This window comes from Streptosporangium sp. NPDC051022 (genome assembly GCF_040683035.1).
Lineage (GTDB): Bacteria > Actinomycetota > Actinomycetes > Streptosporangiales > Streptosporangiaceae > Streptosporangium.
Genome location: NZ_JBFBCF010000035.1, coordinates 1 through 102,350, shown reverse-complemented (window position 1 = coordinate 102,350; position 102,350 = coordinate 1). Strand labels below are relative to the sequence as shown.

General features: G+C 70.1%; 94 protein-coding genes and 1 CRISPR repeat array. Of the genes, 37 read left to right on the top strand and 57 right to left on the bottom strand.

The features are described 5' to 3' along the window. Positions 1-170 precede the first annotated feature (170 nt). Entirely contained in the window at positions 171-1,916 is a 1,746-nt protein-coding gene (locus tag AB0N02_RS38955) for an ABC transporter ATP-binding protein (RefSeq protein WP_363957654.1), read from the bottom strand. Beyond that, a complete protein-coding gene (locus AB0N02_RS38950; protein ID WP_363957651.1) occupies positions 1,913-3,676 on the bottom strand; it encodes an ABC transporter ATP-binding protein in 1,764 nt (587 codons plus the stop codon). Before AB0N02_RS38950 ends, AB0N02_RS38955 begins: the two co-directional genes overlap by 4 nt. Positions 3,677-3,804: 128 nt before the next feature. Here AB0N02_RS38950 and AB0N02_RS38945 point away from each other — a divergent pair, with 128 nt between their 5' ends. Beyond that, positions 3,805-4,038: an RNA polymerase subunit sigma-70 gene (locus AB0N02_RS38945; protein ID WP_352071087.1), complete on the top strand. Its 234-nt coding sequence runs from the start codon at positions 3,805-3,807 to the stop codon at positions 4,036-4,038. A 2-nt stretch (positions 4,039-4,040) separates the two neighbouring features. Then, positions 4,041-4,601, top strand: a complete 561-nt coding sequence (locus tag AB0N02_RS38940) for a Clp protease N-terminal domain-containing protein (protein WP_363957647.1) — start codon at positions 4,041-4,043, stop codon at positions 4,599-4,601. A 30-nt stretch (positions 4,602-4,631) separates the two neighbouring features. Here the strand turns inward: AB0N02_RS38940 and AB0N02_RS38935 are convergent, their stop codons facing one another. From AB0N02_RS38935 to AB0N02_RS38915, 5 genes are all read right to left on the bottom strand, one after another. Next, positions 4,632-5,036, bottom strand: a complete 405-nt coding sequence (locus tag AB0N02_RS38935) for a hypothetical protein (RefSeq protein WP_363957644.1) — start codon at positions 5,034-5,036, stop codon at positions 4,632-4,634. A 157-nt stretch (positions 5,037-5,193) separates the two neighbouring features. Continuing rightward, the gene (locus AB0N02_RS38930) at positions 5,194-6,807 is read right to left on the bottom strand and encodes an MFS transporter (protein WP_363957642.1); all 1,614 of its coding nucleotides are present in this window, start codon (positions 6,805-6,807) and stop codon (positions 5,194-5,196) included. 158 nt (positions 6,808-6,965) lie between these two features. Further along, positions 6,966-7,406: a hypothetical protein gene (locus tag AB0N02_RS38925; protein ID WP_363957640.1), complete on the bottom strand. Its 441-nt coding sequence runs from the start codon at positions 7,404-7,406 to the stop codon at positions 6,966-6,968. Between the two features lie 12 nt (positions 7,407-7,418). Next, a complete protein-coding gene (locus AB0N02_RS38920; RefSeq protein WP_363957637.1) occupies positions 7,419-8,945 on the bottom strand; it encodes a hypothetical protein in 1,527 nt (508 codons plus the stop codon). Between the two features lie 279 nt (positions 8,946-9,224). Then, positions 9,225-9,941 carry a MerR family transcriptional regulator gene (locus AB0N02_RS38915; protein ID WP_363957635.1) on the bottom strand — a complete coding sequence of 239 codons (717 nt, stop codon included), beginning with the start codon at positions 9,939-9,941 and terminating at the stop codon, positions 9,225-9,227. An 87-nt stretch (positions 9,942-10,028) separates the two neighbouring features. On the opposite strand from AB0N02_RS38915, the gene AB0N02_RS38910 reads away from it, so the two are divergent. Further along, entirely contained in the window at positions 10,029-10,505 is a 477-nt protein-coding gene (locus tag AB0N02_RS38910) for a DUF6194 family protein (RefSeq protein WP_363957633.1), read from the top strand. Positions 10,506-10,727: 222 nt separating this feature from the next. After that, complete coding sequence (locus AB0N02_RS38905) at positions 10,728-11,162, top strand: GNAT family N-acetyltransferase (protein ID WP_363957630.1); 435 nt, start codon at positions 10,728-10,730, stop codon at positions 11,160-11,162. 720 nt (positions 11,163-11,882) lie between these two features. Here the strand turns inward: AB0N02_RS38905 and AB0N02_RS38900 are convergent. From AB0N02_RS38900 to AB0N02_RS38840, 13 genes are all read right to left on the bottom strand, one after another. Then, positions 11,883-12,287, bottom strand: coding sequence for a peptidase inhibitor family I36 protein (locus tag AB0N02_RS38900; protein WP_363957666.1), 405 nt, complete (start codon positions 12,285-12,287; stop codon positions 11,883-11,885). Between the two features lie 793 nt (positions 12,288-13,080). Next, positions 13,081-13,545, bottom strand: a complete 465-nt coding sequence (locus AB0N02_RS38895; RefSeq protein ID WP_363957628.1) for a HEPN domain-containing protein — start codon at positions 13,543-13,545, stop codon at positions 13,081-13,083. Beyond that, positions 13,542-14,039, bottom strand: a complete 498-nt coding sequence (locus tag AB0N02_RS38890; protein WP_363957625.1) for a hypothetical protein — start codon at positions 14,037-14,039, stop codon at positions 13,542-13,544. Before AB0N02_RS38890 ends, AB0N02_RS38895 begins: the two co-directional genes overlap by 4 nt. Before the next feature lie 483 nt (positions 14,040-14,522). Continuing rightward, positions 14,523-14,798, bottom strand: a complete 276-nt coding sequence (locus AB0N02_RS38885) for a hypothetical protein (RefSeq protein ID WP_363957622.1) — start codon at positions 14,796-14,798, stop codon at positions 14,523-14,525. A gap of 26 nt (positions 14,799-14,824) precedes the next feature. Next, positions 14,825-15,076, bottom strand: a complete 252-nt coding sequence (locus AB0N02_RS38880) for a hypothetical protein (protein WP_363957619.1) — start codon at positions 15,074-15,076, stop codon at positions 14,825-14,827. A gap of 2 nt (positions 15,077-15,078) precedes the next feature. After that, the gene (locus tag AB0N02_RS38875; RefSeq protein WP_363957616.1) at positions 15,079-15,534 is read right to left on the bottom strand and encodes a helix-turn-helix domain-containing protein; all 456 of its coding nucleotides are present in this window, start codon (positions 15,532-15,534) and stop codon (positions 15,079-15,081) included. Between the two features lie 284 nt (positions 15,535-15,818). Continuing rightward, the gene (locus AB0N02_RS38870; protein WP_363957613.1) at positions 15,819-15,998 is read right to left on the bottom strand and encodes a hypothetical protein; all 180 of its coding nucleotides are present in this window, start codon (positions 15,996-15,998) and stop codon (positions 15,819-15,821) included. A 258-nt stretch (positions 15,999-16,256) separates the two neighbouring features. Continuing rightward, the gene (locus tag AB0N02_RS38865; RefSeq protein WP_143121008.1) at positions 16,257-16,463 is read right to left on the bottom strand and encodes a hypothetical protein; all 207 of its coding nucleotides are present in this window, start codon (positions 16,461-16,463) and stop codon (positions 16,257-16,259) included. A 470-nt stretch (positions 16,464-16,933) separates the two neighbouring features. Continuing rightward, positions 16,934-17,257: a hypothetical protein gene (locus AB0N02_RS38860; protein WP_363957609.1), complete on the bottom strand. Its 324-nt coding sequence runs from the start codon at positions 17,255-17,257 to the stop codon at positions 16,934-16,936. 287 nt (positions 17,258-17,544) lie between these two features. Beyond that, positions 17,545-18,351, bottom strand: a complete 807-nt coding sequence (locus tag AB0N02_RS38855) for a hypothetical protein (RefSeq protein ID WP_363957606.1) — start codon at positions 18,349-18,351, stop codon at positions 17,545-17,547. A gap of 222 nt (positions 18,352-18,573) precedes the next feature. Beyond that, complete coding sequence (locus tag AB0N02_RS38850) at positions 18,574-19,311, bottom strand: succinate dehydrogenase/fumarate reductase iron-sulfur subunit (RefSeq protein WP_363957603.1); 738 nt, start codon at positions 19,309-19,311, stop codon at positions 18,574-18,576. Beyond that, a complete protein-coding gene (locus AB0N02_RS38845) occupies positions 19,308-21,233 on the bottom strand; it encodes a fumarate reductase/succinate dehydrogenase flavoprotein subunit (protein ID WP_363957600.1) in 1,926 nt (641 codons plus the stop codon). Before AB0N02_RS38845 ends, AB0N02_RS38850 begins: the two co-directional genes overlap by 4 nt. Then, entirely contained in the window at positions 21,230-21,895 is a 666-nt protein-coding gene (locus AB0N02_RS38840; protein WP_363957664.1) for a succinate dehydrogenase cytochrome b subunit, read from the bottom strand. Before AB0N02_RS38840 ends, AB0N02_RS38845 begins: the two co-directional genes overlap by 4 nt. A gap of 329 nt (positions 21,896-22,224) precedes the next feature. Between AB0N02_RS38840 and AB0N02_RS38835 the strand changes: the two genes are divergently transcribed. From AB0N02_RS38835 to AB0N02_RS38805, 7 genes are all read left to right on the top strand, one after another. Beyond that, positions 22,225-23,157 (top strand): LysR substrate-binding domain-containing protein, encoded by a 933-nt coding sequence (locus AB0N02_RS38835; protein ID WP_363957597.1) that lies wholly within the window; start codon positions 22,225-22,227, stop codon positions 23,155-23,157. 155 nt (positions 23,158-23,312) lie between these two features. Beyond that, positions 23,313-24,467, top strand: a complete 1,155-nt coding sequence (locus tag AB0N02_RS38830) for a SpoIIE family protein phosphatase (RefSeq protein ID WP_363957594.1) — start codon at positions 23,313-23,315, stop codon at positions 24,465-24,467. Further along, the gene (locus tag AB0N02_RS38825; protein ID WP_363957591.1) at positions 24,464-26,047 is read left to right on the top strand and encodes an ATP-binding protein; all 1,584 of its coding nucleotides are present in this window, start codon (positions 24,464-24,466) and stop codon (positions 26,045-26,047) included. Before AB0N02_RS38830 ends, AB0N02_RS38825 begins: the two co-directional genes overlap by 4 nt. After that, positions 26,040-26,489: a response regulator gene (locus tag AB0N02_RS38820; protein ID WP_363957588.1), complete on the top strand. Its 450-nt coding sequence runs from the start codon at positions 26,040-26,042 to the stop codon at positions 26,487-26,489. The genes AB0N02_RS38825 and AB0N02_RS38820 overlap by 8 nt, the downstream gene beginning before the upstream one ends. 291 nt (positions 26,490-26,780) lie before the next feature. Continuing rightward, the gene (locus AB0N02_RS38815) at positions 26,781-27,566 is read left to right on the top strand and encodes a hypothetical protein (RefSeq protein ID WP_363957586.1); all 786 of its coding nucleotides are present in this window, start codon (positions 26,781-26,783) and stop codon (positions 27,564-27,566) included. 9 nt (positions 27,567-27,575) lie between these two features. Continuing rightward, complete coding sequence (locus AB0N02_RS38810) at positions 27,576-29,468, top strand: fumarate reductase/succinate dehydrogenase flavoprotein subunit (protein ID WP_363957584.1); 1,893 nt, start codon at positions 27,576-27,578, stop codon at positions 29,466-29,468. Positions 29,469-29,470: 2 nt separating this feature from the next. Continuing rightward, positions 29,471-30,232, top strand: coding sequence for a succinate dehydrogenase/fumarate reductase iron-sulfur subunit (locus AB0N02_RS38805; protein WP_363957581.1), 762 nt, complete (start codon positions 29,471-29,473; stop codon positions 30,230-30,232). Positions 30,233-30,676: 444 nt separating this feature from the next. Here AB0N02_RS38805 and AB0N02_RS38800 read toward each other — a convergent pair whose 3' ends face one another. Continuing rightward, complete coding sequence (locus AB0N02_RS38800) at positions 30,677-32,416, bottom strand: hypothetical protein (RefSeq protein WP_363957578.1); 1,740 nt, start codon at positions 32,414-32,416, stop codon at positions 30,677-30,679. Positions 32,417-32,552: 136 nt separating this feature from the next. Then, complete coding sequence (locus AB0N02_RS38795) at positions 32,553-33,131, bottom strand: hypothetical protein (RefSeq protein WP_363957575.1); 579 nt, start codon at positions 33,129-33,131, stop codon at positions 32,553-32,555. 637 nt (positions 33,132-33,768) lie between these two features. On the opposite strand from AB0N02_RS38795, the gene AB0N02_RS38790 reads away from it, so the two are divergent. Further along, the gene (locus tag AB0N02_RS38790) at positions 33,769-35,202 is read left to right on the top strand and encodes a hypothetical protein (RefSeq protein ID WP_363957572.1); all 1,434 of its coding nucleotides are present in this window, start codon (positions 33,769-33,771) and stop codon (positions 35,200-35,202) included. Between the two features lie 4 nt (positions 35,203-35,206). Here the strand turns inward: AB0N02_RS38790 and AB0N02_RS38785 are convergent, their stop codons facing one another. From AB0N02_RS38785 to ychF, 9 genes are all read right to left on the bottom strand, one after another. Further along, entirely contained in the window at positions 35,207-35,599 is a 393-nt protein-coding gene (locus AB0N02_RS38785) for a (deoxy)nucleoside triphosphate pyrophosphohydrolase (protein WP_363957569.1), read from the bottom strand. 14 nt (positions 35,600-35,613) lie between these two features. Beyond that, positions 35,614-36,702, bottom strand: a complete 1,089-nt coding sequence (locus AB0N02_RS38780) for a bifunctional lytic transglycosylase/C40 family peptidase (RefSeq protein WP_363957566.1) — start codon at positions 36,700-36,702, stop codon at positions 35,614-35,616. Beyond that, positions 36,699-37,361, bottom strand: a complete 663-nt coding sequence (locus AB0N02_RS38775; RefSeq protein ID WP_363957563.1) for a hypothetical protein — start codon at positions 37,359-37,361, stop codon at positions 36,699-36,701. The genes AB0N02_RS38780 and AB0N02_RS38775 overlap by 4 nt, the downstream gene beginning before the upstream one ends. A 2-nt stretch (positions 37,362-37,363) precedes the next feature. After that, positions 37,364-39,874 (bottom strand): type IV secretion system protein, encoded by a 2,511-nt coding sequence (locus AB0N02_RS38770; protein ID WP_363957560.1) that lies wholly within the window; start codon positions 39,872-39,874, stop codon positions 37,364-37,366. Next, the gene (locus AB0N02_RS38765; protein ID WP_363957557.1) at positions 39,871-42,363 is read right to left on the bottom strand and encodes an ATP-binding protein; all 2,493 of its coding nucleotides are present in this window, start codon (positions 42,361-42,363) and stop codon (positions 39,871-39,873) included. The genes AB0N02_RS38770 and AB0N02_RS38765 overlap by 4 nt, the downstream gene beginning before the upstream one ends. Positions 42,364-42,564: 201 nt before the next feature. After that, positions 42,565-45,408 carry a TcpE family conjugal transfer membrane protein gene (locus AB0N02_RS38760; protein ID WP_363957554.1) on the bottom strand — a complete coding sequence of 948 codons (2,844 nt, stop codon included), beginning with the start codon at positions 45,406-45,408 and terminating at the stop codon, positions 42,565-42,567. A gap of 46 nt (positions 45,409-45,454) precedes the next feature. After that, positions 45,455-45,730 (bottom strand): hypothetical protein, encoded by a 276-nt coding sequence (locus tag AB0N02_RS38755; RefSeq protein ID WP_363957661.1) that lies wholly within the window; start codon positions 45,728-45,730, stop codon positions 45,455-45,457. Positions 45,731-45,894: 164 nt separating this feature from the next. After that, positions 45,895-46,719, bottom strand: coding sequence for a conjugal transfer protein (locus AB0N02_RS38750; RefSeq protein WP_363957551.1), 825 nt, complete (start codon positions 46,717-46,719; stop codon positions 45,895-45,897). 1,195 nt (positions 46,720-47,914) lie between these two features. Then, positions 47,915-49,003, bottom strand: coding sequence for a redox-regulated ATPase YchF (gene ychF / locus AB0N02_RS38745; RefSeq protein ID WP_363957548.1), 1,089 nt, complete (start codon positions 49,001-49,003; stop codon positions 47,915-47,917). A gap of 289 nt (positions 49,004-49,292) precedes the next feature. Here ychF and AB0N02_RS38740 point away from each other — a divergent pair, with 289 nt between their 5' ends. Next, on the top strand, positions 49,293-50,597 hold the full coding sequence (locus AB0N02_RS38740) for a DNA recombination protein RmuC (RefSeq protein WP_363957659.1): 1,305 nt from the start codon (positions 49,293-49,295) through the stop codon (positions 50,595-50,597). 132 nt (positions 50,598-50,729) lie between these two features. Continuing rightward, positions 50,730-51,269: a DUF6542 domain-containing protein gene (locus AB0N02_RS38735; protein ID WP_363957545.1), complete on the top strand. Its 540-nt coding sequence runs from the start codon at positions 50,730-50,732 to the stop codon at positions 51,267-51,269. 168 nt (positions 51,270-51,437) lie between these two features. On the opposite strand, the gene AB0N02_RS38730 is transcribed toward AB0N02_RS38735, so the two are convergent. Next, positions 51,438-52,406: a 4-hydroxy-3-methylbut-2-enyl diphosphate reductase gene (locus tag AB0N02_RS38730; RefSeq protein WP_363957542.1), complete on the bottom strand. Its 969-nt coding sequence runs from the start codon at positions 52,404-52,406 to the stop codon at positions 51,438-51,440. Between the two features lie 120 nt (positions 52,407-52,526). On the opposite strand from AB0N02_RS38730, the gene AB0N02_RS38725 reads away from it, so the two are divergent. Next, positions 52,527-53,711, top strand: a complete 1,185-nt coding sequence (locus AB0N02_RS38725) for a hypothetical protein (protein ID WP_363957539.1) — start codon at positions 52,527-52,529, stop codon at positions 53,709-53,711. A 463-nt stretch (positions 53,712-54,174) separates the two neighbouring features. Further along, a complete protein-coding gene (gene xseA, locus AB0N02_RS38720; RefSeq protein WP_363957536.1) occupies positions 54,175-55,392 on the top strand; it encodes an exodeoxyribonuclease VII large subunit in 1,218 nt (405 codons plus the stop codon). Here the strand turns inward: xseA and AB0N02_RS38715 are convergent. After that, positions 55,370-55,840, bottom strand: a complete 471-nt coding sequence (locus tag AB0N02_RS38715) for a GNAT family N-acetyltransferase (RefSeq protein WP_363957534.1) — start codon at positions 55,838-55,840, stop codon at positions 55,370-55,372. The genes xseA and AB0N02_RS38715 overlap by 23 nt on opposite strands. A gap of 63 nt (positions 55,841-55,903) precedes the next feature. Here AB0N02_RS38715 and AB0N02_RS38710 point away from each other — a divergent pair, with 63 nt between their 5' ends. Beyond that, positions 55,904-56,134, top strand: a complete 231-nt coding sequence (locus AB0N02_RS38710) for an exodeoxyribonuclease VII small subunit (protein WP_363957531.1) — start codon at positions 55,904-55,906, stop codon at positions 56,132-56,134. Between the two features lie 45 nt (positions 56,135-56,179). Here AB0N02_RS38710 and AB0N02_RS38705 read toward each other — a convergent pair whose 3' ends face one another. Together AB0N02_RS38705 and AB0N02_RS38700 are read right to left on the bottom strand one after the other, a co-directional pair. After that, positions 56,180-56,725, bottom strand: a complete 546-nt coding sequence (locus tag AB0N02_RS38705; RefSeq protein WP_363957528.1) for a DUF4245 domain-containing protein — start codon at positions 56,723-56,725, stop codon at positions 56,180-56,182. A gap of 102 nt (positions 56,726-56,827) precedes the next feature. Next, entirely contained in the window at positions 56,828-57,433 is a 606-nt protein-coding gene (locus AB0N02_RS38700; RefSeq protein ID WP_363957525.1) for a TetR/AcrR family transcriptional regulator, read from the bottom strand. Between the two features lie 84 nt (positions 57,434-57,517). Between AB0N02_RS38700 and glpX the strand changes: the two genes are divergently transcribed. Beyond that, positions 57,518-58,552: a class II fructose-bisphosphatase gene (gene glpX, locus AB0N02_RS38695; protein WP_363957522.1), complete on the top strand. Its 1,035-nt coding sequence runs from the start codon at positions 57,518-57,520 to the stop codon at positions 58,550-58,552. Between the two features lie 150 nt (positions 58,553-58,702). On the opposite strand, the gene AB0N02_RS38690 is transcribed toward glpX, so the two are convergent. Then, positions 58,703-59,305, bottom strand: coding sequence for a DUF1707 domain-containing protein (locus AB0N02_RS38690; protein WP_363957519.1), 603 nt, complete (start codon positions 59,303-59,305; stop codon positions 58,703-58,705). Between the two features lie 149 nt (positions 59,306-59,454). Here AB0N02_RS38690 and AB0N02_RS38685 point away from each other — a divergent pair, with 149 nt between their 5' ends. Then, positions 59,455-60,672 (top strand): MFS transporter, encoded by a 1,218-nt coding sequence (locus AB0N02_RS38685; RefSeq protein ID WP_363957516.1) that lies wholly within the window; start codon positions 59,455-59,457, stop codon positions 60,670-60,672. Positions 60,673-60,850: 178 nt separating this feature from the next. Here the strand turns inward: AB0N02_RS38685 and iolB are convergent, their stop codons facing one another. The 5 genes from iolB to AB0N02_RS38660 all read right to left on the bottom strand — a co-directional run bounded on the left by iolB (position 60,851) and on the right by AB0N02_RS38660 (position 63,764). Continuing rightward, a complete protein-coding gene (gene iolB, locus AB0N02_RS38680) occupies positions 60,851-61,672 on the bottom strand; it encodes a 5-deoxy-glucuronate isomerase (RefSeq protein ID WP_363957513.1) in 822 nt (273 codons plus the stop codon). A 348-nt stretch (positions 61,673-62,020) separates the two neighbouring features. Then, a CRISPR array of direct repeats spans positions 62,021-62,229; the repeat unit is 26 nt; unit sequence ACCATCCCCGCATGCGCGGGGAGCAG. 104 nt (positions 62,230-62,333) lie between these two features. Next, positions 62,334-62,567, bottom strand: coding sequence for a BldC family transcriptional regulator (locus AB0N02_RS38675; protein WP_363957656.1), 234 nt, complete (start codon positions 62,565-62,567; stop codon positions 62,334-62,336). A gap of 293 nt (positions 62,568-62,860) precedes the next feature. Beyond that, positions 62,861-63,097: a hypothetical protein gene (locus AB0N02_RS38670; protein WP_363957510.1), complete on the bottom strand. Its 237-nt coding sequence runs from the start codon at positions 63,095-63,097 to the stop codon at positions 62,861-62,863. Between the two features lie 56 nt (positions 63,098-63,153). Continuing rightward, positions 63,154-63,552, bottom strand: a complete 399-nt coding sequence (locus tag AB0N02_RS38665; RefSeq protein ID WP_363957508.1) for a hypothetical protein — start codon at positions 63,550-63,552, stop codon at positions 63,154-63,156. Next, the gene (locus AB0N02_RS38660) at positions 63,549-63,764 is read right to left on the bottom strand and encodes a hypothetical protein (protein WP_363957505.1); all 216 of its coding nucleotides are present in this window, start codon (positions 63,762-63,764) and stop codon (positions 63,549-63,551) included. Before AB0N02_RS38660 ends, AB0N02_RS38665 begins: the two co-directional genes overlap by 4 nt. A 267-nt stretch (positions 63,765-64,031) precedes the next feature. Between AB0N02_RS38660 and AB0N02_RS38655 the strand changes: the two genes are divergently transcribed. Beyond that, positions 64,032-64,787, top strand: coding sequence for a GntR family transcriptional regulator (locus AB0N02_RS38655; protein WP_363957502.1), 756 nt, complete (start codon positions 64,032-64,034; stop codon positions 64,785-64,787). Positions 64,788-65,027: 240 nt separating this feature from the next. Here AB0N02_RS38655 and AB0N02_RS38650 read toward each other — a convergent pair whose 3' ends face one another. Together AB0N02_RS38650 and AB0N02_RS38645 are read right to left on the bottom strand one after the other, a co-directional pair. Next, entirely contained in the window at positions 65,028-66,509 is a 1,482-nt protein-coding gene (locus AB0N02_RS38650; protein WP_363957500.1) for a PLP-dependent aminotransferase family protein, read from the bottom strand. 315 nt (positions 66,510-66,824) lie between these two features. Continuing rightward, positions 66,825-67,055, bottom strand: coding sequence for a hypothetical protein (locus tag AB0N02_RS38645; protein WP_363957497.1), 231 nt, complete (start codon positions 67,053-67,055; stop codon positions 66,825-66,827). Between the two features lie 294 nt (positions 67,056-67,349). Here AB0N02_RS38645 and AB0N02_RS38640 point away from each other — a divergent pair, with 294 nt between their 5' ends. From AB0N02_RS38640 to AB0N02_RS38595, 10 genes are all read left to right on the top strand, one after another. Beyond that, the gene (locus tag AB0N02_RS38640; protein WP_363957494.1) at positions 67,350-69,002 is read left to right on the top strand and encodes a fumarate hydratase; all 1,653 of its coding nucleotides are present in this window, start codon (positions 67,350-67,352) and stop codon (positions 69,000-69,002) included. Positions 69,003-69,139: 137 nt separating this feature from the next. Further along, on the top strand, positions 69,140-69,556 hold the full coding sequence (locus AB0N02_RS38635) for a TIGR03668 family PPOX class F420-dependent oxidoreductase (protein WP_363957491.1): 417 nt from the start codon (positions 69,140-69,142) through the stop codon (positions 69,554-69,556). 401 nt (positions 69,557-69,957) lie between these two features. Next, complete coding sequence (locus AB0N02_RS38630; protein WP_363957488.1) at positions 69,958-70,566, top strand: superoxide dismutase; 609 nt, start codon at positions 69,958-69,960, stop codon at positions 70,564-70,566. 69 nt (positions 70,567-70,635) lie between these two features. Beyond that, on the top strand, positions 70,636-71,781 hold the full coding sequence (locus AB0N02_RS38625; protein ID WP_363957485.1) for a serine/threonine-protein kinase: 1,146 nt from the start codon (positions 70,636-70,638) through the stop codon (positions 71,779-71,781). A 35-nt stretch (positions 71,782-71,816) separates the two neighbouring features. Then, positions 71,817-73,511 (top strand): protein kinase, encoded by a 1,695-nt coding sequence (locus AB0N02_RS38620; protein ID WP_363957482.1) that lies wholly within the window; start codon positions 71,817-71,819, stop codon positions 73,509-73,511. A 114-nt stretch (positions 73,512-73,625) separates the two neighbouring features. After that, entirely contained in the window at positions 73,626-75,032 is a 1,407-nt protein-coding gene (locus tag AB0N02_RS38615; RefSeq protein WP_363957479.1) for a class II fumarate hydratase, read from the top strand. Between the two features lie 11 nt (positions 75,033-75,043). After that, complete coding sequence (locus AB0N02_RS38610; RefSeq protein WP_363957476.1) at positions 75,044-75,430, top strand: tautomerase family protein; 387 nt, start codon at positions 75,044-75,046, stop codon at positions 75,428-75,430. A gap of 67 nt (positions 75,431-75,497) precedes the next feature. Beyond that, the gene (locus AB0N02_RS38605; RefSeq protein ID WP_363957473.1) at positions 75,498-76,061 is read left to right on the top strand and encodes a GyrI-like domain-containing protein; all 564 of its coding nucleotides are present in this window, start codon (positions 75,498-75,500) and stop codon (positions 76,059-76,061) included. Positions 76,062-76,183: 122 nt separating this feature from the next. After that, positions 76,184-76,930, top strand: a complete 747-nt coding sequence (locus AB0N02_RS38600; protein WP_363957470.1) for a 3-hydroxybutyrate dehydrogenase — start codon at positions 76,184-76,186, stop codon at positions 76,928-76,930. Positions 76,931-77,066: 136 nt separating this feature from the next. Next, positions 77,067-78,950 (top strand): helix-turn-helix domain-containing protein, encoded by a 1,884-nt coding sequence (locus tag AB0N02_RS38595; RefSeq protein WP_363957467.1) that lies wholly within the window; start codon positions 77,067-77,069, stop codon positions 78,948-78,950. A gap of 163 nt (positions 78,951-79,113) precedes the next feature. Here the strand turns inward: AB0N02_RS38595 and AB0N02_RS38590 are convergent, their stop codons facing one another. Both AB0N02_RS38590 and AB0N02_RS38585 read right to left on the bottom strand, forming a co-directional pair. Further along, complete coding sequence (locus AB0N02_RS38590; protein WP_363957464.1) at positions 79,114-81,090, bottom strand: glycosyltransferase family 2 protein; 1,977 nt, start codon at positions 81,088-81,090, stop codon at positions 79,114-79,116. 60 nt (positions 81,091-81,150) lie between these two features. After that, positions 81,151-81,861: a lytic transglycosylase domain-containing protein gene (locus AB0N02_RS38585; protein ID WP_363957461.1), complete on the bottom strand. Its 711-nt coding sequence runs from the start codon at positions 81,859-81,861 to the stop codon at positions 81,151-81,153. Positions 81,862-82,186: 325 nt separating this feature from the next. On the opposite strand from AB0N02_RS38585, the gene AB0N02_RS38580 reads away from it, so the two are divergent. The 3 genes from AB0N02_RS38580 to AB0N02_RS38570 are packed head-to-tail and all read left to right on the top strand — an operon-like array spanning position 82,187 to position 85,001. Beyond that, on the top strand, positions 82,187-82,861 hold the full coding sequence (locus AB0N02_RS38580) for a response regulator transcription factor (RefSeq protein ID WP_363957458.1): 675 nt from the start codon (positions 82,187-82,189) through the stop codon (positions 82,859-82,861). Continuing rightward, on the top strand, positions 82,858-84,285 hold the full coding sequence (locus AB0N02_RS38575) for a HAMP domain-containing sensor histidine kinase (protein ID WP_363957455.1): 1,428 nt from the start codon (positions 82,858-82,860) through the stop codon (positions 84,283-84,285). The genes AB0N02_RS38580 and AB0N02_RS38575 overlap by 4 nt, the downstream gene beginning before the upstream one ends. A gap of 44 nt (positions 84,286-84,329) precedes the next feature. Continuing rightward, positions 84,330-85,001 (top strand): hypothetical protein, encoded by a 672-nt coding sequence (locus AB0N02_RS38570; RefSeq protein WP_363957452.1) that lies wholly within the window; start codon positions 84,330-84,332, stop codon positions 84,999-85,001. An 18-nt stretch (positions 85,002-85,019) separates the two neighbouring features. Here the strand turns inward: AB0N02_RS38570 and AB0N02_RS38565 are convergent, their stop codons facing one another. The 8 genes from AB0N02_RS38565 to AB0N02_RS38530 form a co-directional block, all read right to left on the bottom strand. Continuing rightward, positions 85,020-86,366: a PhoH family protein gene (locus tag AB0N02_RS38565; protein ID WP_363957449.1), complete on the bottom strand. Its 1,347-nt coding sequence runs from the start codon at positions 86,364-86,366 to the stop codon at positions 85,020-85,022. Between the two features lie 222 nt (positions 86,367-86,588). Further along, positions 86,589-87,356, bottom strand: a complete 768-nt coding sequence (locus tag AB0N02_RS38560; protein WP_363957446.1) for an isoprenyl transferase — start codon at positions 87,354-87,356, stop codon at positions 86,589-86,591. Positions 87,357-87,403: 47 nt separating this feature from the next. Next, the gene (locus AB0N02_RS38555; protein ID WP_363957443.1) at positions 87,404-87,910 is read right to left on the bottom strand and encodes a hypothetical protein; all 507 of its coding nucleotides are present in this window, start codon (positions 87,908-87,910) and stop codon (positions 87,404-87,406) included. Positions 87,911-88,167: 257 nt separating this feature from the next. Continuing rightward, on the bottom strand, positions 88,168-88,608 hold the full coding sequence (locus AB0N02_RS38550; protein ID WP_363957440.1) for a hypothetical protein: 441 nt from the start codon (positions 88,606-88,608) through the stop codon (positions 88,168-88,170). Beyond that, positions 88,601-89,404: a DUF692 domain-containing protein gene (locus AB0N02_RS38545; RefSeq protein ID WP_363957437.1), complete on the bottom strand. Its 804-nt coding sequence runs from the start codon at positions 89,402-89,404 to the stop codon at positions 88,601-88,603. The genes AB0N02_RS38550 and AB0N02_RS38545 overlap by 8 nt, the downstream gene beginning before the upstream one ends. Before the next feature lie 130 nt (positions 89,405-89,534). Next, on the bottom strand, positions 89,535-90,536 hold the full coding sequence (locus AB0N02_RS38540; protein WP_363957434.1) for a TIGR04222 domain-containing membrane protein: 1,002 nt from the start codon (positions 90,534-90,536) through the stop codon (positions 89,535-89,537). Between the two features lie 215 nt (positions 90,537-90,751). Beyond that, positions 90,752-92,551 carry a phosphoenolpyruvate carboxykinase (GTP) gene (locus AB0N02_RS38535; RefSeq protein ID WP_363957431.1) on the bottom strand — a complete coding sequence of 600 codons (1,800 nt, stop codon included), beginning with the start codon at positions 92,549-92,551 and terminating at the stop codon, positions 90,752-90,754. A gap of 290 nt (positions 92,552-92,841) precedes the next feature. Continuing rightward, on the bottom strand, positions 92,842-93,351 hold the full coding sequence (locus tag AB0N02_RS38530; protein ID WP_363957428.1) for a hypothetical protein: 510 nt from the start codon (positions 93,349-93,351) through the stop codon (positions 92,842-92,844). A gap of 162 nt (positions 93,352-93,513) precedes the next feature. Between AB0N02_RS38530 and AB0N02_RS38525 the strand changes: the two genes are divergently transcribed. Next, complete coding sequence (locus tag AB0N02_RS38525) at positions 93,514-94,113, top strand: TetR family transcriptional regulator (RefSeq protein WP_363957425.1); 600 nt, start codon at positions 93,514-93,516, stop codon at positions 94,111-94,113. Positions 94,114-94,150: 37 nt separating this feature from the next. Here the strand turns inward: AB0N02_RS38525 and AB0N02_RS38520 are convergent, their stop codons facing one another. From AB0N02_RS38520 to AB0N02_RS38510, 3 genes are all read right to left on the bottom strand, one after another. Further along, on the bottom strand, positions 94,151-95,419 hold the full coding sequence (locus AB0N02_RS38520) for a C40 family peptidase (RefSeq protein ID WP_363957422.1): 1,269 nt from the start codon (positions 95,417-95,419) through the stop codon (positions 94,151-94,153). A 265-nt stretch (positions 95,420-95,684) separates the two neighbouring features. Then, the gene (gene greA, locus AB0N02_RS38515) at positions 95,685-96,185 is read right to left on the bottom strand and encodes a transcription elongation factor GreA (RefSeq protein ID WP_363957419.1); all 501 of its coding nucleotides are present in this window, start codon (positions 96,183-96,185) and stop codon (positions 95,685-95,687) included. Positions 96,186-96,290: 105 nt separating this feature from the next. Beyond that, complete coding sequence (locus AB0N02_RS38510; protein WP_363957417.1) at positions 96,291-96,719, bottom strand: DUF4307 domain-containing protein; 429 nt, start codon at positions 96,717-96,719, stop codon at positions 96,291-96,293. Positions 96,720-96,948: 229 nt separating this feature from the next. Between AB0N02_RS38510 and mca the strand changes: the two genes are divergently transcribed. Further along, positions 96,949-97,860 (top strand): mycothiol conjugate amidase Mca, encoded by a 912-nt coding sequence (mca, locus tag AB0N02_RS38505; protein WP_363957414.1) that lies wholly within the window; start codon positions 96,949-96,951, stop codon positions 97,858-97,860. A gap of 19 nt (positions 97,861-97,879) precedes the next feature. After that, a complete protein-coding gene (locus AB0N02_RS38500) occupies positions 97,880-98,050 on the top strand; it encodes a hypothetical protein (protein WP_363957411.1) in 171 nt (56 codons plus the stop codon). Between the two features lie 121 nt (positions 98,051-98,171). On the opposite strand, the gene AB0N02_RS38495 is transcribed toward AB0N02_RS38500, so the two are convergent. Then, positions 98,172-99,311 carry a hypothetical protein gene (locus tag AB0N02_RS38495; protein ID WP_363957408.1) on the bottom strand — a complete coding sequence of 380 codons (1,140 nt, stop codon included), beginning with the start codon at positions 99,309-99,311 and terminating at the stop codon, positions 98,172-98,174. 272 nt (positions 99,312-99,583) lie between these two features. Between AB0N02_RS38495 and AB0N02_RS38490 the strand changes: the two genes are divergently transcribed. Beyond that, positions 99,584-102,256, top strand: a complete 2,673-nt coding sequence (locus tag AB0N02_RS38490; RefSeq protein WP_363957405.1) for a M4 family metallopeptidase — start codon at positions 99,584-99,586, stop codon at positions 102,254-102,256. Positions 102,257-102,350 lie beyond the last annotated feature (94 nt).

Genomic DNA, 102,350 nt, shown 5'->3' with positions numbered 1-102,350 from the left:
AGAAGCGACCGGATCTGCCGTTGCATGATCCGGGCGTCTTCCGGGTGATGGACAATCGTCCCGACACATACCCGCATATGCCGATGCCACGGGACACCCGATCGCGGGACGACCGGCCGGTCGTCCCCTCGGCCGGGCCCCGGGAGCCTGGGAACGATCACCGACCGCCGTTATCTCGGGGTGCCGTGCCAGCTGCTCCACAGGGCGGCGTAGGAGCCGTCGGCGGCGACGAGCTCGTCGTGGGAGCCCAGCTCGCTGATGCGGCCGTCCTCGACCACCGCGACCCGGTCGGCGTCGTGCGCCGTGTAGAGGCGGTGGGCGATGGCGATCACCGTACGCCCCTGGAGGACCGCGGCCAGCGAGCGCTCCAGGGAGCGCGCGGCCCTGGGGTCGATCAGCGAGGTGGCCTCGTCCAGGACCAGGGTGTGCGGGTCGGCCAGGACCAGGCGGGCGAGGGCGAGCTGCTGCGCCTGGGCGGGCGGTACCGGCTCGCCGCCGGAGCCGACCATCGTGTCGAGCCCGCCGGGCAGGCCCGAGACCCACTCCCAGGCGTCCACGGCCGCAAGGGCCGCCTGCACCGCGGAGTCGTCCGCCTCGGGGCGGGCGATCAGCACGTTGTCGCGCAACGTGCCCCGGAACACGTGGTGCTCCTGGGTCACCAGTGCGACGTGGCCGCGCAGGTCGTCCAGCGGGAGCTCGACCAGCGGGGTGCCTCCGACCGTGACCGAGCCGGCGCGCGGCCCGTGGATGCCCGCCAGCAGGCGGCCGAGCGTGGACTTGCCCGCGCCTGACGGGCCGACCATGGCCAGCCGCTCCCCCGGCTCGACCACCAGGTCGATGCCGTGCAGCACGTCGTGCCCCTCGCGGTAGGCGTAACGGACGTCGTCGGCGCGCAGCCGCGCCCCGTCGGGGGCGCCGGAACCGGCCTCGCGGTCGTCGGGCACCTCGGCGACGCCCAGCAGGCGGGCCATGGAGGCCCCGCCGACCTGCAACTCGTCGATCCACATCAGCAGCCGGTCGAGCGGGTCGATGAGCTGCTGCACGTACAGCGTGGCCATCGCCACCTGGGCCAGCGAGACCCATTCCCAGATGTAGAACACGCCGCCGATGCCCAGCGTCGCCACGATCGGGATCACGTAGCCGAGCTCGACCGCGGGGAACCAGACCGTGCGCAGCCCGAGGGTGTAGCGCTCGGCGTCCCAGGACCTGGCGATGTCGGCGTCGGTCCGGCGGTGCCTGCGTTCCTGCAGGCCCAGGGCCTCGACGGTGCGGGCGCCGCCGACCGTCTCGGCCAGGCCGTCGGTCATGTCCGCGTAGGCGGCGCTCTCGCGCAGGTAGCCGTCCCGCGCCCGCTTGAGGTACCACCGGGTGGAGATCACCAGGATCGGTACGGCCAGCAGCGAGGGCAGCATGAGCAGCGGCCCGGTCAGCAGCAGCGCGCCGACGGTGATCGCGCAGGTGACCAGGGCGATCATCGTCTCGGGTACGGCGTGCCGCACGCTGCGTGAGAGCGTGTCCACGTCCCGGGAGGTACGGGTGATCAGGTCGCCCGAACCGGCGCGCTCGACCGTCGACAGCGGCAGGCCGAGGACCCGGTCGACGAACTCCTCGCGCAGCTCGGCCAGGACCTTCTCACCGAGCCGGGAGGAGGCGTAGACGGCGAACCTGACCAGCACCCCCTGCAGGGCCAGGAAGCCCGCGATGGCCAGCGCGACCGCGGTGACGTTGATCCCGGTGCCGTCCTGGACCCCCTGGACGAGGCCGCCGAGCAGCCACGGCACGGCCAGACCGGCCACGGCGGCCAGGCTGTGCAGGCCGAGCGCCGCCGACAGCGCGCCGGGATACTTCAGCACGAGCCTGCGGGCGTAGGCGCGGACCTGCCTCCGGTCGGCGACCGGCAGAATCTGCCTGCTCACGCTGTCTCCCCTCCCCGTGACCCGTGACCGGCGGTGGCCGGCTCGGGACTGTCGTGCGTCCTCCCGTCCCGGGGGTCGTCGCCCCTGGTGACGACGGCCCGGTAGGCCGGGTGCGCGGCCAGCAGGTCCCGGTGGGTGCCCTGGGCGCGCACGATCCCCTCCTCCACGTAGATCACGTGGTCGGCGCGGTCGAGCACCAGCGGGCTGGTGGTGCAGACCAGGGTGGTCCTCCCAGCCCTGGCCACGGCCAGCCGGGCGGCGATGCGCGCCTCGCTGTGGGCGTCGACGGCGCTGGTCGGCTCGACGAGGACGAGCGTCTCCGGGTCGGCGGCCAGCGCCCTGGCCAGCCGCAGCCGCTGCCGCTGGCCGCCGGAGAACTCCCGGCCCGACTCGGCGACGTGCCCGTCGAGGCCGCCGGGGAGCGCCTCGACGATGTCCTCGGCGCACGCGTCGCGCAGGGCTTCGGCGATCCTGTCGTCCGGGACCCGGCCGGTGACGTCCAGCTCGTCCCTGAGCGTCCCGGCGAACAGCATGGCCTCGTTGTCCGCGACCAGGATCCGGCGGCGGACCTCGGAGATCGGCAGGGTGCTCAGCGGCACGTCGCCGAAGTCCACGTCGCCGTCGGCGTAGCGGCCGAGCCGGTCGGCGATCGCGACGGCCTCCTCGGGCGTGGCCGCGGCGACGGCGGTGAACACGCCGGGGCGGATCGCGACGCCGGAGGCGACGTCGCGCAGCAGGCCCCCGGCCGAACCGCCGGTGCCGCCGCCGACCTCCGGCTCCAGGCGGAGAATCCGCACCACCCGGCCCGCGGCCACGTGCCCCTTGGTCAGCTTGTCGGCCGCCTCGGTGAGCGCCCGCAGGGGGGCGATCAGGAAGGCCGCGTAGCCGTAGAAGGCCACCAGCTGACCGGCCGTGATCTCGCCCCTGATCGCGAACGTCGCGCCCAGCCAGGTCACGCCCGCGATCAGCAGGCCGGGCAGCAGGATCTGCGCGCCCTCCAGCACGGACTCGACCGCCGCCACCCGCACGCCCGCGTGCCGTACCTTCTGGGACTCCTCGGCATAGCGGTCGGCGAAGATCTGCTCGCCGCCGACGCCGCGCAGCACGCGCAGACCTGCGACGATGTCGGCCGCGCGGGTCGACATCTCGCCCTGCAGGTCGCGATGGACGTGCTGGAGCCGGTGCAGGGGCCTGAGCAGCGGACCGACGGCGACGGCCATGAGGGGAACGCCGAGAAGCACCATCAGGCCCAGCGGCGGCGAGGTCCTGATGAGGATGACGGTGACCGTGCCGATGGCGATGATCGCCCCGGTGCCGCGCAGCAGGATGTCCATCGCGTTGCCGATGTGGGCGATGTCGGAGTTGCCGACGCTGACCACCTCGCCGGTCGACATCCGCCTGGGCAGGGTCGCGCCCAGCCTGGTCGCCTGCCTGACGGTGATCTGGACGGTCCGGTAGGCGCCCGCCAGCCAGTTGTAGACGGCCATCCGGTGCCGCAGGATACCGGCGGCGGCCTGTACGAGTCCCAGGCCGAGCATCACCGCACCCCAGGTGAGCAGGCCTTCCATGTCCTTGGCCCTGATGGCGTCGATGCCCCTGCCCATCGCCGCCGGCATGAGCGCCATCGCGGTCCACCACAGGGTGGCGTAGCCGATGCCGATCGCGAGCGGCCCCGCCTGCTTACGGGCGACCCAGAAGAGATATCGGAACGGACTGCGGGCATCGGGAACGCCGGGGTCGGCGGCAGGTAGGGAGCGCATAGCAACTCCAGCCTGACAAAAGCCAATATCACCAGGCAAACCGTTTTCTGACCTTGAGACGGCCTCCCGGCGCGAGGCGACGTCAATCAGGGTTGACACGAGAGAGGCGTCAACTTACATTGACATCTATGAGCGATACGGCACAGCTGGCCTCAGACGCGGGCAGCCGCGACCCGGCCGTGGGCCTACGGGCCGTCCGGGCGCTGCGGATGCTCGTCGATCGGCTGGAGGCCCTTCAGGTGGAGAACGCCAGGGAGCAGGGCTGGTCCTGGCAGGAGATCGCCTACTGCCTGGAAGTGACCCGGCAGGCGGTGCACAAGAAGTACGCGGGTGGCCGAGGCCTGTTGAGACGGGAGAAATAGCCATGTTCGAACGGTTCCACCAGGACGCCCGCCAGGCGGTCGTCCTCGCCCGGGAGAACTCCCAGCGGCTGCGGCACCCCTTCATCGGCACCGAGCACCTCCTGCTCGGGCTGCTCGACCAGCGCGCCACGCTCTCGGCCCGCGTGCTGGGCAGGCGCGGCCTCGACTACGAGCAGGCCTACCAGGCCGTCGCCCGCATGACCCCCCGGCGGCCCTCCGACACCCTGGACGCCGACGCCCTCGAATCGATCGGCATCGACCTGTCCGCCGTCAGGGAGAGGGTGGAGGCCGCCTTCGGTCCCGGCGCGCTGGACCGCGCACCCGTGACGACCAGGCGAGGACAGCGCGTCAGCGGCCGTCACACCCCCCTCACCGGACGGGCCAAGAAGGTCCTGGAACTGTCCCTGCGCGAGGCCCTGGCCCTGCGGCAGAAGACCATCTGCGACGGCCACCTGCTGCTCGGCATCCTCCGCGAGGGCGGCGGACTGGCCTCCCGCGTCATCGCCGACGCGGGCATCGACGCGGGACCGCTACGCCAGGAGATCGTCCTGGAACTCCGCTGAGGACCGGACGTCCCGGGTACCGGGCGGACGTCAGGGGGGCGGCGGCCCGTAGAGGACGTACACGGGGACCTGTACGGCGACGGTGCCGACCGGGAGCAAGGGAATGCTCCACAGCGCGATCCGCCGGGCCCGCACCAGACGCCTGGGAGCGAGCCAGAGAAAAAGGGCCGCCGCGATCCAGACCACCGGAGCGGCGATCCACATATACGCCGCCGCGGCCCCCCACGCGCTCACCGGAACGCATTTCTCTGTCTCGTACTCCGTGTACGGATCGAGACCGCACTCTTCCGCTTCGATCGCCCAGCTGACCGTCCACCAGGCGAAGAATCCCACGATCCAGGCCGCGAACCCGACGGACAGTGCCCAGCCGATCCGCGTTCTCTTCGGGGAGGGTTCGGCGAACGGCCCGGCCGCCCCGGTCGAGCTATCTGTCACGGCCCGAATCTAGAGACTTCCCATCCCGCGCTCAACCGGCGGACGACTTTTCCCCGCCACGGTCAGGCCGTGGTCAGGCCGCGACCAGGCTGCGGTCGGGCCGCGACCAGGCCACGGTCAGGCCGCGGTCGGGCCACCGTCAACGGCGGCCGGGCGGTCACGAGGCCGTTCCCACGAGGCCGTTCTCACGCCTCGCGGTGCGGGTCTCGACGCCGAAGAAGGCGATCGCCAGGACGGCCAGGACCAGGGGGACCGCGCCGAGGAGCGCGGTGGCGCCGATGGAGGGCACCGTGACCCCGGCGACCAGGACCGCCGTGACCGCGACCCCGCCGAACTTGCCCACTCCCGCCGACAGACCGGAACCGCGCGAGCGGATCCGCGTCGGGTAGATCTCCGAACTGTAGGCCGCCACCACCGCGGCGATCGTGGCGGTGCCGACGATCGGCCCGGCGAGCAGCACGTACATCCAGGTTTCGTCGTGCACCAGCGACTCGCCCGCCACCGAGAAGGCCAGCAGCGCGGCGGCCACCAGGACGGTCAGCACGACGATGGTCTTCTTCGCGCTCCACAGCCCGTACATCGCGGCGGCGATGAAGACCAGCGGAAGGCCCAGCAGCGCCGAGTCCCGCAGCGCGCGGTCGGCCGCCTGCTGGGCGAGGCCGAGCTTTTGCAGGTTGGAGGGGATCCAGAGCTGGAAGCCGTAGGTGACCAGGCCGACGCTCAGCCCCAGGATCACCACCGCGACGCTGAGACCGGTGAAGGGGCGGTGGAACAGCGGGGTGTAGCCGCCCTTGTCACCGTCGGCCTTGTCGGTGACGGCCCGCTCGACCTCGGCCTCGGCCGCCTCGGCGGAGCCGTACCTGACCATGATGGCCCGTGCCTCGGCCTCGCGCCCGTGGGCCAGCAGGAACCGGGGCGACTCGGGGATCCAGCGGTTCAGCAGGATGAGCAGCACACCGGTGGGGATGCCCAGCAGCCACAGCGCCCGCCACGAGTAGACGGGGATGATCTCCGACGACAGCCAGCTCGTCAGGACGTACGCCAGGGCCAGGTTGCCGCCGATGAGCACCATGACCCAGCCCCGGTGCCGTCCCGGGATCGTCTCGGCCAGCAGCGAGAAGGTGATGGGCAGCATGCCTCCGGCGGCGAGCCCCATCATCATGCACATCGCCAGGTTCCACCCGAAGGACGGCATCGCCCCGCAGATCGCGGTCGTCACGAACATCACCCCGGCCAGCAGGATGGCCGCCCGCCGTCCGATCCGGTCGCCGAGCCACCCCCACAGGAACGATCCGAGAACCGTGCCGGTGAGGCCGAACAGAGGCAGGAGCGCGACGGGCAGGTCGCCGCCGGGGTTGAGGGCCGACCTGAGCCCGTACTCCTTGCCCATGCCCGGGGCCACGAACGCCAGCGTGATCGGCTTCATCGCGTCGATGGTCACCGCGGCGGTCATCACGAGGATCAGACCGATGTGCGCGGGACGGAGCCTGGCGTCGTCGGAGGTGCGGATGCGCACCTCGCCCGCCTGCCTGGCGGCCTTGAGGTCACGCGGGACGAGCCCGTACGTGGTCACCGCCAGCCCGACGACGATCAACGCCATGCCGGCCACCATGGGGGTGTCCATCGGCATGCCCGCCATGTGGAAACCCATCTCCGAGGCGTGCAGGTACATCGGCAGATGCAGCGCCACCCCCGCCACGCAGGTGAGGAATCCGGTCCAGAAAGCCAGGGGGTGGGCGAAGTCGATGCCGCCCACGGGCTGTTTGCTCATGAGTTCCCTCAGGATCACGATCGTCAGTCGTCAGGAGTCCGACACCTGGGACGAGGGTCCTACGGCCACTGTCACGAGATGTCTGCACGTTCGATGCGTTCCACACCGCTTTGGTTCGTAAAAAGTGCATCATCCGCGACTTGCGGTTCACTTGTGGATCAGAGGATCCGCCCGCCGCGCAGCCGCCACTGGATCGACAGCACCCGCATCGGGCCGTTGGCGAACAGCCACTGGCCGATCCAGACGACCGTGAACATGGTCGCGAACGTCGAGAAGGCCACCGGGCGGTTGATGCCGGGAACCAGCCGCTGCTCCAGCAGGACCCACATGAGCAGGCCCTCGGGGACGATCGTGAGCAGCCCGAAGAGCGTCGGCCAGTCCTTGTCCCAGCGGAACTGCATCAGCAGGTGGTAGACGAGCTCCCAGGCCAGGCCCACGACGGCGACCGCGAGAAGGATGAGGTAGGCGGTGCCGTACGTCCGGGCGAGGGTGCCCGTCGTCCCCGGCAGCACCGGCACGATCAGCGCCGTCAGGACCACGCCGACGGTGGCGAGCAGGAAGATCCGGGTCTGGAGACGACCGGCGAGGGTGGGGATCACGACGTGGACTCCTCAGATGGGACGGCCGGAGGCCCACTTGAGCCACTGGCTGATCGACCGCAGGGGGCCGAGCTCGGCACAGAACCCGCGCCGGGACAGGTCCGCGGCGATGTCGAGGGCGACGGTCTGCATGCCGAGGAAGCTGTCCACCGCGGGGAAGTGGTTGCCGGCCACGGCGGCACCGGAGGCGTACAGCATGCCGTCCCCGCTGCCCGTGCCGCTCACCTCGAAGTTCCTGCCGACCGCCAGGCGGCCCGCGCCGTTGCGCTGGGCACCGCCGTGCTCCAGCAGGTCGGCCAGGACCCGGTGCTCGGGCATGTCGGCCTCCAGCCCGGTGCAGTCGATGATGAAGTCCGAGACGTACTGCCCGGCCCTTCCGTCGTTGCTGCCGGTGAAACTGACCAGCCGCCCGTCCGGGGTCGGCTCGACCCGCTGGACCACCGCCTGGATCGGGTGGTACCAGTTGCCCTCCCGGCCCCTGCGCATCTGCTCCTGCCAGCGGCGCAGCTTCGGCGTGGTCGTGCCCCCGACGGCCTTGGCCAGCGCCGCGCGCTCGGCCCCCTCGGTCCGGCGGAATTGCGCCTTCAGCTGGCCGCCGAAGGCGGACTTGGGGAAGGTGAACGCCTGGTAGGACCAGCCGTCGCCGCCCGGGCGCCGCATCCAGGGGCTGGGGCCCTGGGGCCCGGTCACGAACGTGCGGAGCAGGTGCACGATCTGGGTGTGCAGGCCGTACCGCTCGCGGTCGTCCATCAGGCGCTGGAGCACCCGGGAGGCGACGATCCCGGCACCCCGCACCACCACCGTGCCCGGTCTGGTCTTGAGGAACTCGTAGACGTGCTCGTGCGGCTCGTAGGCGTTGACGACGTGGTGGTAGTCGTTGTAGGTCTCCCGGAAGTGCTGGAGGTCCTCCAGGAACTTCAGGCCCGGGTAGCCGACCGCCAGGTGCACGTACCGGGAGCGGATCGCCACGCGCTTGGTCGGTGTCGCGCCCGCGGGAGGGGTGAGGATCGTGAAGTAGCCGCCGCCGTACCGGCGGCGGACCATCCGCACCTGGCCTTTGAGCAGCATGTCCCAGTACGAGATGCGATCGGCCTCGCGCTTGACCGTGGAGAAGATCGTCGCGGCCCTGGGACTGAAGAAGTCGGTGAGGAGCGGCTCGACCAGGACCTGCCAGAGCAGTTTCGGCGACTTCTCCTGCCACGCCTCGTGCACGGCGTAGGAGGGGAACCCCCAGATGTTGTCGGGCCGGGCCCCCGCGTCCGAACGGATGCGCTCTCCGGGCGGCAGCTGGGACACGCGGGTGAGATATTCCCAGCTCTGCCACGGGGTGTCGCTGTTGGACAGCACGCGCATGGAGGAGGTGGGCACCCCGCAGATCCTCAGCACGTCGACGAGGGTGAAGGAGCCGATTCCCCCGCCCACCGACACCAGCGGCACGTCGTAGAACGGGATGCCCGCCTCCTGGACCATCTGGTCGTGCCAGATCGGCGAACCGAGCAGTTGGGGAGTGAGATCCTCATGGCGTCGGGCTTCTGACACGTGACGTCCCTCGTGGTCCGGCTCCGAGCGAATTGCGCGTCCCTTATTTCAGATAAAAGGGATCATTCGCAACTCACCCCCGTATCACCGGTCTTCAAGGAGCCGGACATCGGGTCCCGGACAGGAGGTAACCGTGACACAGTCCGAAGGCGACCTCACCGGCACCAAGACGTCTCGGTCATGGGGAGCGAGGTCGGCCGGGCCACGTTCGCACGCCTCCGACACCGAGCCGGTGTTCTTCACCGGCGCTTGCCCGCATCGTGACCGAGCCGGTGCTCTTCACCGGCGCTTGCCCGCATCGTGGGTGGACAGCGAGAGCGCGGCACTGAGTGCGGCGGCACCGTCGAGGAGGGCCTTGGAGCGAGCCGCGATGTCGGCGTCTCTGGCGGCCAGCGCGGAGGCGACATCCTCCGATCGGCGGACGCGCCGTAGCTCCGGCATGAGGGCCCGGAGCGGTGCGATGCGGTAACCGGCCTTGCGGAGTTGGTGAACGACCCGCGCATCCCTCACCTGGGCCGGCGTGTATCGCCGGGTTCCTCGCGCGGGGTCGCGGTCGGGGACGACAAGATCCTCCGCATCCCAGTGCCGCAACGTCGAGGGACGCACGCCGAGGGCGGAGGCGAGTTCGGAGACGCTCATCGAGTCCGATGCGCGTACGTCTTCGATCGGCTCGCTGGAGACCGCCCGGGCGGCCTCCTCGGCCTGCCTCAGTTCCGTGCGCTCCGCGTCGAGCCGGGCGTGCGCCGCGTCGAGAAGGACGAGCACCGCCTGCGAGGCGGGGAACCGGTGAGCGGCCCTGACGATCTTCCTGGCCTCGGCCGGACCCGCGCCCGCCGCGAAGGCCCGGTAGGCCAGCGCGGACTGTAGATGTATCTCTCCATAGATCCGGTAGCCCGTTGCCGTGCGCGCCGCCGGCGGAAGCACGCCGTCACGCTCGAGATTGCGAACCTGCTGAACGGAGCATCCGGCACACCGCGCGACATCGATGGTGCGCATGTCCCCAGATTTGAGACTTGACATCCCGGATCCCCTCAGTATCAGCCTCAAAGTCTCCACAAGCACTTCAATGTGACGCTAGAGCACATGACCATAGACGAGATCATCGGCTTCGTGGGCGGCCTCGACGGCGTCCTGACCCTCAGGCCGGCACCCGGCGACGGCTCGCCGGAAATCAGCTGGGGCGACACGTTCTTCTACTACTCACCTGACGGCGTCGTCCCGACAACGACGCAGCCCTTCGCGACGGTCGTGACCAAGAACTATCCCGGCGACGAGGCGTCACGCCTGGACCGGCCGGACGCCTTCCGCGTGAACATCTCCGCCGGGAAAGAGGCCTTCATCCGGTGGACCGGTCACGCGCCACGCGATCCGGCCGCCACCGAGGTCGACTCCAGCGCCACCGACACCGTGATCGCGCACCCCGTCTACGGCACCGTAGGCTGGCTGGCGGTGGTGAACCCGGGTTCGCGTAGCGAGGCGGTGACCCGTGAGCTGCTGCGCACGGCCTATCAGCTCGCACGCTCACGCTATGAGCGACGCGCCGGGTCCACGGCGGACTGAGGTCTCCCGGAGCGATGGCGGCGGCCACGCGCCGTCGCCTATCCGGGCACTCCCCACCGCTCTTCCCATCGCGCCGCGACCGTTCTCGACAGACTCGCCGCGTCACATGGGATGCGGGAGGTCGAGGTCAAGTACCGCATGAATGCTCCGGAGGCGCTGAAGGCGGGTAGGGCACTCATGGAGAACGAGCCATCCCCAGCGGGTGCCGGCACCATTGGGCGTATGAGACTGGCCGGAGAAGGCGACCGGGCCGCCGTGGAGCGGCTTGTCCACGACGCCTACACACCGTGGATCGAGGTCGTCGGCATGCGGCCGCTGCCGATGGAGGCCGACTACGCCGCGCTCATCGCCGCCGGACTCGTACACGTGACCGACGGGCTCGAAGGGCTCATCGTGCTCGTCCCCGAGGACGGGGTCCTGCTCGTGGAGAACGTCGCGGTCCGGCCCGAGCTGCACGGCAAGGGCGTCGGGCGCGCGCTGATGGCCTACGCCGAACAGGAGGCGCGCAGGCTGGGACTGCCCGCGCTGCGCCTCTACACGAACGTCAAGATGGCCGCCAACATCGCCCTGTACGAGTCCATCGGCTTCGTCGAGACCGGCCGCGAGGGCATCGAAGGCCGCTCCGCCGTGCTGATGCGCAAGCAGCTCAGCGACTGAGCAGGCGACCGCCCCCTGGATCCCGCGGCATGCTCGCGAGGTGCCCGGCCGAGGTGAGTTCCAGCCGGGCACCGGGAACCGGCCTCCGGGACGAACGACCGGCGTACGACTCCCCTTCCCCACCGTGCAGCTCCTCCCTTTCCCCGGCGTACGGCGCCCCTTCCCGCCGCGCGGCTCCCCTTCCCCGGCGTACGGCGCCCCTCCCCGGCGCGCAACTCCCCTTCTCAGGCGTACGGCGCCCCTCCCCCACCGCGCGGGAACCGTGACCAGTGCGGTGACCACACACCTTCACCGGGTCCGTGGTGTTTCCCCGCGCCGGTACGGCGAGTGCCGGCACGGGCGTGCCCGGCGCCCCGCGAGCGGCGCGCGACCCGATGAAGGTTCCCGGTCACAGCACCAGGTGCGGCTCGGGCCCCCTCCTTTGTCCCGCCGCACCTGCCCCAGGAGTGCCAGTCCCCGCTCGAAGAAGTCCAGATGGTTTCTTCCACCGAGCCCGCCGAACGGCCGGGACAGCAGGAACACGAGAACGCGAAATCCCAGATCGAAGAACTACGCAATCAGTCGGCGACCGGAAACATCAGCGATGAACGGACGCCTCCTCATCCCGAACTGTCGGTGCCCCTCTGGCGTGGCGACCCTGGGACTTCTGGGACGGCAAAGCCCCCGGCAACCGGCACCGGGGGCTCTGGCGACTCGATCAGGCACGTGCCCGGTCTTCGGTCACGGCGGGCAGGAACCCGTCACCCATTTATGGGAGAACAGGTAAGTGGGACCGATGTTTGCTCCCCAGCCTCGATCTATGCAGCCGGCGTAGCGGGTGTAGTTCGTTCCCCAGTAGAAATACAAGGTCGGATATGCGGTCGCCTGGCCGTTGTTCCACACCGAACGGGTAAGCGTGGTGGTCGCCCAGCTACAGACGTCGCTACCCGTCGTCCAGTCGGGATCGGAGTTAGTCCAATGGCACATAGAGCCGGTTCCATTTTCTCCCGTGTAGAAGCAAACGTCGCCGCTCGGACAGGGGATCCATGCGGCTGCGGCTGCCAGCGCCCCCGTCGAACCGAAGGTGCATGTCAGAAATGTTAAGCAGGCCGCTACCACAGCGAGGAAACGCACTCGTGCACGCATTTTTCTCATACGCACTCCTTCGCGCATTAAGTTTTTCGCGACTATTTCATCGCCCTCCCTTATAGGGAGATTACGCATTTTGACTCAGACTAGTCAAGCTCCTGTCGTGTCGCGAATTGTCCACACTTGGCCAAGGAGGCGGTTGCGGGGGCACGGACGTGCGGCTTGAAAGATGAACTCGCTCATGTGACAGACAGTGAGAGCGCGCCATATTTGGTTTCAACATTCGAATATCGGTCAGCCCCCACCAGTGAAAGGGTTTATTTTCGACTTGGCTCACGTGTCGCTGGTCCGGAGAGCCGCAGAGCGGTGACCTGGGGCGTTGGTTCGGTGGGTGCGCACTACGTAAGGACCGGAAGCGACGCGTCAGCGAGCGCCCCAATCCATCGGAAACCTTCAGCCCCGGCGTGTCGATCCTAGAGTGGTGCCGGCCGGATCACCCGAATCGTCGTATCCGCTGCCCGCTGCAACACAGGCGGGTCGGCCAGGACGGGACCGGTTCCAGGAGGCCGCAGGCCCGGCCCGAACCGACCAGCCGCGCACGCGGGGCGTGCGCCTTGGCTCTGTAAACCCTGTAATGAATCTCTTCGCCGGAAGCGGCTCTGGCCCAAGATCGATACCGGGCGAACCGGGCGATCTCGGACCGGGGTTTGGCCATCTCCGCGGGTCTACGCGTCACCTGAGGTCAGGCAACGAGACATGAGACGCCCGTGCCGCCGATGCCACAGTAGCCATTCCTGCCTCAGAGCCATGGCCGGTGGCAGCGCTTTTATGGGGCAGCGAGAAACCACCGTCAGAAAGGGTGCATCTGATCGATCACCTTCGTCGCGATCTCCACAATCGCCTCGACCTTGGCCATGTCGGCGCTGACATCATCAGCACTGAAACGGGGTGAACCCAGGCGCGGGTACTCTGCTTCGTTCCGTCGTCGGCGCATCCGGTCGAAAGGCCGCAGACTCTGCCCCAGCGGTGGATCGAGCTGCGCGCTGACCGCCTCGTACACGGCGATGTGTCCACCTCGACTGCTGGCCCGAAGTCCCTGGTTCTCCAGTACGGCGCACAGGGCCTTGCGGGCCGCGTCATAGAGCAGCTGATATGCGCCGATCGGATCCGATTCCATCGCAAGGCGAGCCGTCGCCATGTGTTTCCGGGCCTGAACCAGCAGTTCCTCTGCCTGCGCACGGCTCGCCGCCACCTTTTCGATCTCGCCACGACCGAGCATGCCCTCAAGGGCAGCGCGCCCCTGCTCCCACCTCACCGGCTTTCCCTCTTTTCAATCTTGAGTCGGACAAGCGGCCGAGATCTGACCGTTTCCAGGAAAGGGTCGCCCACAAAGGACTCCCAGTCGCTACGACTCAGCCGGCGTACGTTCACCTCTCTGCCGAGTTGCCGCTCCGCGGCCCTGGCGGCATCGTAAAGATCGTCCTCATCGGCGGCTCCGACGACCAGGACGTCCACGTCCTTCGGCACCCTTCCCGGCTCGCCCGAGTACCGTGCGGCCCAGGATCCGTAGATGTAGGCCTCCTCAACGGCAGCGACTTCGGAAAGCCGCTCGCCGAGCACCGCTACCGGGCCATACGTCAAAGCGAGCAGTTCGGTCAACGGACGAGCCACGACCACGTCGGTGTCCGCCTGGATCATCCGCAGGTTGCCGATCCTGCGCTCGATGAGCAGGCCCGCAGCAGCGAGACGATCGACTTCGCGAGTCACGGTCGAGGCCGAGACGTCGAACCTCTTCGCCAGCTCAATCAAGGCGTACTCCTCACCTGGGTGGAGAAAGAGCCAGGCCAGGAGCTCCCCCTGAAACGGAGAGCGCAGCAGCGGAAGCAAGACGGATGGCGGCTGTTTCATAACCTGAAACATAGCTTGCAGCTTACGCAAGTCCCAGCATCCGTGTGCCGGAATTGGCGTCCGCCCTCGAAGTACCCGCCCCCTGACGACACCCTCTTGACCTGACCGCTCCTCACAGCTTCTCGCTCACCGAACCGGGGCCGGATGGCAGGACGGCTCATGCCCAGAAGTCGAGCGTGAGCCGTACAGCGAGATCCGTGAAGCTACTCCTCCGTCGGGACCAGGCCCGTCTGGCAGGCACCCCATCCCGATGGGTCACCTAGCTTGACGTTGGTGCCGCCGATGCCACAGTAGCCGTTGGGCACCTGAACGAATATCGCTGGTGATAGCGGTTCGCTTCAGTCAGCAAATCATTCTCACCGTCACCCCAGCGTCGGTGGCCCGCTAACCAGCCCGGAGGGCGGCGACTGATTCGACCAGACCTGCTTTCTCCAAAGCGTCGAGCACATCGTCTACGGCCTCCGGCGGGTTGACCCGCGAGTCCGCGATCTGCTGAACACAGGCCCAGACCACTCGTCCATCGAGATCGATCTGGTCCAGTACAAAGTCATCGGGAGATTTGGCCTCAATCTCCCATGCCGCCAAGTGCTCCGAAGGAAAGTCCCTGAGATTTGACGTGACGATGACCTGTGCTCCTACTTTGATCGCCGCGGCAAGCACATGCCGGTCATCCGGGTCAGGTAGCTTCAGTCCTTCGATAGGGGTTCGTACCCCTCGACCAGGCAGTCTCGAACCGCAGAGTTCATGAGCAGGCGAAGCTTGCCCAGTTTCTCCTCCGGAATGTCTGGACGATCGGCGGCAAGGTTACGCTGCATTTCGTCGAGGATCCTGCTGGTCCACTTGGCCTGGAGGCGTCCCGTCATGGCCAGGCGGATGAGCAGGTCGCGAAGTGTGTTGCCGTAGAGCACGTTCGCGTCATAGACCACCACAAAGCTCATGCTCAGATGCCCAACTCCTGGCCTAGAGCAGCAAGTTGATCGGCAGCCGTACGGCGCTTGGCATCATCGCGACGTTTGTACTCCTGAAGGTCCTCATATGTGACACGCCTGTGCTTGCCGACCAAGCGGAAGGGAATCTCTCCTTCCTCTAGAAGCTTGATCAGGTGGGGACGCGAAACGTTCAGCATGTCCGCCGCCTGCTGGGTCGTCAGCTCGGCGTGAGAGGGGATGACCGTCACCCCTCGCCCTTCAGCCGCCTGGGCAAGGATGAAGGCCAACAGGCTCACAGCTTCCCGAGGCAAGACCAGCGGGTCCTCAGCACCGTGTTCCCCGACAACACGGATGACCGACTGCTCGTGAGATCGCATGAGGTAATCCTTGATGCGGCGTACAGCACGGCCAGCCATCTCAGCATCGATGCTCCCGGGCTGTACGCGCTTGGCCTGCACATCTGTCATCGCCGTACCTCCTTCTCGCAGTATCCGCAACAAACGAAATAAACGCAAGCGATGACGATGGGCATCTGGATTGCCGACTGATCCGCACCGCACCCGGATCCGGTGCCATGGTCACCGATGAGCGGCACCAGCATGGCCGGGCTGCTGTACGTCCTCACCGAGCCATAGGCAGGGGTTGAAGTCCGGACAACCGATACGACGGACAACCTCAGATCAACTATGGCCCGACAGCAGGGGGGAAGCTCGCCCTGAGTCAAGGAGATCTCAGGCCGTCATGCGCGGCCTCACAAGATGCGCCAGAACGTGCCGTTCACTGAGAGGCCGTCCGGGTTGCCCTGTGGCGAGGCCGTGGACCCCACCGCCCACACTGTCGACGTCCCGGGCCGGCGCGCGAGTGAGGACAGCACGGTGCCCGTCCCGCCCGCGGGAAGTAGCGGCACCTTCGTCCAGGTCTTGCCGGTCACGTGCCAGAGGGTGGGGTTCTGGCTCCATTCGGACTCGACGATCCAGACTCCGCCGGTGCCGTCCGCCTCCACCTGGCTGAGCCGCCGGCCGTCGGCCGTGGCTCCCCTGCCGTCTCTCTATGAGCTGGCAGACTTCCGTAACGACCGTCGTGGGAACGAGAAGCGGGCCGGGATGGCTCCGCAGAAGCCTGGTACAGGGTTCGTGATACCGGTCCCGGATGTTGACCGCTGCAACCAAAGGCCCCGAATCGATGACGATCACAAAGAGTGATTGTCCTCCGAGCGCAAGATCTCTTCAGAGCGTTCCGCGAAATCCGGCTCGGCCTCAAGCATCCCGATGAACGGCAGGTCACGAACGACGGGCCGCTCGTCGAACTGGTCACGCACAAGGCGAAGCAGGGGGGCCACCTTCTCCTCGGGCAGGCAGTCCACCAGGTGGTGCAGTTCCTCGCGCATCACGCTCATGCATCGAGTGTAACCAGGCGGTGCCCGACATACGTGGTCTCACCGCGACGCGGGCCGAACAGCAGAACGGCCCGCATCTGAAGACCGGTACTCCTGAAGAGCTGCTCCTCTGTCGGGATCAGGCCCGTCTGGCAGACGCCCCACCGAGACGGGTCACCTGGCTTGACGTCGGTGCCGCCCATGCCACGCGGTCCATGGCCGAGCTGCGCAGATCGAAGTACCCCAGTGCGTAGGTGATCGCCGTCGCCCCGGTGTACGCCTCGGACAGCAGCCCGAAGATCTCATCACGCCGTGCCCCTCGCCGGCGTGAGCGGCTCGCGTCAGTTCGCCGGGTTCGATGCGCAGAGTCCGCGCAACGGCGGCGACGAGTGCCTGCGTCGCGGGCTTGTGTCCTCGTTCGACCTGGGCGATCGGGGTTCCCGCCGGCGGCTCGGTGGTCGTCGGCGGGAACGGGGATCAGTGTGCCGAGGTCAGCAGTAGACCACTCCCGTCGCCTCGCGCTGGCCCCAGGTCTGGTGGAAGTCGAGGAACTGCCCGACGGGCACGCAGGAGGTGCTGTACCCGTAGATCCAGGTGTCGACCTGGGGGTTGGGGTGCTTGACGCGGTATTGCAGGGCGTACCCGCCGTCACCACCGGTGCAGATGTACCAGAAGTCGAAGCCCGAGCCGGTGATGTTCTCCTTGCCACTCCGGCAGTTGGTGGGCTGGGCGTGCGCGGGAGCGGCTGTGACGAGGAGCGTGGCTGCGGTGAGGAGGGTCACGGACAGGGCGGCGGCGTGCTTTCTGAGGTGCATCTGCTGGCCTCCAGCTGGTTGACGGGCCGTGGACGGTCCCCCGAAGGTGGTGCACTGTTAAGAAAGCTTCTTATTAGAAGATAGATTGACCTCGCGCGTCGTCAAGACCGATCTTTCCCGCGCCCACGGCGCTGGCACAACGGCGGCCCCGGGTCCGGCGACGAACCGAAGGCCCGGTCACCATCTCGGAACAACCTTTCGGTCTGCTCATCCGGCGGGGGCGACACCTGTTCACGATCAAACGGCCGCCGGGCAACGCGATGATGTGCTTGAGAAGGGACCGTCGATCACCAGTCGTCGGTGATGAGGTGCTTGGGCGGGGCCGTGATCGTGACGGGGGTTCCCCATCCTCGGTAGATGATGTTCATCGTCATGGTTTCGGTGTCACCGCCCTCCGGCCGGGTGAACCTCATGATGGTGTGGAAACGTCTCGGCAGGTTGTCTGGGCCCACCCAGAGTTTCCAGGTGATCCGCCCGCCCCACATGCCTCGGCCCTCCTCGGTCCCGAAGGACATCCCGGCCTGTCTCTCGCCCAGCTCGGGAACCGTCACGGTGCCGCTGTGGAGGGTCGTGGTCACTCCCTCGAAGGTCCCGCCGCCGGCGCTGGTCGCGCCCTGGGAGGCGACCAGTCTGAGAAAGCCCGGGTTGATCCCGTTGACCAGGTCCTCTCCCCAGATGACTCCGGACGGGCTCCGCTGCTGGATCCATTTCCCCACCGTCGGCGGCGACTTCCAGACGTACTTGCCGTCCTTGGAACGCACGTAGCCCTGTGAGTAGAACTCCCGGCCGATGCTGATGTCCCGGGACCGGCCCGTCCCCCATTTGTACTGGGAGATCTCCGTGGTATCGGCGGCGAACACGCCTGAAGCCGTGAAGCGGTACGCACCGGACGTCAGAATCACCTTCGCAGGCTCGGAGGGCCCACCGCGCCGCTTGACGGAGAAGCGCACGCTGCTCTTCTTCGCGAACTGCTTTCTGACCGCCCTGACGACGGAGTCGAGAGAGCCCGATTCGGGGGCCGCGTGAACGGCGCCGCCGGGAATCGCGACGCTCAGCAGACCGGCTACCACCAGCACGACGCTCATGCGTTTCATTCGCCGATCATCACGGACGATGATCTCGACCTTGTCACGGCAGGTCCCTCGCTCGGCCTGATCGGCCTGACCAGGGAGAAGCCGGTGATGGTCTCCCGACTCCGGGGAGACCTGGGACGCGGAGAACCGGCGCTGGAGCGGCCTGGCCGAACCGGTCGAGTCCGGTGTGGAAGCCCGCAGGCCCGGTCACCGTGACGGTGGCCGGGCCTGCGGAAACGGGACCTACTTCGCGGCCCTGAGGTAGTCGTGGTTCATCCGGGCGATGGTGTCCAGCGGGATGCCCTTGGGGCAGACCGCGGTGCACTCGCCGGTGTTGGTGCAGCCGCCGAAGCCCTCGGCGTCCATCTGCTCGACCATGGCCTTGGCGCGGGAGTCGCGCTCGGGCTGGCCCTGCGGCAGCAGGCCGAGGTGGGTGATCTTGGCGGCGGTGAAGAGGGAGGCCGACCCGTTGGGGCAGGCGGCGACGCAGGCGCCGCAGCCGATGCAGGTGGCCGCGTCGAACGCCGCGTCGGCGTCGACCTTCTTCACCGGGACGCTGTGCGCGTCGGGCGCGGAACCGGCCGGGACGGAGACGAAGCCGCCCGCCTGGATGATCCGGTCGAACGCGGAGCGGTCCACGACCAGGTCCTTGACCACCGGGAACGGCGCGGCGCGCCACGGCTCGATGGTGATGACCGCGTTGTCCTCGAAGTGCCGCATGTGCAGCTGACAGGTGGTGGTGGCCACCTGCTCGCCGTGCGCCACACCGTTGATCACCATGCCGCACATGCCGCAGATGCCCTCGCGGCAGTCGTGGTCGAAGGCGACCGGGTCGTCGCCCTCCAGGATGAGACGCTCGTTGAGCACGTCGAGCATCTCCAGGAAGGACATGTCGGGCGAGACGTCCTCGACCCGGTAGGTGACCATGTGGCCCTTGTCCTTCGGGCCCTTCTGGCGCCAGACCTTGAGGGTGAGATTCACTTGTAGCTCCGCTGGCTCATCTTGACGTACTCGTAGTCGAGGTCTTCCTTGTGCAGGATCGGGCCCTGCTCGCCGTACTCCCAGGCCGCGACGTAGGCGAAGTTCTCGTCGTCGCGCAGGGCCTCGCCGTCGGCGTCCTGCGACTCGGCGCGGAAGTGACCGCCGCACGACTCGCTGCGGTGCAGCGCGTCGATACACATCAGCTCGGCCAGGTCGAAGAAGTCGGCGACCCGGCCGGCCCGCTCCAGCGCCTGGTTGAGCTCGTCGGCCTCGCCGGAGACCTTCACGTTCTTCCAGAACTCCTCGCGCAGCTCGGGAATCCGCTCCAGCGCCTTGCGCAGCGACTCCTCGGTGCGCTCCATGCCGCAGTAGTCCCACATGATCTTGCCGAGCTCGCGGTGGTAGGAGTCGGCGGTGCGGGTGCCGTTGTTCGTCAGCAGCCTGTCGATCTTCTCACGGACCGCGGTCTCGGCCTCCTCGACGGCCTCCTCGTCGACCTCCTCGTAGGGGCCGTTGGCGAGGTAGTCGCCGATCGTGGTCGGCAGCACGAAGTAGCCGTCGGCCAGGCCCTGCATCAGCGCGGACGCGCCGAGGCGGTTGGCGCCGTGGTCGGAGAAGTTGGCCTCGCCGATCACGAACAGGCCGGGGATGGTGGACTGCAGGTCGTAGTCGACCCACAGGCCGCCCATCGTGTAGTGCACGGCGGGGTAGATGCGCATCGGCTGGGTGTAGGGGTCCTCACCGGTGATGCGCTCGTACATCTCGAAGAGGTTGCCGTACTTCTTCTCGACCGCGTCGCGGCCGAGACGGCGGATCGCGTCGGCGAAGTCGAGGTAGACGCCCAGGCCGCCGGGGCCGACGCCGCGTCCCTCGTCGCAGACGTTCTTGGCGGCGCGGGAGGCGATGTCACGCGGGACCAGGTTGCCGAACGCCGGGTAGATGCGCTCCAGGTAGTAGTCGCGCTCGTCCTCGGGGATCTGTGAGGCGGGACGGTCGTCGCCCGCCTTCAGCGGCACCCACACGCGGCCGTCGTTGCGCAGCGACTCCGACATCAGGGTCAGCTTGGACTGGTAGTCGCCGCTGACCGGGATGCAGGTCGGGTGGATCTGCGTGTAGCAGGGGTTGGCGAACATCGCGCCGCGCCGGTGCGCGCGCCAGATCGCCGTGGTGTTGCAGCCCTTGGCGTTCGTCGACAGGAAGAACACGTTCCCGTAGCCGCCGCTGGCCAGCACGACCGCGTCGGCCACGTGCCGCTCGATCTCGCCGGTGACCATGTCGCGGACGATGACGCCGCGCGCCCTGCCGTCGGAGACGATCAGGTCGAGCATCTCGTGGCGGGTGTGCATCTTCACCGTCCCGGCCGCGATCTGCCGCTCCAGGGCCTGGTAGGCGCCCAGCAGCAGCTGCTGGCCCGTCTGGCCCCTGGCGTAGAAGGTGCGGGAGACCTGCGCGCCGCCGAAGGAGCGGGTGTCGAGCAGGCCGCCGTACTCGCGGGCGAACGGCACGCCCTGGGCGACCGCCTGGTCGATGATGTTCACGCTGACCTGGGCGAGCCGGTAGACGTTCGACTCGCGGGCCCGGAAGTCGCCGCCCTTGACGGTGTCGTAGAACAGCCGGTAGATCGAGTCGCCGTCGCCCCGGTAGTTCTTGGCCGCGTTGATGCCGCCCTGGGCCGCGATGGAGTGGGCGCGCCTGGGGGTGTCCTGGTAGCAGAACGACTTGACGTTGTAGCCCAGCTCGCCGAGGGTCGCCGCGGCCGAGCCGCCCGCCAGGCCGGTGCCGATCACGATGACGTTGAGCTTGCGCTTGTTGGCGGGGTTGACCAGCTTGGCGCCGAACTTGCGCTTCTCCCAGCGGTCCTCGATCGGTCCCTCGGGGGCCTTGGTGTCGCGGATCGGCTCGCCTTCGGTGTACTTCGTCACTTGACCACTCCGATCATGACCCCGACGGGAACCGCGAGGAAGCCGAGCACCAGCACCGCCGAGCCCACGGCCGCGGCCGCCTTCAGCGGGCGGTAGCTGCGCGAGCCCGCCAGGCCGAGCGTCTGGAAGGCGCTCCACAGGCCGTGCCGCAGGTGCAGGCCGACCATGACGACGGCGAGCACGTAGAAGAGCGTCACCCACCAGCGCGACGGCTCGAAGCCCTGGACGAGCTTGTCGTACGGCGCGCCGTCCCAGCCCGCCGGGTTGACCACGCCGAAGGTGAGGTCGAGCAGGTGCCAGATGACGAAGAGCACGATGGTGATGCCGCCCCAGCGCATGATGTGGGTGGCGTAGCCGTTCGCCTGGGACTTGCGCTTGGCCGCGTACTTGACGGGGCGGGCCTTGTTCGCCCGGCGCGCCAGGGAGATCGCCGACCACATGTGCAGCACGACCGCCACGACCAGCACGACCTCGACCAGGGTCAGCAGGACCCGGCGCGGGAGGATCGGCTCGCCCATGGTCCGCAGGAACTCGGCGTAGGCGTTGAACGTCTCGGCGCCGAAGAAGCTCTTGAGGTTTCCGGCCATGTGGCCGATGAGGAAGAGCACCAGGATGGCGCCCGTGACGGCCATGACCGCCTTTTTCCCGTTGGAGGAGCCCAGGAGCCCGCCGGACCTCTTGGGCGTCACAGTCTTCGCAGACTCCGAGGGGGCGCCCCCCGAAGATTTAACCGGCGCGGTGGCGGCTCCGCGCTCAATCGTGGCAGTCACACGTTGACGCTAGGTAGGGTGATTTCCCCCGTCCAAGTCATCGCGGATGTGGTTTCCATAGCCTGCGACTATCGCCTCTGCGTTTATGCGGGTTTTACAGCGACGGCTCCCGGCGGGATGCGAGCAATCTCACACCGCGTCCCCGGCCGTAACCTCCCATCGTCATCCACCCGGGGGGTCGCCCCGGATCCGCCACCGACGCCTCCGTACGCTAGGGAAACGTGCAGCTCCAGCAACTGGCCTACTTCGTGGCGGTGGCCGACTCCCGTCACTTCACCCAGGCCGCCGAGCGGATGCGCGTCGCACAGCCGTCGCTGAGCAAGCAGATCAGGGCCCTGGAGACCGACCTCGGCGCTCCCCTGTTCAGCCGCGCCAGGGGGAACGTCACCCTCACCCCCGCGGGGGAGGCGCTGCTGCCGCTCGCCCGCCGGATGCTGGCCGACGCCGAGACCGCCCGGCGCGAGGTCGGCGAGCTGGCCGGGCTGCGCCGCGGCCGGGTACGGCTGGGCGCGACGCCGTCGCTCTGCGCCGGGCTGATGGCCGACGCGCTGGCCAGGTTCCACCGCGAGTATCCCGGCATCGAGCTGCTCGTCGAGGAGGGGGGCTCGCGTGACCTGGTCCGCACCCTCGCCCGGGGCCAGCTCGACCTGGCGCTGATCATCATGCCGCTGCAGAACGACGACCCGGCCCTGGTCACCGAGGAGGTGCTGCGGGAGAACCTGGTCGTCGTCTCCCCCTCCATCTCGCACGCGCGCCGGCCGTACATGCGGATCGACGAGCTGCGCGGGCAGCCGATGGTGATGTTCCGGCGGGGCTACGACCTGCGGGAGGCGACGCTCGGCGCCTGCCGCCAGGCCGGGTTCGAACCCAGGCTGTCCGTCGAGGGCGGGGAGATGGACGCGGTGCTGCGCTTCGTCGAGGCGGGGCTGGGCATCGCGCTGGTGCCGTCGATGGTCCTGGACGGCCGTCCCGGGCTGGTGGGGACGCCGCTGGCGCCGCCGGGGCTGCGCCGTACGATCGCCATCGCCCACCGCAAGGACGTCGAGCCCACCCGCGCCGCGCAGGCGTTCCGCGACACCTTGCTGTTCTTCCTGGCCGAGGCCGCCCACGAGGGTAGTCTTCCGGAGGGCCTGGAGCTGATCCCCCCGGGCTGAGCGGCCGGGTCCTCGCGAACGGCGCGCCGGTGAGGGGGTGCGGCTGCCCGAACCGGACACTCCGCGGGAGCCGGGAGATCGTCGTCCCATAAGTCAGGGTGCCGCACTATTCTGCATACCGTTAAGTAGGTTCCCCCGATCTTTAAGAGGCGTCAGTGACCGCCCCTCCCAATGAAACGCTCACGCTCCTGCTCATCGAGGACGACGCGGGCGACGCCTTTCTCGTGGAGGAGCTGCTCGCCCAGGCGAACAACCCGCCGAAGATCATCTGGGTGCGCAGCCTGCAGGAGAGCCGGGAGCGGCTGACCGACGACGTGCAGTGCGTGCTCGTCGACCTCTCCCTGCCCGACGCGACCGGCCTTGAGGCGCTGGAGCAGGTGCTGTCGATGGCGCCGCACGCCGCCGTACTCGTGCTGACGGGGCTGAACGACAGTCATGTGGGCGTGGACGCCGTGGCGGCGGGCGCGCAGGACTTCCTGGTCAAGCAGGACGTGGAGGCCCGGCTGCTGGCGCGGGCGATCCGCTACGCGATGGAGCGCAAGCGCGCCGACCTGGCTCAGCGCAGGCTGGTCGAGGCCGAGCTGCTCACCAAGGAGAACTCCCGCCTCGAACGCGGCCTGCTGCCCGTCCCCCTGCTGGATCCCGGAGAGCTGGAGCACGACGCCCGCTACCTGCCGGGGCGCAGGCGGGCCCTGCTCGCCGGTGACTTCTGGGACACCGTGCAGAGCCCCGACGGCGCCGTGCACGTGGTGGTCGGCGACGTGTGCGGGCACGGTCCCGACGAGGCCGCGCTGGGGGTCGCGCTCCGGATCGCGTGGCGGACCCTCGTGCTGGCCGGGCACACCGGCAACGAGCTGCTGAACGTCCTGGACTCGGTGCTCCGCCTGGAGCGCAAGTCGGCGGAGATCTTCACGACGCTGTGCATCGCCAGGATCGACCCGGCCCTCGACCACGCGCGGATGCACGTGGTCGGCCACCCGCCACCGCTGCTGATCCGCGACGGCGTGATCGACGTGGTGCCGAACACCCCCTCCGGGCCGCCCTTGGGCATCTTCCAGGGCGTGAGCTGGTCGGAGATCGAGGTCGCGCTGGGCGACGACTGGTCGCTGCTGCTCTACACCGACGGCCTGATCGAGGCCACCGTCGGCGGCGGCCCCGACCTGCTCGGCACCGAGGGGCTGCTCGCCCTGGTGCACGAGCACGGCGGGGTCCACCTCGACCGGCTGATCGAGCGGGTGATCGAACTCAACGGCGACTCGCTCAGCGACGACCTGGCCACCGTGCTCATCTCCCGGGGAAACGGGCGATGAGCGGACGCCCGGGCATGCGGCCTCTGCCCACTCCGGCTCCGGCGACGGGCTTCGGCAGACTGCGGGTCGGGCAGTGGTTCATGCTCACGGGGGCGATCGTCGCCCTGCTGCTCGGGATCTCCGCCGCCTTCACGGTCTCCTCGATCGAGGAGACGCGGGTGGCCAGGATCGTCGTCGTCGACGTCGTCGACCCCGCCGCGCTGCGCACCCTGGACGTCGCCAACGCGCTGACCGCCCAGGAGGGCTCGGCGCGGACGTACGGCAGGACCAACGAGGCCACGGCCCTGCAGGACTACCGCAACGCCGTCGCCTCGGAGAGCAAGGCGATGGCCGCGCTCGACGAGCTGCTGCCCAGGATGCCGGAGAGGGAGCGGATCGGCGCCGGCGTCGCCCGGCTGAAGGCCGCCGGGCAGGCATGGCGGCATGACTACGTGGAAAAGGTCGTCGCCGAGATACCGACCTACAAGACCGAAACCTCCTCGCGGAACGCCCCCGTCAACGCCGAGCGGTTCACCGAGGTCCGCCGGGCGCTCGGCGACCTCCAGGACGACCTCAACCGGCTGCACACCGAGGGCAGCCGCCGCCTCGACCAGGGCTGGCGCACCATGTACGTCGCGCTCGGCGGGGTGGTCCTGGCCCTGATCCTGGCCGCGATCGGCGCCGCGCTCATTCTGCGTTACACCGTGCTGCGCCCGCTGGCCGAGCTGAGCGGGCAGGTCCGCGCGGTCGCCCAGGGCGACTTCGAGCACACTCTGAAGGTCGAGCACCCGTCGGAGCTCGCCGAGCTGTCCAGCCACGTGAACTCCATGCGCCACCGCATCATCGCCGAGTGGCGCAGGGTCGAGGCGGCCCAGAACAAGCTTGAGGAGCAGGCGACGGAGCTGCGGCGCTCGAACGGCGAGCTGGAGCAGTTCGCCTACGTGGCCAGCCACGACCTGCAGGAGCCGCTGCGCAAGGTGGCCAGCTTCACCCAGATGCTGGAGCAGCGCTACGGCGACCAGCTCGACGACCGGGCCAAGCAGTACATCGCCTTCGCGGTGGACGGCGCCAAGCGCATGCAGCTCCTGATCAACGACCTGCTCGACTTCTCCCGGGTCGGCAGGATGGGCGGCGAGCGGACCACGATCGACGCCGGCCTGCCCCTGCGGAGCGCGCTGAACAACCTCGCCACCCCGATCGAGGAGTCCGGGGCGACGGTGACCTCCGACGAGCTGCCCACGGTGCACGGCAACCGGACCCAGCTCATCCAGCTCTTCCAGAACCTCGTCGGCAACGCCGTCAAGTTCCGCTCCGAGGAGCCTCCCAGGGTCCACATCGGGGTACGCCGCGACGGGGACATGTGGGAGTTCTCCTGCGCCGACAACGGAATCGGCATCGAGAGCAAATACACTGACCGGATCTTCCTGATCTTCCAGCGTCTGCACGGCCGGGACGCCTACGCGGGCACCGGCATCGGCCTGGCACTGTGCAAGAAGATCGTCGAGTATCACGGCGGCCGCATCTGGGTGGAGAGCGACGCGCCCGAGAAGCCCGGGACGACCTTCCGCTGGACCCTTCCCATTGGAGAGACCGATGAATGACCTGCGCTGGATCGACGTGCTCCTGGTCGAGGACGACCCGGGCGACGTCCTGCTGACGCGGGAGGCGTTCGAGATGAACAAGGTCAGGAACAAGCTGCACGTCGTCAACGACGGCGAGCAGGCCATGGCCTTCCTGCGCAGGGAGGGCGAGTACGCCGACGCGCCCCGCCCCGACCTGATCCTGCTGGACCTCAACCTGCCCCGCAAGGACGGCCGTGAGGTGCTCCAGGACATCAAGGGCGACGAGAAGCTCCGCGGCATCCCGGTGGTCGTGCTGACCACGTCGGAGTCGGAGGAGGACATCCTGCGCAGCTACAACCTGCACGCCAACGCCTACGTCTCGAAGCCCGTGGACTTCGACCAGTTCATCAGCGTGGTGCGGCGGATCGACGACTTCTTCGTGACCGTGGTCAAGCTGCCCAGTTCTGACCAACATTACTGACAGGCGCGGGCCCTCCGGGCCCGTGACCGAAGATCTCCCCAAAGGCCTCTCCAGCTCGCGGAACATGGCGGCCCCATGGCCCCCACCTGACCAACGTGACAGGAATCACACCCGACCGGTGAAAATGTGAGTGACGCTTCTCACATGAGCGGGTAGTCGCGTCGTAACGTATCCCCACCGATAAGCGCGCGCACGGCGAGCCGGCGCGACCACGGCCCGGCGCGCGGGACAACTGAAACGACCCGGACCCCCTTTGGCGAGCAGGGTCCGCGGGAGGTGGAGAGGTCTCCAATGACCCAGACAACGGCCGACAGCCCGGCCAGAAGGCAGCGTGCGCAGATCAAGGAGCGCACGCTGCGAACCGACCAGTGGTGGCTTTATCCGCTGGTCACCTTCATCATCTTCACGGCATTCCTCGTCTACGCCACGTGGGCGATCTTTGATACGAGCTACTTCACGTCGCCGTACATCGCGCCGTTCTCCTCCCCCTGCCTCGCGACGAGCTGCCCCGAGGGGGCACGCCTCTTCGGCCTGGCACCGTTCGGCGACTGGTACACCCTGCCCCCGGGACTGCTGATCCTGGGCCTGCCCGCGGGCTTCCGCTTCACCTGCTACTACTACCGCAAGGCCTACTACCGCGGCTTCTGGCTGTCGCCGCCGGCGTGCGCCGTCAGCGAGCCGCACAGCAAGTACACCGGTGAGTCCCGCTTCCCGCTGATCCTGCAGAACGTCCACCGCTACTTCTTCTACACGGCGATCGTGATCGGCCTGATCCTCGCCTGGGACGCGGTGCTGGCCCTCGTGGAGAAGCCGTTCGGGCTCGGGACGTGGATCCTGGTGGTCAACGCCGTCTTCATCAACCTGTACACGCTGTCGTGCCACTCCTGCCGGCACATCACCGCCGGGCGTCTGAACCACTTCTCCAAGCACCCGATCCGGTACCGGGCGTGGGGTTTCGTCTCCAAGCTCAACGCCAAGCACCAGCAGCTCGCGTTGATCTCGATGTTCACGGTCATGGGAGCCGACCTCTACGTGAGGCTGGTCGCCAAGGGCATCGTCAACTTCCCGTTCGCATAAGGATCACCTGTGGAAATCGAGCGTCACGAATACGACGTCGTCGTCATCGGCGCCGGCGGTGCGGGACTGCGGGCGGCCATCGAGGCCCGCCAGCAGGGCAAGCGGACCGCGATCGTCTGCAAGTCGCTGTTCGGCAAGGCGCACACCGTCATGGCGGAGGGCGGCGCCGCGGCCGCCATGGGCAACGTCAACAGCGACGACAACTGGATGGTGCACTTCCGCGACACCATGCGGGGCGGCAAGTTCCTCAACAACTGGCGGATGGCCGAGCTGCACGCCAAGGAGGCCCCCGACCGTGTCTGGGAGCTGGAGGCGTGGGGCGCGCTGTTCGACCGCACCAAGGACGGCAAGATCAGCCAGCGTAACTTCGGCGGGCACGAGTACCCCCGGCTGGCCCACGTCGGCGACCGTACCGGCCTGGAGCTGATCCGCACCCTGCAGCAGCGCGTGGTCGCGCTCCAGCAGGAGGACGAGAAGCTGCACGGCGACGCGGAGGCCTACATCAAGGTCTTCCAGGAGTGCACGGTCACCCGCCTGCTGAAGGACGGCGACGCGATCTCGGGTGCCTTCGGCTACTGGCGGGAGAACGGCAAGTTCATCCTGTTCGACGCCCCCGCGATCGTGCTGGCCACCGGCGGCATCGGCAAGTCCTACGTGGTGACCTCCAACTCGTGGGAGTACACCGGGGACGGTCACGCGCTGGCGCTGCTCGCCGGGGCGAAGCTGATCAACATGGAGTTCATCCAGTTCCACCCCACCGGGATGGTCTGGCCGCCGTCGGTCCGCGGCATCCTCGTCACCGAGTCGGTCCGCGGTGACGGTGGAGTGCTGCGCAACTCCGAGGGCAAGCGCTTCATGTTCGACTACATCCCCGACGTGTTCAAGGACAAGTACGCCACCACCGAGGAGGAGGGCGACCGCTGGTACACCGACCAGGCCAACAACCGCCGTCCTCCGGAGCTGCTGCCTCGTGACGAGGTCGCCAGGGCCATCAACTCCGAGGTGAAGGCCGGCCGCGGATCGCCCCAGGGCGGCGTCTTCCTCGACGTCTCCAGCCGGCTGCCCGCCGCCGAGATCATCAAGCGGCTGCCGTCGATGCACCACCAGTTCAAGGAGCTGGCCGACGTCGACATCACCGCCGAGCCCATGCAGGTCGGCCCGACCTGCCACTACATCATGGGCGGCGTCGAGGTCGACGCCGACACCGGCGCCGCCGACGTCCCCGGCCTGTTCGCGGCCGGCGAGGTCTCCGGCGGCATGCACGGCTCCAACCGGCTCGGCGGCAACTCGCTGTCCGACCTGCTGGTGTTCGGCCGCCGCGCGGGCGCGGGAGCGGCCGACTACGTGAACGGCCTGGCCTCCCGGCCGAAGGTCACCGAGGAGGCGGTCGCCGACGCGAAGGCCGAGGCCCTGGCCCCGCTGGAGCGCACCGGGGAGAACCCGTACGAGGTTCACCAGGAGCTGCAGCGGACGATGAACGAGCTCGTCGGCATCATCCGCAAGTCGGAGGAGGTCACCGAGGCGCTGGAGGCCGTGGGCAAGCTCAAGGAGCGGGCCCAGGGGGTCGGCGCGACCGGCAGCCGGATCTACAACCCCGGCTGGCACCTCTGCCTGGACCTGCGCAACATGCTCCTGGTCTCCGAGTGCGTGGCCAAGGCGGCGCTGATCCGCGAGGAGAGCCGTGGCGGCCACACCCGTGACGACTTCCCGGGCATGTCGGCCGAGTGGCGCCGCAAGCTCCTGGTGTGCGGCCTCTCCCCGGACGGCTCGGGCGTGGACGTCGTGGAGAAGGTGCAGCTGTCCATGCGCGACGACCTGATCAGCCTGTTCGACCGGGCCGAGCTGAAGAAGTACATCACCGAGGAAGAGCTGGCCGACTTCGACGCGTTGGTCAAGGAGTGACCATGAGTTACAAGGCGAAGTTCCGCGTGTGGCGGGGCGAGGGCGGCGAGGGCAAGCTGGAGGACTTCACCGTCGAGGTGAACGAGGGCGAGGTCGTCCTCGACATCATCCACAGGCTCCAGGCCACCCAGGCTCCCGACCTCGCGGTCCGCTGGAACTGTAAGGCCGGCAAGTGCGGCTCGTGTTCCATGGAGATCAACGGCAAGCCGAAGCTCGGCTGCATGACCCGGATGTCCACCTTCTCGGAGGACGAGACGATCACCGTGACGCCCATGCGGACGTTCCCGGTGATCAAGGACCTGGTCACGGACGTGTCCTTCAACTACCAGAAGGCACGCGAGATCCCGTCCTTCACGCCGCCTGCGAACGTGAAGCCGGGCGAGTACCGCATGCAGCAGATCGACGTCGAGCGGTCCCAGGAGTTCCGCAAGTGCATCGAGTGCTTCATGTGCAACAACGTCTGCCACGTGATCCGTGACCACGAGGAGAACAAGCCCGGCTTCGCCGGTCCGCGCTTCCTGATGCGGATCGCCGAGCTGGACATGCACCCCTACGACGTGGCCGACCGCAAGGACGCCGCGCAGGAGGAGCACGGCCTCGGTTACTGCAACATCACCAAGTGCTGCACCGAGGTCTGCCCCGAGCACATCAAGATCACCGACAACGCGCTGATCCCGATGAAGGAACGGGTCGTGGACCGCAGGTACGACCCGCTGGTCTGGCTGGGCAACAAGATCTTCAAGCGCTCCAGCGCGAAGAGCTGAGCCCCGCCCGGCCTGGCCGCCCGGCCCGGCCGGAACCGCCCCCGTGAGGGGGCAGGCACCCCTCCACGGCGCCGGTCACGTCTCCCCGTGACCGGCGCCGTCGTGTGCGCGGGGCGCCGTGTGTGTGGGGGGGGCGCCGTGTGGGGGGCGCCGTGTGTGCGGGGTGAGGCGTGTGTGGGGCGTCGCGTTGCGGGGTTAGGCGCGTACGCGTACGGTCCCGGTCGCACGGGCTTCGGGAGAGGCGGGTACGGCGAGCCACGCCCGGCGGATGGGACGGTCACCGAAAGCCGGAACGGCCGCCCAGGACCACCGCCCGGAGGCCTGGACCCACCCAGGATCCTTCAGAACCCCCGCCCCGGACCCTCGACCCGCCCGGGGCTCGTCCGGACGGCCGTCTCGAAGATGTCCCGGACGGCCGTCCGGAGCGTGCCCGGGGCTTACCCGTTACTTGGAACGGCGGAACAGGCCGCGCTTCTTCTTGTCGTCCTTCTCGCCGGGAAGGGGATAGACCGCCGTACCTGAGGACTCGTCGGAAGACGGCTGGTTCTTCGCGCGCTTGTCCGGAAGCGGCTCCAGGCCGAAGGGACGACGCTGCGGTTCCTCCCGCGAGGGCGGTGTCCACACGGACCCCGAGGGAGACTCCTCGGAGGGGGCCGTGGGAGGAGCCGCCGGGGGTTCCATGGAAGACGGGGACTTCTTCTTCCTGCGCTTGGACGGCAGCGGCTCCAGGCCGAAGGGACGGCGCGCCGGCTCCTGCGGGAACGGCGCCCCGGGGAACTCACCCGCCCCCTGCACCGGACCGGCGGAGAACTCGCCGAACCCCTGCGGCGGACCCGCGGGGAACTCGCTCGTCCCCTGCGGCGGACCCGCGGGGAACTCACTTGTCCCCTGCGGCGCCGAGGCACCGGGGAACCCGCCGAACCCCTGCGGCTGGGCGCCGGGGAAGTCACCGAATCCCTGCGACGGCGGACCCGCGGGGAACTCCGGCGCCGGGCCCGCGGGGAATCCGCCGAACCCCTGATCGGGCGAACCCGCGGGGAACTCACTTGTCCCCTGCGGCGCCGAAGCGCCGGGGAACCCGCCGAACCCCTGGTCGAACGGCCCCGCGGGGAACTCGCCGGGCCCGGGCTGGAGCGTCTCCTCCGGGAACCGCGAGGAGCCCTCCTGGAAGGCGTGCTGCGAGGTGCCGGGGCCCGCCGGGCCGTACGGCGACTGCTGGTCGTGCCCCGCGGGGAAGTGACCGTGCTGCTGGTCGAAGTAGCCGGTGGGCTGTTCCTGCCCGGGACCCGGCATGTAGGCGATCGGCTGCTCGTACGCCTGGGGGTGCTGCTCGGGCGCGTAGCCCTCCGGGTAGGTCGTGCCTCCGTACATCTGCATGGGGACGAAGCTGATGATCGGGGCGTAGGCCGTACCGCCCTGGTAGACCGTGGGCGGGAAGCCCGGCGCGGGCGCGTAGGCGGCGCCGGGGGGATAGGGCATCGTCTCGACGTACTCACGGCGCCCCGCACCCCGGGGGCCGGCCCTGCGGACGGCGGAGGCGTGGGCCATACGGCGCAGCCTGCCCTCGAAGATCAACACGGCGAACAGCACCAGCAGCACCAGGATCAGCGCCGGGATGCCGAGCTGCTGGCTCAGCTCGGAGGCGTTGAAGTCGGAGCCCGCGTTGCGGATCTCGTAGGGCACCGAGGCGGCTCCCGGGTCCTCGAACGTGTCGTCGCCCGTCGGCTGGGGCGTGGAGCTGGGAACGACGAAGTCGGGGGTGGGAGTGGGCGTCGGCTGCACCTCCTCCGTGCTGGGGAACACGGGCGCCTCTTCGGTGGGCGTCGACGCGGGGGTCTCGACGGGGGCCGGGACGACGGGAGTGGAGACCGGCGGCTGGACCGGAAGCGGTGTGGGCTGCGGAGCCGTCGTCTTGGGAGGCTTGGTCTTGGGAGGCTTGGGCTTCGACGAGGGGGTGACGGTGACCGTGGTGGTCACCGTCTTCTGCGGAACCGGGAGGGGAGATTCCGCAGGAGGGGCGTCGGTGACCGTGACGGTGACGACCGGGGTCGGTTCCGCGCACGGTCCTGCGGGATCGACGTCACAGCCGGGAACCTCTGAGGGGTTCGCGGCCAGGCGGGCCGAGGCACCGGCCGGAGGTGAGGCGGTGAACGGCGCCGCCACAACCAGCGCCGAACCGCCCACTCCCACCGATATGAGAACGGCGGAGATAACCACTGCACGCCGGGATCGTGCCACCGGTGCCCTCCGAGAATTCCCTATACAGAACGAGTCAAGTCAAGGAAATACTAGTCGGGTAAAAGTAACAACCAGCCACGTTTCACAACACGGGTCGTGTCCCTCGTCTACGCTGAATTTTCGCCTGTAGCCACAGCAGTCCCAGCAGACCGCCCACCGAGGCCCCCACCATGGGAAATCCCCGCGTCCCTGTCAAGAACGGCTCCGACAGGGCCACCGGCTCGACCTCCTGACCAGGGCCGTCCACGTCACGGGGCAGCGGTGCGCCGAGCGGCTGTGCGTCCGCCGTACTCCCCGGGATGCTCCCCGGGGACGGCGACACGACCGGCGTGGGCGCGGCCAGCGGCATCCGCAGATTCGGGTCGTTCCAGAGCTGCGGCATCTGTCCGGATTCGGACAGGGCCGAGGCGGGAGGCGCGGGCGGATCGGAGCGTACGGCGGTCGCCCGCCGCCCGGTGGCCGGTCCCGGGTTCTGCGCGCGGGACTTCTTACGCCCGCCGAGCGGCTTGAGCGACTCGATCGGCTGGGGCGGCCGAGCCTCGGGCCACGCGGCCGCCGTCGGCTCCCCGATCTGGCCCCACTGCGCCGCGCAGTCCCCGGGGGACGCCGAGGGCAGCGGGACGCCTCCTCCGTCCGGTCCCGCCTTCGGCACGGGGGACACGGCAGGTGCCTCCGGCGGCCCGCCGACCGCTCCCCGATCCCCCGGCGTACCGGGAACCTCCGGGGCCTGACGCACCGGCGGATCCGACGGGGGGAACGGCTCCCTCACGACCGGTGCGGCCGGTTCGGCCGGTTCGAGACGCCGGGGAAAGGCCGGCCTCGCCGACTCCACGGCACCGGTCCCCGAACCCGCCGGCCCAGCCGGTTTAACCGGTCCAATGGGTCCAGGCTGCCCAGGCGGTCCCGTCGGCCCTGTCGGACCTGGGAGACCCGGTGGACCGGTCACCGGTCCGCCGGGACCGACGGAAGCCCCGGCGGGAACCGTCCCCGCCTCGGGGTCACGCCCGGCCCCCGCTCCATGCCCATGTCCACGTCCGCCCCCATGCCCGTGGCCACGCCCCTGTCCGGGCCCACGCCCATGTCCCGGAAGGAGCACCCCGGAGGCCTTTTCCGGCTTAACGGAGAACACTCCGGAAACCGCTCCCGAATTCGGGGATGACATCTCGGAAATCGTTCCTGACCTGGGCGAGGACGCTCCGGAAACCGTTTTGGAAATCTCCGGGTATACCGGAGAGGACGCCCCGGGGAAAGGTGTCCTCGGAGGGACCGGAAACACCCCGGGAGCGGGTTGGGGAACCATGAGATCGGCCAGTCCCGGCTCCGCCACCGCCTCCGGCCTCACCACCGTCCCCGGCCTCGCCGCCCCGGGCTTCGTCATCACCCCCGGTTTCGTTCCTGACTTCGCCACCGCCCCCGGTTTCGCCACCGCCCCCGGTTTCGTTCCCGGTTTCGTTCCCGGTTTCGTTCCCGGCTTCGCCACCGTCCCCGACTTCGTCCCCGGCTTCGCCACCGGCCGCGATCCCGCCTCCGCCGGCGTCCCCGCCCCCGGCCCCTTCCCGGGAACGGAGGCGGGGGCAGAACCCTCCGCCTTCGCTTCCGCTCCCGGAACGGCCCCGGCCGCTTTCGGCTCCGGTCGCGTTCCCGGGACGCCCTCGGCCGCTCCCGTGCCCCTTCCAGGGACGGCCCCGGCCGCTCCCGCCCCCGGAGCGGTCCCCGCGGCTCCCGCTCCCGGAACGGCCCCGGCGGCTCCCGCTCCCGGAACAGTCCAGGCCACTCCCGGGCCGGGAGCGGTCCCGCCCGTTCCCGCTTCCGGAGCGGCCCCGGCCGCTCCCGTGCCCGGAACAGCCCCGGTCGCGCGTGTTCCCGGAACGGACTCGATCGCCTTCGCCTCCGCCCGCGCCCTCGCCTCCGCCTGTATCCGCGCCTCCGTTCGCGTCCCCGGCTCCGTTCGCGTCCCCGGAACGGCCTCGATCGTTCCCGTTCCCGGGACGTCATCGGCGGCCCAGGCCGTCTCGGGGAGCACCTCCACCTCGACCGTCCCCGCCTGCGCCCGCCCTTCGGCCCGCTCGCCCGGCCGCCCGTCCGCGTGTTCGTCCACCTCTCCGCGCACCGTGACACCGGCGTCACGGACCGCCCTCGCGACCGGGGCCTCGATCCAGCTCCTGGCCGTCCGGGTCACCCGTTCGCCCCCGGGGCCGGACATCTGCACCACCGCGGTCAGCTCGACGGGCCGGTCGTCCTCCGGCACGGCGACCAGCACGTCCACGGGCCGACGCACGCCGATCTCGCCCATGGCGCACACCCGCCACCCGATCCGGACCGTCTCTCGGCCCCCCGCCGCGGAAGGACAGTCGATGCCCCTGAACAACGCGGCGGGCGTCGTGGCCACCGTCAGCCGCGCGTCGCTCCCCGGCCCGCGCAGCCACACCCGGAACCGGATCAGGTCACCGGTACGGCTCTCGCGCGCCACCGTCCCGAACCCCCCGATCCCGGGCACTCCCGCCCCGGCCCCTCCGAGGCTCTCCGCCCCCGCCGTACCGGGTGGCGAGGCGACGGCCCTGCCCGCCTCGACCGCGCACACCGCCGATCCCCCGCCAAGCACGAGCGTTCCCGCCCCGACCGCCGAAACCATCCGGGCACGCCGCCACCATCCGGTCACCGCATTTCTCCGATCCCCCGATACGGACACGCGACAACAACACGTCCAGTGCTTTCTATGTCACATCGAGTAGCCGATCAACCTCCGTCGAGCCGACCTTGCACGGCTCGCACGATCGGCAGGTCCGCGGGAAGCCACTGCACGTCGTAGAGCTCGTCCATGGTCAGCCAGCGCAGGTCGAGGTGCTCCCTGGCCACCGGTTCCCCCGCCACGATCTCGGCCAGCCAGACCCTGAGCACGTAGCCGCCCGCCAGCGGCCAGTCCCCGCCGACCTGCTCCCCGGCCTCGACCACGACGCCGAGCTCCTCCTGACACTCACGGATCAGCGCGGTGCGATCGTCTTCCCCGGGGTCCACCTTTCCCCCGGGGAACTCCCATCCACCGGCGAGCTCGGGAGGGTCGGCGCGCTGGGCGGCGAGCAGCCTGCCGTTGCCGTCGACGATCGCGGCTCCCACAACGACCTTGTCCATGGGACCCGATTGTGTCAGCCCTGCTCCCTCAATTTGAGTTGCGCGAGGACCTGGGGATTCTGCAATGGGCGGGTGAAACCCATGACACTGGTGCGATCCCGGTAAGAGGTGACCTTGATCGGCCCGCACAGGCGGCATCTGGCCTCGACCATCTTGCCCGGTGAGACCACCATGCCCACGTGGCCGGGATTGTTGGCCGAGGTGCCCGGACCGGCGTTGAAGAAGACCAGGTCGCCCGCCTGCTCCTGTCCCTCGGGGACCTTCACCCCGAAGGGCCACTGCTCGAACGTGGTGCGCGGGATGGTCAGGCCGACACTCCGGTAGGCCATGTAGATGATCCCGGAGCAGTCGAAGGCGTCGGGTCCCGTGCCGCCCCACAGGTACGGCTTGCCGCGCTGGGCCAGGGCGTACTCCATGATCCCGGCGACCGTGCCCGAGGGCGCCGCCTCCAGCAGGGGCTGGTCACAGATCGACTCGGCGTCCGGCGGGGTCCTGACCGCGCCGTCCCTGGCGTACTTCTGGGCGATGTCCATGACCTGGTCCACGTACCACCAGGCCCGGTTGTAGACGAACAGCGACCGGCGCACGTTCTCCGGCGCGCCGTTGCGCTTGAGCATCTTCGCCGCGCCCAGGATGGCGTCGGCCGGGTTGTAGATGTCGGCCCAGCCGTCGCCGTCGCCGTCGGAGGCGTAGCCGTTGAACTTCGAGGGAATCTTGATCTTCGCCTTGCCGCCCCAGGTACTGATCAGGAACTGCATCGGCCCCGCGGCCCCGGCGTAGTTGGTGCCGCTCTGGACCCCGGGAAGCGTGGAACGCCCGTGGTCGGTCTCCCGCTTGCCGACCCCGGCGAGCACGTTCCACTGCACACCGATCTTCTTGCCGTTCTCGCGGTACAGCTTGAGGTACTCCGGCGGGATGTCCGAGGTCGCGCTGTCGGACTGGTCGGCCGCGAGCTGCACGCTGTCGTCGCAGTCGGGCAGGCTGCCGCCGGTGATGGAGGGAAAGCTGCCGATCATCAGCATCGGCGCCAGGGTCAGCCCGAGCATGCCCAGCGCCGCGACCGCCACGATCAGCGCGAGATAGATCTTCCTGTTGCCGGTCATCCCGCCTCTCCGGTCTGCGAGGACTGGTCGTCTCCGTCCTGGCCGGAGTCGGCCGGCTGCAGGTCGTGGACCCGCCAGTCGGCGCCGACCTCGATGAGCGTCACGGCGTAGTCGTCGCTCGTCACCTTGGACCCGCTCTTGGCGGTGACGCTCCGGGTGCCGGTGACCACGAAGACCACCGACGTCTGCTGGATCTGCCGGATCTCCTTGACCTTCGCGCTCCCGACCGAGATCACCTGGTCGGCCGTGTTCGCCTGGATGGTGCCCGGCGAGGTGACGGTGCGCAGCAGCACCTGGGCGAACTCGTCGGTGGTGTATCCCCTGAGCCGGTCGGCGTAGTCGGAGGGCTGCTCGTTGTAACTGAAGGTGCCGTACTCGGCGGTGAACCGCTGGGCGTAGTCGGCGGAGGCGGCCAGTTCCTGCTTGGTCATCGGCAGGTAGGAGTAGACGTCGAAGGGCGCGTTGCTGGCCGTGGCCGCCGGGCGCGAGGGTTCGCCGCCCGGTCGCGTCCCGGACAGCGTACGGCTCACCCCCACCGGATCGGCCTCGGGTGTCTGTTCGTCACCCGTGCTCGGCCACATGGTCAGGTAGATCCCGACCAGCGCGAGCAGCGCGACCAGCACCGCGAAGACGACGCCCCGCCGGTTGCCCTCGACCATCGTCAGTCCTTATCGGGATTCGAGGCACGGAGCCAGAACGGCGCCGCCTCGTCGGCCTGCCTGTCGCGCTCCGGCCTGCTGGACAGCCAGAGCGGCGGCGCCTCGGAGGACCTGTCGCGCCCGGCGTCGCCCCTCGATGCCCCCGAGGAGCCGAAGATGCCGCTGCCGGACCTGGACGAGCCCCGGGAGCCGCCGTTGCCCGAGCCTCCGGAGCCGCCACCGTTGCGCGAGCCCGAACCGCGTGAGCTCGGCTCCGAGCGCCGGGAACCTCCGCCGCCACCGCCTCCGAAGATGCTCCCGCCGGAACGGCCGCCGCCCCCCGAGGAGCCGGAGGACCTGCCCGCCGACGAGGAGGACCTGCCGCCGGACGACGAGGACCTGCCGCCGGACGAGGAGGAGGATCCACCCGACGAGCCGCCCCGCGGGGCCCAGCCGCCGGAGGCGCCGCCGAACCAGCCGCCGCTCACACCGCCCGAACCGGATGCACCGCTCGAACCGCTTGAACCGCCCGAACCACTGGAGCCACCCGAACCGCCCGGACCGCCCGAACCGCCCGGACCGCTCGAACCGCCCACGCCGTTGCGGACGGAGGCGCCGCCCGACCTGGCCGGGGAGGCGCCGGCCGCCGTACCGCCGCCGGACAGGTTGAGCGGCGGCGCCGCGCCGGAGCGCGTCGAGATGACGGGACGGCCGGTGGCCTTGCGCCGGGTGCCCGTCTGGGCGTCGGTGTCCAGCGGCGCCGGCTGGGCACCGACCGGGACCCGGGTGCCCGAGGGCGTGCCCGGCCCCTGCTCGCCGCCCTCTCCGCGAACCTTGCCCTGGGCCACCGCGGCGGCCGCCGTCGCGACGGAGGCGCCGCTCGCGAGCGCGGCCGCCTGCAGGGCGGGCTCGGCCTTGCGCATGCCCCAGCGGCCCACCCTGGCCGCCGCCACCGGCGGCAGCACCCCGGCGGCGCGCTGCAGGGTCGGCGCGGAGGCCGCGTCGCCCAGCACCCGCGTGGTGAACGTGTGGCCGTCCATGGAGGAGAACAGGTGCTGGAACGGCCGCCGGTAGAAGAACACCGCGATCGTGAGCAGCGCCATGAACATGACCTGCAGGCCCCAGGGCAGCGCCGTGGAGATGATCAGCGCGTAGCCGTACACCAGGACGCTCAGGACCAGGGCCAGCACCGCCTGGCGGAGCAGGGTGCTGATCAGCATCTCCACCCAGCGCATCGCGATGATCCGACCGGATCCGGGATGGACGCCGAGCAGCAGGAACACCGGCGCGAGGATCAGCAGCAGCAGGAAGCCCACCTTGAGCACCAGCAGCGAGACCGCGACCAGGAAGATCAGCAGCCCCGCGACCATGGCGGCCATCAGCGCGCCGATCGCGATGCCGAGCCTGCTGGTCCAATCCTTTCCCTGGAAGAGGAAGAAAATAGGCGTGTTCTCCAGCTTCTTGGCGACCTCTTCCTCGTACCGTGCCTGGTGGGCATTGGTGTTGGGGGTCTGGGAGGTTCGCATCTCGGCCGCGTCCAGCGCCTGGATGTCCAACAGCTTGGCGGCGAACACCTTCACCACCGGCGCCTCCGGATCGGCGGTGCCGAACTCACCCATCAGCCATGGCTTGCAGACCAGGGTCGACCAGAGCGCCTCGGCGTTCTGGTCCACTCCCGGAACGCCGGTCTGGCCGTAACCACCGGGCTTGACCTGGGGATTGGCGTCATCCTTGGCCGGGAGGCAGGAAGCACCGCCCGCGTTGGGCAGGTTGGAGAAGGCGGAGTTGACGACCTCGCCCGTTTTGTCGGTGACGACCTTGCCGAGGCCGGTGAAGTCGCCGGGACGGCTGAAGAACCACACCGCGGCGGTCACCGCGAGGACCATCCAGATGACGCCCTCGGCGGTCGTGGTCGCGCGCTTGCGGATCAGGCCGTACCAGGCGAGCCAGATGGCGCCGAGGATCACGATCGGCTGCAGGTACGGCCAGTACATCGCCTTGGCCAGGTTCTCGACGATGCCGTCGACGACGTTCTTGATCGAGTCGAGCGGCCCCTCGGTGGCCGCCGCCTGGTAGGTGGTGATGGTCAGCCGGTCCAGCGCCTTGGCCCAGGAGAAGACCGTGTTCGCGGTCATGTTGCCCATGACCGCCGCGACGTCACCGCAGCCGAGTTGGTAGGTGTGCCAGAACTGGCCGCCCGTGCCGTATCTGGCGTAGTTGCCCTCCGGAGCGGCGGCCTGTGCGGTCCCGGCCTGCGCCGGGGCCGACGGGGACACACCCGGGGTCCCCGCCGACGTCCCGGTCGGCGCGGCCGGGGGCGGTGGTTTCACCAGGCCGTCCACGCCCGAGCCCACGACCTCCGGCGCCAGGTCCGGCGAGAGGTCGCAGGGAGCGGCGGCTACTGCGGTCGACGAACCCGTCGGCAGCAGCGCCGGTAAGACGAGGAAGGCGGCCAGAGCCACCAGTGCGATGGCGATCCGCCTGCGTAGTCGTCCCTTGCGGGAGTGCTTGCGTCCCTCGCGGGAGCCCTTCATGACCGTACCTCCAGCGCCGCCGCCCCCGGCCTACTGACTCTGCCGCCCCCAGAAAGATCATGCATGTTCTCGTCGGGTTTGTCGTGGGTCGGATTCGTATCGAGCCAGCGGAGCAGCTCATCGGAGATGAGGTCCACCCCTATCCGGCCCGCCCGCCCGTCCAAATCCCGGAAAACGCATTCGCCGTTGCCCAGCGAGCGCAAAACAGCCTTGTGCTCCTCCGAGGGTTCGACCCCGAGCAGCGCCATCACGTGGTCCACCTCGACCCGTTCGGTGGACCGGAAGGCGAACACCGACGACAGGCAGTTGGTCACCTGTTCGTTCAGCAGGTCGCCCGCGTTCTGCGAGACCAGCACCAGCGCGGTGTTGCGCGAACGCCCCATCCGGCTGACCTCGGGCACCAGCTTGGCGCCCTCGGGCGTGGAGGTGATGGCCCACGCCTCGTCCAGGAAGATCGCCTTCGGCGTCCGCCTGTCGAGGCCGTTCATCAGGCCCCGGGCGAACTGCGCGACCAGATAGAGCAGCGCGACCGACAGGCGCTGCTCGTAGGAGTAGTCGTCGCGGCCCGTCGAGGCGTCGGGAAGGGTCAGGCCCCCCAGGGTGAAGACCGTGGTCCAGCCCTCGGTGTCGATCTGGTCGCCGCCCGAGGGGTCGAAGCACAGCCGCGCGAGGTGCATCTCCGACATCGAGCGGAGCACCGCGCCCAGGTTCTTCGAGGCTGCGTCGTCGGTCTGCTCCAGGAAGTCGACGACCTTGCCCAGCGAGGGGTGCGGCCCGTTGGAGACCGCGGCCACCGCCTGGATCATCGCCGACTCGCGCTCCTCCGACATGCGGGGCAGCAGCAGGCGCAGGGTCTCACTGGCCATCGTCTTCTTCGCCGCGATGTCGTCGCCGAAGGAGAACGGGTCGAGCAGGCCGGGCGCCGCCGAGCCGAGCGGGATGATCCGCGCCTTCCTGCCCCGCCCCTGCAGCAGCTGGACCAGGGAGTCGGCGTCCCCCTTGGGGTCGATGACCGCGATCGTCACCCCGCGCAACGCCATCTGGTAGATCATCAGCAGCGCCAGTGTGGTCTTGCCGCCGCCGGGCTCGCCGGTGATCGCGATGGCCGTCGGCCGGTTGCGCGTGGCCGCGACCAGCGGGTCGAAGTGGACGATGCTGCGGGCCCTGCCCAGGGTCTCCCCGATGTACGGTCCCATCCAGCCCGCGTTGCCCTCGTCGACCCGGTCGCCCAGGTCGACGGTCGCGGTCGCCATGCCGCCCGCGATGGTGCGCAGCGGCTGCCGCTGGGCGTAGGCGTTGACCCGGACCCGCTCGCCCGGCAGCGCCTCGCAGAACAGCGAGAACTGGTCACCGGTCGAGTTGACGATGTCGATGCCCATGTCGCGGTAGTGCTCCACGACCGCCTCGACCCGTTGCACACAGATCTCCTCGGTCGGGGCGGACACGATCAGCCGGTGCCAGCCGTACACGAACGGCAGGCGCTCCTTGGTGATGCCGTGCTCCAGCATCCGCGCCGCGTCGATCTGCTCGGCCAGCGCCAGCGGCGCCTCCGCGCCCGCCTCCCGGATGTGGATGTCCATGTCGCGGGCGTGGGCGAGCTTGCGCGCCACGTCCTTGCTGGCCTTGACCGGCGAGATCAGCCGCATCCTGGCGCTGACCTCCACGGGGAAGGGCAGCTGGTCGGCGTAGTGCATCCACGGCTCGCCGTCGGGGAAGGGCATCAGGTCGGGGAAGCGGGCGAAGGACAGGTGCGCGACGTAGGAGTCGCCGTACGGCTGCTCGATCCGCAACAGCGACCTGCCGTTGTGGATCTGTCCCTCGACCAGCGCCTCGATCTCGCCCCTCCCCCACTGCCGCTTGGGACTGGCGGAGGCCGGGGGGTCGCCCAGCGAACCGGTCGCGGCGTGCTGGAACAACCACGCGATCTCGGTCGAGTTGGCGTGCCTGGCGTACAGGGCGCTCGACGACAGGGCACGGCCGAGACGCTCCGCCTGCTCGCTCCACTTGGCGATCTCCGCCCTGGGAACGTGGTCGTCCTCCAGGCCCAGGACCTTCTCACCCCGCTGGTAGAGGCCGAACAGCTGGGAGAGCACCCCGGTGCCCAGTTGCCTGCCGCGCGCGCCGAGCCGTACGCCGAGGTAGACCTCCTTGGTCCAGAAGTCCTTGGCCCAGACGTGGCGGTACATCTCCTCCAGGTAGTCACGCCAGCCGGGGCCCTCGTCCGAGGTGGTGTTCAGCGCCATCGCCCACTCGGCCGCCGGGTAGGTGCGGTGCGCGACCCTCAGGTGCACCTCGGCGTCCGGCATCCGGATCGCCGCCAGCGCGATCGTGATGTTGGTGGCCAGCGCCTCCCGCTCCTCGGGGGTGATGAACTCGTAACTCACGGTCGGCAGCCGGAAGTAGGCCCAGACCGACGAGTCGGTCAGCAGGATCCGATCGTCGAAGTATCGGACGGCGAGGCGGTTACGTGCCCGCGACGGGCGACTCACAGGACCTCCTTCGCCGGTCGCACGGCCGACCCTCCGAGCCGTTCCGATCCTGCCGCCCCTCCGAGCCACTCGGGCCCGGCCGGCTCCGCCGGTCGCCCCGGCCGCACAGCCGGATCTCCGAGACCGCGAGGCCCCGCGCCGCGCTCGTTCACCTGAGCACCTCGTTACGCCCGTTCACCACTTCTCCTCGCGCCCGGGGGATCACTGGGCCACTTCCTCCTCGCTCGGTCGAACCGCCTGCGCCGCTCCGAAACCCGCGACCACGACCCCGGCCAGCGCGAGGTACGCGCGGCGCCCCGGCGCGCGCAGGTGGGACGGCTCCACCCGCTCCGACCTGCCGGGAGCGAGCTCGTCCTCCCAGGGCACCCGCACGATCGCCCGGCACCGGCCCCTGGCGACCGCCTCCGCCTGCTCCACGTCGCCCATGCTGCGGCGGCTCACCCCGTTGACGACCATGATCGCCCGCCTGCGGAGATCGGCGCAGCCGTGCCCGTCGAGCCACTCGTAGGTCATGGCCACCGCGTCGGGGCCGTCCTCACTGGCCGGGACGACCAGGACGAGCTGGTCTGCGTAGGGAAGCACCCGCGCCGCCAGCGCGGCGGCCGGATCGACGACGATCAGCTTGTAGTGCCGGTCCAGGATGTCCATGCTCCGGCCGAGCCGCCGGTCGGAGAAGAGCGTGCGGTCCGACAGCCGCTGCTCGGCTCCGGAGTCGGCGTCCCCGGCGAGGACCTCCAGGCCCGAGGCGCAGCGGCTGGTGTAGGCCCGCATGCCGAGATAGCCGTGCACGTTGTCGAGCCCGGCCAGCAGCGAGGTCAGCGTCTCGGGCGACTCGGCCTGGATCCGGCTCGACAGGGCGTTCGCCCCGGTGTTGGCGTCGACCGCGAGCACCCGGTCCTCGCGGTAGCGCGCGAGGGTGTGCCCGAGCATGAGCGCGGTCGTGGTCTGCCCGGCACCTCCGGTGCATCCGAGCACGACGACCCGGCGGCTGCCGGTGAACGCCGCCTTGGCCCGCGCCTCGTCGATCTCGGAGCCGTCCGTACGGCTTCCGCCGCCCGGTCCGATGACCACCTGCGCCAGTCGCCGCCAGCCACCGGCGGAGTCCCTGCCGACGACCGACTCGACCCGGCGGACCCTGGGCTCCGCCTGGGTCGGGCGGGGTACCGGGACGGTGGGCACGACCGGGCCGGGGCCCGCGGCGGGCCCGGAGGGAACGGCCCGGATCGAGACGCCTCCCGGCGTCCCGGCCGACCGCTCCTGCGGGTGGGGACGCCGCCCGTCGGCGAACTGCTCGGCGAGCGCGGGCTGCCCCCTGCGGTGCTGGGCTCGGGCGTTCTCGTCCGCCCCGGCCGGCGCGTTCTTCGCCGGCGCCTCGCGGTGCGCGTCCCGCGTCGTCTCCCCCGCCGGCACGTCTCGCGCCTGCACATCCCGCACCGGGATATCCCGGGACGGGATGTCGCCGCCCCGCGCCGCGGGCTCGACGGGGCGCGGCCCGATGTGAGTGGGCCCGGCCGGATCCGTCCCGACCTGAGCGGGCTCGGCCTGGACGGGACCGACCGGAGCGGGTCCGACCGGAGCGGGTCCGGTCTGCGCGACCCTGGCCGGAGTGGATCTGGTCTGGGCGGGTCTGGTCTGGGCGGGGCCGACGAACCTCGGCGCCGCCGTCGGCCGCTCGACCGGCTGGAGACGGTCGGAGCGCTGAACCGTCCGCTCGGACTCGGACGCGGCGGACTCGGACGCGGCGGCCTCGGGAGCCGGGGCCTCGGGAGCCGGGGATCGTTCGGCCCGCTCGGCGGTCTTCTCGACCCGCTCGGCCTCGGCCCGCTCGACGGTCCTCTCGGGCCGCTCGGTCCCGGTCCGCTCAACGGCCCTTTCGACCGGCTCGGCAGCCCCTTCGGACGGTTCGGCGTTCTCGGCCCGCTCAGACCGTTCGGTCCGCTCCGAGGGGGCGGGGCTCTCGGCCTGGAACGAGGTGGCACGCTCGGCCTCGGCGGAGGCGGCGAGTCTGCGCAGCCTCCGCAACGCCTCGGTGCCGATCGGGGCGTTCTGGGCCGCCGGGGCCGCCGGAGCCGCCGAAGCCGCAATCTCGGCGGCCACGGGTGCCGCCGGAGCCGTGGGGGCGCCGGGGGCCGTGGAAACGGCGGGAGCGGCCGGAGCGTCCTGGACGGCCGGGGCGACGGCGGTGGGAGCGGCGGGGTCCGGCTCGTTCCGGGCGGCCGGTACGGCGGAGGCCCCGCCGTCACGAGCCGCCGCGGAGGCCCGACCGTCGTGAGCCGCGGCGGGTGCCTGGTCGTCATGCGCCTTGACCTGCGCGGAGAAGGCCCGGGAAGGCTGAGCGAAGATCCGTTCGACCGGGGTCGCCGGAGCCGGCACGGGCTGCGCGGCGGGAGCCGGGGCGGTCGCGGGGGGCACTGACGCCGCCTGAGTCACCGGAGCCGCACCACCGGGCGCCTCGGCGGAGACGGCGTGTCCGAGGGCCGGAGCGGTACCCCGGCGCGGCAGGGGAGCCGTGGCGCGGGCCGTACGCTCGCGGGCGACCGGAGCGGTCGCCGCGGCGGCGGCCGCGGCAGCGACGGCGGGACGGACCTCGCGGGCCGGGGACGTGGCGCGTTTGACCTGCTTCTGCTTCTGCCTGGCCTTGCGCGCGGCCCTGCCCCGGACCTCCTCGGCCCGCTGGGGCGCGGCGCGCCACACCCTGCCGGTCAGGGCGATGTCGGAGGGCTCGGCGGTGGGGGCCATCCGGCACCAGGTGCGCGGCTCGCCCATGTAGCGGACCTGCGACTGGAGCAGTTCGGTAAGCCTCTTGCTCTCGATCACCGGCCTGGTCGAGAGCCACGTGACGATTCCCGGCGGTACGAGGTAGACCACGTGCCACGGCGCGTCGAAGGGCAGGCCGAGCAGCGCGAGCAGCAGCGACCACGGGGCCACCACACCCACGAACACACCGATCCAGACGATCGGCAGCGGCATCGGCAGCCGTAGGTCGTACAGCTTGTAGAGCCGCTTTTCGATCCGCCAGATATTGGTATACGTGGGTAGATCCACACGCTCCTCCTCTCGCCACTCGTTGTTTGACCGCTTACCCGCGGTCTCAACCCACCGAGATGCCCAGTGCGACCGCGATCGCCTTCGCCGTCACCTCAATGATGTTGGGCACGTAGAAGATCACTCCAATGGCGATCGCGAGAATGATGAACTGGACGAACCTGGTGATCTCACGGGTGAAGAGGAAGAAGAGCGCCACGACGGACACGATGACGAGGAAGAGGGGCGCGAAGAACCTCCGGAGGAAGTCGGCCAGACCCTGGGTGTTCACGCCCTGCGGGGCGGGCGTCGGCTGGGCGAGGTCTAGCGCGGGCAGGTCCATCGCGTGCAGCAGGATGGTCTTCAGGATCACTTCTCGTCCTCCGTGCTCATGATCACGGCCCAGGGGTTGGCGGGTCCGCGACACGCATATGGGAACCCGCTCACTGCCGACCGGCCGATCAGGGGGGATCTGTTCAGTGTGGACCGGCACCATTCGATCATGTGTTACCCCACAGACCGTTTCGCGCCTCGAATGTCCTTGACGAACCATTTGTCGCCCTGTTTGACCACCGTGAGCCGGTAGGCCTGCTCCAGCTTCCCGCCCATCTCTCCCGGATCGGCGGAGTCGGAGGGGACGGTCGGGGTCACCGCCGTGGGCACTCCCCACACGACCGTGGCGGTCGCCTCACGGGTGGTGCCGCCCCCCGAGGGGACGATGAGATCCTTGAGGTTCACGAAGGTGAAGGCGCCGCCGAAGCCCTCCAGTGTGACCCCGGCGGCGGCGTAACGCTGCAGGGACGCGGTGTCGCCCGCGGCGTACGCCTTGAAGAAGTCGGCCAGGGGCGTGCGGAGCTCGGCCTCGGCGGCCTCGTCCCTCTCGCCCACGGCGACCTGGGGCAGGCCGGCCGGGGCGGGCGCGGGCAGGATGCCCGGACGTCCCGAGACCACGAACCTGCCGGTCACGGTGTCGTGGAACACCGGGACGGACAGCAGCTCACGGCGGTCACCCGACTGGAACGCCAGCGTCACGACGGCGTTCTCCCTGTCGATGATCTCCGAACCGTACGGCTGCACCGCGCCGGCGGCCATCCGGCCGAGCCCGTCCCAGCCGAACTGCGGCTCGGCGCCGTCCGGCAGGTAGGGGGCGAGCCTCGCCGCCCTTTCCTCCGAGCGGACGGCCTCGAAATTCAGATAGACCGCCGCGAACTGGCTGGCGAAAGAGGTCGCCTGGCTGATGGGAAATTCGGTGTCGGCGGAAACGGGACCCGTTCCGGTCGGGGTGTTCTGCTGAGTGATGCGCTCAAAAGGTGCACGGACCCCGTTCACCACGATGACCACTATTAACGCCCAAAGTACGGCGCGACCTGCCCATATGAGCCAGCGTCCGCCGCCACCGGACCAGCGACCCCTCGACGGCGCACCCCGCCCTCGCGCCGGAGCGCGATCGAACTCGGGGTCGTGAGGCGCCCCGGGGTATGCCGACAGCTCAGGGTCGTCGGTGATCCGAGGATCACGGACGGTTGACCTTCGAGCCATCTTGCCTCCGCTCGCGCCAATCCCCCGGCTGACGCGGTGTCGTATTACTCCCGACCCCGTTAACCATGGTCAAGCACTTACTCTAACCGCCTTGCCGATTGTTTCAGGAAAGCCACGCCTATGCTGCAGGCATCATGCTTACTGAGCAAACCGGGTCTGGAACCCGACGGGACGCCCATCTCGGACGTCAGGGCGAAGAAAACGCATTCCACCTGGCCAGTAGGTGAGCCGATTACCCAAACGCCACGCATTGCTATCCAAACAGCACCCCCACTGTCGCGACCTGCGCATTTACCACCGCCCCCCTCACGCAGCGTCACCGCGCGACGCCTCCCCCTCCCCTGGGGAGCGCTCCCCCGGCCGCCTCACCCCCGAGGCGCTCCCGGCTTCTCCCGTGAACTTCGCGGCACCGGCACGGGCGGCGACCACACCGGGACCACGAGCGACCGGCCCGCCCCGCGGGCACGCCCGAAGTTCTTCACAACACCGCCACGCCAAGCAACCACACCCCACCGCGCCCCCACCGCGAACCGCCCACCCCCAACCACCCATCACCCCCGCCGCGAACCACCCGCCACCAACCATCCATCACCCCCGTCACGAACCACCCGCCGCCGACCACGCCCCGTCACGAGCCGTCCACCCCCGCGAGGTGTCCCCTCACGGCGCCGGTACGGCGAGCCGTGACGACAAGCGGATCGGCGCCACCCAACGGCGCGCGACCCGGCGAACACCACCCGGACGGATGCCGATGGTCACGGCACCGGCTGACCGGGGTTCCCCGTGGGACACGCCCAGGCGGCTCGTGTCACACCCGGCGGTACGGAAGGCTCCCGGTCTCCTGCCCGCACTCCGAAACCCACGGACTCCCCGCGAACCGAGAAGGTCTCGAGGAGGCCCCGAGGAGTTGAGGAGGCCCCGAGGAGGCCCCGAGGAGGCACGCAACGCCTCCTCGCCCACGCGTCCGCGGTACGCCTCCACGCCGCCTCTAGACGTTGAAGCGGAACTCCACGACGTCGCCGTCGCGCATCACGTAGTCCTTGCCCTCGATCCGCGCCCTGCCCACCTGGCGGGCGGCGGCGATGGAACCCGCCTCGACCAGCTCGTCGAAGGAGACGATCTCGGCCTTGATGAAGCCGCGCTGGAAGTCGGTGTGGATGACCCCGGCCGCCTCGGGAGCGGTGGCGCCCTTACGGATCGTCCAGGCCCGGGTCTCCTTGGGGCCGGCGGTCAGGTAGGTCTGCAGGCCGAGCGTCTCGAAGCCGACCCGGGCCAGCTGGGCCAGGCCCGACTCCTCCTGGCCGACGGACTGCAGCAGTTCGAGGGCCTCGTCGTCGGGAAGCTCGACGAGCTCGGACTCGATCTTCGCGTCGAGGAAGACGGCGTCGGCCGGCGCGACGAGCGCGGACAGCCGCGCCCTCAGCTCCTCGTCGACCAGCTCGTCGGCGTCGAGGTTGAACACGTAGAGGAACGGCTTGGCGGTCAGCAGGTGGAGGTCGCGCAGGTCGGCCACGTCGATCCCCGCGCCCTTGGCCCCGGCGTACAGGGTGGTGCCGCTGTCGAGAAGCTTGACGGCGGCCTCCGCGGCCTCAAGAGCGGACTTGCGGTCCTTGTTGGTCCTGGACTCCTTCTGGAGACGCGGAACCGCCTTCTCCAGGGTCTGCAGGTCGGCGAGGATCAGCTCGGTGTTGATCGTCTCGATGTCGCGTTCCGGCTCGACGCCGCCGTCGACGTGGGTCACGTCGGGGTCGTTGAAGACCCGGATGACCTGGCAGATGGCGTCGGTCTCACGGATGTTGGCGAGGAACTGGTTACCCCGCCCCTGCCCTTCCGACGCGCCCTTGACCAGTCCGGCGATGTCGACGAACTCGACCTTCGCGGGCAGGATCTTCGCGGAGCCGAAGATCTCGGCCAGCTTCTCCAGACGCGGGTCGGGAACGCCGACGATGCCCACGTTGGGCTCGATGGTGGCGAAGGGGTAGTTCGCCGCCAGGGCGTTTGCGGTCTTCGTCAGCGCGTTGAAAAGCGTTGACTTGCCGACGTTGGGCAATCCGACGATGCCGATGCTCAAGCTCACGTCAGCCGAGTTTACGGCGAATCACCCAGTGCTACCCGCCGTGGCCAGGTCACAGGGCGATAGACATCCGGCCCGCGCACCGCAGGACTGCGGGACTGCGGGACTGCGGGACTGCGGGACTGCGGGACTGCGGGACTGCGGGACTGCGGGACTGCGGCCGGGACCGTACGAGCCTCGGCCGTACGGGGCGCAGCCGTACAGGCGGCGGGGCGGAACGCGCGGACCGGCCCGGAAGGCGTGTCGGGAGGCCGGAAACCGGCGGGCCTGACATCATTCCGTGGTGGATGTCATGGCACTCGCCTTCCAGCTGGCCGTAGGGCTCGCCGCGGGACTCGCGATCGGGTTCCTGCTGGGCCGGGCGCGTGCCTCCTCGGGAGCGGCGGACGTCGTCACACGCCTGGCCGACGCCGAGGCCAGGGCCAGGGCAGCGGAGGAGAAGGTCGCCTACGTCGAGGGACAGCTCGCCGAACGGTTCCAGGTGCTGTCGGCGCAGGCGCTCGACGTCAACAACCTGCGCTTCCTGGAGCTGGCCGAGAGCAGGCTGGCCGCCGGGCGGGCCGAGGCCGCCGGTGAGCTGGAGCAGCGCAAACAGGCCGTCGAGCACCTGATCGAGCCGCTGAAGGACACCCTGGCCCGCGTCGAGACGCAGCTGCGCGACACCCAGTCGGGCCAGCGGGCCGCCCACGCCGAGCTGGCCAAGCACATCGACGTCGTACGCGAGAGCAACGAACAACTTCGTCTCCAGACGACCGCGCTGGTACGGGCCCTGCAGAGGCCGGAGGCCAGGGGCCGGTGGGGCGAGCTCCAGCTCCGCAGAGTCGCCGAGATCGCCGGAATGCAGCGGTTCTGCGACTTCGACGAGCAGGCGAGCGTGACCACCGCCGACGGCGTGCTCCGGCCCGACATGGTCGTACGGCTGGCGGGCGGCAAGAACATCGTGGTCGACTCCAAGGTCTCCCTCGCCGCCTACCTGGAGGCCGCCGAGTCGACGGATCCCGGCCACCAGTCGGCGCGGCTCGACACCCATGCCCGTCACGTACGCGAGCACGTGGACCGGCTCGCCGCCAAGGCCTACTGGCAGGCGTTCAGCCCGGCGCCGGAGTTCATGGTGCTGTTCATCCCGGGTGAGGCCTTCCTCGCGCCCGCGCTGGAACGCGATCCCTCCCTGCTGGAGTACGCCATGCGGCGGCGCGTCCACATCGCGACGCCGACCACGCTGATCACCATGCTCCGCACCGCGCAGTACGCCTGGCAACAGGCCGCGCTCAGCGAGAACGCCCGGGCGGTCTTCGAACTGGGTAAGGAACTTCACGAGCGGCTGAGCAGCATGGGGCGGAACATTGAGACGATGGGCAGGGCACTGGGCCGCGCGGTCGAGTCCTACAACCGGACCGTCGGCTCCCTGGAGACCCGGGTCCTGGTGAGCGCGCGCAAACTGAACGACCTGGGGCTCGTCGACGGCGAGCTGGAGCGGCCCCAGACGGTCGAGGAGCTGCCGCGCGCGCTGACCTCACCCGAACTGCTGGGAGAAGAGGAGCCAAGCTCGTCTCCCATCTCCCGGCTGAACGGTAAGTTGACGAGCGACCTGCCCTAGAGAAGCTGTTCCCCGCAAGGCCGCCGCGGCCGGACACCGCAGGCGGGAAAGGGGGGTCGATGAGGGCCGGGGTCGAGGGGGGCGAATGGTGAACGGGCGAGGAGACGTGCGGCCGCTTGGCGAGGTGACCTCGTGAACGAGCGGAACACGAACGAGCCGAAGCGGAAGAACGGTGTCCGGCTGACCGCCCGGGGCGCGTTCGCGCTCATGCTGGCCACCACTTTGGCGGGCAGGATCCTGCAGGCCCTGTTCGGGCCGTCCGTGCTGGTCGGTCTGGCCTTCCTGGTGGGCTGCGGCGGCGCGGTCGCGCTGGTGAACCGCCGTGACCTGCTCTCGCTGGTCGTGTCCCCGCCCTTGCTCTTCTTCGCGGCCACGCTGGTGGCCGAGGCCGTCGGTTCCCTGGGCGCCACCACCCCGATCCAGGCCTTCGGGCTGGGCATGTTCACCGCGCTGTCGGCGAGCGCCCCGTGGCTGTTCACGGGCTCGCTCCTGGTTCTGGTCGTCGCCTGGCGGCGCGGTCTGGCCGAATGTGTCCGCGAGCTGCGCGACGAGCTGCGGACCTCGGGCCCCGACATCCCCCGTCCGCGGGTCGGCGACAGCGCGGGCTTCGCCCCGGAGCCGGAGGGCTACTTCGAGCCCAAGGTGTACGGCACGCCCCGCGACGGGCAGTGACGGCGCGGGCCGACGGCCGACCGCCTACGACGCCGTGACGTGACAGCGGCCGGGAGACGTGACCGCCGGACGCGGTACGACCGGAAAGATGTGGGACGGCCGGGGTGCGGTACGGCGCCGGTGAGCCGTACGGCCGCGCCGGGCGCCGCCGTACGGCCTGGGAGCCGATCAGACGGTGACGCGCAGGTCCTTGCGGAGCTCGTGCGGCAGGGCGAAGCGGACGCTCTCCTCGACCGACTCGACCTCCTGGACGTCGTCGAAGCCGTGTGACGCGAGACGTGCCAGGACTCCGGCGACGAGCTCCTCGGGGACCGAGGCACCGCTCGTCAGCCCGACCGTGGTGACGCCGTCGAGCCACTCGTCCTTGATGAACGAGGCGTCGTCGACCAGGTAGGCGGCGTCGGCCCCGTGGTCGAGGGCCACCTCGACCAGCCGCTTGGAGTTGGAGGAGTTCTCCGACCCGACGACGATGACCAGCTGGGCCTGGGCGGCGATCTCCTTCACCGCGACCTGGCGGTTCTGGGTGGCGTAGCAGATGTCGTCGCTCGGCGGGTCGATGAGGTTCGGGAAGCGCTCCTTGAGACGGGAGACCGTCTCGGTCGTCTCGTCGACCGACAGCGTGGTCTGCGACAGCCAGACCAGACGGTTCGGATCCCGCACCTGGACGCCGCCGACCGAGTCGAGGCCGTCGACGAGCTGGATGTGGTCGGGGGCCTCGCCTGCGGTGCCCTCGACCTCCTCGTGTCCCTCGTGCCCGATGAGGAGGATGTCGTAGTCCTGGGAGGCGAACCGCTTCGCCTCGTTGTGAACCTTGGTCACCAGCGGGCAGGTCGCGTCGATCGTCCTCAGGCGGCGGGCGGCGGCCTCCTGGTGGACCACGGGCGAGACCCCGTGGGCGGAGAAGACGACGATGGCGCCCTCCGGCACCTCCTCCGTCTCCTCGACGAAGATCGCCCCGCGCTGCTCCAGCGTCTTGACCACGTGGGTGTTGTGGACGATCTGTTTGCGGACGTAGATCGGCGCGCCGTACTGCTCCAGTGCCTTCTCCACGGCCTGGACCGCGCGATCGACGCCGGCGCAGTAACCACGGGGCTTCGCCACAAGTACCCGTCGGGTCGCGGGGCTCTCTGAAGTCATGTTCTTATGCTACGTGGAGTGCCCGCCGGGCCCGCCCATTCGCCCTATGGCGCCACCAGGCACAGTCTTGCTTAACACTTGCCATACGGCACGTCCAATACAGATCTCCAGGGAGACGACATGGCAGTCCCCGACATCGTCCGCAATGTCACCAGAAACGTGCGCGAGGCGCTTTCCAGCCGCGAGGGGTTCAAGGAGAAGGCAAAGGAACTGCCGCTCTACGTGCTCCAGACCGCGCTGAGCGGTGTCGGCCAGGCACTGCTGCTCGGTGACCGGATGAAGAACACCATCAAGCGCATCGGCGGCCAGGACGAGGAGTCCGAGGAGACCTCCCGTGAGCACGCCGGCCAGGGGGTCACGGCCGGAGAGCGTGAGGAGGCGGCCGAGGACAGGCCCGCCCGCCGCGAGCCGGTGATCTTCGCCCCGCGCTCGGAGAGCAGCGCGCCCAAGACCTCCGAGGACACCAAGGCGGAGGCCAACGGCGCCAAGTCGCGTCCCGAGCCGGTCATCTTCTCCCCGGCCAAGTCCAAGCCCGCCGCCGACACCGCCGAGCCGGTGGAGGCCGAGGCGAAAGCCGCCGAGCCCACGACCGTCGAACCCACGACCGCCGCCCCCAAGGCCGCGAAGTCCACGGCCACGGAGCCCGAGAGCACGGAGCCCACGGCCGCGGAGCCCCAGGCCGCCGAGCCTCGGATCGCGGAGCCGAAGGCCGAGGCGCGGGCCTCCGAGCCCGAGGTCGCCGAGCCCACGACCGTGAAGACCGAGGTCTCGGAGGTCGAGGTCACCGAGTCCGAGACGACCGAGACCGCGACGGTCGAGGTCACCAGGACCAAGGTCGCCGAGCCGGAGACGAAGACGACAGAGCCGGAGACGACGGAGCCGAAGGCGGAGGCGGCCCCCGCGGCGGAGATCGCGGCGGACACGGCGAAGTCGGAGACGGCCCTCACGGCGGAGACGGAGCCCGTCGTGGCGGAGCCGGTGCCCGCGGAGCCGGAGACGGACACGGCGGTGACGCCGTCGGAGACCGTCGTGGAGGCGGCAGCGGAACCAGAGACGGTGGCAGAGGCGGAGACGAAGACGGAGCCGGAGTCCGCCGAGGCCGAGCCGGCGGTCGCGGAAACGGTGCCCGCGGAGCCGATGCCCGGCTACGGCGGGCTGTCGATCGCCTCCCTGCGTGCCCGGATGCGCGGCAAGACGGCCGAGCAGATCCGCGAACTGCTCGACTACGAGCGGGCCACCTCGGCCAGGGCCGACGTCGTGCGCATGTACGAGAACCGTCTGGCCAAGCTGGAAGCCGCCGAGTAGGGCCGTGACCGGGAACGTTCACCGAGTCGCGCGTCGTTCCGGCGGCGCGGGCCGGGCCGGTGTCCCCGCCCGCCGTACCGGCGCCCTGGGACACCGCCGGAACGGTGGGAACACACGGTCGCCCCGGCCACGAGCCCGGCGCGTCGTTCCAGCGGCGTCCTCGGACCGATGTCACCGCTCGCCGTAGCGGCGCCATGGAACACCGTCACCCGAGAACGACACGGTCACCCCGAGCACGGGTTCGGCGCGTCACCCCGCCACCCCGAACCGATGCCACCGCGGGACATCCCTGACACGACGAAAGAACGAGGTCACCCCCGAACACGGGCTCAGCGAGTCGTTCCATCGGCGCCCCCCAGACCGATGTCACCACTCGCCGCGCCGATGTCATGGGATGTCCCGAACATGGTGAAGACGCGCAGGCACCCCCGTCGGCCGTGTCCGGCGCGTAGGCTCTCCGAGCATGAGCTCGAAGACCTCTCCTGAGCAGCCGCTCCCGGTTCGCACGGTCCTGCAGATGGTCGGCGGCTGGATCGGCAAGCTCGGCACGGTCTGGGTCGAGGGGCAGATCACCGAGCTGACCGCCCGCGGTGGCACGGTCTTCCTGACACTGCGAGACCCGGTGGCCAACATGTCCGCCCGCGTCACATGCACGCGTGGCGTCTACGAGGCCACCGTTCCCCGTCCGGTGGACGGCGCCCGGGTCGTCATGCACCTGAAGCCGGATTTCTGGGTCAACAAGGGCTCTTTCGCCTTCACCGCCCTGGAGATGCGCCCGGTCGGCGTCGGCGAGCTGCTGGCCCGGCTGGAGCGGCTGCGCCAGTTGCTCGCCTCGGAGGGGCTGTTCGGGGTCGATCGCAAACGGCGGCTGCCGTTCCTGCCCGGCACGGTCGGGCTGATCTGCGGCCGTGACTCGGCCGCGGAGCGCGACGTGCTGGAGAACTCGCGGCGCCGCTGGCCCGCGGTGCGGTTCAAGGTGGAGGCCGTGGCCGTGCAGGGGCCGTACGCCGTCAACGAGGTCATGGAGGCGCTGCGCAAGCTCGACGCCGACGGCGAGGTCGACGTCATCGTGATCGCGCGGGGCGGCGGATCCATGGAGGACCTGCTGCCCTTCTCCGACGAGGCCCTGGTCAGGGCGGTGGCCGCGTGCCTGACCCCGGTGGTCAGCGCGATCGGCCACGAACAGGACAACCCGCTGCTCGACCTGGTCGCCGACGTGCGGGCCTCCACCCCGACGGACGCGGCCAAGAAGGTCGTGCCGGACGTCGGCGAGCAGCTCACGCTCATCCGCCAGCTCCGCGACCGGGGACGCCGGGTGACGAGCGGCTGGCTGGAGCGCGAGACGGCCTGGCTGGCCGGTGTCCGCTCCCGGCCCTCGCTGGCCGACCCGGTCCGCGAGATCGAACGCAAGGCGGAGCAGGCGGAGCAGCTCAGGGACCGCGCGAGGCGCTCCCTGACCGCCTCCCTGGACCGGGCCGAGGAGTCCCTCGGGCACCTGAGGGCCCGGCTGCTCGCCCTGTCCCCCGCCGCGACCCTGGAGCGCGGCTATGCGATCGTGCAGCTCCCCACGGGCGATGTCGTACGGCGTGCCACCGACGTCGCCCCAGGCGACGAGCTGACGATCCGGTTCCCCGACGACCGGGTTCCGGCGGTGGTGGTCAGGAAGGACTCCGCCACGTGAGGGAGGGGTAGCCGTCGTCGGAGAAGCCGAGCTCCCGGTAGAGCGGCTCGGCCTCCGAGGTGGCGTGCAGGTCGATCCTGCGGATGTTCATGGCGTGGTACCACTCCATGAGGGTGACCATGATGGCCCGGCCGTGTCCCCTCCGCCGGTGGCCGGGGTCGGTCGTCATCCCCTGGATGTAGCCATAGCGGCCGTCGGGGAGGCTGGGACCGGGGAACCGGTCGAAGATCAGGCCGATCCCGCAGGCGGCCAGTCCGCCCTCGGGGGCGTCCACCACGTAGACGGCCGTGTCCGAGCTGCCGAGCCGCTCCCGCAGGCTCTCGGCGTAGGTCTCCCGCCAGTGGACGTCGACCGGATAGCTTCCGTCCTGGGCCATGCGGTCGGCCAGGATCTGGCGGAGCCGTACCAGTTCGGGGATGTCCTCGGAGATCGCGGGACGAACACTCATCGGCCCAGTCTTGCAGGCACGCGATCTGCGACAGCGACCGGCCGGGGACTCTAGGGTGGAAGGGTGGCCGAAGAGAAGACACCGTCGTACGAGCAGGCACGCGAGGAACTGACCGAGGTGGTCCGCCGTCTGGAGACGGGCGGGCTCACCCTGGAGCAGTCGATCGAGCTGTGGGAACGCGGCGAGAAGCTGGCGGCGGTGTGCGAGGAGTGGCTCCAGGGCGCCCGGGTGAAGCTGGCGGCCGCCATGGCGCAGCGCAGGCAGCCCGACACCGCGGGAAACACCCCCTTCTGACCTGCCCTCCCCTCGGGGAAACCCGGGGAGGCGCCGATCCGGGGCTCAGGTGAGCTTCGTCTGCTGTTTGATGGATCCGGCGAGGGCGGACAGTTCGTCCCACGGGGCGGTGCCGCTGATGACGACGGTGGCGCCGGGCAGGAGCCGGACCAGTGAGCGCTGGTCCTTGTCCTTGCGGAAGCGCTGTTCCCAGGTCACCCCGTTGATCTGGACGCTGCCCGTGACCTCGTTGGTGTTGGCCATCCGGTTGGCGAACTCGGCGCCCGGGTTCTCGTCGCTCTGGCTGAGCATCGCGTGGTGCTTCTTGGCGGTGGCGAACCCGAGGTTCCAGGTCACCACGGCCGTGCCGTTCGCGGCCTTGCCCTTGCTCATCCTGGAACTCGTGGGCACCCAGCCTGACGGCACCGGGTCCGGCGTCCACACCTGGTACGGCGCGTCCCGGCGCATGTTGGCGACGTCGATCGAGTAGTTGATCTTGGGGATGTGCTCGGTCCGGCTCTGCGGGGCGATCAGCAGAAAGGCGCCGACGGCCGCGAAGCAGACCAGCATCGCGAACACGTAGCCGTAGAAACCCTGAGTGAACCGTTGCACGACTGTCGAGACTATCCGCTCGGAGGGGCGCTCCCCGCCTCAGGGCACCGATCCTCCCCTCGGGACACCGACCCTCTCCCCGCGGACGGCCGATCCTCCGCCTCAGGGGCGGCTGATCCGTCCGATGATGGCCAGCACGCCCTCGGCGAGGTCGCGGGAGGCGTCCTCGTCATCGGACAGGGCGACCTCGGAGACGGCCGCGGCGAGCGCTCCGGTGAGCACGACGACCAGCGCGCCCTCGTCGTCCTCGAACAGGGCGGCGTTGCGCTTGGCCCACTGGCGCAGCCTGTCGCGCATGATGACCTCGAACCCGGGCGGCCCGTCACCGCGCAGGAACAGCGCGGAGACCTCGCGTTCGGCCAGGCAGCCCTCCAGGTAGGCGCGGGCTCCGGCGACGAACAGCCGCATCGGGTCGTCCTCGCCCTCGGCACGGGCGGCGTGGACCGCCTGCCTGGTCCGCTGGGCCTGCCGTTCCTGGAACTCGTCGAAGAGCGTGAGATAGAGGTCGGCCTTGCCGGAGAAGTGGTGGTAGAGACTGCCGACGCTGGCCCCCGCGCGGGAGACCACCTCGGTGACCCCGGATTCGGCGAAACCGCTGGTGACGAAGACCTCCCTGGCTGCGGTGAGAAGGGCGACGCGCGTGGCGGCGCCCCGCTCGGAGGTGCGTGCGGTCACGTCCGTCACCACCCGTTCCGTGTCGCTGCTCATCGTCGGGACATTATCCTCCGCTGTCCGGTTAGAGGGGGGCAACTACGATCGATGTGCAGTAATCCACGAGAGGGGCCCTCCGCCATGTCCGATCAGACGTCCGTCCCTGCCGCGCTCGCCACAGGTGAACACGCACCTGATCGCAACCTCGCCCTTGAACTCGTCCGGGTCACCGAGGCGGCCGCGATGTCCGCCGCCCGCTGGGTCGGTCGCGGCGACAAGAACGGCGCCGACGGCGCCGCGGTGAACGCCATGCGCCAGTTGATCAACACGGTGTCGATGAACGGCGTGGTGGTCATCGGCGAGGGCGAGAAGGACAACGCGCCGATGCTCTACAACGGCGAACACGTCGGCGACGGCAGCGGTGCCGAGTGCGACGTGGCCGTCGACCCGATCGACGGCACCCGGCTGACCGCGCTCGGCATGCCGAACGGGATCTCGGTCATCGCGGTCAGCGAGCGCGGCTCGATGTACGACCCGTCGGCCGTGTTCTACATGGACAAGCTGGTCACGGGGCCGGAGGCCGCCGGATCGGTGGACATCAACGCCCCGGTCGCCGACAACATCGCCGCCGTGGCACGTGCCAAGGGCGGTGAGCCGTCCGACGTGACCGTGGTCATCCTCGACCGGCCGCGCCACGACAAGATCATTCGGGAGATCAGGGAGGCGGGCGCGCGGATCAAGCTCATCACCGACGGCGACGTCGCCGGGGCCATCATGGCGGCCCGCGCCGGCACGGGCGTGGACCTGATGCTCGGCATCGGCGGTACCCCGGAGGGCATCATCGCGGCGTGCGCGCTCAAGTGCCTGGGCGGTGTCATCCAGGGCAGGCTGTGGCCGCAGGACGACGCCGAGCGGCGCAGGGCGCTGGACGCGGGTCTCGACCTGGACGCCACGCTGAGCACCGACGACCTGGTCAGGTCCGACGACGTCTTCTTCGCCGCCACCGGGATCACCGACGGTGAGCTCATGCAGGGCGTGCGCTACCGCAGTGGCCGCGCCGTGACCAACTCGCTGGTGATGCGGGGCCGTTCCGGCACGATCCGCAAGATCGAGAGCGAGCACCAGCTCTGGAAGCTGCGCGCCTACAGCGCCATCAACTTCGACAACGCCAGCTGAACCCCGGCCGGACCGGCGCGCCTCCCGGGGGTCGAGAGACCCCCGGGACGCCGGCGCGTCGATCACACGTCCTCGCCGGGGCCGGGGTCAAGGCCGGAAACGGGCCGGGGCCGGGGCCGGGGCCGGAGTTCGTCGATCCGAGATCGCCGGTCAGCGGCGGAACCAGGAGCGGCGGGGGCGTTTGGGAGACTTGGCGACCACGCTGCCCATGGTGATGAGGCCGGTGATCTCGATCACCGGCCCGTCGGGGGAGGGTGGGACCAGGTTCTTCTTGCCCGCCATGACGCCGGAGGCGGGCATGTGGATCCGGACGCCCTCCGGGACGATCAGCGTGAGGGTCGCGGCCATCACGGTGACCTGGATGGTCACGTGGCTCGACTGCAGCACGGCGTCACACAGGTCGAGGGTGACGTTGGCGCAGATCGCGGTCGCGGTGAAGTGGGTGGGCACCACCCAGCGGCCCGCGTGGCGCTGGGTGCCGAAGAAAGCCGTCACGGGGCGGACGTCGGTCCGCAGCGGCTGGGCCTCGGGCGGGAGCAGGTCGACGGTGAGCGCGGCGATCTCACCCAGCGTGCGGGCCCGGTACAGCGAGGCGAGCCGCTCCTCGTGCTCGTCGGGGGTGAGCCGCCCGTCGGCGAGCGCGTCGGCCAGCACCACCGCCACCCGCTCGCGGTCGTCGTTTCCCGCTCTCAGGTCTCCGGGACGCGGTTCGTATGCGGGATCACGGGGCGCGGGAGGCGGAAAACTGTCCACTCCTTGACCATAATCCCGGCCGACGCGCCGCGCTTCCCACGGCGGAGCCGTACCTGCGAAACTGCGCTGTGCGCGGCCATTGACCCCCGGGGACGGCCCTTCTAGCCTGACGGGAACCTGAACACTCCTCATGTTTGATGGAGGTCGTTGTGCCGACCCCACCCCCCGTTCCGGGTCCGGCCGTACTCCACGCGCCGCGTGACAGGCAGGCACGAGTGGCGACCTGGGCCGCCTTCCTCGTCCAGGGACTATGCTTCGCCACCCTGCTCACCCACGTGATCGACCTCCAGCACAGGTTCGGTCTGAGCGACGACGACCTGCTCCTCGTCCTGCTGCTCGTGCCGGTGATCGCCGGAGCGGGAAGCGCCGTCGCCGCCCCTCTCGCCGCCAGGTACGGCAGCGGCCCGGTCCTGCGGATCTCCCAGGTGGGCGTCTGCGTCATCGTCGCCCTCACCGGCTGGAACGACCGGCTGGCCGGGCTGTACGTGCTCAGCGCGGTGTTCGGCCTGTTCGTCGGGGCGGTGGACGCGGCGATGAACATGCAGGCCGTCGCGGTCGAACGCCGGTACGGCATGAGCGTGCTGACCGGTTTCCACGCCGTGTGGAGTGTCGGCTCGATGCTGGGCGCCGGGTTCAACTCCGCCTTCAGCGCGCTCGGGATCGGCCTCGGCTGGTCGTTCACCGTCCCCGTGCTGATCGGCGCCGCGATCTCGGTGGCCGCGCTCCCCCGGCTCTACGACCGGGACGGGGAGCGCGCGACGGCGAGTGAGGCGCCGACGGCGGCCAGGGTGCCGTGGCGGCCGATCATCCCGCTCTGCCTGGCCATGGCGTTCCTGTACGTCGGCGACGCGGCGGTCTCCAACTACAGCACCTTCTACATGCAGAACGCCCTGTCCGCCGGCGGCTGGCTGGTGCCCTTCGCCTACCTCCTCTACCAGGCGGCTATGCTCCTCGCGCGGGTCCCCGGCGACCTCGCCGTACGCAGGTACGGCCCGGCCCCGGTCGTCCGGGCGGGCGCGGTGATCGCGGCGGCGGGCACGTTCGGTGTGGTGGTCGCCCCCAACGTCCTCGTGGCCGTCCTGGCGTTCGGCCTGATCGGCGTCGGGCTTTCGATCATCGCGCCGCAGTCGTTCTCCGCTGCGGGACGGCTCGGCGCCGGAGCCGAGACGGCCATCGCCCGCGTCAACATGTTCAACTACGTCGGATTCCTCGTCGGCGCCGCCGTCGTCGGCACCGTCAACGACACCCTGGGCCCCCGGATCGCGTTCGTGCCCGCCGCGGTACTGGTGGCCCTGATCGTGGCGCTGGCCAGGGGATTCCAGCCGGAGGTCGAGCCCGGCCTCCTGGACGGCCCCGTCAGAACCTGACATGCCTCGAAGTCCGGGAACGCCGGGCGGGACGGACCGGCGACCGGCCCCGCCCTCACCCGGACTCCCGGCCGAACCTCAAGCCCAGACTTCCGGCCGGACCTCAAACCCGGATTCCCGCCCGGACCTCAAGCCCGGACTTCGACACCCGCAGGTCCCCGGAGGGCCCCTCCGACGATCAGCGCGCCGCCTTCGTCATGGGAAGCCGGGGATCGACCGCCTGCTCCGCCCACGAGGAGCGGATCCACGCGTGCCGGGGATCGTCGCAGGAGACCATCGACCTCTTCCGGCCCGGTCCGGCCAGCACACTCAGGTGGTAGAGGTCGTAGCCGGGGGTGGCCATTGACGGACCGTGATAGCCGCGTGGGACGAGCACCACGTCCCCGGCCGACACCTCGGCCAGCACGTCGTGGGTACCGTAGACCCGCTGGTATCCGGGGCCGCCCTCGAAGTAGTAGATCTCCTCCAACTCGGTCTCACCCGCGGCGGCCGAGTCGTGCTTGTGCGGCGGGTAGGACGACCAGTTTCCCCCGGGAGTGAGCACCTCGACCGCGATGAGCCTGTCGCAGTCGAAGGCGTCGGGGGCGCAGAAGTTGTTGACCTGGTGGCTGGCGTGCCCGGCCCCGCGCACCTCGACGGGGACACCGCGGGCCGCGCCGTACCGGACGGGGAAGCTCCTGGTCGCGCGGGCCGAGGGGAGCGCGAACCGGCCCGCGCCGGTGATCCGGACGGTCGTGTCGACGGGCAGGTAGGCGAAGTCGCTGACGGCGTGGAAGACGGAGGTCCGGCCTTCGAGGACGAGCCGTACGCCGTCACACTCGACCTCGCACGATCCCGACAGCGGCAGGACCAGCATCTCCTCGTCGCCGGTGCAGAACCGCACGCTCTCGCCGGACAGGGTGAGCAGGCGGAGCCCGGCGTAGGTCCACCCCGCCGACTCGGGGGTGACCCACAGCGCCCAGGGCGCCAACGTGGCACTACCCGCCGGAATGAGCGTCACGACCTCCCCCGCCCCGACAATCGAGGGAAGCCCGGCGAGCCTGATGGACCTCCCGGGCACCGCCCCCGGCCCTGCGGGTCTCGACGGCTCCGGGACGGCCCATCCTCGCGCCAACCCCCGTCCCACAAGCCGCCAGGACTCCGACCGGCGGCGCCGTACCCGTCTGATCTCTCGCCCATGCCACCTCCACCATCGCCACGCGGTCGCGACAACCATGGCCACATCCTCATCGGAGGCGTACAACAACCCGTTGCCGACCACAAGCCCCCACACCCTCAGAACCTCCTGCTCCCTTCCATCACATGCACAGAAAGCAACAGCCCCCAGAACGGCCACAGCGACACAGTCCCCATCCCCGCGTGCGCGGGGAGCAGTTTCGGGTGCCGGAGTCGGGCTGCATGAACTGGGGACCATCCCCGCATGCGCGGGGAGCAGCGCGATCCACGGGGCGCACAGGTCATGTGGCTGGAACCATCCCCGCATGCGCGGGGAGCAGAGGCGGTCGCTGGCGTGGTGGATGACGGTGCTGGAACCATCCCCGCATGCGCGGGGAGCAGACTTTCTGACCTGCGAGTTTATCGGCGAGGGGGGCAGAAAATCATCGCTTTCAGTGAGCTGGGCATTTCGGGCTTGCTGGTTGGCGTGGAGGACAGCTGACTGGTTACAGGCCAGGGCTTGGCGGGTGGGGGTGATTTTGTGTGTCGGGGGCAGGGGTGGGGTGTTCGCCGGTTAGGAGGGCGCGGACCTCTGTCTCCTTGTAGCAGCGGTGACCCTCGATGGTGCGCACGGGGGTGAGCTTTCCTGTTCTGGCCCAGCGGGCGACGGTTTTGGGATCGACGCGGAACAGGACGGCGACCTCGGTGGGGGTGAGCAGGGCCTCGGTGGCGGGAGCGATGGTGAGTGCACCACCAGAGTCGGTGATCTTGATGCCTTCCACGGAAACTCCTGACGGTGAGCGGAGGTCTTCGGGTGAGCGTGAGGAGGTGCCCGGCCGGACATGGAATCCGGCCGGGCGCCGAAGAGCCCGCACCGGCCTGGCGGTAGGCACGGTACGGCCTCGTACGGTTCCCGCTTCCCCGTGTTGCTCCGGGAACCGCGTGAGGAGGTGCGGCCCAGGCCCCTCCTCCCAGGCCGCACGTTCGTGGAGGTACGGCATGCCTCAGGTTCGCCGCGCCGTACCGGATGGGGTCAGGACGGCGGGAAGGCCCTGGAAACGTCCGACGGCGACTCGAACTTGGGCAGACCGGCCAGGATCTCGGCCTGGGCGGTCAGCTTCTCGTCCAGCGACTCGGCCGAGTCCGCCCTGATCAGGCTCCTGATGCCCGCCGCGACCTCCTGTTCGCCGGGGAAGGCACACCGGTAGGCGCTCCAGACGTCGGCCTCCGAATCATGGAAGATCAGCCAGCCGGGATGGGCCTGTTGCACGGTGTCGCATCGACGGCGTGCAACACCGGCAGCGGGGGCTGACGGCGGGACGGAGTTCATGCCGCCCTCCGAGAGAAGCGCGGCATGGCGGCCTGCTGCGGGGGCGAGGTGGCGTGTACCGGGGAGACGGCGCCACGACTGATCGGGGACGGAGAGGCCGGCGAAGGCGTGGAGAGAGGCCGCTGGATGAGATCTGTCTCTGTCTGGCGCATCTGCTCTTCCAGACCTTCGGCGGTGTCGTCGCAGACGATCGTCGGCTCGGGTGCGGGCCAGGCGGCGATGGCGTAGAAGCGACGGTTGCCCAGACTGTAAAGGATCAGCCACGCGGGCCAGGAACGTTCCAATTGTTCGGCGTGAGCACGGGCTGGCCCGTCCCACAGACGACGGTGGACGCTGATGTGGGGCTGACCGGCGCGATGACGTCCCGGCGGGCGGGCCGAGCGCAACCCGATCACGAGGTCACCTGCTGCGCGATCTCCTCCTGCCGCTCCACGGCGGCCTGGACCTCGGCGAAGGTGTCGGCGTCCACCGCCGGATCGGCCCCGGCAAGCAGTGCATCGGCAGGAAAAGGCTCCTGACGGAAGGCCCAGAAGCGTCCGGCGTCGCTGATGATCAGCCGCCAGCCCGCAATCACCAGGCTTTCCGGAATGGACCTGGCATTCTCCATGGGTTGCACTCCTTTGCGATCAAGGACCCGTCCGGCGGTAACGCCTCCCGGCAGGCCCCCTGCGAGGCAGGGGTTCGGAAATGCGATGGCAGCGCGTATCGCGCCGCCAAAAGGTCAAGCGTGCGAGATGTGCCGTATCGCGTGGATTTATCACCCAATCCAAATTCTCGTATACGCTAAGTCATTGACGTATACGAGAATGGGAGGCCGGTATCGTGCCTGTCAAGCCGTTCAGCGAAGATCTCCCCGGCGAGAAGGAGAAGGCCAGTGCGGGGTCATGCCTACGAGCACGTCGCAGCTGAGCTGCGCGAGGCGATCCTGCGAGGCGACCACCCGCCGGGCACACGACTGCCCAAGCATGCCGATCTCGCTCGGCGATACGACGTCTCTGAGATCGTCATCCGCAAGGCCATCGACGACCTGAAGAACCAGGGGCTCGTCGAGACACGTGGCCGGGGTGGCACGACCGTCCGCGAGCGCCCGCCGGTCCGCCGGATCTCGATGGACCGCTACCGCGCCGACGCCGGTCCGCAGACCGTTCCCCAGACCTCCTTCACCAGGGACGCGGGTGTCACGTGGTCGGAATACCGTCTCGACAAGGCCTACCGATGGATCACCGCAGACCCGCACCTCGCCGCACTGTTCGCCGTCGATCCCGGCGTCGGGGTGTTGGAACGCAGGTTCGTCTTCTACGCCAAAGACTTCCCGTCCCAGATGTCACGATCATGTCTGCTGGCCGCCGACGTCGAAGACACCGCCGTGGCCGACCCGAAGAGCGAGCCGTGGCCCGGCGGCAACATCGCCCAGCTCAGAAGCTTGGGCATCGAGGTGGACGAGATCGCTGAGGAGACGGCCGTCCGGATGCCCGATGCCGAGGAGAGCATGATCCTCAACATCGGCAGCGGGGTCCCGGTGTTCGCGATCACGCGCCGTATGCTCTCCCGTGGCCGGGTGGTCGAGGTGGCAGACCCGATCGTCATCCCAGGCGATCGCGCCGTCCGCGTCGACCAGATCTCCCTCTGACAATGAGGGCGCGGGTGTGAGCGACCGCCGTACGGCCTGGGCTGTCTCGTCCCGGTACGGCGTCGCCTGGAGGAGACGCCCGGTGCTGTGACGGGAACGTTCACCGGGGTGAGCGTCGCTCATCGGCGCCGGTCCGCCCCGCTTCGCCGCTCGCCGTACCGGCGCCTGGACGGCCACGAACACGGCGGAGGTAGGGCGGAGGTAGGGCGGAGGTAGAAGGTCACGGACACGGTTCTCCGGTCAGCGGGGGAGTCTTTCCGTGAAAGTTCGGACGGTCTCGGACGCGTGGTGGGCGGGGAGGCGGGCGAAGCCCATGACGATGGCGGGCGGGCCGGGGGCGTGGCGCATCGGGGTCACCCGCTCGGCGTCGAGGCCGCAGTCCTGGGCGGCTTCGACGACGGAGATCTCGTCCCAGCCGCCGGGCAGTTCGGCGAACAGGTGCAGTCCGGCGGAGACGCCGCGCACCGTGATCTCCGGCAGGTGCTCGGCCAGTGCCCGCACCAGGGCGTCGCGGCGGATCCGGTACTCCCTGCGCATTCTCCTCAGCTGGCGGTCGTAGTCACCCGTCCTGACGAGATCGGCCAGCGCGTACTGCTCCAGCACCGGTGAGCCCAGGTCGAGCTCGCCGCGCACCAGCCGGATGGCCTCGGCGACCTCGGCGGGGGCCGCCACCCAGCCGAGCCGGAGTCCGGGGGCCAGGGACTTGCTCACGCTTCCCACGAGGATCACCCGGTCGGGGGCGAATCCCTGCAGGCATCCGACCGGGTCGCGGTCGAAGCGGAACTCCGCGTCGTAGTCGTCCTCCAGGATCGTCGCGCCGGTCGCGAGCGCCCACTCGATCAGCGCGGCGCGGCGGCCGGGAGAGAGCACCACTCCCGTCGGGTACTGGTGGGCGGGGGTGAGCAGCACCGCCCGCGCCCGGCTCGCGGCCAGGGCCTCGACGTCGATGCCGTCCCCGTCCACCGGGACCGCGACCAGGTCCGCTCCGGCCGCGCGCAGCAGCGGCAGCTGGCGCAGGCTGGTCGGGTCCTCGACCGCCAGCCGGACGCGGCCGGGAGGCGGCACGGGGGTGGCGATCCGGTCGACGAACCAGTCCAGGTCGTGGACGGCCCTGCCCTGCGGGAGGCGTCCGGCGAGCGCCTGGACGGTGAGGCTCACCCCCTGGGCGACCCCGCCCACGATCACCAGGTTGTCGGCGGTGACGTCGGCCGCGCGGACCCTGCGCAGGTAGGCGGCCAGTTCCTCGCGCAGGTCCCGTACCCCGCCGGGGTCGCCGTAGTCGAGCGCGTCCGCGGGCAGGGTGGCGAGGGTCTGCCTGAGGGCGGCCAGCCATCGTCCCCGGGGAAAGGCGTTCAGGTCGGGGGAGGTGGAACGGCGCCCGTAGTACGGCCTGCGCGCGCCCGTCCCGGGAGCGCGTTCCGGGAAGTCCTTCGTACGGCCGGCCGCGGGGGCCACCACCGTGCCCGCGCCCACCCGGGAGATCAGGAACCCCTCGGCGACCAGCCGTTCGTATGCCTCGACGACCACTCCGCGCGACAGCCCGAGGTCCCTGGCCAGTTCCCTGCTGGCGGGCAGCCGCGCTCCCGGGGCCAGTCTGCCCCGCCGTACGGCCTCGCGCAGCTCACGGGTGATCTGGTCGGCGATCCCGCCCGCCGTACGGTCGATGATCAGATGCAGGTCGGCCAATCGGTCCTCGGTCTCGCCGGTTCGTCGGCCCGTCACCGGGCCACCGGCTGCCCAGCATTCCCGACGCTTTACCGGATGTCACCGGTGGGGTCCGCGGTCCCGGATGACCGACGGTCCGCGGTCATGGAAGGAGGGCCGACGGCTCGTGGTCTGGGAGACCGCCGGTTCGCGGTCGTGGAAGGTCGACGGCCCGTGGTCCGGAAGGCGGAAGGCCGATGGCCCGCGGTCGTGGGAGACCGGCGGTCCGCGGTCATGGAGAAGCGGCGGCCCGTGGTCGTGGGTGGCCGACGGTCCGCGGTCCTGGACGGCCACCGGGACGCCGGCGGCGCCGGCACGGCGGCCTCGCCTCAGTCAGTGCGACAGTTTCTCGGGGGTCTTCGACGATTCGGTCCGCTGCCGGGGCAGCTCCATCTGCTCCAGCTGCCGTCTGCGCTGCTCCGCCTTCGAGATGTCGGCGGGCTGCTGGGGGGCCTGGCCGTCGACGCTCTTGATGGTCGCGAGCGCGATCGCGATCAGCGAGATCACAAGCCCGGCGACCACAAGAAACGCGAGGATCGCGAGCATGACGATGTTGCTGGTCATAAAGGTCGTTCCGGTCTCCATGACGTCCTCCGGCTTGCACCGGGCGCTGGCCCGGCCTCTCCTCCAGCTTCCTCTGTGTCTTCGACCACAGGGGAGTGCGGGACGCCACAGAAAGGTAATAGTTCCCGCAAATACCGTTTTATCGCTCTATATAGCTTCTGTCGGGGTGAAGCGGAGGCGGTCCGGAGACAGGGAAGGGCGTCCCCGCGCTCGACCGCGACGGAGGAGCGCGATCGGCAGGCCTTACCCTCTATGGGGACCGGAGAAGGCTCCCGGCACGGAGGATCGAGGACGATGCCCGAGTTCGACTACACCGACCTGCTCCCCTTGGGGCCGGATGAGACGCAGTACCGTCTGCTCACCGCGGAGGGGGTGCGCGTCGTCGAGGCCGCGGGCCGCAGATTCCTGGAGGTCGACCCCGAGGCGCTGCGCCTGCTGACGGAGACGGCGATCCACGACATCTCCCACTACCTCAGGTCCTCCCACCTGGCCCAGCTCCGCAAGATCATCGATGATCCGGAGTCCAGCGGGAACGACCGCTTCGTGGCGCTCGACCTGCTCAAGAACGCCTCGATCTCGGCGGGCGGCGTGCTGCCGATGTGCCAGGACACCGGCACCGCGATCGTGATGGGCAAGCGCGGCCGCCACGTGCTCACCGACGGCGCCGACGCCGAGCACATCTCGCGCGGCGTCTACGACGCCTACACCAGGCTGAACCTGCGCTACTCCCAGATGGCCCCGATCACCATGTGGGAGGAGAAGAACACCGGCTCCAACCTCCCCGCGCAGATCGAGCTGTACGCCGAGGACCCCCACGGCCACGCCGACGAGTACAAGCTGCTGTTCATGGCCAAGGGCGGCGGCAGCGCCAACAAGTCGTTCCTCTACCAGGAGACCAAGGCCGTCCTCAACGAGAAGCGGATGCTCCAGTTCCTGGAGGAGAAGATCCGCTCCCTCGGCACGGCCGCCTGCCCGCCGTACCACCTGGCGATCGTCGTCGGCGGCACCTCGGCCGAGTTCGCGCTGAAGACCGCCAAGTACGCCAGCGCCCGTTACCTGGACGGCATCCCGACCGAGGGCTCCCCCAGCGGCCACGGCTTCCGCGACACCGAGTTGGAGGCCAAGGTCTTCGAGCTCACCCAGAAGCTCGGCATCGGCGCCCAGTTCGGCGGCAAGTACTTCTGCCACGACGTCCGTGTCATCCGCCTGCCCCGGCACGGCGCCTCCTGCCCGGTCGCCATCGCGGTCTCCTGCAGCGCCGACCGCCAGGCCCTGGCCAAGATCACCCCTGAGGGGATCTTCCTGGAGCAGCTGGAGACGGACCCGGCGAGGTTCCTGCCCGAGACCACCGACGAGCACCTGTCGGACGACGTGGTGAAGATCGACCTCAACCGTCCGATGCCGGAGATCCTCGCCGAGCTCACCAAGTATCCGGTCAAGACCCGCCTGTCCCTGACCGGTCCCCTGGTGGTCGCCCGCGACATCGCGCACGCCAAGATCGGCGAGCTGCTCGACGCGGGCGGCGAGATGCCGCAGTACCTCAAGGACCACGCGGTCTACTACGCCGGCCCCGCCAAGACCCCCGAGGGTTACGCCTCCGGATCGTTCGGGCCGACGACCGCGGGCCGGATGGACTCCTACGTCGAGCGCTTCCAGGCCGCGGGCGGCTCCATGGTCATGCTCGCCAAGGGCAACCGCTCCAAGCAGGTCACCGACGCCTGCGCGGCCCACGGCGGCTTCTACCTCGGCTCCATCGGCGGTCCCGCCGCCCGCCTCGCCCAGGACTGCATCAGGAAGGTCGAGGTCCTGGAGTATCCCGAGCTGGGCATGGAGGCCGTCTGGAAGATCGAGGTCGAGGACTTCCCCGCCTTCATCGTCGTCGACGACAAGGGTGCCGACTTCTTCACCGACACGACCGGCCCGGTGCTGTCCATCGGCCGCCGCTGACCCTCCTGAGACGAAGGCCTGGTTCGCCGGAGAACCGGGCCTTCGTTGTCGTTCATCCGCGTCGGCCCGGAGGGCGCCCGACACGGCCCTCGCCCCGGAGAGCCCGGCGCAGCCCAAGGACCTGCTTCAATGGCCGGATGGACGCGTTCCAGGCACGCGGCAGATTCCAGTCCGCCCGGGTCGCGCGACTGGCCACGGTGGACGTCCACGGCGGTCCTCACCTCGTCCCCGTGACCTTTGACGTGGACGGCGACACGATCGCCTTCGCGATCGACCACAAGCCGAAACGCACGACGAACCTGCGCCGCCTGCGCAACATCGCCGCCGACGACCGGGTGTGCCTGCTGGTGGATCACTACGAGGACGACTGGTCGCGGCTGTGGTGGGTCCGCGCCGACGGAAGGGCCAGGATCGTCGAGAGCGGGGCGGCCAGGGACCGGGCCGTGACGCGCCTGACGGAGCGCTATCCGCAGTACCGCGACCGGCCTCCACACGGCCCGGTCGTGCTCATCGAGGTGGAGTCCTGGACAGGATGGTCCTCCAGCGGCCTGTAGTCCTTCCAGAACGGGTTTGACGGGTCCTTCACCGGGAAGCCCCGCCCCGTCGCCACCGTGCCCCACAGCGCATCTGAACACCCCTGACGAGCCACGCGAGCCGATCCCCGCACCTCAAGCCGGGCGGCAGGCCCGGGGGCGAACGTGATCGGGAGTCTCGCGCCGCGGCGGCGGTGCGAACGCCTCCGCGTGAACCGGCTCGGACGTCGTGGTCGCCGAACCCACGCCGCGGACCGGTCCGGGCTGCGCGAGACCCCCTCAGGACCAGCTGACTCTGCCATCATGATGCAGTTGCGAACTATTCGCAATAGCTGAGAGACCTAGGTCGCAGGTCTGATGCACATGCATATGAGTTGCAATAGTGTCCGACTGAGCATTGATCTACGAGGAGGTAGACCCTCATGGGCGAGTACACCCTGCCTGACATGCCCTACGACTACGCGGCGCTGGAGCCCGCGATCACGGGCGAGATCCTGGAACTGCACCACTCCAAGCACCACGCCGCCTACGTCAAGGGCGCCAACGACACCCTGGAGCGGCTGGCCGAGGCGCGTGACAAGAGCGAGTTCGGCGGCCTGGTCGGCCTGGAGAAGACCTTCGCCTTCAACCTCTCCGGCCACGTGCTGCACTCGATCTTCTGGCAGAACCTCTCCCCCGACGGCGGCGACCGCCCCGACGGGGAGCTGGCCGCGGCCATCGACGAGCATTTCGGCTCGTTCGAGGCCTTCCAGAAGCAGCTGACCACCGCGACCGCCGGGGTGCAGGGCTCGGGCTGGGGCATCCTGGCCTGGGAGCCGCTCAGCCGCCGCCTGGTCGTCGAGCAGGTCTACGACCACCACGGCAACGTCGGCATCAACACCACCCCGCTACTGGTCTTCGACGCCTGGGAGCACGCCTACTATCTGCAGTACCGCAACGTGCGTCCCGACTACGTCGAGAAGTTGTGGAGCCTGGTCAACTGGAATGATGTAACGCAGCGCTTCTCAACAGTGACGAGCACGAAAATCTGACCGAAGATCGCAAGAAGTTTCGGCCCGGTCTCTACTGGTCGCATTACGCAAATAGGTAAGCTGCCCCACATGCGTGCGCCGTCCGGATACCTTCTTGCAGCGCGCTATCGGCTTTCCGAGCCGGTTGGGCGCGGCGGCATGGGCACCGTCTGGCGAGCGCACGACGAGTTGCTCGACCGTGAGGTGGCGGTCAAGGAAGTGCGGCTGCCCCTCGTCCTCGACGAGGAACTGCGGGCGGAGTTGTGCGCCAGGACCGAGCGCGAGGGACGGGCGACCGCGATGGTCGCCCACCCCTCGGTCATCACCGTCTTCGACGTCGTCACCGAGGACGAGCGCCCCTGGATCGTGATGGAGCTGCTCCGCGCCAGGTCGCTGGAGCAGCTCCTGCAGGACCGGGGGCCGCTGCCGCCGCGTGAGGCGGCCGAGATCGGACGTCAGGTCCTGGGCGCGCTGCGGGCGGTGCACGCCAAGGGGATCCTGCACCGCGACGTGAAGCCCAGCAACGTCCTGGTGACCAACGAGCGGGCGGTGCTCACCGACTTCGGCCTGGCCGCGCTCGAAGGCGACGTGTCGATCACCCAGGCGGGCATCGTGCTGGGATCGGCCGGATACATCGCCCCCGAACGCGTGCTCGGCGCCAAGGCCACCCCCTCCGCCGACCTGTGGTCGCTCGGCGCGACCCTCTACACCGCCGTCGAGGGCCGGGGCCTGCACGGCCGCCGTACGGCCGCCGCCGCGCTGGCCGCGCTGACCAGCGGCGAGCCGATCCCGATGGAGAAGGCCGGACCGCTGACCCCGGTGCTGCGGGGCCTGCTCATGATCGACCCGGCGGCCCGGCTCGACGCGGTACGCGCCTCGATGATGCTCGCCCGCGTCGCGGCGGGCGGGGCCGCCGAGGAGCCGCTCTCCAGGACTCCGGGCAGGACCGGCAGGAACACCGCGACGATCGCCGTCCCCTCGTTCAACCGCCGCCCGCAGCACCGCGGGCTGCACCGCGCGGGCTCGGCGCCGATGTTGCCGCCCCCGCTCATTCCCGCTCCCGCGCCGACCCCGGTGCCGCAGCCTCGTGTGCACCGCCGTCCGGCCGAGGGCGTGCACCGCAAGCCGGTCGAGCGGGCCCCGGAACCGCACCCCCTCATGCGGTTCATCACACCGTTCATCCGGTTGGTACTCCCGCGTCTCCTGTGGCCCAAGGAGCTTCGCAAGCGAGGATAAAGCGAGCTTCAAGAAAGAATCGCTATCTTCTTCTCATGCCGGAACAGCAGACGCGCGTGCTCGCTGACCGCTACGAGCTGATCGCACCGCTCGGCCGGGGGACGATGGGAACGGTTTGGCGTGCCCACGACCGTTCCCTCGGCCGCGAGGTCGCGATCAAAGAGATCCGTCAGGAACCCGGGCTCAGCGAGGCACAACGCGCCGAACTTCGGGAGCGCATGATCCGTGAGGGTCGTACGGCTGCCCGCATCAGCCATCCCTCCGTGGCCACCGTCCACGACGCGATCGTCGAGGACGGCAGCCCCTGGATCATCATGGAGCTCGTGCAGGCGCGCTCTCTGGAGCAGGTGATCGAGGAGGAGGGGCCGCTGCCGCCCCGCCTCGTCGCCGAGATCGGGGTGGATCTGCTGGGGGCGCTGCGCGCCGCCCACGACCAGGGCGTGCTCCACCGCGACGTCAAACCTGGCAACGTACTGATCACCGAGAGCGGCCGGGTGGTCCTCACGGACTTCGGCATCGCCAAGGCCGAGGGGGACAGCAGCCTCACCAAGACCGGCATGGTGATCGGCTCCCCCGGTTACACGGCGCCCGAACGGGCCCGCGGAGAGCACACCGGGCCCGAGTCCGACCTGTGGTCGCTCGGCGCCACGCTGTACTTCGCGGTCGAGGGCCGTCCCGCCTTCGAGCGGTCCTCGGTGGCCGAGACCCTGGCCGCGCTGATGACCGACAAGGCCGACCCCCCGACCCAGGCCGGGCCGCTGCGTCCGGTGCTCGAACAGCTCCTGGAGCGGAACTACCAGGTACGGCCGTCGCACACGCAGGCGATCGCGATGCTCAGGACCGTGGCCGACACCCCGTCGACCGCCACGGCCACACCCGCCGAGCCCGCGGCGTCCGCGGCGTCCGCGGCGTCCGCGGGTGCGACACCCGAGCCCGCACCGGCCGCCTCCGCCCCGTCGGCCTCTTTCGCCGCGACCACCGCGACCACCGCGACCGCCACGACCGCCGAGCCCGCGAACTCCGTCGGACCCGCCGCACCGACGGCTCCCCGGGGCACGTCCACATCGCCGGCTCCCGCGTCGCCGGCCGGGGAGGACACTGCCGCGACGGACGAGGAGTTCGACGCCAACCGCACCGTGCTGGTCATCCGCCCCAAGGGCGGCCTCCGCCTGCCTCCGGGTCCGGGCACTCCGCCGTCCGCACGCCCGGTCCCGATTCCGGACTCCCCCGCCGCAGCGGCCGGAGCCCCGCCGATGAACGCGCGTCCGGGACAGCCGGACGAGTCGTGGCCGGGAACACCGGTCGCCGGGCAGCGCGGCCCCTCCGGTCCCCAGGGGCTCGGCACTCCGGTCGCCATGCGCCCCGGCTCCCCCGAGGTCCCGACGGGCCACCGGGCACAGGGACTCCTCCCCCCGGAGGCACACGAGTACGCGGACACGGCGCCGCACGCCTTCCCCCCGGGACCGCCGGGACATCCGGGACCCTCGGGACCGGCGCCGCAGGATCCCCGGCGGCCCATGGGAGCCGCCGGAGGTCACCCGTACTCCTCCCCGGGGCTGGGAACCGACCTGTTCGCCATCGCGGGCCAGAACGGCCAGAACGGTCAGAACGGCCGGCCCGCCCAGAAGGCGTCCCCGTCCGGGAGCCGCGTCGGCATGCTCGTCCTCATGGGAGTGGCGGCCCTCGCCCTGGTGGTGATCATCATCCTGGCGGTCGCGGCCCTCACCTGACACCTCACCGGCCCCGGCGCGGTGGATGAGCCGTTCAGCCGGGGAAGGGGCGAGCCGGGAAAGGGATTTCCGGGGTGGATCCGGTCTTCGGGGGGCAGGACGCAGACTGGATCCATGAGCGAGTTTCGGATCGAACATGACTCGATGGGTGACGTGCGGGTTCCGGCGAGCGCCAAGTGGCGGGCGCAGACCCAGCGGGCCGTGGAGAACTTTCCCGTCTCGGGACGTGGTCTGGAGAGTCCGCACATCGCCGCGCTCGGCCTGATCAAGGCGGTCGCCGCCGAGGTCAACGCCGAGCTCGGGGTGCTCGACAAGGAGATGGCCGAGGCGATCGCCGAGGCGGCGACGGACGTGGCGGAGAACGAGTGGGACGGCGAGTTCCCCGTCGACGTCTTCCAGACCGGTTCGGGCACCTCCTCCAACATGAACGCCAACGAGGTGATCGCCACCCTCGCCGAGGGGCGCCTGGGCCGTCCCGTCCACCCCAACGACCACGTCAACGCCTCCCAGTCCTCGAACGACGTGTTCCCCACCTCCATCCACGTCGCCGCGACGACCGAGGTGACCTACCACCTGATCCCCTCCCTGAGGCACCTGGCCACCGCGCTGCGGAACAAGTCGCTGCAGTTCGAGCAGGTGGTCAAGTCCGGCCGTACGCACCTGATGGACGCGACCCCGGTGACGCTCGGCCAGGAGTTCGGCGGCTACGCGACCCAGATCGACAACGCCATCTCCCGGGTGCGCGGCGCGATCCCCCACCTGGTCCAGCTGCCGCTGGGCGGTACGGCCGTCGGGACCGGGATCAACACTCCGCCCGGCTTCGCCGCCAAGGTCATCGAGAAGCTCCGGGAGGCCACCGGACTGCCGTTCTCCGAGGCTCCCGACCACTTCGAGGCCCAGGGGGCCCGGGACGCCGTCGTGGAGCTGTCAGGCCAGCTCCGCACCGTCGCCGTGTCGCTCAACAAGATCGCGAACGATCTTCGCTGGATGGGGTCGGGGCCTCGCACGGGGCTCGGTGAGATCAACCTTCCCGACCTCCAGCCCGGGTCGTCGATCATGCCCGGCAAGGTCAACCCGGTCGTCCCCGAAGCCGTTTGCATGGTCGCGGCCCAGGTCATCGGGAACGACGCGGCCATCGCCTTCGCCGGCGCCTCGGGCAACTTCGAGCTCAACGTGACGCTGCCGGTCATCGCCCGCAACGTGCTGGAGTCCATCCGGCTGCTGGCCAACGTCTCCCGGCTGCTGGCCGACCGCTGCGTCCACGGCATCACCGCCAACACCGACCGCCTGCTGGAGTACGCCGAGTCGTCCCCGTCGATCGTCACGCCGCTCAACCGGCACGTGGGCTACGAGGAGGCCGCCAAGATCGCGAAGCAGGCCCTGACCGAGCGCAAGACCATCAGGGAGGTCGTCGTCGAACGCGGCCACATCGCCAACGGCACCCTCACCGAGGAACAGCTCGACGCCCTGCTCGACGTGCTCTCCATGACCCGGCCGCCCTCGGGAGGGACGGCCCTGTGAGAGCCTGAACCATGACGCAGATCAAGTTCTACGGTCGTCGTGAGGTCTGGGCGGACAGGCGTCAAGAGGTCTCCGACACCGTGCAGGAGTGTCTGACCGAGGTGTGGCGGCTCCCTCCCGAGAAGCGGTTCCACCGTTTCCTGCTGCTGGACGCCGAGGATCTCGTCTGCCCGCAGCGAAGCGAGCGCTACCTCATCGTGGAGATCATCTGTTTCCAGGGCCGGTCGGACCAGGCCAAGCGCGACCTGATCCGCACCCTTTTCACCAGGGCTCGGGAGCGGCTCGGCCTCGCCCCGGAGGACCTGGAAATTGTGATCATCGAATCGCCGCAGGTCAACTGGGGCATTCGCGGCCTTCCCGGCGACGAGCTCGCGTTGACCTACCCCGTCACCGTCTGACCGTCCCGGCGGCCCGCCGCCGCACCGGCCTGGACTCTCCCTCCGGGGGAGAGTCCAGGCTGGCGGCATGAAGAAGATTCACCGCGACCTCTACGCCGCCACGGCGGCCCCGGCCCTCGTCGACGTCCCCGACCTGCCCTGCCTCATGGCGGACGGCGCGAGCGCCCCCTCCGACCCGCTGTACCTGAGCACCATCGAGGGCATGTACGGCGTCGCCTACGCGATCCGCGCCGAGCTGAAGCCGATCCTGACCTACTCGGTCGCCCCCCTCGAAGGACAGTGGGACGGGGATCCCGCGGATCTGACGTCCATGCGGTGGACCTCCCTCATCCCCCAGCCGGAGCAGGTCACCCCCGAGATGGTGGAGCGGGCGGTGAACACCGTACGGAGCAGGAAACCCTCCGCTCGGGTCGACGGCGTACGGCTGGAGACGTCGGCCGAGGGCAGGTCAGCCCAGATCCTGCACACGGGCCCCTTCAGCGAGGAGCCCCCGACGGTGGAGAGGCTGATGAGGTTCGTCGCCGAGCAGGGCCTGACGGTCGCGGGAAGGCACCACGAGATCTACCTGTCGGACTGGCGGCGCACGGCGCCGGAGAAGGTTCGGACCATCATCCGCTACCCCGTCCGCTGACGCCCGCGCCGCGGATCCCCCCGCCCCGGGAACGCCGCCCCGGCCGGGGCACATAGCCCGGGGGTGGAGTGTGTCGAGGGCCGACATGGGCGGGGATTCGGGACGTTGCCTAGATTCGGACCATGAGTGACCTAGCGGGACGACGGGCCGTGGTGACCGGGGCGGGTAGTGGGATCGGGCGCGCGTGCGCGCGTCGGCTGGCCGCCGCGGGGGCGCACGTGGTGGTGGTCGACGTGGACGCCGGAGCCGCGGCCGCGGTGGCCGGGGAGGTCTCCGGGACGCCGGTGGTCGCGGACCTGTCGGCGCCGGACTTCGTGGACGCGATCCCCGCGGACGTGGACATCGTGGTGAACAACGCGGGGTTCCAGCACGTGGCGCCGATCGAGGAGTTCCCGCCGGAGGTCTTCGCCAAGATGCTCAAGGTCATGGTCGAGGCGCCGTTCCGGCTGGTCAGGGCGGTACTGCCGGGGATGTACGAGCGCGGCTGGGGACGGATCGTCAACGTCTCGTCGATCCACGGCCTCCGCGCCTCGCCGTACAAGTCCGCGTATGTCACCGCCAAGCACGCGCTCGAAGGGCTGTCGAAGGTCATCGCCCTGGAAGGGGCGGCGCACGGCGTCACCTCCAACTGCGTGAACCCCGCCTACGTCCGCACTCCCCTGGTGGACAGGCAGATCGACGACCAGGCCGCGAGCCACGGCGTCGGCAGGGACGAGGTCGTCGAGCGGATCATGCTCGCCCCCGCCGCGATCAAACGGCTGATCGAGCCGGAGGAGGTGGCCGAGCTCGTCGCCTACCTGTGCGGCCCGCACGGCTCGTTCGTCACCGGAACGTCCCTGCCCGTGGACGGGGGCTGGACGGCCCGCTGACACCACCGGACGGGCACCGGGCCACCCGGGTGGCCGCGCCCGCCGGGCGAGCCGCCAGGACCGCCGAGCGGGTCGCCGAGGCCGCCGGACGGGACACGAGCGGGACGGGCACCGCGCGAGCGGGACAATGGACGGCATGAGCGCGCGTGTCTTCCTCGAACTACTGGCCAGGGAGGCGTCGGCGGTCGAGTTCGAGGGACCCGTCCTGGCCGCTAGGAGCGCGGGGGCCGACGCGGCGGCGCTGGCCGAACTGGAGGAGGCCAAGCTCACCGCGCTGAGGGTGCGGGCGCTGCTGCGGCGCAGGGCCAAGCGTGAGGCGGAGCTGTCCGCGCTGTTCGACACCGCGAGCGACCTGGCCGGCCTACGGGACCTGGACGCCGTGCTCGAGGCCATCGTGCGCCGGGCCAGGCAGTTGCTGGGCACCGACGCCGCCTACATGACGCTGCACGACCCCGAACGGGGCGACACCTGGATGCGGGTAACCGACGGTTCGGTCTCGGCCAAGTTCAGGGCGCTCAGGCTGGCCATGGGCTCCGGTCTCGGCGGGCTGGTGGCCCAGACCGGCACGCCGTACTCGACGGCCGACTACTTCGCCGACGAGCGTTTCCGCCACAAGGCCGACATCGACGACGCCGTGCTCGAAGAGGGGCTCGTCGCCATCCTGGGGGTGCCGCTCAAGATCGGCACGCGGGTCATCGGGGTGCTGTTCGCGGCCAACCGGAGCGTACGGCCGTTCACCCAGGACGAGGTGGTGCTTCTGGGCTCGCTGGCCGCGCACGCGGCGGTGGCGATCGACAACGCCCGGCTGTTGCAGGAGACCAGGAACGCCCTGGAGGAGCTCAGCGAGGCCAACCTGCGGGTGAGCGCGCACAGCAGGGCCGTGGAGCAGGCGGCGCTCGCGCACGACAGGATGACCGGGCTGGTGCTGCGCGGCGGCGGGATCGAGGACGTCGCCGCGGTGGTGACCGAGGTGCTCGGCGGCTCGCTGGTCGTGCTGGACGACGCCGGGCGGCCGATCGCCGGGGACGCGGGCGAGCTGGAGGCCGGCCTGCCCGGGGGCGAGACGGTCGCGGCCGTGGTCGCCGAGGCGGCGCGGTCGTCCCGGGCGCTGGGCCGTACGGTCAGGAGGGGGAACCTGCTCGTCGCGTCCGTGGACGTGGGGGCCGAGCCGCTGTGCACGCTCGTGCTGCGGGCCGAGGATCGGGTCGCGGACACCGACCAGCGCATCCTCGAACGGGCCGCGCTCGTCACCGCGCTGCTGATGCTGTTCCGCCGTACGGTCGCCGAGGCGGAGGGGCGCGTCAGGGGCGAGCTGCTGGACGACCTGATCTCCCGCCCCGCCCTGGACGGCCTGGCCGAGCGGGCCCGGCGGGTCGGGGTCGACCTGGAGGCGGGCCACGTCGTGGTCGTCGCCCGGCACGAGGGCGGACGGGAGCGCGCCGGGTTCTGGGCCTCCTCCCAGGCCGCGCTGCACCACGGTCTCGCCGCCCAGCGCGGGGACGAGGTGGTGCTGCTGCTGCCCGGCGACGAGCCGGGCAGGCTCGCCGGACGGGTGGCCTCCGAGTTGAGCGCCTCCCTCGGCCGTCCCGCGACCGCGGGCGCCTGCGGTCCGGTGCGCGGCCCGGCCGAGGTCGCGGCGGCCCACCGGGAGGCGCGGCGCTGCGCCGACGCGCTGGTGACCCTGGGCAGGGCGGGAGAGGGCGCGAGCGCCGCCGAGCTGGGGTTCGTCGGACTGCTCGTCGGCGACGGGCGCGACATCGGGACGTTCCTCGACTCGGTGCTCGGGCCGGTGCTCGACTACGACGCCCGGAGGGGGACCTCGCTGGTGCGCACGCTCACCGCCTACTTCGGAACCGGCGGCTCGCTCTCCCGTACGGCCGAGGCCCTCCACATCCACGTCAACACCGTCACGCAGCGCCTTGAACGGGTCGCACAGCTCCTCGGCGCCGGTTGGCAGGCACCGGACAGGGCTCTGGAGGTTCAGCTCGCCCTGCGGCTCCACAGGCTCGGCGGCCGGTAACCCCGCCAACCTCCACCGGCCCCTGCCGGCCCCCGCCAACCCCGCCTCCCGGACCGGACCGGCGCGCCCCCGCGCCGGACCGCCCGTGAGAGGCGGCGAGGCCCCGCGCCGAAGCACCTCTCGGAACCGGCGGAGCCCGCGGGTGACGATCCGCCCGCGGGCCTCAGTCCGGCAGATAACGCCGCTGCGCGCTCCTGGCGACCCGGACCGCCCTGCGGATCCCCGGGATCCGCAACGCGACGCGTTTGAGCAGCGGGTAACGGAGCACGGACCGTCTGGCGGCGGCGGAGGCGTGGACCTCGACCCGCCCGCCGAAGCTCATTCCGATCTTGAAGCGGAGCCCGACCTCCCGGTCCTCGACCCGCAAGAACGGCCGCCAGTCGCCCGGCGCGAGGAAGCCCTCGCGGTAGATCCTCCGGGTCGGGACCTTGGCCACCAGCCGCCCCGCGAGCTGCCCCGGCACGCCCGGCTCGACCAGCGCGGGCGCGCAGATCTCGTGCTCCCCGCGCGCCGCCCTGCGCAGCACCAGCTCGGCGGTCGGCCCGCCGCTCGGCGGCACGTACGGCACCGGCACGACGACGAAGACGTGGTCGCGCTGCGGGGTGACCGTCGCCCCCGGGGAGACCAGCACGATCGACTCGGCGAACGAACGGGGTTCGACGCAGACGCCCAGCTCCCCCTGGTCGGACCACCAGGGGATGACCAGGCGGCCGGAGTGGTTGGCCAGCGTTCCCGTGCAGTTCAGCGGGGTCCCGGTGACCCGGGCGCGGGCCTGGTGGGCTCCGCCGTACATGCGCACGTGGATCTCCCACAGGCCCGAGGGCAGCGGGCGGCCGAGCGCGGCGGTCGCCGCGTCGAGCCTGGCCCGGCCGGTGACCTGGAGCCTGATCCCGTTGCGGTGCCGGCTGCGCGTCATCGAGCAGGTCACCGGCAGGAAGTAGATGTGCCCGGTCTCCTCGTGCCTGATGTAGACCTCGAACCTGGCCCGGGAGGCGGCGTGGGTGACGTCGGCCTGCTCCGGCGGGAGGGCGAGCCCGTCGAGGGGGATCGGAGGCTCCCAGATCAGGCCGTCCTCGCCGTAGGGGACGAAGCGCACCGGATCGCCCCCCGCGCGGACGATCTCCACGCTGAGCCCCATGGTGAACGCGCCGTCCTCCCAGAGGACCTCGTTGAGCTCGGCCCGCAGGCGGGTGCCGCGCATGACCTGTGCGAGCACGATGAGCTGGTCGAGCCTGCCCGCGCGCAGCAGCGCCGCGCGCACGCGCAGGTGGACGGGCAGGTAGCGGTCGAGGTGCGGGGGGAAGCGCTGGACGACCAGCTCGCGCAGGGTCGTGAAGGTGGCCGCCCTGTCCCTGGAGGACAGCACGAACGCTCTTCCCGCGAAGCGCCGCAGTACGGCGGCGCGGAACCAGTGCGCGTAGATCCGGTCGCGCAGGAGCCCGGGAGGCACCTCGTAGTCGACGACGTCGAGGAGCTCGCGTAACTCGGCGCCGTGGACGTAGGGGTCGCCCGGCGGCTCCGAGCGCTCCCCGAGGTGACAGCAGACGTGGTCGGCGAGGACGGCGATGCCCTTGGCCCTCAGGTAGGCGCGCGTCACGAAGGTCTGCTCGGCCAGGATTCCGCCGGGGTCGGTGAAGGCCAGCGCCTCGGCGTCCAGGAACGCCCTGCGGTAGAGCTTGTGCGGGGTCGGCAGGGTGAGCAGCCGGTCCCGGAGGAGGCCGGCGCGGTCCCGGTTGCGGTCGAAGACCTTGGAGGGCGGCGACTGGCCGTCGACCAGCCGCCCGATGAGGATGTCGGCGTCGGTCTCGACGGCGCGCGCGTACATCCGCTCCAGGGCGGCCCGCTCCAGGCGGTCGGTCTGGTCGAGCAGGTACACGTACTCGCCCCTGGCGACCGCCATCGCGACGTTGCGGCCGCGCATCGGCGAGCCGGTCCGCCCGATGTGGAGGACACGCACGTTGGACCGGAGGGCGGCGACGGCGTCGAGACGCAGCTGGATCCCGTCGTCCGATCCGTCGTCGGCGAAGATGACCTCGTATTCCTCCGGGGCCATCGACTGCTCCAGCACCGAACGGATACACGCGTCGGCCGTGTCACCGGGGTTGTGAACCGGTACCACGACACTGACCTTCACATCCATACGGCCAAGCGTGCGATGTTCCCGCCCCGGAGGCGGCGGGACTTGCCGACTCTTGGAGTCTCAGTACCAGCCCGTGGCCTGGGAATGGCTCCAAGCACCACAAGGCGTGCCGTAACGCCCCTTGATGTATCCGAGGCCCCATTCGATCTGGGTGGCCGCGCTGGTCTGCCAGTCGGCGCCCGCGCTGGCCATCTTGTGCCCGGGGAGCGACTGCGGGATGCCGTAGGCGCCGCTGTAGCGGTTCATCGCCCGCTCGTTCCAGCCGCTCTCCTTCGTCCAGAGCTTCTCCAGGCAGCCCCACTGGTCGCCCCAGCCACGGGCCTCCAGCATCTGCTTGCCGACGGCCTTGTTGCCCGTCGGGTTGGAGGTCCCCGGCGGGAGCTGCTTGGGGTCGAAGCCGCCGCCGCCCGGCGCCTCCTTGGGGATCTCGATGGGGTCGAGCGGGTCGCGGTCCTCGCGCGCGGCCTCCAGCCGGTCGGCCTTGATGGCCTGGGCCGCCTGGGCCTTCAGGATGTCGTCCTTGGGGTCCTGCCCGAACGGGTCTCCGCCGCCGAACATGTTCGCCATGTCGTTCAGGGAGAGCGCGGACGACGATGGCGGCGCGGAGGCGTTCTGGATCGCGGTGTGGACGGTGAAGCCTCCGCCGCCCACGACGATGACGGCTGTCGTGCCGAGGATGATGGCGCGCTTGGGGGTCAGCCATCTCTTCGCCTTGGCCGCCTCGGGCTGCCGGGCCGTACGACGGGGGCGGGGAGCCGAACGCTCCTTCAAGTCTGGCGATCCTGAACTCACGACCTATGAGCTTGCCGTGGACAGGGGGGTGGTCCGCAACCTGAACGAGAGACTTCGTCGGCGGTCGGCGGGGCGTCCGTCGGTCTTTTCGCGACCTACTGCCTGGTTACATGGTCTTTCCTGAGCTTTGGCGGGTGGATGTGACTTTAATCACATTTTTTCGATGCGACCCGTTCCGCCGTGCCCCTGTGCCGGAGGAGGAGTCCGTGCCAGCCTCGCAGAACAGCGTCCTGATCTCGCGCAGCCCACGTCACAGTTTCGTGACGTGGCGGGCGCTATCGGGCATTGCAACAATAATGACCGCGTGGCTGGCATCCTTCTCGTCGAAGACGACCCCTCGGTCCGCACCGGGCTTGAGCTGGCATTGAGTCGTCAGGGGCACACCGTGACCTCCTACGGCAGCGGTGAGGAGGCGCTCGACCACATCCGGTCACGGCGCCCGGAGATCGTCGTCCTGGACGTCATGCTGCCCGGAATCGACGGGGTCGAGGTGTGCCGCCGCATCAGGAAGCTGGACCAGCTCCCGGTGATCCTCCTGACGGCCAGGGGTGACGACCTCGACGTGGTCGTGGGGCTGGAGGCCGGGGCCGACGACTACGTGATCAAGCCGGTCGAGCCCCGCGTGCTGGACGCCAGGATCCGCGCGGTCCTGCGCCGGGTCGAGTCGGTGGCCTCCGACCGCATCACCTTCGGCGACCTGGTCGTCGACCGGGGGGCGCTCAAGGTCTCGCTGGCCGGCCGGGAGGTCCACCTGACCCCGACCGAGCTGCGGCTGCTGCTCGAACTGGTCCGCCACCCCGGCCAGGTCCTCAACCGCAGATACCTGCTGCGGGCCGTGTGGGACCACACCCACGTCGCAGACTCCCGGCTGGTCGACGCCTGCGTCCAGCGGGTCCGCGCCAAGATCGAGGCGGTGCCCGCCGAGCCCGAGTTCATCCACACGGTGCGCGGCTTCGGCTACCGGTTCAACCCGCCGTGAGACGGATCTACACCGGCCTGCGCGGACGCCTGGTCATCACCATCACCCTGATCGCGGTCTCGGCCTCCGCGCTGGTCGCGGGCATCGGCTACGAGCTCGTCAAAACCCGCGTGATCTCACGGGCCGAGCAGGTGGCCGTGAACGACGTGCGCGACACCCTGGAGGGCATCAAGGTGCCCATCGACGCGGTCTGGCTGGGAGAGAGGCCACCGACCGACACCGAGATCGGCGGGCTGCAGAAGAGCCTGCGCAGGCCGAACGGGATGGTGGTCGTCCGCTACAAGGACCGCGTCGCCCCCTACGCGGACTACACCTACCCCGACGGCAACTTCGGCATGGGCGACGTCCCCGCCGACCTCGTCGCCGGGGCCGACCACCGGATGGCGATCAAACGCCAGCGGATCAACGGGCGGATGTGGCTGATCATCGGCACCCCGGTGTGGCGGATCGAGCCGATCCACACGGCCCAGCCGACCGGCATGACCGTCTTCGTGTTCACCCCCCTGTCCGACGAGGAGCAGCTCCTGAACGACCTGCGCCAGCCGCTGGCGGCGGCGGGGGTCGCGATGCTGTTCATCGCGCTCACGGTGGCGCTGCTGTCGGCCAGGAGTGTGCTGCTCCCGGTCAGGAGGCTCGGCTCGGCGGCCCGCGCGCTCGGCGCCGGTCACCTGGACACCCGTCTGCCCGTGCACGGCCAGGACGAGCTGGCCGAGCTGACCGCGACGTTCAACGACACGGCCGCCGCCCTGGAGCGGAGCGTGTCCGAGCTGCGCGCGCTGGAGGCGATGTCCCGGCGTTTCGTGGCCGACGTGTCCCACGAGCTGAGGACCCCGCTGACCGCGATGACCGCGGTGACCGACATGCTCTCCGAGGAGGCCGACCGGCTGCCCGAGGAGCCGGCGGCGGCCGTACGGCTGGTGCTGCGGGAGATCGGACGGTTGCGGACCCTGGTCGAGCAGCTCATCGAGGCGAGCCGGTTCGACTCGGGTACGGCTACGCTGCACCTGGACACCGTGAACGTCGCCGACGCGATCTGCGACTGCCTGGAGGTGCGGGGCTGGCTGGACCGGGTGCGGGTGAACGTGCCGCAGGGACTCGCCTTCTGCCTCGACCCCCGGCGCTTCGACGTGATCCTGGCGAACCTGGTGGGCAACGCCCTGCGCCACGGCGAGCCCCCCGTCGTGGTGACGGCCCGCAGCACGCCCAACGGGCTGGAGGTGAAGGTGCGCGACCACGGCAAGGGCATTCCGCCGTCTGATCTGCCCCATGTGTTCAACCGCTTCTACAAGGCCGGGGCCAGGGGGGACGGCAGCGGTCTCGGCCTGTCCATCGCGCGGGCCAACGCCCACCTGCACGGCGGCACGATCTCGGTGCGCACGCAGGATCCCGGGACGCTCTTCACGGTCTGGCTGCCCCCGGCATGAGACGGCACACGGGGCGCGGCACGGCTCGGAACACGGACGGGAACATGGCTCAGGGCACAGGACGGGGCGGTACGGGACGGGACGCCGCCCGGAACACGGGACAGAACGCCGGACGGAGCGCGGGACGGCGAAGCACGGGACGGGGTACGGCGCGGCGGAGCGCGGCACGGGCCACGAGACGGTTCGCGTGCCTGCTCGCGATCGTCCTGACGGCCGGCGCGTGCGGGATCGACCCGACCGAGGTGCGGGATCTGGCCCGCCCCCCGGTGATCAGCTACAGCCCCACGTGGGTGACGATCTACCTGCTCCGCGACGGCCGCCTGGTGCCCAAGAAGATCCCGGTGAGCTCCGACTCCGCGAAGAACATCATCGACACCCTGTTCAGGGAGGGCAAGCTGCCGAGGGAGGGCCTGACCAGCGCGCTCAACGACTTCAGCCACCACGGCACCGAGACCACCAGGTACCACGACGACAACCAGCGCAACGACCCCTCGGGCAACCTCGGCTACCGGCTGAGCGTGATCGTCACGGGCGGGGGCGAGATGTCCAGGAAGGGACTCGCCCAGATCACCTGCACCATCCGGCAGAACAAGCAGGAGAGCATCTGGAGCGTCGAGGTGACCCGGCTGTTCCCCGGAAAGCCGGAGACGTGGGGGGAGCACACCTGCTTCGAGTACCGCGACCTCGCGGCCAAAGGAGTGCGGCTCCCCCCGTGATCACACTCGGCCTCGCGGCTACAGCGTGACGTCCTCCAGCATCTCGGTGACCAGCGCGGCGATCGGCGAGCGCTCGGAGCGGGTCAGCGTGACATGGGCGAACAGCGGATGGCCCTTGAGCTTCTCCACCACCGCGACCACGCCGTCGTGCCTGCCGACCCGCAGGTTGTCGCGCTGGGCGATGTCGTGGGTGAGCACGACCCTGGAGTTGGCGCCGATCCGGCTCAGCACGGTGAGCAGCACCCCGCGCTCCAGCGACTGCGCCTCGTCCACGATCACGAAGGCGTCGTGCAGGGAGCGTCCGCGGATGTGGGTGAGCGGGAGCACCTCGAGCATGCCCCGGTCGATGACCTCCTCGATCACCTCGGGCGTGGTGATCGCGCCCAGGGTGTCGTAGACGGCCTGGGCCCACGGGCCCATCTTCTCGTTCTCCGAGCCGGGCAGGTAGCCCAAGTCCTGGCCGCCGACGGCGTACAGCGGGCGGAAGACGATGACCTTGCGGTGCTGGCGGCGCTCCAGGACCGCCTCAAGGCCCGCGCAGAGGGCCAGCGCGGACTTGCCGGTGCCCGCCCTGCCGCCCATCGAGACGATGCCGACCTCGGGGTCCATCAGCAGGTCGAGCGCGATGCGCTGCTCGGCCGAGCGTCCATGCAGGCCGAAGATCTCCCGGTCGCCGCGCACCAGGCGCACCGACTTGTCCGGCAGCACCCGGCCCAGCGCCGAGCCCCGGCTGGACAGCAGCCGCAGACCGGTGTGGGTCGGCAGGTCACGGGCCTCGGGAAGCTCGACGGTGCCGTGCTCGAAGAGCGTCTCGACGTCCTCGGTGGTCACCTGGAGCTCGGCCATACCCGTCCAGCCCGACTCGACGGGGGCCAGTTCGGCGCGGTACTCCTCCGCGGCCAGGCCGATCGACGCGGCCTTGATCCGCATCGGCAGATCCTTGGAGACCAGCACCACGTCGTGTCCCTCGGCGGCGAGCGTGCGCGCCACGGTCAGGATGCGGGTGTCGTTGTCGCCAAGCCTGAAGCCGACGGGAAGGATCGACGGATCGCTGTGGTTGAGCTCCACCCGGATGCTGCCCTCGCCGATCGGCATGGGCTCGTCCAGCCGCCCATGTGTCACCCTCAGGTCGTCGAGGGACCTCAGCGCCTTACGCGCGAAGTATCCGAGCTCTGGATGATGGCGTTTGCCCTCCAACTCGGTGATGACGACGATCGGGAGGACCACCTCGTGCTCGGCGAAGCGACTGATCGCCGCCGGATCCGCCAGAAGGACCGAGGTGTCCAGGACGTACGTACGCCGATTGGTGACCGGCGACGTGGGTGAGGACGAAGGGTTTGCCACGCGTTCTCCCCCGGGCGCCATTGGGGGCGCCCTGCCATGAGCTGGGATGCGGACCGGACCCGGGACCACGCTCTCGGCTCGCCGAGGAGGCACCGGTGACCGGCCCTCCTTGGCAGGTCGTGACGCAAAGGTGGGCCCTCTCCGGAGTAGACGGGCTTCGCCCGCCTACTTGTTACGGTACGTCCTGAATACCCGCCTTCCAACAGGACAAGCCTGTCCGCAAGAGGGTGTTCATGTCCTGTTTTAGGATCCGTACCGTCGGTGCCGCGCGGCATATGAGCGGAGAGCCCGCAGGAAATCGACTCTGCGGAAGTCAGGCCAGTAGGCCTCGCAGAAGTAGAACTCGGAGTGGGCGCTCTGCCAGAGCAGGAAGCCGGACAGCCGCTGCTCTCCCGAGGTCCGGATGACAAGGTCCGGGTCGGGCTGACCGCGCGTGTAGAGATGCTCCGCGATGTGCTCGACATCGAGGACCTCCACGAGGTCCTCGATGCTAGCGCCCTTGCTGGCGTGCTCCTGGAGAAGGGAGCGCACCGCATCAGCGATCTCACGCCTTCCTCCATACCCAACGGCAACGTTCACAATCAAACCCGGACGGTGTGATGTCTCTTCTTTTGCGTTTTTCAGGACACGGGCCGTGTGATCGGGCAGGAGATCAAGCGCTCCCATGGGTTTGATATGCCATCCGTCAGCCACGAGCTCCTGGACCACGTCCTCGATGATCTTCATCAGCAGGTCGAGCTCGTCCTTGGGACGGTTGATGTTGTCACTGGACAGCAGCCACACGGTGACGACCTCGACACCGGCCTCCCGGCACCAGCCGAGCAGCTCGGAGATCTTGTCCGCACCCTTGCGGTGGCCCCGGCTGACGTCGTCGAGCCCCATCGAGCGCGCCCAGCGCCTGTTTCCGTCGACGATCACGCCGACATGCCGGGGAACCGTCTCTCTCTGGCGGGACAGCTTCTCTTCCAGCCGCCGTTCGTAGAGACGGTAGACGAGATCACGCACGCCCATTGGAGCCCTCCCCTCAACGCCCGCCGTCGAAGGGCGCTGCCAGGCAATTATCGCCGCCCCGGAGACCTCTCCGCCCCCTCTATCGGGGTTCTGGAGGAGTTGCCGGACTTCGGCCCCAGGCACTCCTCCGCCTCGGCGACGAGACCGTCCACGAAGGCTCCCAGCTCCGCGGAGGTGAGCACCGCGCGCATCCCCACCCCGCCACCGCCCCAGGCCTCCAGGAACGCCCTCCTGGCCAGTTTCCACTCTCCGGCGGGCCCCCGGCGCTCGGGGACCCAGATCGGGATCGTGCGCAGCTGGCATCGGAGCTCGCCCCCGCTGACGATTCCCTTCCGCGTCCGGTAACGAAAGGCGAACAGTTCCTCGTCGTCGGGGAAGCGGTCGTCGGGATCGGGCCACTGCTCCTGCTGCCCGGCGCGCGCCTCGGCGACCCCCCTGGCCAGCCGGGTGAGGAGCCAGCCGCACCGCTCCCCCACCGTGCCGTACAGCGCGCCGTCCCGGTGAAGCTGAAGTGTGATCTCGTACGGCGAGCCGACACTGTCCCGGCACGCCACCGGTGTAACGGTCAGATATGACCCGTCAAGGCAACGCAGTCCCCCCACCCCAGAGAGGGTATCCCCGACACTGGCTGCCAAAACGCACCTGGGCTTGAGAGGCGCCCCACCCGGACCAGGCCTCTCGGGGGACACGGCGAACCGCTCACGCCCGGCCGATCACAGCCTCCCCGCGCGCACGGCTCCACCGGGCGGCATCGACGGCGGGGGTGCCAGCGGGCTCTCCCCCGCGCGCGGCGTCACCACCGCCGGAACCCTCACCGGAGCCCTCGCCGGAACCACGGCCGGCGGCGGGCCCGGACGGGCTCCGCGTTCCCCGGCTCCCGGCCAGGCTTCTCCGGCTCCCGCCCAGGGCTCTCCGGCTCCCGCCCGGGTGGCGGCAGCCCCTTCGCGGCGAGCCAGGCGGCGAAGTCGGCGGCGTCGGCGCGGGAGCCGCCCCGCGGTTTGGGACGGCCGCGCGCGTAGCCGTCGAACTCGGCCGCGAGGTCGCCGCCGAGCAGTACGACCAGGTCGGGCCTGAGCCGGGCCACCACCCCGCGCCGCTTGGAGATCAGCGCGGTCTCCTGGATCCGCAGCCGCTCCACGTCGAACCCCTCCGGCGCCTCGCCCCCCGCGACCAGGGCGGCCACCAGCTCCGCCTGAGCCCTTCCCAGCGCCTCCCGCGCGTCGATCGGGGGTTCGGGGGAGCGGTCAGGCACGGGTCATCGCGCCACGGATACGGCCCAGCTCCGCCTCGAACACCGCGTCGCTGGGATAGTCGCCGTCCCATTCGAGCAGCACGCCCGGCGGGTCCACCCTGGCGCAGAGCTCGGACAGGATGTCCAGGACCTCACCGGGGACGCGGGCGGTGTGGGTGTCGTGCCAGAGGCCGTGGTGGGAGTGGCCGCCCGCGACGTGCACGTAGGCCAGCTCGGACAGCGGCAGGCCGTCCAGTGCGGCGACGGCCTCCAAACCGAGATTGACCTGGTTGGTATAGAGGTTGGCCACGTCGATCAGGAGCTTGACGCCGGTCGCCTCGACCAGCTCGCCGAGAAACTGCGCGTCGGTCATCTCGTCCTCGGGCCAGCCGAACAGCGCGGCCACGTTCTCCAGCGCCAGCGGTACGGCGAGCGCGTCCTGGGCCCGCCGCACGTTCTCCACCACGACCGACAGGGCGGCCCTGGTGCGCGGCACCGGCAGCAGGTGGCCCGCCTCCATGCCGCCCGCCCGCACGAAGGCCAGGTGCTCGCTGACCAGGGGCGCCTCCAGCGCCCGCGCGCACGCCCCCAGATGCGCCAGCCTGGCCGGATCCGGCGGCTCGGCGCCGCCGATCCCCAGCCCCACACCGTGCGGGATCACCGGCACCCCGCGGCCGCGAAGCACCCGCAGCGACTCGGGGAGCCCGCCGGGCCGGATGTTCTCGGCGATGACCTCGACGAATCCGATCCCGGGCAGGCGCTCCACGGTCAGGTCGATCTCCGGCCGCCAGCCGATGCCGACCCCCAGCGCCCCCACACGCGGGCCGCGGCCTCCCCCGGACCGGGCGTCCCGGGAAATCCCCGGACCGACGGGAGCCTCGGCACCGGAAGGAGCCCCGGAGCCGGCGGGAGCCTCGAAACCGGGAGGGGCGGAGCCGGAAAGGAGCTCAGCCACCGCACCCGCCGCCCCCGCAGCCACCGCCACCGCCACCGCAGCTCGATCCCCCGCCACAGCTCGACCCGCCGGAGTCGCCCCAGCCTCCGGAGCCGAGGTCACCGCCCCCGCCGTAGGAGGAGCCGTCCGAGGAGCCCGGGGAGCCCGAGGAGTCCGAGGAGCCGCCGCCGCAGCTGCCCCCGGCGCAGCCGGAACCGTCTCCCCCGTGCTGCGCGCGGGCCCGGCTCAGCTCCTCCGCCAGGATCGGGTCGTCCAGCTCGCTCAGGCCGTACAGGGCGACCGGGAACGCGACCGCGAAGGCCAGGTCCGGGGCCATGGAGCGGGCGCCGCGCACGTGCACCCCGCGCGCGGCGGCGAGCGCCTCGTGCCCGGCTCCGCTGACGACCCCGCGCAGCGCCCGTTTCATCCCGGCGTAGCAGAAAACGCCGATCATGAACGCCAGGAAGCCGGCCAGCGCGGCCAGCACGTCGAAGGGCCGCCAGCCGTCGCGGGTGAAGACGAGGAAGACCTCGAACACGACCGCGATCACCATAAAGGCCTTCAGCCGGTTGAGCAGCCTCCGCGCCTCGTCGAGCGAGCTCTCGGGGACCAGCAGCCCCATTCCCAGCAGGCGGTAGCGCAGGCCCTCCATGACCAGGCCGTCCGCCACCGTACGGCGCAGCTCCGCCGCCGGGCAGGAGCCGCCCCGGCTGTGCAGGGTGTCGAGCACGGCCTGCTCGACCGGTTCGGACGGCGGTCGCGCGCCCGCCACGAGGCTGACCTGGCCGCCCCGGGCCACACGCACCGATCCCGCCCTGGCCAGCAGGGCCAGCGCGGTGTTGATCACGCGGAGCGGGCCGCCGGACAGGTAGGCGAGATCGTAGGGGCCGAGCGCGACGTTGGCGCGGCCCGTGGCGGCCGAGCGCACCCTGCGGTGCTCGGCGCCCAGCATCGCCGCCGTGACGCAGACGACCACGACGAGGGTGACGGCCGCAGCGACCAGTATGACTCCCATGTCCGCCTCCGGGAGAAATCGCGAGGCGTGCGCCTCACTGTCATGTAGACGTACGAAGGCGCGTGGAAGTTGCGGTGGCCGGGCCTGTTGTACGGCCGGTCGCGGGCGTACACCCGGGAACCGCGTACGGCGGACGTCACCGCCCGCCGTACGGCACCCCTTCCTCCGGCGCCGCCGGAGGTCCCGGACGGCACGGAGGAAGGGGCCGCCGGGGTCTAACCGAGGCGGTCGACCAGGGCGCGGTACTCGTCCCAGAGTTCCTTGGGCATGTGGTCGCCGAAGGTCTCGAAGAAGGCCGGGATCAGCGACGCCTCGTCCCGCCAGACCTCCTCGTCGACGCTGAGCAGGGTCCGCAGGTCCTCGGCGGAGATGTCGAGGCCCTCGGTGTCCAGCTCGGCCGGCAGCAGGCCGATGGGCGTCCGTACGGCCTCCGCCTCCCCGTTGAGCCGGTCGACGATCCACTTCAGGACGCGGCTGTTCTCCCCGAAGCCCGGCCAGATGAACTTGCCGTCCTCGTTCTTGCGGAACCAGTTCACGTAGTAGACGCGCGGCAGCTTGACGTCCTCGCGCTCACCGAGGCTGACCCAGTGGGCGAAGTAGTCGCCCATGTTGTAGCCGCAGAACGGCAGCATCGCGAACGGGTCGCGGCGCAGCTCGCCGACCTTGCCCTCGGCGGCCGCGGTCTTCTCCGAGGCGATGTTGGCCCCGGTGAAGACGCCGTGGTTCCAGCTCAGCGACTCGGTCACCAGGGGCACGGCGGTGGCGCGACGGCCGCCGAAGAGGATCGCCGAGATCGGCACGCCCTTGGGGTCCTGCCACTCGGGGGCGATCGTCGGGCACTGCGCGGCGGGCACCGTGAAGCGGGCGTTGGGGTGGGCGGCGGGCTCGTCGCCGCCGGGCGTCCAGTCCCGGCCCTTCCAGTCGGTCAGGTGCGCCGGGGGCTCGTCGGTGAGCCCCTCCCACCACACGTCGCCGTCGTCGGTGAGGGCGACGTTGGTGAAGATGCTGTTGCCCCAGAGCGTCTTGATCGCGTTGGCGTTGGTCGACTCGCCGGTGCCGGGCGCCACGCCGAAGAAACCCGCCTCGGGGTTGATGGCGTACAGGCGGCCGTCGTCGCCGAAGCGCATCCAGGCGATGTCGTCGCCGACCGTCTCGACCTTCCAGCCGGGGATGGTCGGCTGGAGCATGGCCAGGTTGGTCTTGCCACACGCGCTGGGGAAGGCGGCCGCGATGTAGCGGGTCTGCCCGGACGGCGGGGTGAGCTTGAGGATGAGCATGTGCTCGGCCAGCCAGCCCTCGTCGCGCGCCATCGTGCTGGCGATGCGCAGCGCGTAGCACTTCTTGCCGAGCAGCGCGTTGCCGCCGTAGCCGGAGCCGTACGACCAGATCTCGCGGGTCTCGGGGAAGTGGCTGATGTACTTGGTGGAGTTGCACGGCCACGGCACGTCGGCCTGGCCCGGCTCCAGCGGGGCGCCGACCGAGTGGACGGCCTTGACGTAGGAGCCGCGCTCCTCGATGAGCCGCAGCGCCCGCTCGCCCATCCGCGTCATGATCCGCATCGAGACGACGACGTACGGCGAGTCGGTGATCTCCACGCCGAGCTGGGAGATGTCACCGCCCAGCGGTCCCATGCAGAACGGGACGACGTACATCGTGCGGCCGCGCATGCAGCCCTTGAAGAGACCGGCGAAGGTCCGGCGCATCTCGGCGGGGGCGATCCAGTTGTTGGTCGGCCCGGCGTCCTCCTCACGCTCCGAGCAGATGTAGGTCCGGTCCTCGACACGAGCGACGTCGGTCGGGTCGGAGGCCGCGTAAAAGCTGTTCTGCCGTTTGGCCAGGCGCTTGAAGGTTCCCTGCTCGACCAGCAGGTTCGTCAGGCGCGTCCACTCGAACTCCGAGCCGTCGCACCATTCGATCCGGTCGGGCTGAGTGAGCTCGGCGATCTCCCTGACCCAGGCGGCCAGTTCTCTGTGGCTGGTGGGACTTACGGCGGTTACGTCCTCGACAACGGACACTGCTACGGCTCCTTACACTTCTCAGGGCCAAGTCATCATTGACGACAAAACCGCCCCTAATCCAATTGGCGTAGACCAGTGAATAGACGTGTCCTGCCGTCGTCGCGCCCCCGTGACACTCATGGAGACGGACATACGAGCTGGCAGAGGCCGCGACGTTCTTCGAGACCTACCCAAAAGAAGTGAAGCTAAAGGAAGTGGCCCGGCCAGTGGTATAGGCCAATCGCAAAGGTCTAAACCAATCGCTGAACAGGTTCAGACCAATTTTTCGCCGTTCCCCCTGGCCCGCCTCAGGAACCGACGTCCGGGCCCGAGGCCCGCACCCGGTCCACGTGCTGGAGTGCGTCCCGCAAATCGGTCAGCCAGGTGTCGGTGTGGGCGCCCACCAGACGCACGCACCAGGCGAGCGCGTCACTGCGGCTGCGGGCCACCCCGGCGGCCACGAGCGTGTCCAGCACCCGCCGCTCCGACTGGCGCAACCGGGTCATGACGGGTACCGACAGTGTGGTGAACATCACCGTCTCGTCGCCGACGGCGACCCCCCAGGAGACCTTTCTGCGGAAGCGGTGCTCCGCCTCCCGCGCGATCTCGATGCGCCGCTCCCTGGTCTCCTCCCGGAAGCGCTGCACCCCGCCCTCGACGGCGGCGGCCCGCTCGACCTCGGAGGCGTCGCCGGCGAGCGAGGGCGCTCCGAGCCTGCCGACGACCGTGATCTCCTCGCGGTCGAGCACGATCTCCGGACGGCCCTCGAACCACCCCTCGGGCAGTCGTCCGGAGAACCACCCTCGCAGTTTTTCCATTGATTCTTCTGTATCCATGTAATCGAGATTACATCGCTTCATCTCCGAAAGCCATCACCCCCGGCCTGAACACGGCGCCCGGGGCCCGCACGGCCTCTCCGACGGGGAGCGCGGCGTTGATTGCGGTGTTCAGGCACGCGGTGGAGACGCGACAATCGGCACATGAGTTCACCTCCGCGGCCTGAAGGACTACGCGAACGCAAGAAGGCCAGAACCCGGCGGACGATCCAGGAGCAGGCACTGCGCCTGTTCGCCGAGCGGGGCTACGACGAGACGACCGTCGAGCAGATCGCGGAGGCCTCGGAGATCTCGCCGAGCACCTTCTTCCGTTACTTCCCCTCGAAGGAGGAGGTCGTCGCCCATGACGACCACGCCCCCCTCCTGGCGGCCATGCTGGCCGAGCAGCCCGCGGATCTGACGCCGATTCCGGCGCTGCGCGCCGCCGTACGGGCCGCGTTCGCGCAGCTCCCCCACGAGGAGGAGACGCGCATCCTCGCCCGCACCAGGCTGCAGCTGCGCCACGCCGCGCTGCGCGCCAAGGCCGTGGACAACATGATCTGCACGATCGACGTGCTCGCCGAGGGCGTCGCCCGGCGCGCGGGACTCGACGTGGCCGACCCGCTGAGCCGTACGGCCGCCGGGGCCGTGGTCGGCGCGATCCTGCCCGCCATGTTCGCCTGGGCCGAGTCGGACGGTGCCGGACGGCTGGCCGACACCGTCGACGAGGCCCTCGCCCTCCTGGAGACGGTCCTGCGCCCGTGACGCCCGCCGGGCGGCGGGGCCCGTACCGCCCCGGGCCCTAGCGGACCCCGGCGGCGATCTGCGGGCTGACCCGCACGGCGCCGGCGAAGTTGCGGGTGCTGACCGGGGCGATCTTGACCACGTCCCCGGTCCTGGGCGCGTTCAGCATCTTGCCGTCGCCCCAGTAGATCGCCACGTGCGAGACGTAGCCGGGGTTGGTCGGGTCGTGCCGCCAGAACAGCAGGTCGCCGGGCTGGACCTGGGAGAGCGGGATCTGCGGCCCGGAGACGAACTGCTGGTGCGTCACCCTGGGCATCTTCACGCCCGCCTGGGCGTAGGCCCACTGGACCAGGCCGGAGCAGTCGAAGCTGTCCGGTCCCTCGGCACCCCACACGTAGGGGCGGCCCAGCTTGCCGGCCGCCGCGGTGAGGGCGATCCTGATCTGCTCGGCCGACATGAAGGCGCTCTGCGGCCAGTAGGTGCGCTTCGGGGTGGCCAGCACCGGGTTGACCGTGGCGACCTGGCTGCCGGGGGGCAGGACGCGCAGCAGCTTGCGGCGCAGTCCCGCGGAGTCTGCGCGCGGCGCGCTCACGACCAGCGCGTTGTCCTGGGGGATGCCCAGGGTCCGCGCGGTCGCCCGCGAGACCACGGCGTCGACGGCGCCCATGCCCATGGTGGCGTAGGCGCCGACGCGCAGGCTCGTCCTGGACGTCGAGACGGTCTTGCCCAGGGACATGCCGCCGTCGTTGCCCAGGACGAAGGAGACGACCAGCTCACCGGCGGCGACGTTGCGCCAGAGCCGGTCGGAGCGCGCGGTCGGCTTGGGGGTGAAGGCGCGGAACGTCGAGGGGTCGACCCCCAGCGTCTGCACCCGCTTGCCGTCCAGGGTGACCGCGGCGGCGTCGGCCCGCTCGACCGCCCGCACCCCCGCGATCCGGGTCACCTTGGCCACGACGGCCGGGCTCAGCGGCTTGTTCGCCACCACGAACAGGTGCGGCTTGCGGATCGAGGTCAGCGGGGCGACCGGGGGCGGCGCCGCGGCCGTCGGCTCGACCGCCGCCACCCTGCCCCGGGAGGCGTCCTGCGGGGTGCTCCGGAGCGGCTCGCCGACGACGGGCCTGCGCAGGGCCGTCGTGCGCGTGGAGTCGTCGGGCAGCCGGGAGACGATCACGACTCCCGCGGCCAGCACCGAGACGGCGAGGATCGCGACAAGGGGGACCGCCGGCCTCAGGGCACGGCCGGGACCGTGATGGGGTCGCGGACGGTAGGCGAGGTCCTGGAGGCTCTCGTCGATCAGCTGGGAGACACGCGTCCGCCTGTCGGGCACGACATCTCCCCTTCCGCCCGTTCGGATCCGGCCCTACGAGGGTGCCGTACACCGCGGCATGATGCACGGGAACTCACCAAAACGCTCCAAACGCGACACGCTTGCAAAGCGGGTGACAGGGGATCCGGATTTCCGGGCACCGACTCCGGGGGACGGCCCAGGCTTTCCCTGGTTCTTCCGGGGCTCCGCGGGACCACCGGTCCCCGGCCCGGACATGGCTATCCGCCGGAACCCGGTCCCGGCGGATCAGCGGATGCGGCGGAGGTCAGTTGCCGACGTACGGCACGGCCTCGAGGATCTCGACCGTGTTGGACCGGCCGTTCGGCAGGGTGAAGGTGGCCTTCTCCCCGATCTTCTTGCCGTTGATCGCCGAGCCGAGCGGCGACTTGGGCGAGTAGACGTCGATCGGAGCGCCGCTCTCCTCGCGGGAGGCCAGCAGGAACGCGACCTCTTCGTCGTCGCCCTCGAAGCGGACGGTGACGGTCATGCCGGGACCGACCACGCCCTCGGTGCGAGGTGCCTCGCCGACCCTCGCGTTGTCGATGATCTGGCGGAGGTGGAAGATGCGGGCCTCCATCTTGCCCTGCTCGTCCTTGGCGGCGTGGTAGCCGCCGTTCTCCTTCAGGTCGCCCTCTTCCCGGGCGGCTTCGATCTTTTTCGCGATGTCGACGCGCCCGGGCCCCGAGAGGTACTCAAACTCCGCCTTCAGGCGGTCGTACGCCTCCTGAGTTAGCCAGGTGACGCTCTCGTTGTGGGAGTCGGCCACGGGTTCTCCTTGCTTCCTCTGTGGGGCTACGTACTGTGGGTAGCGCTCGTTCGAATTTCGACAGGCTAACAAGTTAACCGCTCGAACGCTTCCCCAAATGTCTCACTATACGAGATAGCAGTAGTGGACGTCGCCCGAAGTGGCCTGGGCACTGGTCTCTAGCCGTTCGGTAAGCCGGACATACCCCTCACCAGCCGGAATATTGACCTCGCGGCTGCCGACCTCCGCGTGCCCGACGTCCATGGCGCGGATCCGGCACACGGCCGCGCGATCGGAGGGCTTGACCACTTCGAAGGTGATCTGCAGAGAATCGCCGCGACTGGCGTCAAAGGCGATGACCTGGTCGATGACCTGGGTGTTGCCCTTCGACGCCCACATCACGTAGCCCCAGCCGCCCGCGCACACCGCGCAGAGGATCGCGATCACGACGTGCACGACGAAACGCCCCCTGCGCTCCGGACGGTCGGGGAAGTCGTCCGGGGTACCGAGCACCGGACCGGTCTGCCGGTCCATCTCGGCCTCGCTGGTGGCCATGGCGGAATCTCCCTGCACTACCTCGGCGTTATCCAAGACAATTGTCTCTCGCGGGGGCCTTGCCCTCGCGACCGCCCAAGAGAAACTAACCTCTCTTTAGAGTGACCCAGCCCAATCCGGGGAGCGGTGCGGCACCGGCGCGAGCGGAACGGACGGCACGGCGAGGCGAGCCGTCCGCGAGGTGAGCGTGGATCCGAGCGCGACCGACCAAGAGGAGACACCGAAGCCAGTGAGTGCACCGCTGAGGCTGATGGCAGTTCACGCGCACCCCGACGACGAGTCGAGCAAGGGTGCCGCCACCATGGCACGCTACGTCGCCGAAGGCGTGGACGTGCTCGTCTGCACCCTCACCGGAGGTGAACGCGGCTCGATCCTGAACCCCAAGATGGACCGTCCCGACATCCTCGAGAACATCGGTGAGGTCCGGCGCCTGGAGATGGAGCGCGCGAGGGAGATCCTCGGCGTGCGGCAGCGTTTCATGGGGTTCGTCGACTCCGGCCTGCCCGACGACGAGAGCGAGCCCCTGCCCGAGGGCTGCTTCGCCCTGCAGCCGCTCGAGGTCGCCACGGCGCCGCTGGTCGCGGCCGTGCGCGAGTTCAGGCCGCACGTCATCCTCACCTACGACGACGACGGCGGTTACCCGCACCCCGACCACATCATGACCAACCGCGTCTCGGTCGAGGCCTTCGAGGCGGCGGGCGACCCCGACCGCTACCCGGAGGCGGGCGAGCCCTGGCAGCCGCTCAAGCTCTACTACCAGATGGGCTTCACCAAGGCGCGCTTCGAGGCGCTCCACGAGGCCATGAACGCCCGCGGCATGGGCTCCCCCTACTCCGACTGGATCTCCCGCTGGGAGGACCGCCCGGAGAAGTGGCCGGTGACCACCCGGGTCCCCTGCGGCGAACACTTCGAGACGCGTGACAGGGCGCTCCTGGCGCACGCCACCCAGGTCGACCCCGACGGCTTCTGGTTCGTCTGCCCGCGCGAGCTGCAGCAGGAGATCTGGCCGACCGAGGACTACCACCTGGCCCGCTCGCTGGTCGACGCCGAGCTTCCCGAGGACGACCTGTTCACCGGCGTGCACGCCGATGAGGCGGCGGGCGTCTGCTGCTCCCAAGCCGCCGACACGACCACGGGGTGACGATGGCAGACTTGAGGGCGTGAATCCAAACACCGTCGTCAGCCCGGGCCTCCTGGGATTCCTGGTCGTGGCGGCCCTCGGGCTCGCCCTCTACCTGCTCGTCAAGTCGATGAGGCGGCAGATCTCCAGGATCGAGGTCCCCTCGGAGGCCGAACTGAGGGAGCAGCGCAAGAAGACGACGACGGGCTGATCGCGCGTGCCGTACGGCACGCGCGATCCGCCCGTCCGCGCCCTCTGACGGCCGTCTGAGGGCGAGTCCTCCAACGGCTCCGGACGCCCCTCTGACGGCCCCGTGACCGCCGTGACCGGGCCTACGACCAGGCCCGCTCCAGCGCCTTCGGCAGGCCCCAGTACCCCAGCGGGGTGAGCACCTCGCTCTTGTCCACGATCCCCAGGCACGCCCACAGCGGCGTGACCGAGCTGAAGAGCGTCTCCGCCGCGTCCAGATCCTCGGGCTCGTCCATCTGGACGTCGATGTCCTCGGACTCGGCGATGAAGCGGGCGATCCGCTCGGGCGAGGCCAGCACCCCGGGCCCCCGTCTCGCCAGCGCCGCGACCACGGCGAGCCAGTCCGCGTGGTGGATCGCGCACAGCGCGGCCAGCACCGAGTCCTCGTGGCTGAGCTCACCGTCCAGGTCGGTGAACTGCTCCGGCGCGTCGTCGTCCTCGGGCAGGTCCGAGATCGGCCCGGCGATGCCCGCCGTCACGGTCATCCAGAGCTCCTCGTCGTCGGCGGGCAGCGGCTCTCCCTCGTAGCCCGCGCACGCCCGCAGCACGTTGCCCGGGTAGCCGGGACCCGCCAGCACCTCGCGGAGCCGCGCGCACGCGGCCCGCAGGTCCGCGGCGGGCCGTTCGGGGGCGGGCAGCTCCGCCAGGATGCGCCGCAGCTCGCCGAGCGCGAACGCCTCCTCCTCGTCCCAGGCCGCGAACAGCTCCTCGTCCTGCTCGTCGCTCACCGCGACCCCCGGCACCCGCCCGTCGGGCAGCGGGCCGTTGAGCCAGCGCTCCTGCAGGTCCTCGTAGGCCTCCCTGGCCCGCTCGTCCCGGACCGCGAGCGCGTCCGGGTCGACCTCCCCGGCGGCGACCCGCTCCTCCAGGTAGGAGACCAGGCGCTGGAACATCTCCCTGGCGACCGGGCCCCGTTCGTCCTCCTCGGGCCAGACGAAGAAGCTGCGGGTGAGCAGGAGCGGCTCGGTGCCGGTCGACTCCAGCCACCGCTGCACGTCCCCCACCGTCGCGCTGCCGGACTCGATCGCGCCGAGCGTCGCCTTGACGGAGTCCCAGAACCGCGGGGAGAACGGGTTTCCCAGCGCGACCAGAGCCCGCCGCAGATCGGGCACGGCCACCAGCGCCACCCCTGACGGCACCGCGAGCAACGCGCGGGCCACATCACGCCGGGTCAGCTCGTCGGCCGGCCGCCCGGCGTGCACACAGACGAAGTCGAGATCCACGCCCAGTGAGCCTACGCCCGAAGCCGCGCGAACACATCTTCCACCCCGGAAACGCCCTTTTCCCGTCCGGCCGCCGGAGCCCGCGGCGCTCCGCGGAGGGACGGGCCACGGAGGCCATGGAATCAAGAAAGAGAAAATTCCCCTTTGGGGTCTTTTAAGCTATCACACCACAAATATGACTAACAGTCATGATTTTTTGCCAAACTCCTGATAAATCGTAATGATCGCCCACTTGATCAATCTCGGCGATCTTCGAGATATCAGGAGAACCCGTGCTACGACCCCCCGCGTTCCTCGCCGTGGCGGCTCCTGTCGCCATGGCGCTCTCTCTTGTGGCGGGAAGTCCCGCCCACGCCTCCGATCCCCCTCCGGCCCAGGTGGAGACCCGCGCCGGCACCGACGCCCCGGCCCTGGTGAGCGGTCTCGCCGAGACGCCCGTGAGCGGTGACCCGGTCGCCGTCGCCCGAGGTCACCTCCGTGACGGACGGTACGGAATAAAGAATGTGGACACCGATCTGGTGGCACTCGACGTGGTCCGCGACGGCTCCGACGAGACCGTGCGATTCGAGCAGCGCTACCGGGGAATCCGCGTTTTCGGCGCCAACTACCTCGTGCAGATGAGCAGGGACGGCAACGCCCACCGGGTCACCGGGGCGGGAGGCCGCTTCCTCACCGACCTGAACGTCTCGACCACGCCCAGGTTCCCCGAACGGCTCGCGCTGAACGTCGCGCACTCCCGGGTCGCCCTCGACACCGGCGGCGCGGCCGACGACGGAACCGGCCTCACCGCCACCTCCGGCGGGCTCGTCGTCATCCCGGCCGGCAAGGGCATGCTCGCCTGGCGGGTCACCGTCCGCGGATCGAACGCGAGCGGGAGACCACCGCTGCTCGCCGACGTCTACGTCAGCGCGGCGACCGGCACCGTGCTGTTCGCCTCGAACCTGATCCGCACGGCGGCCGAGGGGCCGCTCACGACCACGGGCACCACCCTCAGGGGCAAGACGGTGCCGCTGAACGCCTACCAGCGGGCCGACGGCAAGTACGAGCTGCGCGACCGCACCCGGTGGAACGGCGCCTCGGGTGAGATCGTCACCTACGACGCGCAGGGACGCGACTACTACGACTACCAGGGGAGCCTGCCGCAGGACACCCCCGTCGTCGCCTCCGACGCCTCCACCTTCACCGGCACGGCGACCGAGACCGGCGCGGTGGACGCGCACTGGGGGGCCGGCCAGGTCTACGAGTACTACAAGCGGCTCGGCCGCGACGGGCTCGACGGCAAGGGCGGCTCGATGAGGTCGGTCGTCAACGTCACCGACCGCGGCAGGCCCTTCGTCAACGCCTTCTGGGACGGCACCAAGATGGTGTACGGCGGAGGCGGCACCGACTACTACTCGCTGGCCTCCGCGCTCGACGTGGTCGGCCACGAGATGACCCACGGCGTGGTCGAGCACACCGCCAACCTGGTCTACCTCGGCCAGCCGGGCGCGATGAACGAGGGCATCGCCGACTACTTCGGCAACGCCATCCAGACGGACGCCGAGGGGGTCGCCCCCACCGACCCCGACGCGGGGCTGCTGGGCGAGACGATCTGCCGTGACCTCCCGCCGCGCGAGTGCGCCTTCCGCGACCTCAACGACGGGCGCGTCGCCTCCGCCGACTACGTGGGCTCCACCGGCCGCATCGACGACGCGGGCGTCCACCTCAACTCGACGATCTTCAGCGGCGCCCTGTGGGACATCCGCGAGAAGCTGGGCGCGCGGGCCGACAAGATCGTGCTCAAGGCGCTGTCGGAGTACATGACCCCGCTGGACGACTTCACCGACGGCAGGCGCGCGGTCATCGCGGCCGCCCTGCGGCTGCGGGTCGCCCCGAGGGACCTGCTGACGATCACCCGCGCCTTCGACGCCCACGGCATCAGGCCCGGATGGGAGCGCCGCATCCCCACCGACCACGACGTCCTGCTGCGCGGCATCACCGACTACTACGCCCAGCCGGACGCGGCGGGCGACCGGTACGTGATCACCAACTCCTCCCCCGACCTGTCGGCGCCCACCGCCGTCTACACGGGCCGGGTGCGCGGCGGCAAGGCCGAGCGGCTCTCCGACCCGAGCGAGCAGTCCACCTACTCCCCGTCGACCGACGGCAGGAACGCGGTGTGGCTGACCTACGCCGAGACGGCCACCGGCTGGAAGAGCCAGGTGTGGACCAGGCCGCTGGACCGCTCGCGGCCGTCCAGGCTGGTGTACGAGGGCGACGCGAACGTCCTCAACATGGCGGTCGACGGCGACACGGTCGCCTACACGATCTGGGACAACGCGACCGGCGGCTACGACCTGTGGGTCAGGAAGGGCGACGCCGCACCGGTCAACATGACGCCCCAGGCCGGGGTGTACAGCCGGGCCCCCTCGCTCAAGAACGGCCGGATCGCCTACATCAAGCTCTACCTGTGGGAGGGCCCCCGCCGCATGGTGATCACCACCCGTGACCTCGCCACGGGCCAGGAGACCGACCTGCCCGCCCCGCCGAGCCCGCCCAACGTGATCGGGCTCGTCTACACCCCCGTGCTGACCGGCTCCTACCTCGTCTGGACGCAGGACGCCCAGCAGGACCGCAAGGTGGGCATCATGCGGGCGAAGGCGGACGGCAGCGAGCCGACGGCGCTGACCCCCGACGACGCCTCCGGCTTCCAGCTCCTGAACGCCGACGCCACGGACGCGGCCATCACCTACAGCGTCTACCCCGACCTGACGGTGATCTCCAACGCGACCCTGCCCAAGATCATCCAGATTCCGATCAAGGGCGGCGCCCCGGTGCGGGTCACGTGCAACCGCGGCGAGCAGGCCCAGTTCGCGGCCGTCGAGGGCACCCGGGTGATCTGGGTGGACGGCACCGCCGCCCAGGTCGACCTGGCCACCCGGGCACGCCCGAGAGGAACCTGCTGACCCCTCCCGTCCGGGAGGAGCCCGCCACTCCTCCCGGACGGGAGGAACCCACCGGCGTCCCCGCGCGCCGTCACACGCCTTGCTCCGCTGGCAG

Bases quoted from the DNA above. Each gene is read 5' to 3' on its own strand.
- AB0N02_RS38855 (WP_363957606.1), bottom strand. From the start codon at position 18,351: ATGAAACGCATGAGCGTCGTGCTGGTGGTAGCCGGTCTGCTGAGCGTC.
- AB0N02_RS38560 (WP_363957446.1), bottom strand. From the start codon at position 87,356: ATGGGCGTGCGTGATCTCGTCTACCGTCTCTACGAACGGCGGCTGGAA.
- AB0N02_RS38915 (WP_363957635.1), bottom strand. From the start codon at position 9,941: ATGCGCACCATCGATGTCGCGCGGTGTGCCGGATGCTCCGTTCAGCAG.
- AB0N02_RS38860 (WP_363957609.1), bottom strand. From the start codon at position 17,257: ATGCACCTCAGAAAGCACGCCGCCGCCCTGTCCGTGACCCTCCTCACC.
- AB0N02_RS38595 (WP_363957467.1), top strand. From the start codon at position 77,067: ATGAGCGCGCGTGTCTTCCTCGAACTACTGGCCAGGGAGGCGTCGGCG.
- AB0N02_RS38570 (WP_363957452.1), top strand. From the start codon at position 84,330: ATGGCTCAGGGCACAGGACGGGGCGGTACGGGACGGGACGCCGCCCGG.
- AB0N02_RS38790 (WP_363957572.1), top strand. From the start codon at position 33,769: ATGAGATCGGCCAGTCCCGGCTCCGCCACCGCCTCCGGCCTCACCACC.
- AB0N02_RS38635 (WP_363957491.1), top strand. From the start codon at position 69,140: ATGGACGCGTTCCAGGCACGCGGCAGATTCCAGTCCGCCCGGGTCGCG.
- AB0N02_RS38775 (WP_363957563.1), bottom strand. From the start codon at position 37,361: ATGGTCGAGGGCAACCGGCGGGGCGTCGTCTTCGCGGTGCTGGTCGCG.
- AB0N02_RS38625 (WP_363957485.1), top strand. From the start codon at position 70,636: ATGCGTGCGCCGTCCGGATACCTTCTTGCAGCGCGCTATCGGCTTTCC.
- AB0N02_RS38605 (WP_363957473.1), top strand. From the start codon at position 75,498: ATGAAGAAGATTCACCGCGACCTCTACGCCGCCACGGCGGCCCCGGCC.
- AB0N02_RS38660 (WP_363957505.1), bottom strand. From the start codon at position 63,764: ATGGAGAATGCCAGGTCCATTCCGGAAAGCCTGGTGATTGCGGGCTGG.
- AB0N02_RS38510 (WP_363957417.1), bottom strand. From the start codon at position 96,719: ATGGCCACCAGCGAGGCCGAGATGGACCGGCAGACCGGTCCGGTGCTC.
- AB0N02_RS38950 (WP_363957651.1), bottom strand. From the start codon at position 3,676: ATGCGCTCCCTACCTGCCGCCGACCCCGGCGTTCCCGATGCCCGCAGT.
- AB0N02_RS38805 (WP_363957581.1), top strand. From the start codon at position 29,471: ATGAGTTACAAGGCGAAGTTCCGCGTGTGGCGGGGCGAGGGCGGCGAG.
- AB0N02_RS38645 (WP_363957497.1), bottom strand. From the start codon at position 67,055: ATGACCAGCAACATCGTCATGCTCGCGATCCTCGCGTTTCTTGTGGTC.
- AB0N02_RS38725 (WP_363957539.1), top strand. From the start codon at position 52,527: ATGGCAGTCCCCGACATCGTCCGCAATGTCACCAGAAACGTGCGCGAG.
- AB0N02_RS38785 (WP_363957569.1), bottom strand. From the start codon at position 35,599: ATGGACAAGGTCGTTGTGGGAGCCGCGATCGTCGACGGCAACGGCAGG.
- AB0N02_RS38905 (WP_363957630.1), top strand. From the start codon at position 10,728: ATGAGACTGGCCGGAGAAGGCGACCGGGCCGCCGTGGAGCGGCTTGTC.
- AB0N02_RS38910 (WP_363957633.1), top strand. From the start codon at position 10,029: ATGACCATAGACGAGATCATCGGCTTCGTGGGCGGCCTCGACGGCGTC.
- AB0N02_RS38815 (WP_363957586.1), top strand. From the start codon at position 26,781: ATGACCCAGACAACGGCCGACAGCCCGGCCAGAAGGCAGCGTGCGCAG.
- AB0N02_RS38865 (WP_143121008.1), bottom strand. From the start codon at position 16,463: ATGAGCGTGATGCGCGAGGAACTGCACCACCTGGTGGACTGCCTGCCC.
- xseA (WP_363957536.1), top strand. From the start codon at position 54,175: ATGAGCTCGAAGACCTCTCCTGAGCAGCCGCTCCCGGTTCGCACGGTC.
- AB0N02_RS38755 (WP_363957661.1), bottom strand. From the start codon at position 45,730: ATGGACCTGCCCGCGCTAGACCTCGCCCAGCCGACGCCCGCCCCGCAG.
- AB0N02_RS38820 (WP_363957588.1), top strand. From the start codon at position 26,040: ATGAATGACCTGCGCTGGATCGACGTGCTCCTGGTCGAGGACGACCCG.
- AB0N02_RS38880 (WP_363957619.1), bottom strand. From the start codon at position 15,076: ATGAGCTTTGTGGTGGTCTATGACGCGAACGTGCTCTACGGCAACACA.
- AB0N02_RS38875 (WP_363957616.1), bottom strand. From the start codon at position 15,534: ATGACAGATGTGCAGGCCAAGCGCGTACAGCCCGGGAGCATCGATGCT.
- AB0N02_RS38640 (WP_363957494.1), top strand. From the start codon at position 67,350: ATGCCCGAGTTCGACTACACCGACCTGCTCCCCTTGGGGCCGGATGAG.
- AB0N02_RS38770 (WP_363957560.1), bottom strand. From the start codon at position 39,874: ATGAAGGGCTCCCGCGAGGGACGCAAGCACTCCCGCAAGGGACGACTA.
- AB0N02_RS38730 (WP_363957542.1), bottom strand. From the start codon at position 52,406: ATGACTTCAGAGAGCCCCGCGACCCGACGGGTACTTGTGGCGAAGCCC.
- AB0N02_RS38530 (WP_363957428.1), bottom strand. From the start codon at position 93,351: ATGGAAAAACTGCGAGGGTGGTTCTCCGGACGACTGCCCGAGGGGTGG.
- AB0N02_RS38930 (WP_363957642.1), bottom strand. From the start codon at position 6,807: ATGAGCAAACAGCCCGTGGGCGGCATCGACTTCGCCCACCCCCTGGCT.
- AB0N02_RS38700 (WP_363957525.1), bottom strand. From the start codon at position 57,433: ATGAGCAGCGACACGGAACGGGTGGTGACGGACGTGACCGCACGCACC.
- AB0N02_RS38780 (WP_363957566.1), bottom strand. From the start codon at position 36,702: ATGACCGGCAACAGGAAGATCTATCTCGCGCTGATCGTGGCGGTCGCG.
- AB0N02_RS38825 (WP_363957591.1), top strand. From the start codon at position 24,464: ATGAGCGGACGCCCGGGCATGCGGCCTCTGCCCACTCCGGCTCCGGCG.
- AB0N02_RS38615 (WP_363957479.1), top strand. From the start codon at position 73,626: ATGAGCGAGTTTCGGATCGAACATGACTCGATGGGTGACGTGCGGGTT.
- AB0N02_RS38940 (WP_363957647.1), top strand. From the start codon at position 4,041: ATGTTCGAACGGTTCCACCAGGACGCCCGCCAGGCGGTCGTCCTCGCC.
- glpX (WP_363957522.1), top strand. From the start codon at position 57,518: ATGTCCGATCAGACGTCCGTCCCTGCCGCGCTCGCCACAGGTGAACAC.
- AB0N02_RS38740 (WP_363957659.1), top strand. From the start codon at position 49,293: ATGGCACTCGCCTTCCAGCTGGCCGTAGGGCTCGCCGCGGGACTCGCG.
- AB0N02_RS38540 (WP_363957434.1), bottom strand. From the start codon at position 90,536: ATGGGAGTCATACTGGTCGCTGCGGCCGTCACCCTCGTCGTGGTCGTC.
- AB0N02_RS38610 (WP_363957476.1), top strand. From the start codon at position 75,044: ATGACGCAGATCAAGTTCTACGGTCGTCGTGAGGTCTGGGCGGACAGG.
- AB0N02_RS38600 (WP_363957470.1), top strand. From the start codon at position 76,184: ATGAGTGACCTAGCGGGACGACGGGCCGTGGTGACCGGGGCGGGTAGT.
- AB0N02_RS38630 (WP_363957488.1), top strand. From the start codon at position 69,958: ATGGGCGAGTACACCCTGCCTGACATGCCCTACGACTACGCGGCGCTG.
- AB0N02_RS38565 (WP_363957449.1), bottom strand. From the start codon at position 86,366: ATGGCGCCCGGGGGAGAACGCGTGGCAAACCCTTCGTCCTCACCCACG.
- AB0N02_RS38900 (WP_363957666.1), bottom strand. From the start codon at position 12,287: ATGCGTGCACGAGTGCGTTTCCTCGCTGTGGTAGCGGCCTGCTTAACA.
- AB0N02_RS38945 (WP_352071087.1), top strand. From the start codon at position 3,805: ATGAGCGATACGGCACAGCTGGCCTCAGACGCGGGCAGCCGCGACCCG.
- AB0N02_RS38590 (WP_363957464.1), bottom strand. From the start codon at position 81,090: ATGGATGTGAAGGTCAGTGTCGTGGTACCGGTTCACAACCCCGGTGAC.
- AB0N02_RS38715 (WP_363957534.1), bottom strand. From the start codon at position 55,840: ATGAGTGTTCGTCCCGCGATCTCCGAGGACATCCCCGAACTGGTACGG.
- AB0N02_RS38525 (WP_363957425.1), top strand. From the start codon at position 93,514: ATGAGTTCACCTCCGCGGCCTGAAGGACTACGCGAACGCAAGAAGGCC.
- AB0N02_RS38620 (WP_363957482.1), top strand. From the start codon at position 71,817: ATGCCGGAACAGCAGACGCGCGTGCTCGCTGACCGCTACGAGCTGATC.